Origin of the sequence: Kitasatospora sp. NPDC088346 (assembly GCF_044740765.1) — a bacterium.
In the GTDB taxonomy this organism is placed as follows: domain Bacteria; phylum Actinomycetota; class Actinomycetes; order Streptomycetales; family Streptomycetaceae; genus Kitasatospora.
Genome location: NZ_JBIURH010000001.1, coordinates 508,940 through 622,579, shown reverse-complemented (window position 1 = coordinate 622,579; position 113,640 = coordinate 508,940). Strand labels below are relative to the sequence as shown.

101 protein-coding genes, 1 pseudogene and 1 riboswitch (2 of these 103 only partly in view) are annotated in these 113,640 nt (G+C 73.4%); of the genes and pseudogenes, 30 read left to right on the top strand and 72 right to left on the bottom strand.

From position 1 onward, the window contains the following. Positions 1 to 217: the start of an aspartate-semialdehyde dehydrogenase gene (locus ACIOFR_RS02775; RefSeq protein ID WP_400991844.1), read on the bottom strand. Its footprint begins 812 nt before the window's first position; only the first 217 of its 1,029 coding nucleotides appear in the window; it begins with the start codon at positions 215 to 217; the stop codon falls past the left edge of the window. A gap of 78 nt (positions 218 to 295) precedes the next feature. Then, a complete protein-coding gene (locus ACIOFR_RS02770; RefSeq protein WP_400991842.1) occupies positions 296 to 1,219 on the bottom strand; it encodes a dihydrodipicolinate synthase family protein in 924 nt (307 codons plus the stop codon). 72 nt (positions 1,220 to 1,291) lie between these two features. Here ACIOFR_RS02770 and ACIOFR_RS02765 point away from each other — a divergent pair, with 72 nt between their 5' ends. From ACIOFR_RS02765 to ACIOFR_RS02745, 5 genes are all read left to right on the top strand, one after another. Beyond that, complete coding sequence (locus tag ACIOFR_RS02765) at positions 1,292 to 2,173, top strand: LysR family transcriptional regulator (protein ID WP_400991841.1); 882 nt, start codon at positions 1,292 to 1,294, stop codon at positions 2,171 to 2,173. 248 nt (positions 2,174 to 2,421) lie between these two features. Then, positions 2,422 to 2,886: a hypothetical protein gene (locus tag ACIOFR_RS02760; RefSeq protein WP_400991839.1), complete on the top strand. Its 465-nt coding sequence runs from the start codon at positions 2,422 to 2,424 to the stop codon at positions 2,884 to 2,886. Between the two features lie 46 nt (positions 2,887 to 2,932). Continuing rightward, the gene (locus tag ACIOFR_RS02755) at positions 2,933 to 5,764 is read left to right on the top strand and encodes a LuxR C-terminal-related transcriptional regulator (RefSeq protein ID WP_400991837.1); all 2,832 of its coding nucleotides are present in this window, start codon (positions 2,933 to 2,935) and stop codon (positions 5,762 to 5,764) included. Positions 5,765 to 5,853: 89 nt separating this feature from the next. Further along, positions 5,854 to 6,318 (top strand): DUF3291 domain-containing protein, encoded by a 465-nt coding sequence (locus ACIOFR_RS02750; RefSeq protein ID WP_400991836.1) that lies wholly within the window; start codon positions 5,854 to 5,856, stop codon positions 6,316 to 6,318. Between the two features lie 24 nt (positions 6,319 to 6,342). Further along, a complete protein-coding gene (locus tag ACIOFR_RS02745; RefSeq protein ID WP_400991834.1) occupies positions 6,343 to 6,795 on the top strand; it encodes a type II toxin-antitoxin system PemK/MazF family toxin in 453 nt (150 codons plus the stop codon). 48 nt (positions 6,796 to 6,843) lie between these two features. On the opposite strand, the gene dnaE is transcribed toward ACIOFR_RS02745, so the two are convergent. After that, positions 6,844 to 10,386 carry a DNA polymerase III subunit alpha gene (gene dnaE / locus ACIOFR_RS02740; RefSeq protein ID WP_400991833.1) on the bottom strand — a complete coding sequence of 1,181 codons (3,543 nt, stop codon included), beginning with the start codon at positions 10,384 to 10,386 and terminating at the stop codon, positions 6,844 to 6,846. A gap of 221 nt (positions 10,387 to 10,607) precedes the next feature. Between dnaE and ACIOFR_RS02735 the strand changes: the two genes are divergently transcribed. Further along, positions 10,608 to 11,948 carry a DUF2252 domain-containing protein gene (locus ACIOFR_RS02735; RefSeq protein WP_400991832.1) on the top strand — a complete coding sequence of 447 codons (1,341 nt, stop codon included), beginning with the start codon at positions 10,608 to 10,610 and terminating at the stop codon, positions 11,946 to 11,948. Positions 11,949 to 12,044: 96 nt separating this feature from the next. Here the strand turns inward: ACIOFR_RS02735 and ACIOFR_RS02730 are convergent, their stop codons facing one another. The 6 genes from ACIOFR_RS02730 to ACIOFR_RS02705 all read right to left on the bottom strand — a co-directional run bounded on the left by ACIOFR_RS02730 (position 12,045) and on the right by ACIOFR_RS02705 (position 21,209). After that, complete coding sequence (locus ACIOFR_RS02730) at positions 12,045 to 12,629, bottom strand: dienelactone hydrolase family protein (RefSeq protein WP_400991831.1); 585 nt, start codon at positions 12,627 to 12,629, stop codon at positions 12,045 to 12,047. A gap of 62 nt (positions 12,630 to 12,691) precedes the next feature. Continuing rightward, positions 12,692 to 12,946: a hypothetical protein gene (locus tag ACIOFR_RS02725; RefSeq protein WP_400991830.1), complete on the bottom strand. Its 255-nt coding sequence runs from the start codon at positions 12,944 to 12,946 to the stop codon at positions 12,692 to 12,694. 190 nt (positions 12,947 to 13,136) lie between these two features. Further along, a complete protein-coding gene (locus ACIOFR_RS02720; protein WP_400991829.1) occupies positions 13,137 to 15,299 on the bottom strand; it encodes an RHS repeat-associated core domain-containing protein in 2,163 nt (720 codons plus the stop codon). Between the two features lie 157 nt (positions 15,300 to 15,456). Further along, complete coding sequence (locus ACIOFR_RS02715) at positions 15,457 to 16,086, bottom strand: hypothetical protein (protein ID WP_400991828.1); 630 nt, start codon at positions 16,084 to 16,086, stop codon at positions 15,457 to 15,459. Then, positions 15,969 to 17,636 (bottom strand): hypothetical protein, encoded by a 1,668-nt coding sequence (locus tag ACIOFR_RS02710; protein WP_400991827.1) that lies wholly within the window; start codon positions 17,634 to 17,636, stop codon positions 15,969 to 15,971. The genes ACIOFR_RS02715 and ACIOFR_RS02710 overlap by 118 nt, the downstream gene beginning before the upstream one ends. 1,026 nt (positions 17,637 to 18,662) lie before the next feature. Further along, a complete protein-coding gene (locus tag ACIOFR_RS02705; RefSeq protein ID WP_400991825.1) occupies positions 18,663 to 21,209 on the bottom strand; it encodes a collagenase in 2,547 nt (848 codons plus the stop codon). 336 nt (positions 21,210 to 21,545) lie between these two features. Between ACIOFR_RS02705 and ACIOFR_RS02700 the strand changes: the two genes are divergently transcribed. Continuing rightward, complete coding sequence (locus ACIOFR_RS02700; protein ID WP_400991824.1) at positions 21,546 to 23,204, top strand: alkaline phosphatase D family protein; 1,659 nt, start codon at positions 21,546 to 21,548, stop codon at positions 23,202 to 23,204. A 76-nt stretch (positions 23,205 to 23,280) separates the two neighbouring features. On the opposite strand, the gene ACIOFR_RS02695 is transcribed toward ACIOFR_RS02700, so the two are convergent. From ACIOFR_RS02695 to ACIOFR_RS02670, 6 genes are all read right to left on the bottom strand, one after another. Next, complete coding sequence (locus ACIOFR_RS02695) at positions 23,281 to 23,643, bottom strand: hypothetical protein (protein ID WP_400991822.1); 363 nt, start codon at positions 23,641 to 23,643, stop codon at positions 23,281 to 23,283. A 74-nt stretch (positions 23,644 to 23,717) separates the two neighbouring features. Next, entirely contained in the window at positions 23,718 to 24,194 is a 477-nt protein-coding gene (locus ACIOFR_RS02690; protein ID WP_400991821.1) for a GNAT family N-acetyltransferase, read from the bottom strand. After that, the gene (locus ACIOFR_RS02685; protein ID WP_400991819.1) at positions 24,191 to 24,712 is read right to left on the bottom strand and encodes a hypothetical protein; all 522 of its coding nucleotides are present in this window, start codon (positions 24,710 to 24,712) and stop codon (positions 24,191 to 24,193) included. Before ACIOFR_RS02685 ends, ACIOFR_RS02690 begins: the two co-directional genes overlap by 4 nt. Continuing rightward, a complete protein-coding gene (locus tag ACIOFR_RS02680) occupies positions 24,709 to 26,877 on the bottom strand; it encodes an MXAN_6230/SCO0854 family RING domain-containing protein (RefSeq protein ID WP_400991817.1) in 2,169 nt (722 codons plus the stop codon). Before ACIOFR_RS02680 ends, ACIOFR_RS02685 begins: the two co-directional genes overlap by 4 nt. Positions 26,878 to 27,033: 156 nt before the next feature. Further along, positions 27,034 to 27,882 carry an ABC transporter permease gene (locus tag ACIOFR_RS02675; protein WP_400991815.1) on the bottom strand — a complete coding sequence of 283 codons (849 nt, stop codon included), beginning with the start codon at positions 27,880 to 27,882 and terminating at the stop codon, positions 27,034 to 27,036. Beyond that, positions 27,879 to 30,638: an alpha/beta fold hydrolase gene (locus tag ACIOFR_RS02670; protein ID WP_400991814.1), complete on the bottom strand. Its 2,760-nt coding sequence runs from the start codon at positions 30,636 to 30,638 to the stop codon at positions 27,879 to 27,881. The genes ACIOFR_RS02675 and ACIOFR_RS02670 overlap by 4 nt, the downstream gene beginning before the upstream one ends. Positions 30,639 to 30,738: 100 nt before the next feature. Between ACIOFR_RS02670 and ACIOFR_RS02665 the strand changes: the two genes are divergently transcribed. Beyond that, positions 30,739 to 31,119: a VOC family protein gene (locus ACIOFR_RS02665; RefSeq protein ID WP_400991812.1), complete on the top strand. Its 381-nt coding sequence runs from the start codon at positions 30,739 to 30,741 to the stop codon at positions 31,117 to 31,119. 90 nt (positions 31,120 to 31,209) lie between these two features. Continuing rightward, a complete protein-coding gene (locus tag ACIOFR_RS02660; protein ID WP_400991810.1) occupies positions 31,210 to 31,662 on the top strand; it encodes a hypothetical protein in 453 nt (150 codons plus the stop codon). Between the two features lie 94 nt (positions 31,663 to 31,756). Here ACIOFR_RS02660 and ACIOFR_RS02655 read toward each other — a convergent pair. The 7 genes and pseudogenes from ACIOFR_RS02655 to ACIOFR_RS02625 form a co-directional block, all read right to left on the bottom strand. Continuing rightward, a pseudogene (locus ACIOFR_RS02655) lies at positions 31,757 to 32,606 on the bottom strand (alcohol dehydrogenase catalytic domain-containing protein); the annotation flags it as partial. 70 nt (positions 32,607 to 32,676) lie between these two features. Beyond that, entirely contained in the window at positions 32,677 to 33,027 is a 351-nt protein-coding gene (locus tag ACIOFR_RS02650; protein ID WP_400991808.1) for a hypothetical protein, read from the bottom strand. Positions 33,028 to 33,187: 160 nt separating this feature from the next. Beyond that, positions 33,188 to 33,643 carry a hypothetical protein gene (locus tag ACIOFR_RS02645; protein WP_400991806.1) on the bottom strand — a complete coding sequence of 152 codons (456 nt, stop codon included), beginning with the start codon at positions 33,641 to 33,643 and terminating at the stop codon, positions 33,188 to 33,190. A gap of 20 nt (positions 33,644 to 33,663) precedes the next feature. Next, positions 33,664 to 34,119, bottom strand: coding sequence for a GNAT family N-acetyltransferase (locus ACIOFR_RS02640; RefSeq protein ID WP_400991804.1), 456 nt, complete (start codon positions 34,117 to 34,119; stop codon positions 33,664 to 33,666). A gap of 11 nt (positions 34,120 to 34,130) precedes the next feature. Beyond that, on the bottom strand, positions 34,131 to 35,069 hold the full coding sequence (locus ACIOFR_RS02635) for an RluA family pseudouridine synthase (RefSeq protein ID WP_400991802.1): 939 nt from the start codon (positions 35,067 to 35,069) through the stop codon (positions 34,131 to 34,133). A 69-nt stretch (positions 35,070 to 35,138) separates the two neighbouring features. Next, positions 35,139 to 35,888: a signal peptidase II gene (gene lspA / locus ACIOFR_RS02630; RefSeq protein WP_400992133.1), complete on the bottom strand. Its 750-nt coding sequence runs from the start codon at positions 35,886 to 35,888 to the stop codon at positions 35,139 to 35,141. Between the two features lie 91 nt (positions 35,889 to 35,979). Beyond that, complete coding sequence (locus tag ACIOFR_RS02625; RefSeq protein ID WP_400991800.1) at positions 35,980 to 36,495, bottom strand: TraR/DksA family transcriptional regulator; 516 nt, start codon at positions 36,493 to 36,495, stop codon at positions 35,980 to 35,982. Positions 36,496 to 37,134: 639 nt separating this feature from the next. On the opposite strand from ACIOFR_RS02625, the gene ileS reads away from it, so the two are divergent. After that, entirely contained in the window at positions 37,135 to 40,263 is a 3,129-nt protein-coding gene (gene ileS, locus ACIOFR_RS02620; RefSeq protein WP_400991799.1) for an isoleucine--tRNA ligase, read from the top strand. Positions 40,264 to 40,339: 76 nt separating this feature from the next. Here ileS and ACIOFR_RS02615 read toward each other — a convergent pair whose 3' ends face one another. The 13 genes from ACIOFR_RS02615 to ACIOFR_RS02555 form a co-directional block, all read right to left on the bottom strand. Further along, positions 40,340 to 41,113: a dienelactone hydrolase family protein gene (locus ACIOFR_RS02615; RefSeq protein ID WP_400991797.1), complete on the bottom strand. Its 774-nt coding sequence runs from the start codon at positions 41,111 to 41,113 to the stop codon at positions 40,340 to 40,342. A 94-nt stretch (positions 41,114 to 41,207) separates the two neighbouring features. Then, on the bottom strand, positions 41,208 to 41,528 hold the full coding sequence (locus ACIOFR_RS02610; protein WP_400991796.1) for a DUF4873 domain-containing protein: 321 nt from the start codon (positions 41,526 to 41,528) through the stop codon (positions 41,208 to 41,210). A gap of 121 nt (positions 41,529 to 41,649) precedes the next feature. Continuing rightward, on the bottom strand, positions 41,650 to 42,561 hold the full coding sequence (locus ACIOFR_RS02605) for a diiron oxygenase (protein ID WP_400991795.1): 912 nt from the start codon (positions 42,559 to 42,561) through the stop codon (positions 41,650 to 41,652). 24 nt (positions 42,562 to 42,585) lie between these two features. Then, entirely contained in the window at positions 42,586 to 43,404 is an 819-nt protein-coding gene (locus tag ACIOFR_RS02600; RefSeq protein ID WP_400991794.1) for a ThiF family adenylyltransferase, read from the bottom strand. After that, positions 43,401 to 44,375 carry a hypothetical protein gene (locus ACIOFR_RS02595; RefSeq protein ID WP_400991792.1) on the bottom strand — a complete coding sequence of 325 codons (975 nt, stop codon included), beginning with the start codon at positions 44,373 to 44,375 and terminating at the stop codon, positions 43,401 to 43,403. The genes ACIOFR_RS02600 and ACIOFR_RS02595 overlap by 4 nt, the downstream gene beginning before the upstream one ends. A 53-nt stretch (positions 44,376 to 44,428) precedes the next feature. Beyond that, positions 44,429 to 45,685, bottom strand: a complete 1,257-nt coding sequence (locus ACIOFR_RS02590; protein ID WP_400991790.1) for an acyl-CoA dehydrogenase family protein — start codon at positions 45,683 to 45,685, stop codon at positions 44,429 to 44,431. Positions 45,686 to 45,749: 64 nt separating this feature from the next. After that, positions 45,750 to 46,136, bottom strand: a complete 387-nt coding sequence (locus ACIOFR_RS02585) for an SCP2 sterol-binding domain-containing protein (RefSeq protein WP_400991789.1) — start codon at positions 46,134 to 46,136, stop codon at positions 45,750 to 45,752. Between the two features lie 64 nt (positions 46,137 to 46,200). Beyond that, positions 46,201 to 47,850, bottom strand: coding sequence for a GMC family oxidoreductase (locus ACIOFR_RS02580; RefSeq protein WP_400991788.1), 1,650 nt, complete (start codon positions 47,848 to 47,850; stop codon positions 46,201 to 46,203). Beyond that, on the bottom strand, positions 47,847 to 48,536 hold the full coding sequence (locus ACIOFR_RS02575; protein WP_400991787.1) for an SGNH/GDSL hydrolase family protein: 690 nt from the start codon (positions 48,534 to 48,536) through the stop codon (positions 47,847 to 47,849). The genes ACIOFR_RS02580 and ACIOFR_RS02575 overlap by 4 nt, the downstream gene beginning before the upstream one ends. A gap of 120 nt (positions 48,537 to 48,656) precedes the next feature. Then, positions 48,657 to 48,917, bottom strand: coding sequence for a phosphopantetheine-binding protein (locus tag ACIOFR_RS02570; protein ID WP_400991786.1), 261 nt, complete (start codon positions 48,915 to 48,917; stop codon positions 48,657 to 48,659). A 69-nt stretch (positions 48,918 to 48,986) separates the two neighbouring features. Then, positions 48,987 to 49,991, bottom strand: coding sequence for a ribonucleotide-diphosphate reductase subunit beta (locus tag ACIOFR_RS02565; protein ID WP_400991785.1), 1,005 nt, complete (start codon positions 49,989 to 49,991; stop codon positions 48,987 to 48,989). Positions 49,992 to 50,176: 185 nt separating this feature from the next. Continuing rightward, entirely contained in the window at positions 50,177 to 51,847 is a 1,671-nt protein-coding gene (locus tag ACIOFR_RS02560) for an AMP-binding protein (protein ID WP_400991784.1), read from the bottom strand. 301 nt (positions 51,848 to 52,148) lie between these two features. Continuing rightward, entirely contained in the window at positions 52,149 to 52,595 is a 447-nt protein-coding gene (locus ACIOFR_RS02555) for a MarR family winged helix-turn-helix transcriptional regulator (protein ID WP_400992132.1), read from the bottom strand. Positions 52,596 to 52,832: 237 nt separating this feature from the next. Here ACIOFR_RS02555 and ACIOFR_RS02550 point away from each other — a divergent pair, with 237 nt between their 5' ends. The 3 genes from ACIOFR_RS02550 (at position 52,833) to ACIOFR_RS02540 (ending at position 54,970) form a co-directional block, all read left to right on the top strand. Beyond that, on the top strand, positions 52,833 to 54,302 hold the full coding sequence (locus tag ACIOFR_RS02550) for a DHA2 family efflux MFS transporter permease subunit (protein ID WP_400991782.1): 1,470 nt from the start codon (positions 52,833 to 52,835) through the stop codon (positions 54,300 to 54,302). 126 nt (positions 54,303 to 54,428) lie between these two features. Beyond that, the gene (locus ACIOFR_RS02545) at positions 54,429 to 54,749 is read left to right on the top strand and encodes a transposase (protein WP_400991781.1); all 321 of its coding nucleotides are present in this window, start codon (positions 54,429 to 54,431) and stop codon (positions 54,747 to 54,749) included. Further along, positions 54,746 to 54,970 carry a hypothetical protein gene (locus ACIOFR_RS02540; RefSeq protein ID WP_400991779.1) on the top strand — a complete coding sequence of 75 codons (225 nt, stop codon included), beginning with the start codon at positions 54,746 to 54,748 and terminating at the stop codon, positions 54,968 to 54,970. Before ACIOFR_RS02545 ends, ACIOFR_RS02540 begins: the two co-directional genes overlap by 4 nt. A gap of 103 nt (positions 54,971 to 55,073) precedes the next feature. Here the strand turns inward: ACIOFR_RS02540 and ACIOFR_RS02535 are convergent, their stop codons facing one another. The 15 genes from ACIOFR_RS02535 to rsmH form a co-directional block, all read right to left on the bottom strand. Further along, positions 55,074 to 56,414, bottom strand: a complete 1,341-nt coding sequence (locus ACIOFR_RS02535) for a DivIVA domain-containing protein (protein WP_400991778.1) — start codon at positions 56,412 to 56,414, stop codon at positions 55,074 to 55,076. A 49-nt stretch (positions 56,415 to 56,463) separates the two neighbouring features. Then, entirely contained in the window at positions 56,464 to 56,754 is a 291-nt protein-coding gene (locus tag ACIOFR_RS02530; protein WP_363637618.1) for a YggT family protein, read from the bottom strand. A gap of 76 nt (positions 56,755 to 56,830) precedes the next feature. Beyond that, on the bottom strand, positions 56,831 to 57,439 hold the full coding sequence (locus ACIOFR_RS02525) for a cell division protein SepF (protein WP_400991777.1): 609 nt from the start codon (positions 57,437 to 57,439) through the stop codon (positions 56,831 to 56,833). Positions 57,440 to 57,649: 210 nt separating this feature from the next. Next, on the bottom strand, positions 57,650 to 58,438 hold the full coding sequence (locus ACIOFR_RS02520; RefSeq protein WP_400991776.1) for a YggS family pyridoxal phosphate-dependent enzyme: 789 nt from the start codon (positions 58,436 to 58,438) through the stop codon (positions 57,650 to 57,652). A gap of 307 nt (positions 58,439 to 58,745) precedes the next feature. Next, positions 58,746 to 59,954, bottom strand: coding sequence for a cell division protein FtsZ (ftsZ, locus tag ACIOFR_RS02515; protein ID WP_400991774.1), 1,209 nt, complete (start codon positions 59,952 to 59,954; stop codon positions 58,746 to 58,748). A 361-nt stretch (positions 59,955 to 60,315) separates the two neighbouring features. Continuing rightward, positions 60,316 to 61,122: a cell division protein FtsQ/DivIB gene (locus ACIOFR_RS02510; RefSeq protein WP_400991772.1), complete on the bottom strand. Its 807-nt coding sequence runs from the start codon at positions 61,120 to 61,122 to the stop codon at positions 60,316 to 60,318. Beyond that, positions 61,115 to 62,221: an undecaprenyldiphospho-muramoylpentapeptide beta-N-acetylglucosaminyltransferase gene (gene murG, locus ACIOFR_RS02505; RefSeq protein ID WP_371496532.1), complete on the bottom strand. Its 1,107-nt coding sequence runs from the start codon at positions 62,219 to 62,221 to the stop codon at positions 61,115 to 61,117. Before murG ends, ACIOFR_RS02510 begins: the two co-directional genes overlap by 8 nt. 6 nt (positions 62,222 to 62,227) lie before the next feature. Further along, a complete protein-coding gene (ftsW, locus tag ACIOFR_RS02500; RefSeq protein ID WP_400992131.1) occupies positions 62,228 to 63,532 on the bottom strand; it encodes a putative lipid II flippase FtsW in 1,305 nt (434 codons plus the stop codon). A 187-nt stretch (positions 63,533 to 63,719) separates the two neighbouring features. Continuing rightward, on the bottom strand, positions 63,720 to 65,153 hold the full coding sequence (gene murD, locus ACIOFR_RS02495) for a UDP-N-acetylmuramoyl-L-alanine--D-glutamate ligase (RefSeq protein WP_400991770.1): 1,434 nt from the start codon (positions 65,151 to 65,153) through the stop codon (positions 63,720 to 63,722). Next, positions 65,150 to 66,211 (bottom strand): phospho-N-acetylmuramoyl-pentapeptide-transferase, encoded by a 1,062-nt coding sequence (mraY, locus tag ACIOFR_RS02490; protein WP_400991768.1) that lies wholly within the window; start codon positions 66,209 to 66,211, stop codon positions 65,150 to 65,152. Before mraY ends, murD begins: the two co-directional genes overlap by 4 nt. Further along, on the bottom strand, positions 66,208 to 67,611 hold the full coding sequence (murF, locus tag ACIOFR_RS02485) for a UDP-N-acetylmuramoyl-tripeptide--D-alanyl-D-alanine ligase (protein WP_400991767.1): 1,404 nt from the start codon (positions 67,609 to 67,611) through the stop codon (positions 66,208 to 66,210). Before murF ends, mraY begins: the two co-directional genes overlap by 4 nt. Beyond that, positions 67,608 to 69,116: a UDP-N-acetylmuramoyl-L-alanyl-D-glutamate--2,6-diaminopimelate ligase gene (locus tag ACIOFR_RS02480; RefSeq protein ID WP_400991765.1), complete on the bottom strand. Its 1,509-nt coding sequence runs from the start codon at positions 69,114 to 69,116 to the stop codon at positions 67,608 to 67,610. The genes murF and ACIOFR_RS02480 overlap by 4 nt, the downstream gene beginning before the upstream one ends. 194 nt (positions 69,117 to 69,310) lie before the next feature. After that, positions 69,311 to 71,374: a peptidoglycan D,D-transpeptidase FtsI family protein gene (locus tag ACIOFR_RS02475; protein ID WP_400991763.1), complete on the bottom strand. Its 2,064-nt coding sequence runs from the start codon at positions 71,372 to 71,374 to the stop codon at positions 69,311 to 69,313. Then, positions 71,371 to 71,889: a cell division protein FtsL gene (locus ACIOFR_RS02470; RefSeq protein WP_400991762.1), complete on the bottom strand. Its 519-nt coding sequence runs from the start codon at positions 71,887 to 71,889 to the stop codon at positions 71,371 to 71,373. Before ACIOFR_RS02470 ends, ACIOFR_RS02475 begins: the two co-directional genes overlap by 4 nt. Before the next feature lie 181 nt (positions 71,890 to 72,070). Further along, the gene (gene rsmH / locus ACIOFR_RS02465) at positions 72,071 to 73,039 is read right to left on the bottom strand and encodes a 16S rRNA (cytosine(1402)-N(4))-methyltransferase RsmH (protein WP_400991761.1); all 969 of its coding nucleotides are present in this window, start codon (positions 73,037 to 73,039) and stop codon (positions 72,071 to 72,073) included. A 521-nt stretch (positions 73,040 to 73,560) separates the two neighbouring features. Here rsmH and ACIOFR_RS02460 point away from each other — a divergent pair. The 4 genes from ACIOFR_RS02460 to ACIOFR_RS02445 all read left to right on the top strand — a co-directional run bounded on the left by ACIOFR_RS02460 (position 73,561) and on the right by ACIOFR_RS02445 (position 79,207). After that, on the top strand, positions 73,561 to 74,103 hold the full coding sequence (locus tag ACIOFR_RS02460) for a beta-class carbonic anhydrase (RefSeq protein ID WP_400991760.1): 543 nt from the start codon (positions 73,561 to 73,563) through the stop codon (positions 74,101 to 74,103). Between the two features lie 328 nt (positions 74,104 to 74,431). Continuing rightward, positions 74,432 to 75,457, top strand: coding sequence for an AAA family ATPase (locus ACIOFR_RS02455; protein ID WP_400991758.1), 1,026 nt, complete (start codon positions 74,432 to 74,434; stop codon positions 75,455 to 75,457). Positions 75,458 to 75,506: 49 nt separating this feature from the next. Continuing rightward, positions 75,507 to 76,796, top strand: a complete 1,290-nt coding sequence (locus tag ACIOFR_RS02450) for a DUF58 domain-containing protein (protein ID WP_400992129.1) — start codon at positions 75,507 to 75,509, stop codon at positions 76,794 to 76,796. Beyond that, positions 76,793 to 79,207: a transglutaminaseTgpA domain-containing protein gene (locus ACIOFR_RS02445; RefSeq protein WP_400991756.1), complete on the top strand. Its 2,415-nt coding sequence runs from the start codon at positions 76,793 to 76,795 to the stop codon at positions 79,205 to 79,207. Before ACIOFR_RS02450 ends, ACIOFR_RS02445 begins: the two co-directional genes overlap by 4 nt. Before the next feature lie 112 nt (positions 79,208 to 79,319). Here the strand turns inward: ACIOFR_RS02445 and ACIOFR_RS02440 are convergent, their stop codons facing one another. The 3 genes from ACIOFR_RS02440 to ACIOFR_RS02430 all read right to left on the bottom strand — a co-directional run bounded on the left by ACIOFR_RS02440 (position 79,320) and on the right by ACIOFR_RS02430 (position 81,489). Further along, complete coding sequence (locus tag ACIOFR_RS02440) at positions 79,320 to 79,703, bottom strand: DUF3040 domain-containing protein (RefSeq protein ID WP_400991755.1); 384 nt, start codon at positions 79,701 to 79,703, stop codon at positions 79,320 to 79,322. A gap of 384 nt (positions 79,704 to 80,087) precedes the next feature. After that, entirely contained in the window at positions 80,088 to 80,840 is a 753-nt protein-coding gene (locus tag ACIOFR_RS02435) for a methyltransferase domain-containing protein (RefSeq protein WP_400991754.1), read from the bottom strand. Positions 80,841 to 80,931: 91 nt separating this feature from the next. Further along, a complete protein-coding gene (locus ACIOFR_RS02430) occupies positions 80,932 to 81,489 on the bottom strand; it encodes an SAV_6107 family HEPN domain-containing protein (protein ID WP_400991753.1) in 558 nt (185 codons plus the stop codon). 451 nt (positions 81,490 to 81,940) lie between these two features. Between ACIOFR_RS02430 and ACIOFR_RS02425 the strand changes: the two genes are divergently transcribed. Continuing rightward, positions 81,941 to 82,546 carry a DUF4126 domain-containing protein gene (locus ACIOFR_RS02425; RefSeq protein ID WP_400991752.1) on the top strand — a complete coding sequence of 202 codons (606 nt, stop codon included), beginning with the start codon at positions 81,941 to 81,943 and terminating at the stop codon, positions 82,544 to 82,546. Between the two features lie 50 nt (positions 82,547 to 82,596). Continuing rightward, positions 82,597 to 83,997, top strand: a complete 1,401-nt coding sequence (locus tag ACIOFR_RS02420; protein WP_400991751.1) for a phytoene desaturase family protein — start codon at positions 82,597 to 82,599, stop codon at positions 83,995 to 83,997. Between the two features lie 7 nt (positions 83,998 to 84,004). Here the strand turns inward: ACIOFR_RS02420 and ACIOFR_RS02415 are convergent, their stop codons facing one another. The 3 genes from ACIOFR_RS02415 to metF form a co-directional block, all read right to left on the bottom strand. Continuing rightward, positions 84,005 to 84,358, bottom strand: a complete 354-nt coding sequence (locus ACIOFR_RS02415) for a hypothetical protein (protein ID WP_400991750.1) — start codon at positions 84,356 to 84,358, stop codon at positions 84,005 to 84,007. 84 nt (positions 84,359 to 84,442) lie between these two features. Continuing rightward, positions 84,443 to 85,276: a hypothetical protein gene (locus ACIOFR_RS02410; protein WP_400991749.1), complete on the bottom strand. Its 834-nt coding sequence runs from the start codon at positions 85,274 to 85,276 to the stop codon at positions 84,443 to 84,445. Positions 85,277 to 85,375: 99 nt separating this feature from the next. Then, a complete protein-coding gene (metF, locus tag ACIOFR_RS02405; protein WP_400991748.1) occupies positions 85,376 to 86,290 on the bottom strand; it encodes a methylenetetrahydrofolate reductase [NAD(P)H] in 915 nt (304 codons plus the stop codon). Positions 86,291 to 86,436: 146 nt separating this feature from the next. Here metF and ACIOFR_RS02400 point away from each other — a divergent pair, with 146 nt between their 5' ends. Then, positions 86,437 to 87,543, top strand: a complete 1,107-nt coding sequence (locus tag ACIOFR_RS02400; protein WP_400991747.1) for a polyprenyl synthetase family protein — start codon at positions 86,437 to 86,439, stop codon at positions 87,541 to 87,543. A gap of 46 nt (positions 87,544 to 87,589) precedes the next feature. Here ACIOFR_RS02400 and thiE read toward each other — a convergent pair whose 3' ends face one another. Genes thiE through ACIOFR_RS02385 form a run of 3 tightly spaced genes read right to left on the bottom strand, consistent with a single transcriptional unit; the run spans position 87,590 to position 89,843 of the window. After that, positions 87,590 to 88,240 (bottom strand): thiamine phosphate synthase, encoded by a 651-nt coding sequence (gene thiE / locus ACIOFR_RS02395; protein WP_400991746.1) that lies wholly within the window; start codon positions 88,238 to 88,240, stop codon positions 87,590 to 87,592. After that, positions 88,237 to 88,602 (bottom strand): Rv2175c family DNA-binding protein, encoded by a 366-nt coding sequence (locus tag ACIOFR_RS02390; protein WP_400991745.1) that lies wholly within the window; start codon positions 88,600 to 88,602, stop codon positions 88,237 to 88,239. The genes thiE and ACIOFR_RS02390 overlap by 4 nt, the downstream gene beginning before the upstream one ends. Before the next feature lie 47 nt (positions 88,603 to 88,649). After that, positions 88,650 to 89,843 carry an NAD(P)/FAD-dependent oxidoreductase gene (locus tag ACIOFR_RS02385; protein ID WP_400991744.1) on the bottom strand — a complete coding sequence of 398 codons (1,194 nt, stop codon included), beginning with the start codon at positions 89,841 to 89,843 and terminating at the stop codon, positions 88,650 to 88,652. Positions 89,844 to 89,920: 77 nt separating this feature from the next. Then, a riboswitch (TPP riboswitch) is annotated at positions 89,921 to 90,033 on the top strand. Here ACIOFR_RS02385 and thiO point away from each other — a divergent pair. From thiO to pknB, 4 genes are all read left to right on the top strand, one after another. Continuing rightward, positions 90,002 to 91,174, top strand: coding sequence for a glycine oxidase ThiO (gene thiO / locus ACIOFR_RS02380; protein WP_400991743.1), 1,173 nt, complete (start codon positions 90,002 to 90,004; stop codon positions 91,172 to 91,174). Its footprint overlaps the riboswitch before it by 32 nt. Continuing rightward, positions 91,171 to 91,380, top strand: coding sequence for a sulfur carrier protein ThiS (gene thiS, locus ACIOFR_RS02375; RefSeq protein ID WP_400991742.1), 210 nt, complete (start codon positions 91,171 to 91,173; stop codon positions 91,378 to 91,380). The genes thiO and thiS overlap by 4 nt, the downstream gene beginning before the upstream one ends. A 5-nt stretch (positions 91,381 to 91,385) precedes the next feature. Then, positions 91,386 to 92,234 (top strand): thiazole synthase, encoded by an 849-nt coding sequence (locus ACIOFR_RS02370; protein WP_400991741.1) that lies wholly within the window; start codon positions 91,386 to 91,388, stop codon positions 92,232 to 92,234. Positions 92,235 to 92,322: 88 nt separating this feature from the next. Further along, on the top strand, positions 92,323 to 94,068 hold the full coding sequence (gene pknB / locus ACIOFR_RS02365; protein WP_400992128.1) for a Stk1 family PASTA domain-containing Ser/Thr kinase: 1,746 nt from the start codon (positions 92,323 to 92,325) through the stop codon (positions 94,066 to 94,068). Positions 94,069 to 94,115: 47 nt separating this feature from the next. Here the strand turns inward: pknB and ACIOFR_RS02360 are convergent, their stop codons facing one another. Next, positions 94,116 to 94,745: a sulfite oxidase-like oxidoreductase gene (locus ACIOFR_RS02360; RefSeq protein WP_400991740.1), complete on the bottom strand. Its 630-nt coding sequence runs from the start codon at positions 94,743 to 94,745 to the stop codon at positions 94,116 to 94,118. 191 nt (positions 94,746 to 94,936) lie between these two features. Here ACIOFR_RS02360 and bfr point away from each other — a divergent pair, with 191 nt between their 5' ends. Further along, positions 94,937 to 95,416 (top strand): bacterioferritin, encoded by a 480-nt coding sequence (bfr, locus tag ACIOFR_RS02355; protein ID WP_400991739.1) that lies wholly within the window; start codon positions 94,937 to 94,939, stop codon positions 95,414 to 95,416. A 46-nt stretch (positions 95,417 to 95,462) separates the two neighbouring features. On the opposite strand, the gene ACIOFR_RS02350 is transcribed toward bfr, so the two are convergent. Then, complete coding sequence (locus ACIOFR_RS02350) at positions 95,463 to 95,720, bottom strand: bacterioferritin-associated ferredoxin (RefSeq protein ID WP_400991738.1); 258 nt, start codon at positions 95,718 to 95,720, stop codon at positions 95,463 to 95,465. Positions 95,721 to 95,937: 217 nt separating this feature from the next. Beyond that, entirely contained in the window at positions 95,938 to 97,389 is a 1,452-nt protein-coding gene (locus tag ACIOFR_RS02345; RefSeq protein ID WP_400991737.1) for a class II 3-deoxy-7-phosphoheptulonate synthase, read from the bottom strand. Between the two features lie 204 nt (positions 97,390 to 97,593). On the opposite strand from ACIOFR_RS02345, the gene ACIOFR_RS02340 reads away from it, so the two are divergent. Next, positions 97,594 to 99,540: an anthranilate synthase family protein gene (locus tag ACIOFR_RS02340; RefSeq protein WP_400991736.1), complete on the top strand. Its 1,947-nt coding sequence runs from the start codon at positions 97,594 to 97,596 to the stop codon at positions 99,538 to 99,540. 128 nt (positions 99,541 to 99,668) lie between these two features. Here ACIOFR_RS02340 and ACIOFR_RS02335 read toward each other — a convergent pair whose 3' ends face one another. The 3 genes from ACIOFR_RS02335 to ACIOFR_RS02325 form a co-directional block, all read right to left on the bottom strand. Continuing rightward, positions 99,669 to 100,334, bottom strand: a complete 666-nt coding sequence (locus ACIOFR_RS02335) for a response regulator (RefSeq protein WP_400991735.1) — start codon at positions 100,332 to 100,334, stop codon at positions 99,669 to 99,671. Continuing rightward, positions 100,334 to 101,446: a MacS family sensor histidine kinase gene (macS, locus tag ACIOFR_RS02330; protein WP_400992126.1), complete on the bottom strand. Its 1,113-nt coding sequence runs from the start codon at positions 101,444 to 101,446 to the stop codon at positions 100,334 to 100,336. The genes ACIOFR_RS02335 and macS overlap by 1 nt, the downstream gene beginning before the upstream one ends. A 141-nt stretch (positions 101,447 to 101,587) precedes the next feature. Then, positions 101,588 to 102,469, bottom strand: a complete 882-nt coding sequence (locus ACIOFR_RS02325; protein WP_400992125.1) for a lysophospholipid acyltransferase family protein — start codon at positions 102,467 to 102,469, stop codon at positions 101,588 to 101,590. Positions 102,470 to 102,648: 179 nt separating this feature from the next. On the opposite strand from ACIOFR_RS02325, the gene ACIOFR_RS02320 reads away from it, so the two are divergent. Together ACIOFR_RS02320 and ACIOFR_RS02315 are read left to right on the top strand one after the other, a co-directional pair. Next, on the top strand, positions 102,649 to 103,428 hold the full coding sequence (locus ACIOFR_RS02320) for an alpha/beta hydrolase (protein WP_400991734.1): 780 nt from the start codon (positions 102,649 to 102,651) through the stop codon (positions 103,426 to 103,428). 10 nt (positions 103,429 to 103,438) lie between these two features. Continuing rightward, entirely contained in the window at positions 103,439 to 104,059 is a 621-nt protein-coding gene (locus ACIOFR_RS02315; RefSeq protein WP_400991733.1) for a hypothetical protein, read from the top strand. A 47-nt stretch (positions 104,060 to 104,106) separates the two neighbouring features. Here the strand turns inward: ACIOFR_RS02315 and ACIOFR_RS02310 are convergent, their stop codons facing one another. From ACIOFR_RS02310 to ACIOFR_RS02285, 6 genes are all read right to left on the bottom strand, one after another. Then, positions 104,107 to 105,273, bottom strand: coding sequence for a low temperature requirement protein A (locus tag ACIOFR_RS02310; RefSeq protein WP_400991732.1), 1,167 nt, complete (start codon positions 105,271 to 105,273; stop codon positions 104,107 to 104,109). A gap of 147 nt (positions 105,274 to 105,420) precedes the next feature. Then, entirely contained in the window at positions 105,421 to 106,203 is a 783-nt protein-coding gene (locus ACIOFR_RS02305; RefSeq protein ID WP_400991731.1) for an endonuclease/exonuclease/phosphatase family protein, read from the bottom strand. Between the two features lie 104 nt (positions 106,204 to 106,307). Further along, positions 106,308 to 107,249, bottom strand: coding sequence for an ROK family glucokinase (locus ACIOFR_RS02300; RefSeq protein WP_400991730.1), 942 nt, complete (start codon positions 107,247 to 107,249; stop codon positions 106,308 to 106,310). 193 nt (positions 107,250 to 107,442) lie between these two features. Next, positions 107,443 to 107,748, bottom strand: coding sequence for a DUF5304 family protein (locus tag ACIOFR_RS02295; RefSeq protein ID WP_400991729.1), 306 nt, complete (start codon positions 107,746 to 107,748; stop codon positions 107,443 to 107,445). Between the two features lie 103 nt (positions 107,749 to 107,851). Further along, positions 107,852 to 109,048, bottom strand: a complete 1,197-nt coding sequence (locus ACIOFR_RS02290) for an ArsA family ATPase (protein ID WP_400991728.1) — start codon at positions 109,046 to 109,048, stop codon at positions 107,852 to 107,854. 90 nt (positions 109,049 to 109,138) lie between these two features. Next, positions 109,139 to 109,573, bottom strand: a complete 435-nt coding sequence (locus ACIOFR_RS02285; RefSeq protein ID WP_400991727.1) for an SRPBCC family protein — start codon at positions 109,571 to 109,573, stop codon at positions 109,139 to 109,141. Between the two features lie 288 nt (positions 109,574 to 109,861). On the opposite strand from ACIOFR_RS02285, the gene ACIOFR_RS02280 reads away from it, so the two are divergent. Then, positions 109,862 to 111,655 carry an AMP-dependent synthetase/ligase gene (locus tag ACIOFR_RS02280; RefSeq protein ID WP_400991726.1) on the top strand — a complete coding sequence of 598 codons (1,794 nt, stop codon included), beginning with the start codon at positions 109,862 to 109,864 and terminating at the stop codon, positions 111,653 to 111,655. Positions 111,656 to 111,755: 100 nt separating this feature from the next. Here the strand turns inward: ACIOFR_RS02280 and ACIOFR_RS02275 are convergent, their stop codons facing one another. Beyond that, positions 111,756 to 112,892, bottom strand: a complete 1,137-nt coding sequence (locus ACIOFR_RS02275) for a glycosyltransferase family 4 protein (protein ID WP_400992123.1) — start codon at positions 112,890 to 112,892, stop codon at positions 111,756 to 111,758. Between the two features lie 234 nt (positions 112,893 to 113,126). Here ACIOFR_RS02275 and ACIOFR_RS02270 point away from each other — a divergent pair, with 234 nt between their 5' ends. Continuing rightward, on the top strand, positions 113,127 to 113,640 hold the 5' end (the start) of the coding sequence (locus ACIOFR_RS02270) for a glycosyltransferase 87 family protein (RefSeq protein WP_400991725.1). It continues 866 nt past the right edge of the window; 514 of the gene's 1,380 nt are visible here — the first part of the coding sequence; its start codon is at positions 113,127 to 113,129; its stop codon lies beyond the right edge, outside the window.

Below are 113,640 nucleotides of genomic sequence, written 5' to 3'. Positions count from 1 at the left end.
ACCCGCCGGCCGAGAAGATCACGATGTCGAGGCCGCTGTAGTCGGCCGTGGCCGCGTCCTCGATGGTGACCTCGGTGTCCTGCCAGGGCAGCGTGCGCCCCGCCGAACGCGCCGACGCGAACAGCCGCAGCTGCTCCACCGGGAACGCGCGCTCCGCCAGAATGCTGCGGACCACTCCGCCGACCTGGCCGGTCGCTCCTACGATGCCGATCCTCATCCGACTGCTCCTCCTGTTTCGTGCCCGATCAGACTGCGCTTGATCAGATTGCGCCTGATCACCGCCGCACCCCGCCCATCATGCCCTGTCACCGGCGCCGGTCGGCGAGTCGTCCCACGCTGTGGGCCGCACCCGTTCGAGCGCGGCGAGCGCGGCCCCGACGGCCTCCTTGCCCGCGGGCAGCAGCGGCAGCCGCACGTCCGGCGTCGGGATCTGTCCGAGGGCGTGCAGCACGCCCTTGACGACGGTCGGGTTGGGCTCGGTGAACACCGCCGCGGACAGGGCGGCCAGCCGGTGCCCGAGCTCCCGGGCCGTCGCCGCGTCGCCGCTGCGCCAGGCCCGTTCCAGCGCGACGAACCGCTCGGTCGCCAGGTGTGCCGAGGCGAGGATCCCGCCCGCGCCGCCGAGCGCCAGCAACGGTGACACCAGCAGGTCGTCCCCGGCGAGGACGGCGAAGCCAGGCGGCACGTCGGCGAGGAGTTCGACGGTGTCGGTGTCGACGGCGCCGGTGGCGAGCTTCAGCCCGGCCACGCCCGGCAGTTCGCCGATCCGGCGCAGCGTCGCGGCGCCGAGCTGCTGCCCGGTGCGGTACGGGATGTGGTAGACGACCAGCGGCACCGGGCTGTGCTCGGCGAGGTGGGCGAAGTGGGCGATGACGCCGGCCTCGCCGGGCCGGACGAAGGCGGGGACGGTGACCAGGGCCGCGTCGGCCACGCCGTCCAGCGCGGCGAGCGCCCCGGCGGTGGCGGCGGTGTCCGCACTGCCGGCGCCGACGGTGAGGACCGCGCCGCGGGCCCGGCAGACGCCGCCGACCACGGCGGTCACGGAGTGCTTCTCCGCGGCGCTCAGGGTGGCGGGCTCGCCGGTCGTGCCGAGGACGACCAGACCGGCGGCTCCGGCGTCCAGCAGCCGGTGCGCCAGGGCCTCCAGGGCGTCGAGGGCGACCGAGCCGTCCGCCGCGAACGGGGTGACCAGGGGGATGTGGATGCCGTGCAGTTCCATGCCGACGAGCCTGCCCCGCGCCGATCGTGCAGGTCCAGTTCAGGTTTCCGACGCTTCTCGTAAGCTGAGCCGATGCTCGATCTCCGCCGCCTGCGGCTGCTGCGCGAACTGTCCCACCGGGGCACCATCGCGGCCGTCGCCGAGGCCCTCTCGTTCAGCCCTTCGGCCGTCTCCCAGCAGCTCTCGGTGCTGGAACGGGAGGCCGGGGTCGCCCTGCTGGAACGGACCGGGCGCCGGGTGGCGCTCACCCCGGCCGCGCTGAAGCTGGTGCGGCACACCGAGGCCGTCCTGGAGCGGCTGGAACAGGCCGGTGCCGAGCTGGCCGGTGCCCGGCACGGGCCGGCCGGGCCGCTGCGGATCGGCACCTTCCCGTCCGCGGCCCGGGCGATCGTGCCGGGCGCGCTGGCCGTGCTGGCGGGCCGCCATCCGGGGCTGGAGCCGATGGTCACCGAGGTGGACCCGGCCCGGGTCGCGGCCCAGCTGCGGTCCGGCGAGCTGGACGTGGCGCTGGTGCACGAGTACGACCTGGTGCCGGCCGAGCCGGAACCGGGCCTGACCGTCACCGAGGCGGTGTTCACCGAGCCGATGTACCTGGCCGCCCCCACCGCGGGCACCGTCGCGGACTTCAGGCACGCGCCGTGGATCGTGTCGCCGCCGGGCACGCTCTGCCACACCATGGTCGTCCGGGCCTGCCGGGCCGCGGGTTTCGCCCCGCAGATCCGGCACCGGGTGGACGACTTCTCCACGGCGCTCGCACTGGTCGGGGTCGGCCAGGGCGTCGCCCTGGTACCGCAGCTTGGCACCCTGCACGGCAGCGGGACGGCGACCCTCACCCGGCTGCCGATGCACCGCCGCACCCGGGTGGCCTTCCGCGCCGGGGCGGGCGCCCATCCGGCGGTCGCGGCCTTCACCGCGGCTCTGCGCGAGGCCCTGCCGCCGGGGCTGATCAGCTGACCCCACTACGTAGTTGGGGCCCCGCGGCACCGGCCTACCTATCCCCCTACGTAGTCCTTGTCGGGCCGCCGGTGCGACCGCTGTACTCACCACGGGGGCGTCCCGCCACCGGCGGGTTCGCGGTCCGAGGGGACGGCCGGCGGGCCCCGGGCTGTCCACCTGACAGTGCATCCCGAGGCTCGCCGACCGAGACGGGCGGTCAACGGTGACCGCCCCGACACCGGCCTTTCGCCGGACAGGAGGTCAACGTGCTCAGCGGCTCCCGGCGCTCCTGCGCCGCCTATCTCAGATGCGTCCCGTTCGACACCTGGGAGATGCCGGTCCACCGGCACACCATGGAGACCTGGGCCCGCGATCTCGGCCTCGCCGATCCGGTCTGGTTCATCGACAACGGCGAAGCCTCGCACGGGCCGAAACCCCGCCTGCTGGAGCTGCTGAGCGCCGTCGAACGCAACACCTTCAGCGTCGTCCTCGTGCCGGGGCCGTTCGTCTTCCACCTCGACGACACCCGCGCGGCCACCGTCTGCCACCGGCTCTCCGTCCTGGGCGCCTCCGTCCTGCAACTGCCGCAGGAACGCACCGGCCGCCGCCCCGCGCCCGCCCGCCGCGCGCCGGCCGAGGCCGTCCCGGGCCACCCGGCCGTGGTGGACGACCGCCGCACGCCGCTCCACCGCGTACCGGCCGCGCGCGCCCACTACGGTGGAACCGGTTGAGGCCCTGTCCGACCCCTTGCCAGGCCGCGGATCCCGGGAGTCCGGAGTGGACACTGCACGACGCCCGCGGGCCCGCCTCGCCGCTCCCCCGCAGCCGGTGACGGAACCGGCCCCGGAGCAGCCGACGGCCGGCCGCGACGACGAGCTCGCCGCGGCCCTGGCCGGCCTGCACCGGCTGCCCGCCGTGGTGCGGGTGAGCGCCCCGGCCGGGCTCGGCAAGACCCTGCTGGTCGACCGGATCGCCGAACGGCTGCGTGCGGACGGGCTGCGGGTGCTGGCGACCCGGGTGCCGCCCCTGGCCCGGCCGTTCCCGTTCGGGGTCTTCACCGAGCTGCTGAGCGGGACCGGACCGCACCTGCCCGAGCAGCTGGACCCCGTCATCGGCGCGCTGGCCGAACTGATCCCCGAGGCCGCCCGATACCTCCCTCCGGCCCCCGCGGCCACCTCCGACCCGGAGCTGGCCCGGCACCGGGTGTTCCGCGCCGTACGGGCGGCCCTGGCCGCGCTCGGGCCGACCGTCCTGGTCGTCGACGGCCTCCAGTGGGCCGACCCCGACAGCCTGGAGCTGCTGCGCGCGCTCACCCTCGACCCGGTGCCCACCCTCGGCCTGCTGCTCGCCGAGCGCCCCTCCGGCGCCCGCGCCGCCGCCGTGCCGCACCGCCCACCGGGCGTCGCCGGCGCCGAACTGCGGCTCGGGCCGCTGGACGAGGCGCAGGTCCGCCGCCTGTGCGCGGGCCACCCGACCGCGACCGCCGCCGAGTTGCACCGCTGGACCGGCGGCGCGCCGTACCTGCTGGTCCAGGTGCTCGACCGGCTGGACGGGCAGGGCCTGGACCAGGCCCTGCGGCACACCGCCGCCGCCCTCGTCCACCCGGTGGAGACCGGCTCCGACGCCGCCGACGCGCTGGTCCGGGCGTGCGCCGTGGTCGGCCGGCCGGCCGACCAGGACCTGCTGGCGGCCGTCGCCGGACTGGACGGCCGAACCGCCCGCACCGCCCTGCTGGAGGCCCTGGAGACCGGCCGGCTCACCGAGCACCCCGACTGCCGGTACGACCTGCCCGCCCCGCTCCTGCGGGAGGCCGTGCACCGGGCCGTCCCCGGCCCCGAGCGGCGCCGCGCCCACCTGGCCGCCGCCGCGGCGCTCCGGACGGCCGACCCGGTGCCGGCGGCCGAACTCGCCCACCACCTGCGGGCCGCCGGCGACCTGACCGGCTGGCGCGACCAGGCCGGGGCCGCCGCCGACCAGGCCGTGGCCGCCGGCGACAGCGCCACCGCGACCGAGCTGCTGCACCAGCTGCTGGCCGAGCCCTCACTGCCCGCCGGGCACCGTTCCCGGGCGGCCCTCGCGCTGGCCCGGATCTGCGGCAACACCCTCGACCACCAGCAGGTGCTGGCGGTGCTGCGGCGGATCGTCACCACGGCCGACCTGGAACCGGCGACCCGCGGCGAGGTCCGCCTCACGCTGGGCCTGCTGCTGCTCAACCAGGAGGGCGACAGCGAGGCGGGATTTCGCGAACTGGAGCGCTGTGTCACCGAGTTGCGCGAGCGTCCGGACCTCGCGGCGCGCGCCATGGGTGCCCTCGCCGCACCGATCCTGGCCGTCCACGCCACCCAGCAGGCCCGCTGGCTGGACCGGGCCGAGCGGGCCGCCCGGCTCAGCGGCGACCCGGTGGCCCGGACCGGGGTGCTCGCCAGCCGGGTCACCTGGCTGGCCTGCGTCGGCGACCCGACCGCCTGGGAACTGCTCGCCGAACTCCCCCGCACCACCCCGCACCAGGCCGAACTGCGCCAGACCGCAAGGGCGTTGTGCAACGCGGCGAGCGGCGCCGTCGGGTGGGGCCTGAACGAGCAGGCCCGCCGCTACCTGGACGAGGGCCTGGACCTCGCCGAGGCCACCGGCATGGACTTCATGCAGGGCGTCGGCCGGGCCATGACCCTGGTCCTGGACTGGCACACCGCCCGCCTCGACGGGCTGGAGACCCGGGCCCGCGCCCTGCTCTCGGAGATCTCCGAGATGCCCGCGCTGCGCACCGACGCCTCCCTGGTGCTGGCCCATCTGCACGCCCTGCACGGCGAGTTCGACGAGGCCGCGGACGCCCTCGCCCCCCTGCTGTCCGGCGGCCACGGCCCGGACCCGATGCCGTTCTTCGACGCGCACGCGCTGGCCACCCGGCTCGCCCTGGCCGACGGCGGCGCCGAGCAGGCCTGGCGCGCGCTGCTGCCCGTACTGGAGCTGTACCGGACCAAGGCGGTCTGGGCCTGGGGCTGCGAACTCGTGCCCGAGGCCGTGCTCGCCGCGCTGGCCGCCGGTGCCGGCGACGAGGCGCGGCGGCTGGCCGAGGAGTTCACCCGGCAGTGCGCCGACCACCCGGCCCCCGCCGTCGCCGCCGGAGTCGAACTCGCCCTCGGCCACCTGGCCGTGGACCGCGATCCGGCCGCCGCCGCCGACCACTACCAGCGCGCCGCCGCGATCCACGGCCGGATCGGCCGCCGCTACGCCCGCGCCCGGGCCACCGAGCTCGCCGCCCTCGCCCGGCTGGCCGCCGGACAGCGGCCGGCCACCCCCGGGCTGGTGGAGGCCGCCGAGGAGTACGAGCGCCTCGGCGCCGTGGCCGACAGCTCGCGCTGCGCGATGGTGCTCCGGGAGCAGGGCATCGGCGACCCGCGGGCGCACGCCCGGCGCGGCTACGGCGAGGAGCTGACCCCGCGCGAGCTGGAGGTGGCCCGGCTGCTGGCCTCCGGGCGCACCAACCGCGAGATCGCCCAGGTGCTGTTCCTGTCCCCGCGCACCGTCGAGCAGCACGTGGCGAAGGTGCTGCGCAAACTGCGGGTGCCGAGCCGCCGGGAGGTGCGCTCGGCACTCGGGCCGCGCCCCTGAGGACCGCCGCGGTCGGCAGGATTTCGAGGTCCGCTGTCATCTCTGCCACTGGCCCGGGCCGACGGTGGTCGGCGACGCTGGTGGCCATCATGGAGACCACGTCCGAACTCGCCCAGATCAACGTCGCCCGCCTGCTCGCCCCGCTCGACAGCGAGCTGCTCGCCGGCTTCACGGCCGCCCTGGAACCGGTGAACGCCGCCGCCGAGGCCGCCGACGGCTACCGCTGGCGCCTTCAGGACTACGGCGGCGACGCCACCGGGATCCGGGTCTTCGAGGACGACTGGCTGATCGTCAACATGTCCGTCTGGCGCGACCCGCGGTCACTGTCCGCGTACGTCTACGGTCCGGCGCACCGGGAGGTGCTGGGCCGTCGCCGCACGTGGTTCGCCCGGCCCGTCGAGGCGATGACCGCCCTGTGGTGGGTGCCGGCCGGGCACCGGCCGGACGTCGCCGAGGCACAGGCCCGGCTGGTCGCCCTCCGGGAGCACGGACCGACCCCCGAGGCCTTCACACTCCGTCACACTTTCCCCGCCCCCGCAGCCGCGGAGCGCTGACACCGCACCACTACCCTGTCCCCCATGACCCAGTGGACGCAGCAGCAGGACGACGCCCCCGGCCGGTTCGGCCCCGACGCCACCGTGGAGGTGGAGGCCCACCAGGTGGGCGCCGTGCGCACCGAGTACGCGCCCAAGCACGACGGCGACCCGGACCCGGGCGAGATCGTCTGGACCTGGGTGCCGTACGAGGAGCGCGACGGCCGCGGCAAGGACCGACCGGTCCTGGTGGTGGCCCGGGAGACCGGCGGTTCGCTGCTCGCGGTGATGCTCTCCAGCAAGGGCCACGCGCACGACGCCGACTGGGTGCCGATCGGCGCCGGCCCGTGGGACAAGTCCGGCCGGGACTCCTGGGTCGCCCTGGACCGGGTGATGCGGGTGTACGACGGCGGCATGCGGCGCGAGGCCTGCGCACTGGACCGGGCCCGCTTCAACCTGGTGGTCGACAGCCTGAGGCGCCGCTACCGCTGGAGCTGACGGCGGGGGCCGCCGGGCACTGCGCCCGGCGGCCCGTGCGGTGACCCGTCAGACCGCGGTGCTCGCCAGGCAGCTGGGGCCGAGCAGCTGCTTGAGGTCGCCGAACAGCGCCGGGTCGCTCTTCACCCGGTGCCGGTCCAGCCGCAGCACGGTGGTCTGCCGGGTGCCCTCCAGCCGCAGCCGCACCTCGGTGGTGCCGCGGTGGTGGGTGAGCACCTCGCCGAGCCGGGCGACCAGCGGCGGGGTGATCTTGACGCTGGGGATCGAGATGACGATCGGCGCGTCGGCGTGCGCGTTGGAGAGGTCCGGGACGGACAGCTCCATGCCCATCAGGCGCGGCACGTCCTCCCGCTTGTCGAGCTTGCCGCGGACGAACACCACGGCGTCCTCGACCAGTTGGGAGGAGACCAGCTGGTAGCTGGCCGGGAAGAACATGCAGTCGATGGAGCCGGCCAGGTCCTCCACGGTGGCGATCGCCCAGGCGTTGCCCTGCTTGGTCATCTTGCGCTGGAGGCCCGAGATGATGCCGCCGATGGTGACGATGGCGCCGTCCGGCCGCTCGGCGAGGTCGGCGACCGCACAGTCGGCCTTGTCCGACAGCACGTGCTCGATGCCGTGCAGCGGGTGCGAGGAGACGTACAGGCCGAGCATCTCGCGCTCCTGGGTGAGCAGGAAGCCCTTCTCCCACTCCTCCTCGGAGAAGACCACGTCGAGGCCGAAGCTCGGCTCGTCGGAGACCGCGTCGCCGCCGAACAGGTCGAACTGGCCCTCGGCCTCCTTGCGCTTGACCCCGACCACGTTGTCGATCATCGGCTCGAACTGCGCGGTCAGGCCCTTGCGGGTGTGCCCGAGCGAGTCGAAGGCACCGGCCTTGATCAGGGATTCGACGGTCCGCTTGTTGCAGACCACCGACTCGACCTTGTCCAGGAAGTCCGGGAAGGAGGCGTACTTCCCCTTGGCCTTCCGGGTGCGGATCATCGAGTCCACGACCGGGCCGCCGACGTTGCGGATGGCGGTGAGACCGAACCGGACGAGCTCGTTGCCGTGCGGGGTGAAGTCGGCGTCCGACTCGTTCACGTCCGGCGGCAGGACCTGGATGCCCATCTTCCGGCACTCGTTGAGGTAGATCGCGGACTTGTCCTTGTCGTCCTTGACCGAGGTGAGCAGACCGGACATGTACTCGGCCGGGTAGTTGGCCTTGAGGTAGGCCGTCCAGTACGAGACCAGGCCGTAGCCCGCGGTGTGGGCTTTGTTGAACGCGTAGCCGGAGAAGGGCACCAGGACGTCCCACACGGCCTGGATCGCCGCGTCGGAGTAGCCGTGCTCGCGGCAGCCCCGCTGGAAGGGGACGAACTCCGCCTCCAGGATCTCCTTCTTCTTCTTGCCCATGGCACGGCGCAGCAGGTCGGCCTGGCCGAGCGAGTAGCCGGCCAGGATCTGTGCGGCCTTCTGCACCTGCTCCTGGTAGACGATCAGGCCGTAGGTCGGCTTGAGGATCTCCTCCAGGGGCTTCTCCAGCTCCGGGTGGATCGGGGTGATCTCCTGCTGGCCGTTCTTGCGCAGCGCGTAGTTGGTGTGCGAGTTGACGCCCATCGGGCCCGGTCGGTACAGCGCGAGGACGGCGGAGATGTCCTCGAAGTTGTCGGGCTTCATCAGGCGCAGCAGCGAGCGCATCGGGCCGCCGTCGAGCTGGAAGACGCCGAGCGTGTCACCGCGGGCGAGCAGCTCGTAGGTGGGCTTGTCGTCCAGCGGCAGATCGAGCAGCTCGATCTTGACGCCCTTGTTCTTCTCGATCGCCTTGACGGCGTCGTCCATGATCGTGAGGTTGCGCAGTCCGAGGAAGTCCATCTTGAGAAGGCCGAGGCCCTCGCAGGTGGGGTAGTCGAACTGGGTGATGGTGACGCCGTCGGTGTGCCGGGTCCACACCGGGATGTGGTCGGTCAGCGGTTCGGCGGACATGATGACGCCGGCCGCGTGCACGCCCGGCTGGCGGATCAGGCCCTCGATGCCGCGGGCGGTGTCGATCACCTTGCGGACGTCCGGGTCGCTCTCGTACAGGCCGCGGATCTCACCGGCCTCGCCGTAGCGCGGGTGCGAGGAGTCGGTGATGCCGGAGAGCGGGATGCCCTTGCCCATGACGTCCGGCGGCATCGCCTTGGTGATCCGGTCGCCCATCGCGTACGGGTAGCCGAGGACGCGCGAGGAGTCCTTGATCGCGGCCTTGGCCTTGATGGTGCCGTACGTGACGATCATGGCGACCTTGTCGGAGCCCCACTTCTCCGTCACGTAGCGGATCACGTCGCCGCGCCGGCGCTCGTCGAAGTCGATGTCGACGTCGGGCATGGAGATGCGCTCGGGGTTGAGGAAGCGCTCGAAGATCAGGCCGTGCGGGATGGGGTCGAGGTCGGTGATGCCCATGGCGTACGCGACCAGCGAGCCGGCCGCCGAGCCTCGGCCGGGGCCGACCGCGATGCCCTGGCTCTTGGCCCACATGATGAAGTCGGCGACCACGAGGAAGTACGCCGGGAAACCCATCTGGATGATGGTGTCCATCTCGTACTCGGCGAGCTTCTTGTGCTCGTCGTCGTAGCCGTCCGGGAAGCGCCAGTCCATCCCCTCCCAGACCTTGGCCTTGAAGAAGTCGGCCTCGGTCTCGTACCCCTCCGGGATCGGGAAGCGCGGCATCAGGTTCTTGAACTCGAACATGCCGGCGGTGTCGACCCGCTGGGCGACCAGCAGCTGGCTGTTGCGGCAGCCCTCCTGCCAGGCGTCCGAGGAGTCGAGCGCGTACATCTCGGCGGCCGACTTGATGTAGTAGCCGGTGCCGTCGAACCGGAAGCGGTCCGGGTCGGAGAGGTTCTTGCCGGTCTGCACGCAGAGCAGCAGGTCGTGCGCGCCCGCGTCGCCCTCGGTGGTGTAGTGCGAGTCGTTGGTGACCACCGGCGGGATGGCGAGCTTCCGGCTGATCTCGATCAGCCCGTCGCGGACCCGCTTCTCGATGTCGAGGCCGTGGTCCATCAGCTCCAGGAAGTAGTTCTCCCTGCCGAAGATGTCCTGGTAGTCCGAGGCCGACTTGATCGCCTCGTCGAACTGGCCGAGCCGCAGCCGGGTCTGCACCTCGCCGGAGGGACAGCCGGTGGTGGCCATCAGGCCGGCCGCGTGCTCGGCGATGATCTCCTTGTCCATCCGGGGCCACTTGACCAGCCAGCCCTCGGCGTAGGAGCGCGAGGTCAGCTTGAAGAGGTTGTGCAGGCCCTGCCTGTCCCGGGCCCAGATCGTCTTGTGGGTGTACGCGCCGGAGGCCGAGACGTCGTCCCGCTTCTGGTGCGGCTGGCCCCACAGGATGCGCTTGGTGTTGGAACGGGACTCGGGCGCCACGTACGCCTCGATGCCGATCACCGGCGTGATGCCGGCGGCGGTGGCCTGCTTGTGGAACTCGGCGGCGCCGTACATGTTGCCGTGGTCGGTCATCGCGACGTGGGTCTGGCCCAGCCGCTCGACCTCCTTGAATAGCTGCTTCAGCCGGGCGGCGCCGTCCAGCATCGAGTACTCGGTGTGGACGTGCAGGTGCGCGTACGGCTGGTCGCTCAAGGCGGGGCCTCCCGGGTCTGCGGGTGTTCTGGCTGGTCACGGCAGGTGCGCGGAAACACTTCAGGCCCGGCCGCATCGCGGCTCGGGCCAGGTCTCACGCGTTCACCCGCCCTACTCTAGCCCCCGGTACCGTCGATCCCGGAACCATCGCGGTCACCGTTTCGTCGGTCCGCAGGTAGGCCCCGAATTCCCCCCGAGCACCACCGAAGGACGTCCTGAACATGCCCGAGCACCAGAACGCCGCCGACCGCGAGGCCGACCGCGCCGAGACCGTCCTGGCGGTCTTCGAGACCGCCTTCGGCGACCTGCTCGCCCAGGACCCGGCCGCCTTCCGGGTGAAGTTCCGCAAGATGGCGGCCTCCGCCTTCGCCTTCTACCGGGGGACCGCCGGACTGTTCTACGCGGACCTCACCACCGGCCCGTTCGAGGCCCACGGCGCCCGCTTCCTGGACGACCGGACCAGCCGGGTGTGGATCCACGGCGACCTGCACGCGGAGAACTTCGGCACCTACCTGAACGCCGAGGGGCGGCTGGTCTTCAACGTCAACGACTTCGACGAGGCCTACGTCGGCGCGTTCACCTGGGACGTCCAGCGCCTCGCCGCCAGCCTGGCCCTGATCGGCTACGCCAAGGCGCTGTCCGATGCGACCATCACCGAGCTGGTGCGGGCCTTCGCGGGCGCCTACCGCAGCCAGATCTCGGCGCTGGTGGACGGGTCCGGCGAGGGCGACGCGTACACCCTGGACACCGCCACCGGCCCGATCCTGGACACCCTGCGGCGGGCCCGGCTGCAGACCCGGGTCGAACTGCTCGACCAGGAGACGGTGATCGAGGACTACGACCGCCGCTTCCGCACGGGCAACGGCGCGATCGAGCTGGAGCCGGAGGTCCGGGCCGAGGTGCTGGCCGCCTTCGAGGCGTACCTGGGCACCCTGCCGCCGGCCTCCCGCACCCGGCCGGACGCGCTGCGGGTCAAGGACGTGGTCGGCCGCCGGGGCATCGGGATCGGCAGTGCCGGGCTGCCCTCGTACAACCTGCTGCTGGAGGGGCACACCGACGCCCTGGAGAACGACGTGATCATCTACATGAAGCAGGGCCAGACCCCCGCGGTCTCGCGGCACGTCACGGACCCGGAGATCCGCGACTACTTCCGGCACGAGGGCCACCGCACGGTGATCTCCCAGCGGGCCCTCCAGGCGCACAGCGACCCCTGGCTCGGCCACACCACCCTGCACGGCCGCGGCCAGCTGGTCGCCGAGGTCTCCCCCTACGCGGCCGACCTGGACTGGACCGACCTCAACGAGCCGGCCGACCTGCTCGCCGTGGTCGAGTACCTCGGGCGGGCCACGGCCACCATGCACGCCGCCGCCGACGAGTCCTCCAGCGGGCACAGCCTGGTGCCGTTCTCCACCGAGCACGCCATCGACGCCGCCGTCGGCCGGGACGAGAGTGGCTTTGTCGACATGCTGGTGGACTTCGCGCACGCCTACGGCGACCGCGCCCGCAGCGACCACCAGATCTTCGTCGACCTGTTCCGCAACGGGCGGATCCCCGGCCTCTGACACCGGCGGTACGCGCGGGCGCCGGAGGCGTTCCACCCCCGGCACCCGCGCGTCGCTCCGATCGCCCTCGGGCTGCCGCTCCCCCGGTTCCCCCGGTCAGCCGTCCAGCTCGGCGAGGAAGGCCTCCGCCACCCGCCAGGTCCGCTCGGCGGCCTCGGCGTCGTGGTCCGCCAGGTCGGGGTCGGTGTAGAGGTGCCCCGCGCCGCGGTAGCGGTGGATCTCGACGTCCGCCCCGGCCCGGGTCATCTGCAGGTACCAGGCGTTCAGCCAGTCCTCGGTCTCGAACGGGTCCGGCTCCGCCACGTGCAACTGCACCGGGATCTCCGTCGCCGCGTCCTCCCGCAGGTCGGAGGTGCCGTGCAGGAGCAGCAGGCCACGCGCCTGCTCGTCCGCCAGCGCCAGGTTCTGCGCCAGCGACCCGCCGAGCGAGAACCCCGCGTACACCAGGCCCGGCCCACCGGCGCCGATCAGCGGCGCGGCGGCCGCCACGGCCCGGCGCAGCAGCTCGTCGCCGCCGACCTCCTCCTTGTACGCCATGCCCGCCTCGACGTCCTCGAAGGTCTTCCCCTCGAACAGGTCCGGCGTGTCGACCGTGTGCCCGGCGGCCCGCAGCCGTTCGGCGGCGGCGTGCACGGCGGGGCGCAGCCCGTAGACGGAGTGCAGCAGGAGGATGGTGGCCACGGGGTCGGTCCTAACGGTTCGCGGGGCGGGGGCTCACCTTCCATGATCCCCCATCCCGGTCCTCACTCGTAGGCGGTGGCGGCGTCCAGGGCCCGGGCGAAGAAGGTCCAGTCGCCCTGCTCGGGCATCTCCTGGGCGAAGTTCCGGTACCAGCCCGGGGAGTCCTCCACCCAGGAGGCCAGCGCCTCCAGGAACCGGTCGAGCGTGCGGTTCTCCCATTCCTCTCCGTTCTGCAGGAATTCCTCGCGGAGATTACGCACGAATGCGGCGAATGCGGCGCGGTCGGGCATGTGGTCGTCGAGCTGCGGAAGTGACATGCATCGGACCCTACCGGATTCCCCCGGTCGCGGAACGGGCGGTACCGGCCCGGGAATTCACCCGGCAGGGCCGGTCACGGAAAAGGCCCGCCGCCCCGGGAATCGTTCGGGGCGGCGAGCCTTTCCTTTACGCGTGACGGGTCCGGCCTATTCGGCCGACGGCTTCACCACGAATGCGCGGGTGGGGCGGTCAGGGAATGACCGGCGGCCTCGGCATCGGCCTCGGGACGATCCGGGCCGCTCCGGCCCGGCCGACGGCTCCCAGCTCGGCCTCCTCCATCTCGACGGCCCCGAGGGCCATACCGGCCTTGGGGTTGCGCCAGGTCCCGCCATTGGTGTTCTTGATCAGGATCGAGGTCCCGTCGCCGGTCGTGGTGAACTTCTTCTTGATCTCCCTGGCGATGGCCGGGTCGTTCCGGTCGACCAGCACGTACGGGATCTGTTCGACCTTGGCCATCTGGAAGGACAGCAGGCGCCGGTGGTCGAGGGTCCAGAGCCCGTCGTCGAGCTGGACGATGCGGATGGTCGGCAGGTCCTCCACCGCGAGTTCGCCGGTCTGCAGCGACCGCGCCGTCTCGAAGACGCTGTACCCGTCCCCCGAGGCCCTGCTGACACTGCTCTGCATGAACTTGAGGGCGAACGGGCTGATGACGCCGGCGATGCCGGCGGTGGCCGCCTTCTCCATGTGGCACTCGCCCCAGAAGCAGCCCCAGGTGTCCTTCTCCTTGTCGATCTCCTTGTCCATCGCCGAGTGCATGTCGGAGACGGTCTTGGCGAACTCCTTGGTGCACAGCGCAGGCGCCGACTGGCAGACCTGGTCCCAGGTGCTGACCTCGGTGCCGAGCTCGGCGAGCTCGGGGCTGATCCCGTAGGGCAGGAACCCGTAGCCGGCGTCGAAGTGCTTGTCGACGGTGGTCTTGGCGGCCTTCTCGTAGGCGTCCTTCAGCGCCGCGACGTTGCTGACCGAGGAGTCGAAGGCGAAGTGCGGGGTGATGAGCACGACCCCTTCGTCCCCGTCGTCGTCCCCGTCGCCGTCGCCGGAGGGCTGGCCACCACCCGAACCGCCGCCGGACGTGGGGTTCTGGCCGTATCCGTCGCAGATGTCGCGCGGGCACTGCCCGCTCGGGTCGCTGTGGGTGGCGGGGTTGTCGGCGGCGTAGCTGTAGCCGCCCATCTGGTTGGGGTCGCCGGATTCGAAGACCGGGTCGACGGACAGGAAGCGGCCGAGGACCGGGTCGTAGCTGCGTGCCCCGAGCAGGTCGACGCCTGCGGTACGGTCCGCGGGCTGACCGAGGAACCCGTGGTTGTCCGCCCAGGAACCGGGGCCGGTGCCGCGGGCGTTGCCGTACGGGTCGAAGGCGCGGCGGGTGACGGCCAGGGTCTTGGCGTCGACCTGGAGCTGGGCCGTGCCCTGGAGGCCGGTGGGCTGGTAACTCATGCCGGCCGCGCTGGAGCGGACGATCACCGTGCCGTCCGGCGCGCGGTAGTGGCGGAGCCCGCTGACGGTCCTGGCGGCATTGTCGAGGCTGATCTGCTCCGCGCCGGAGAACAGGTAGAGGACGGTGGTGTCGGGGCCGCGCTGGACGAGCAGCGCGCCGTCGGCGTCGTAGAGGTAGCCGGTCTGCCGGCCGTCGGTGACGGTGGTCGCGGTGCGGCCCTCGTCGTCGTAGTCGACGGTCTGGTGGGCGGTCGCGGCTCCCGTGGTGGTGCGGTCGATCGCGTTGCCCGCCGGGTCGTAGCCCAGCGCGAGAGTGCTGGTGCCGGTGGTCGGATTGGCGGTGGTGACCACGCCGGCGGCGTTCGGACGGGCGGCGACGGCCGTGCCGGCGCCCGGGTAACTGCTGGTCTGGGTGGTGTTCCTGGCCGCGTTGCCGGTGACGTCGTGCTGGACCTGCTGGGTGCGGTCACCGAGCAGGTTGTACTGCCAGTCCAGCCAGTAGGGGGCCGGTCCGCCGACGGTGGCCGGGCCCGGCCGCGCACTGGTGCACCTGGCCACCTGCCCGGTCGTCGCGGCCGTGACCCCCTTGGTGTCGGTCCAGGCCGTGATCAGGCGGCCCTTGGTGTCGTACTGGAAGCACTGGGTGTCGGTGACCCGGTCGGTGCCACCGGACGACTGGGTGTCGGAGACCGCGGTCACGTTGCCGGCCTGGTCGTAGCCGTAGGTGACGTCGGAGATCGGGTTGGCGGTGTTGGTCTGCAGGGTGACCCGGTTGGTGGCCGGCCGGCCGGTCGCCTGGTCGTAGGTCTGCGCGGTCCGCAGCTGCTTGGCCGCCGGCCCGACGGTGGTCTGCAGCACCTGGCCGAGCGGGCTGTAGTTGGTGGTGTCGACGTACGGGGTGGTCGGCGTGCCCATGCTGGACAACCGCCCTGGAGGTTGTACCCGTAGCCCACGGTCTCGGCCGGCAGCCCCGCGTCGGCGCCGTAGGACGTGCTGGCCAGCAGGCCGACGTTGGTGGTGCGGCCGGTCCTGGCGGTGTACGTCCCGGCCAGCTTGCCCTCCACGGCGGGGATCACCGTGGTCGTGCCGGTCGGCTGGTAGGTGGCGTCGTAGCCGTCGGTCCTCGTGACGTACGCGCTGCCGGCCTTTCCGCCGACGTAGCGCGTGGAGGAGTCGGGCAGGCCCTTCCGGTGGTGGAGGTGCCGCTGTCCGGGTCCGTCGTGCTGACCAACTGGCCGCGCAGGTCGTAGGTGTAGGACCAGGTGTTCCCGGTGTTGTCCTTGACGCTCGCCGTCTGGCCGGCCGGCGTGTAGGTGTAGCCGGTGGTGATGTCGGCGCTCGCGGCCCGGCCGGCGGTGCCGGCGGACCACACCTTGGTGTTGGCCGCGTCGTAGAGCGCGAGGTCGGCGTCGCCCTGGACCTTCAGGTAGCCACCGGGGTGGCCGCCCGCGCCGGCGGACCACAGCTGGGTGGTGCCGTCGGCGTCCAGGACCACCAGATCGCCGTCGGCCTTGACGGCGGCGGAGGCGCCTGGGTGTCCCGAGGTGCCGGAGGACCACAGGCTCTGACCACCGGTCAGGGCGGTCAGTACCAGGTTGCCGTCCGCCTGCATGGACAGCCGCACGCTCCGGGACAGCAGCGAGGTGCCGGAGGCGATGGCGCCGACGCCGAGCTTGCGGTCCGCCGTGGTGTCGCGCGGCACGGTCGAGGTGGTGCGGCCGAGTGCGTCGGTGTAGGTGGTCCTGGCTGGACCGGTCGGCCCTTGTCGTCGAAGACCGTCGCGGTCTTCGTGGTGCGCCAGGTGGCGTTGTCGGACATCAGGGCGATCGCCCGGGAGGAGGTCGACAGGGACCGGCCGGCGCTGAGGTCTGGCAGCGTGGACAGCTTCGCCGGCGCCGGGTCCTGCGAGGTCCAGGCCGTGCGCGGAGTGCCGACGGTGACCGCGTGCACCGGCTCGTCCGCCAGGGTCCTGCTGACCACGCTGCCGCCGGCCTGGGTGTAGAGCGCGCTCTCCTGCACCGCACCGGACAGCCAGGGGCCGTCGAGGATCGATTCGCCGAGCGAGTTCGTCAGCCTGACGCTGCGCCTGGTGCCGTCCGCCTTGTAGTCGCCGTCCATCCCCTGCAGGTAGGAGGCGGTGCTCTGGGAGATCGGGTCCGGTGCGGCACCCGAGGTGGTGGTGATCGTCCGGAACCCGCGGAAGTCGTTCCAGGTGCGGTACCGGTCGTCGGTCAGCTCGGAGTCGTCGCGGTGCCAGGCCGCGCCGCCGCTGTAGGTGTACGCGACGACCTGGGCCGGCGAGCCGGCCTTGGTGCGGTCGCTGGACGTCACCTGGGCGACGAGGGTCCTGTTGGTCAGGGCGTCCACGGTGGTCCCGGGGGCGTGGTTCAGGCCGAGGTACGAGGCGGTGCCGTCGGTCGTGGTGACCTTGAAGTACTCGCCCTGCCACAGGCCGTTGCTCGCACCGGTCAGCCGCTCGACCTTCGTCCCGTCGTCGGACTGCAGGTGGTAGACGCCGTCGGCGTCGCGCACCAGGGTGCCCGAGTGGGAGCCGAGGGAGAGGGTGGCGTTCCACCCCGCCCAGCACTCGTCGGCGGAGTCCTTGATCCCGGAGTCGCCACAGGACTTGTAGGACCGCTCGATGTATCCCGGGCTGTACGCCCAGCCGTCGCCGATCCACGAGGACTGCGAGTTACGGGCCGAGGTCTCGCCGTCGACCGCCTGGGAGTCGTACGACAGTCCGACCGACGGGGCGGCGCCACCCAGCGACGGCGGGACGGCCACCGGGTAGTCGTACGTGAAGGCACCGGAACTGGAGGCCGTCCAGGAACCCGAGGACGACAGTGCGGTCGCGGTGTAGTCGCCCTGCGAGCCACCTGTCCCGGCGACCGCGGCCACCACCGTGCCCGACCCGCCGGCGGCGCCCGCCGCCGGTGCGGCCAGCACGGACCTGCCCGTGGGCGCGGTACCGGTCAGCCGGACCTCACCGGAGATCGAGTGCGACAGCGGGTCGTTGGTGAACCCGATCGGCCTGCGCACCCGACAGGCGGCCACCTGCGGGGTGGTCAACGCGCAGGCCGGCATCGCGACGAGCCGCAGGCGGGAGGCCCAACCCCCGCCGTAGGCCTGCTCGATGGAGCTGTAGTCGAGGGACACCGACACCCCGCCGGGGCCCGACCCGGCGTCCGTCCGCTTCAGGCCGACCAGCAGGCCGTCCACGTCGGCGGCGCCGGCCTGGTTCCGGTCGGCCACCTGCACGTCGACCGAATCGACCGGAACGCTCACCAACGGCGGGGCGGCCGAGCGCCCGGCCGGTGCGGAACCGGTGGCCCGGGAGACCTTGACCGGCGTGGACCCGGCCGTCGCCCGCGGACCGGGCCGAGGCCCCGCCCGCGAGGTCGACCCGGACGGTACCGGCCTTCGGCCACGAGGCGGCGACCACGTGCGGCCTCAGTTCGTGCGAACCGGCGGGCACCCGCGTCACCAGCCTGTCCCCGCGCCCGCCGGCTGGCTTGCCCGGCACCTTCGGCTGGGCCTGCAGCGGATCGGCGGCCCAGCTGTGGTCGACGTCCCGGTAGGGGCCGACGATCACCTCGGCGGCCTCGGCCACGGGGGCCGTCAGGGAGAACGCGGTGGCCACGGCCACCGCGAGCGTCGCCCGTCTCCCCCATGTCCGACCTCGGGCACCCTGGTATCTCCCCGTCCTCACAGGCACGTTGAACCCCCACCGCTCGAAAGCGTCAACGGAGAGCAGGGCGTGACACAGCACCCCCCGGCCATGACAGCGAGAACCGTATGGTCACGTGCCATCCGCAGCAATGGCCGACCGAGGCGATTCCATGTTCTTTACCCGTTCATGGGATTCACGGACAGGTTCGACACCGGATGAACGTCAACAAATGCGTCCCAAATCCAGCACATGACGGAGCGACAGTTCGGCGTGACGTAAATCACACCTAACTCCGGCGCTGTTCGCCGCCCGATCGCGAGATGACCGCCCCGGGCGGGGAAAAGTACCGCCGTGGGCGTCGGACACGAACAGCCCGCACCGGCGGTCGGGCCGTTCACTCCGCCCCCACCTGAAGTACCGTCATCTTCACGGTCCGGGACGGCGGGCGGCGAAGACGCCCGCCCCCGGGCAGCGGGACGCGAGCATTCGCACCCCGTCTCACGCTCGCCGCGGTCCCGCGCTCGGCGCCTGGCAGGCCAAGGGCGCCGCCGCCCTCCCGCCCGGGCGACCGGGTGGGAGGGCGGCGGTGTCCGTGCGGTCGGGGCGGGTCAGTACTCGACCTTCATGGTCACCCCGCTGAAGCCCTGCTTGGCGTACAGGCTGAAGTACACCCAGCCGGCGGGCGGCGTGGCCACGGTCAGCGACTCGGCGTTGCCGCTGGTGGTGGACTTGCTGAGGTAGGAGCCGGTGGTGGCCCAGTTGGTGCCGTTGTAGTACAGGTCCGCGTTGCCGGTGCCGCCGCCGCTGGTCAGCTTCAGCTGCTTCACCCCGGCGGGCAGGTAGGCGAACATGTAGCTGTAGTTGCCGGTCGTGGCCGTGACGCCGGTGCGGCGGCAGTTCCTGTCGTACTGCCGGACGTCCGGCGCGCCGCACAGCGGCAGTCCGGCCACCGTGAGGGTCTGGCTGCGGGTGGCGGTGGCGCCCTTGTCGTCGGTCACGGTCAGGGTGACGGTGTAGCTGCCGGCCGCGGCGTAGGCCTTGCCGGGGTTGGCCGCGGTGGAGGTGGTGCCGTCGCCGAAGTTCCAGGAGCGGGCGGCGATGGTGCCGTCGGGGTCGGTGGAGGTGTCGGTGAAGGTGACGGACAGGTCGCTGACGAGCGCCGTGAACGCCGCCACCGGCGGCTTGTTGGTCGGCGTGCCGGGGTTGCAGGCGCCGGTGTTGCAGGCGGTCAGCCAGTTGGCGAAGTCCGCGTTGTAGCGGGTGCCGATGGTGCTGGTGAGGTAGGTCCGGGCGCCGGCCCAGTCGCCGCTGCGGTACTCGGCGAGGACGGCGCTCATGTCGGCCCAGTGCCGCTCGACCATGTAACGGACGGCCAGGTAGCCCCAGTTGTAGATGCGGGTCTGGTCGGCGTTGTCGTAGGTGGTGTCGAAGAGCGTGCTCAGGGTGTAGGTGTGCCGGCCCGCCTCGGTGATCGCGTCGTCGTAGCGCACACCCCGGTAGGAGTAGGAGACGTACTCCGCGAGGCCCTCGCTCCACCAGACGGTCGGCGTGGCCGACCCGGCGTCGAAGTCGCCGTACATGTCGTACCGGCCGTCGAGGTAGTGGGTGTACTCGTGGTTGAGGTTCCAGACCTGGAAGCCCGGGCGGAGCCACTCGGCCTCGTAGGCGACGAAGCGGGGCTGGTTCCCGGCCGCGGCCGGGTCGCCCTCCAGGTACATGCCGCCGTTGTCGGTGGAGATGCCGAAGATCGGCCCGGCGTAGGTCTGGTAGTCGCTGCTGGAGTGGAAGACCACCACCTCGATGGTGGTGTTGCCGTCGTTCGCGACCGGCCCGTTGTCCTTGAGGACGCCGTGGAAGTAGGCGTCCTGGTTGACCAGGCTGGTGCAGGTGGCGGCGAGGTCCGCGGTGGAGGCCTCCTGGGCGACGATCCTGATGCTGGGGCTGCAGGTGTAGTTGATCGTCAGCACGGCGGCCCGGAGCCGGGGACCGAGGTCGCAGGTGCCGTAGTACGCGCAGTTCGCCTTGTCGTAGGTGTCGGTGGCGACCGCGAGGTTGACCCAGAGCGCGGAGCTGGCGCCGGTGATCGAGCTGCGGTCGAGCAGGCTCTTGACCTGCGGCCGGACCTTGCCGAGCAGGGCCGGGTAGTTCAGGAAACGGCCCAGCTCCAGGCCGGAGTTGGCGGCCAGGTAGCCCCGGTCGGTGCCGAGCAGGGCGAAGTTGGTGACGGCGAAGTTCACCAGGGTGTCGGTGATGCTCGGGTCCGCCTGGACGGCGGCCTGGTAGTCGGCGTTCTGGTGGCCGCGCCACAGCACGGTGTAGGTGTTGTTGACCGCGTTCACCATCGACCAGCTGCTGTTGTAGGTGCTGTTGTAGCCGTTCAGCAGGCGCTTGACGACGTACAGGTAGCGGGCGTTCTCACCGGCGCTGTCGATCAGGACGACGGCTTCGGAGAGGGTCGCCCCGTTGGCCTCGGTGACGTCGCCGGAGTGCGCGGAGGCGTAGAAGGCGTCGAGGGCGGCCCGGATGGCGGTCTTCAGGGCGGCGCCGTACGTGCCGACGTCCGCCGGGTGGTACCACTGCACGTAGTACCCGGCCCGCAGGAAGAGCACCAGTTGCCCGGCCGAGGTGGTGTTGTCGCCGGGGTAGGCCGCGGACACGTCGCGCAGCGCGTTGGCGACGCTGACCATCTGCGCCTCGCGGAAGACCGCGTTGGCGTCGGTGCCGAGCAGGCCGAAGAGCGAGTTGACGCAGTCCAGCGGGACCGACGTGACCTGCTGGACGAGGGCGCTGCCGGTCCTGGACGTGAAGTCGGAGACGTTGCAGCTCGCGGCGGTCAGCGCCGGCGCCGCGGCCCGCGACTTGGCGTCGGCCTTGGCGTCGGCCTTGGCGTAGTCGGTGCGGGCCGTGGTGTCGGGGGCGGTGCGCGGGGCCCGCCGGGCGAGCGGCACGGTGGTGCCCAGGTGCTGGTCCTCCGTCAGGAGGGTGCCGGTGGCGGGCCGCGGTGCGACCGCGGCGGCCGGGGCCGGCGCGGGGGCGGGGCCGGCGGGCAGGGTGGCGGCCTGGCTCTGGGGGGAGAACAGGCCGATGGCGAGGCAGGCGGCGACGGCTGCGGTGAGCAGGCGCGCCGAGTGCGCAGTTGTCCGGAAGGATCTCACGTGGGGGCCTCCGGGCCGGTGGTGCGGCCGCGTGCGAACGCGGCCGGTGAAGGTGGGGGTGTCGGCCGGGTGGGGGGGCGGCCGGGGGGAACCTCGGCAGGGCGCAGCGGTGGGGCCGCGGCGTCCGCCGACAGCGGGTGTGACATGTACCATTGCACGTATCACATGTCGGCGGAAGGGCTCCGGTGGGCCCAAGTCGCCCGCCGGCGCCGCCCATTGGCGGACCAAGCGGGCCGAAGCCCCCGAAACGGGCAGGTCAACCGCCGGATGAAGAGTCGACGAACAGTCAGGCGCAGGGTCTGGACACCTGATTACCGGCTAGTAGCCTATGGCGACGTGACTGAGCCCACCGATGCCCTCTCCGCCACCCGGCCGCGCCGCCGCCGGGTCCTCAAGGCCGCCGTACTGACCGCCGGCGCCGTCGCCGTTCCGCTGAGCCTGGGCGGGGCCACCGCCACCGCCGCGGCCGCACCGCAGTTCCTGCACGGCGTCGCCTCCGGCGACCCGCTGCCGGACGGCATACTCCTGTGGACCCGGGTCACCCCGGCCCCGGACGCCGTACCCGGCTCCGGCAGAGGCCCCGACGTCCAGGTCGGCTGGCAGCTGGCCACCGACAGGGCGTTCACCGCCGTCGTGGCGAGCGGCACGGTGACCGCCACCGCCGCCGCCGACCACACGGTCAAGGCCGACGTCCGCGGTCTGCGGCCCGACACCGACTACTGGTACCGCTTCACCGCCGACGGCGTCACCTCCCCGGTCGCCCGCACCCGCACCACCCCGGCCGCCGACGCCGCCCTCTCCCGCCTGCGGCTCGGCGTCGCCTCCTGCGCCAACTGGGAGGCCGGGTACTTCTCCGCCTACCGCCACCTGGCGGCCCGCGGCGACCTGGACGCCTTCCTGTTCCTCGGCGACTACATCTACGAGTACAAGTCCGGCGAGTTCTGCGCCCGCGGCACCGTCGTGCGGCCGCACGAGCCCGCCCACGAGATCACCACCCTCGCCGACTACCGGACCAGGCACGGCCGTTACAAGACCGACCCGGACCTCCAGGCGCTGCACGCCGTCGTCCCGACCATCGCGATCTGGGACGACCACGAGTTCGCCAACGACGCCTGGTCGGGCGGTGCGGAGAACCACACCCCCGGCACCGAGGGGGTCTGGGCGGACCGCGTGGCCGCGGCCAAGCAGGCGTACTTCGAGTGGATGCCGGTGCGTCCCTCCATCGCCGGCACCACCTACCGCCGGCTGCGCTACGGCAAGCTCGCCGACCTGCACCTGCTGGACCTGCGCTCGTTCCGCTCCGAGCAGGTCAAGGTCGGCAACGGCGGCGTCGACTCCGCCGACCGCACGCTGACCGGCCGCCAGCAGCTCGAATGGCTGAAGTCCGGCCTCTCCGCGTCCGACACCACCTGGCGCCTGATCGGCAACGAGGTGATGATCTCCCCGGTCGCCTTCCTCGCGCTGCCCGGCTTCCTGCTCCGCCCGCTGGCCAAGCTGCTCGGCCTGCCCGGCGAGGGCATCGCGATCAACACCGACCAGTGGGACGGCTACACCCACGACCGCCGCGAACTGCTCGGCCACCTCCAGCAGAACGGCATCACCAACACCGTCTTCCTGACCGGCGACATCCACTCCGCGTGGGCCGCCGACGTCCCGCTGGAGGCCGCCACCTACCCGGCCTCGGGCAGCGTCGCCACCGAGTTCGTGGTCACCTCGGTCACCTCGGACAACATCGACGACATCCTCAAGGTGCTGCCGCAGACCGTCTCCCTGGTCGGCGTCGCCGCCCTGGAGGCCGCCAACCGGCACATCAAGTGGATCGACCTGGACTCGCACGGCTACGGCGTCCTGGACATCACCCCGCAGGCCGCGCAGATGGACTTCTACGTCCTGTCCGACCGGACGAAGAAGGACGCCACCTCCAAGTGGACCCGCTCGTACCGGACCCGTTCCGGCACCCAGCAGATCGAGCGGGTGTACTCCCCCGTCAAGTGACGCCCCGCCGGCCGCGCGCTCCCCGACCCCTGCGGGGAGCGCACGGCCCGCCCCGGGCCCGTCCGGGCCGGCCCGATCAGCCGACGAACGGGATCACCGGGATGCGGCAGTCCCGGACCGCCTGGTCGAAGCCGCCCATCCCCACCCGGTACAGCGCGGTCAGCAGGACGGTCGTGCCGACCAGGACCAACCACCGGAGGCGGGCGCTCCTGCGGTGGGCACCGCAGAGCGCGCCGACGACCAGCAGCACCACCACCATCAGGGCGGCGAAGGCGAACGCGCTGATCACCAGGTCGTCGTCGACACCGGTGTCCGGCATGCACCGGCGCCAGGCCCGCACGGTCAGTCCGGCCCCCACGTACGCGCCGAGCAGGCCGAGCGCCGGGGCGTACAGGACCCACCAGCAACCGCCCCGCCGGTCCTCGTGCTGTTGTTCCATCGTCTCCCCCGGTCCGGTCGCCCTCCCGGACGGGGACACCGGCCGGGTGGCCGGCGGTTGCGGCCGACGGCGGGTCAGGCCGGCCGCACGGCCAGGCTGTAGCGCTGCTTCTCCTTGCGGGCGGCGCCGAGCCGGTCGTAGAAACGGATCGCGCCCTCGTTCCAGGCGGGGGTGTTCCACTGCACCTCGTCCAGCCCGCGAGCCCGGGCCTCGGCGAGGACGGCGTCCACCAGCCGGGCGCCGAGGCCGAGACCGCGGTGCTCGTCGCGCAGGTACAGGCAGTCCAGGTGCAGGTACGGCCGGCCCTGCCAGGTGCCGAACTCCTCGGTGCAGGTGGCGTACCCGGCCAGCGCGCCGCCGGGTAGTTCGGCGACCAGGCAGCTCAGCCGGGGCTCGGCCCGCTCGAACAGCTCGCCCGCCAGCAGCTCCGCCAGCCCGTCGGCCGGGGCCGGGGCCCGCTCGTACGCGGCGTGCTCGGCCGCGAGGACGACGACCCCGGGCAGGTCGGCCCGGACCGCCGGGCGCACCCGGGGCGTGTCGGTGGTGGTCATCGACTCTCCGGCGGGGCGAAGCGGGCGACAAGGTCGCCCGCGGTGAGGCGGTGGAAGGTGTCGGGAGCGGCGTCCAGCGGCCCCGGGTACAGGCGGTAGCCCGCGCCGGAGAGCGCCGGCGGCGCGGGGAGGTCGCCCTCGACCAGCCCGAGGAAGGCCTCGGTGCCGATCAGCCGGCCGGCGAGCTCGGCGCCGGACATCCGCCGCTCGGTGTCCGGGTCGCGCAGGGCCCGCAACCGGGCCGCGAACGCGTCGACCGGTTCGCTCCCGCCGCGCCGCCAGGTCCGGACGTCGACGCCGTCACGGCCCCGGACGAGGACCTCCGGGGAGCCGGCGGCGGCCACCGCGCAGGCCAGGTCCCACAGGGTGGCCCGGGTGCCGGGGGCGAAGTGCGCGAGGACGTCGGCGCAGAGCCGACCGACCTCCTCCTGGTGGCGGCGGACGTCGTGGAAGCCCACCGTGGCGGAGGTGTTCAGGTCGGTCCAGGTGTACCGGCGCTCCACCAGGTCGACGATCATCGGGACGCAGACCCTGGCCGGCCCCGCCAGGTCCATCCGCTGGCGGACCGCCTTCGGGTCGAAGTGCACCCGGCCGCCGGGAGTTCCATGAAACCGGTGAAGGCGTCGGTCAGTTCCTCGAAGGCGATGTCGTTGTAGCTGAACACCACCACCACCGCGTGGCGGGCGCCCGCGGCGCCGAGCCGTGTCAGGTCGAGATCGACGAACTCGGTCGCGCCGTGCGGCGGCGGCGCGTCGACGAGGTCCCCGGAGTGGACGGCGGCCCGGTCCCCGTGCACCAGGGCGGTGTAGTCGCACAGGCCCACGAACCGCCAGTCGGCGTCGTAGAGCGCGACCGACAGGTCCAGGTCGACCCGGAGCCCCTCGGGCTGCGTCCAGTGCAGGAACAGCCGCAGCGCCGAACCGCCGGGCAGCGGCTGGACGCTGCCGCGCGGCACCGGCACCAGCACCTTGGCGGCCGCCCCCTCGGCGAACGGCACGACCAGGTCGGCCAGCCCCTCGTCCAGCAGCGCCGTCCCGTACCGCTCGGGGCCGGAGCCGGCCCGCCGCAGCAGCTCGGCCTCGATCAACGCGCAGACCGGGGCGGAGAGTTCGGCCGGTACGACGGTGCCGTGGTCCTCCCGGGCGTACGCGAGCGCGGCGGTGCCGCGCGGGAAGTACAGCCGCCGCTCGCCCTGGGTGCGGGGGCCGCGCAGCCGTCCGTGGGCGCCGAGCAGCGGACCCGGTGCGACCGCGCGCAGGGCCGCGGCGACGGTCCGCAGGAACGCGTCGGGCAGCGGGGTGCCGGGGGCCGTGGCGGCGTGCACCCGCAGCAGGTGGTGCAGGCGGCGGACCAGCTCGCCCGGCCGGGTGGCCAGCAGTTCGGCGGCGCCGGCCGGGTCGCCGGCGGCGAGCAGGGTCTCGACCCGGCCCGCGAAGCCGGTGAAGGCCAGCCGGGTGGTCCGCCCCGGCCCGGCGTCCACCCGCAGCGGGGCGGGCGGGTCGAGGAGCGCGGCGCCGGCCGGGTGGGCGTCCAGGTCGGTCCGCCGCAGCAGCGCGAACGCGGCGGCCGCGGTCGGGTAGCGGCGGCGGTGCTCGGCCGGGTGCAGCACCTCGCCGGCCCGCAGCCAGGCCTGCCGGCGGCGGTGCAGGTCCTCGGCGAGGTGGGCGAGCGGCAGCGCGTCCAGGGCGGCGAGCAGTGCCCGGCGCAGCGGGCGGGACGGGCTGCGCAGCCGGGGGGCGTTGGCGGGCAGCAGGTCGGGTTCGGCACCGGACAGCGCCCAGAGCAGCCGCAGCACGTCGGTGGGGGTGTCGGTGCGGGCGAGCAGCAGCGCCTCGGCCTGCTGCGGCGCACGGCGCAACAGGGCGGCCAGGACGGTGGCCTTGGTCTCCCGGACGGGGATCTCCTCGGGCAGCCGCTCGGCGAGGTCCGCGGGGGCGTGCGCGAGCAGCGCGGCGAGGTCCTCGCGGTCCTGCGGGGAGAGCGGGGTGCGGCGGGCGAGCAGCGCGTCGAGCTCGGCGAGGGCCGCGGCCGACGGGTCGGCGCCCTCGGCGAGGTTCAGCGGGACGAGGCTGCGCCGTTGGACGGCCGGCACGACGAGGCGGTGCGAGAACGGGCGGCGCCCGGGGCCGAGCCGGCGCTCGGCGGCCAGTTCGGCGCCGCACACCGGGCAGCCGCGCACCGGGCCGTCCGTCGCCGGGTCGCCCGCCGCCGGGTCCAGGCAGTCGGCGCAGACCAGGTGACCGCAGGGCGCGAGGGCGCCGATGCCGGCGTCGGCACCGCTGCGGCAGCACCGTACGCAGGGCTGGTTCGGCTGGTTCAGCAGGAACTGGCGCATCTGCTCGGAGAAGTACAGCCGGGCGTCGTCCGGCACGCTGTCCGGGAAGTCGCGGAACAGCGGCCGGTGCCGGCGGTCGGCGCCGTACAGGGCGTCGAGCCGGGCGAGCAGGGCGCTGCCGACCAGGGCGAGGTCGGTGGGGCGCAGCCGGGCCAGCGCGGCGCGCAGCGGGACGGTGAGGACGTGGCCGCGCTGGAGCAGGTCGCCGTCGAGGGCGGTGAGTCCGGCGGCGCTCCAGGTGTCGGCCGTGGGCCGGCGGAGCCCGTCCGGCACGTGGACGGCGCCGCGGCGGCGGAGCAGGAAGGTGTCGAGGTCGGCGTCGGCGTCGGCCTGGGCGGCGCTGGTCATACGGGTCGGCCCCCTGGGAAAGAGAAGGGCGGGGCGGAGAGTGGGCGCACTCGGTTCATTTACAGTGAGTGAGAAGGAAGCGCGCCGCGGAGCCGCCCCGCGTCCGCCCACCCTAGCCCAGCCGCCGGCACCCTCCGACCGGTTTTCCGGGGCCGCTCAGGACACCACGTCCTTGCGGGCGAAGCCGCGGAAGGCCAGCGCCAGCAGCACCACGGAGTAGCTGACGGAGAGCGAGACGCCCTGCACCATGCCGCCCCACTCCAGCTGCGGCTGGAGCGCGTCCGCCCAGGCGTACTGCCAGTGGGCGGGCAGCCACTCGCGCAGCCCGCCGAGCGCGGTGATGGCGTCCAGGACACCGGTGACGATGGAGAGGAAGACGGCCCCGCCGACCGCGCCGAGCGGGGCGTCGGTGGCGGTGGAGAGCCAGAACGCCAGCGCGCCGACGACGAGTTCGCTCAGCACCACGAAGGCCACCGCGAGCGCGAGCCGCGGCAGTGCCACCGAGGCGGGCAGGCTGACGCCGGTGGGCAGCCGCAGGTCGCCCCAGCCGTACGCGGCGGTGCCGACCGCGAGCCCGACCAGGGGCAGCAGGACGACGGCGGCCGCCGAGAAGGCCAGCCCGACGGTGAACTTGCGGGCCAGCAGCCGGGCCCGGGGCACCGGCGCGGCCAGCAGGTAGCGCAGCGAGGACCAGCTGGCCTCGGAGGCCACCGTGTCGCCGCAGAACAGCGCCATCGGGATGACCAGCAGGAAGCCGGTGCCCATGAACAGCAGGGTGGCGGCGAAGTTGGGCCCGGAGGCGGTGGCCAGCTCGATGAAGCTGGTGCGGTCCGCGCGGCCGGGCGGACCGCCGATCTGGAACGCGGCCAGCACGACGAGCGGCATCACCGCGAGCACCCCGCCGATCACCATGGTGCGGCGGCGGCGCAGTTGGCGGACGGCCTCGACCCGCAGCGGCAGGGTCCGGCCGGGGCGGTAGCCGGGGGCGGCAGCGGTGGCGGTCATGCCGTACCTCCGATCAGTGACAGGAACGCGTCCTCCAGCCGGCGGTGCGGCCCGAATCGCTCGACCGGCACCTCCAGCCGGACCAGTTCGACCAGCAGCGCGCCGGGCGTCAGACCGTCCAGGCGGACCAGCAGGCCGCCGTCGACGGCCTCGGCCGAGACCACCCCGGCCAGCTCGGCCACCGTGTCGGCGGCCGCCTCCCGGGCGTCGGGGCCGAAGGCGGCGGGGGTCGCGACCATCAACTGCTCGCCCGCGCCGACCACCTCGCCGATCGGGCCGGCGGTGACCAGCCGGCCGCGGTCCATCACGACCAGGTGGGTGCAGCTCTGCTCGATCTCGGAGAGCAGGTGGCTGGAGACGATGACGGTGCGTCCGGCCGCGGCGTAGCGGATCATCACCTCGCGCATCTCGCGGATCTGCGGCGGGTCGAGGCCGTTGGTCGGCTCGTCGAGGATGAGCAGCTCGGGCAGGCCCAGCATGGCCTGCGCGATCGCCAGGCGCTGGCGCATGCCCTGGGAGTAGGTGCGGACCGCGCGGTCCAGTGCCTCGCCGAGGTCGGCGATGGCGAGCGCCTCGGCGAGGTGGGCGTCCTCGGCCGGCCGGCCGGTGGCCTGCCAGTACAGGTGGAGGTTGGCCCGGCCGGTGAGGTGCGGCAGGAAGCCCGCGCCCTCGACGAAGGCGCCCACCCGGGAGAGCACCGGGGCGCCGGGGCGCACGGCGTGCCCGAAGATCCGGATCTCGCCGGCGTCGGGCCTGATCAGGCCCATCAGCATCCGCAGCGTGGTGGTCTTGCCCGCACCGTTCGGCCCGAGCAGGCCGAGCACCTGGCCCTGCTCGACCCGGAAGCCCAGGTCGCGGACGGCGTACCGGTCGGCGGCGCCGCGGTAGCGCTTGCCGAGCCCGGTGATCTCCAGCGGGACCCCGGCCAGGGCGGCGTCGGGGGCCGGCCGGCCGCCCCGGCGGCGGCCGACCACCAGCAGCAGCACGACGACGCCGACGGCGAGCAGCGGCAGCACCCAGGTCCGGGCGGGCAGCGGCGCTGCCTCGGTGCGCAGTGCGTCCACGGTGGGGACGGTGAGCGGCCCGGCGGCGGAGATCCGGTAGGTGGCGGGCTCGGCGGGTGAGGCGTACGCCAGGTCGGTGCTGGCCAGCACCAGGCGCAGCCGGTGGCCGGACTCGAAGGTGTGGTCGACGGCGGGCAGCGTGATCTCGACGGTGCGCCCGCCCGGTGCGTCGGCGCCGGTCACCCGCAGCGGGGCGACCAGTTGCTGGGGCAGCGACTGCTTGCCGTCCGGGCCGAGGTCGTAGAGCTTGGCGTAGAGCACCGCGTCCGGCCGGTCGGCGTGCACGGTGACGGTGGTGGTGGGCGTGCCGGTGAGGTGCAGGCCGCCGGTCAGCGGTGCGGAGTCGAAGGAGGCGTACTGGCCGGGGAAGTCCAGGGCGAGGCCGGCGCCGAGCGCGGAGGCCTGGGCGAGGGCGCCGATGCCGGGCACGGTGGAGATGTTGGGCGGGGTGCCGCCGGGCGGGTTGGCGATCTCCTGCTCGCGGCCGGTCAGCGGCACGCTCCGGGACCCGGTGCCGGCCAGCCCCGGGTAGGTGTCGGCGTCGGCGCCGCGCAGCACGGCCTGGAAGCCGGTGGAGTCGACGCCGCCGGTGCGGGTGACCCGGAAGGCGGGGCCGGTGTCGGTGCCGGTCCGCTGCTTGAGGTAGCGGTCGAACCAGGCGGTGACCCGGTCGTCGACCCGGGGGCTGCCCTCGGTGCCGCCGTCATGGCCGCCGGCGAACCAGTCCACCGCCACCGGGGCGCCGTTGGCGGCGACGGCGCGGGCGATCCGGTCGCCCTGGTCGAGCGGGAACAGCGAGTCCTGCTGGCCCTGGACGACGAGCGTGGGCACCCTGAGCCGGTCGGCGACCGAGGACGGGCTGGACTTCTCCAGCACCGCGACGGCGTCCGGGTCGGCATGCCCGGCGGTGGCGATCCGGTTGTACATCGCGCAGAGCTCGTCCAGGAACCGGCCGCAGCCGATCGCCCCCTGCGGGGCGGCGCCGCCGCGGCCGGCGCCGGCCGGCCCGGTCGCGTCGCCGGCCGAGCCGGTGGTGAAGAACAGGCCGGCCCACAGCTTCTTGAACACGCCGTCGGCGGCGCCGCCGCCGCTGACGCCCTGGGGGAAGAGCGCGTCGGCCAGGTTCCACCAGGTGATCCGGGTGGCCACCGAGTCGATCCGCCCGTCGTAGGCGGCGCCGAGCAGCGCCACCCCGCCGCCGTACGAGGCGCCGGTGATGCCGACCCGGGGGTCGCCGGGGCCGTCGAGCTGCACCTCGGGGCGCTGGGCCAGCCAGTCGACGAGGTGCCGGACGTCCTGCACCTCGCGGTCGGGCGCGTTCAGGCCGATCTTCCCGCCGGACCGGCCGAAGCCGCGGGCCGACCAGGTCAGTACCGCGTAGCCGGACCGGGCGAGCTGCTCGGCGCGGGCCCGCTCGTCCTCCTTGGAGCCGCCGAAGCCGTGCGCCAGCAGCACCGCGGGCCGCGGGCCGGAGCCGGTGGTGAAGAACGAGGTGTCGATCGGCACGGTGGCGGCGCTGCCCGGCGTCTCGGCCAGGTCGAGGAAGCGGTCCTCGCGGTGCACCGCCGGCCGGGAGTCGGACGCCGCCACCGCACCGAGCCCGCCCAGGACGGCGAGCAGGGCCAGCAACAGGCCCGTCACCACCGCCCGTCGGCCCTTCGGCCGCTTCCGCCATGCCCCACCGAGACTCATGGATCACGATCCTATGCACCGCTTCGGTAGGGAAGTCGTAAGAGGCCCCGCCGGCCGGAACGGCTGGACCGGCACCCCGGCCGCCGTCATAGTGGCGGGTATGGTCTCTCTCGTCCGTCAGCTGACCTTCGACTGTCACGACCCCTACCGGCTGGCGACCTTCTGGTCGGCCGTCCTGGACGCCCGGATCCACCCGGACGACGGGCCGGACTCGGAGGAGGTCCTGGTCGAGAGCCCCGGGATGGGGCTGCTGTTCATCGCCGTTCCGGAGGACAAGTCCGCCAAGAACCGGCTGCACCCGGACCTCCGGCCGCAGGACCGCACCCGCGACGAGGAGGTCGAGCGCCTGCTCGCCCTCGGCGCCGTCCTGGTCGACGACCACCGCAGGCCGGACGGCTCGGGCTGGGCCGTCCTCGCCGACCCCGACGGCAACGAGTTCTGCGTGGAGCGCAGCGCCGCCGAGCGCGCCGCCACCGCCTGAGCCGCACGCCCGCCCGCGCCGGACGCCCCCGCCGGGGGAAACCGACGGGGCCGGCCGGGCGTGTCGGTGGCGCGTGTCATGATCAACCGTATGACCGTCCACTACGGCTACTACGCCGCCACCGACGACGCCCACGCCGCCGACGCGGTCGAGCACGACACCCTGGAGGAGATCGGCGCCGGGTACGACCAGTTGGTGCTGACCGTCGTGGACCCGGAGAACCACATGCCGGCGCTGGACGCCCTGATATCCGGGCGGTCCGCCGAGGCCGTCGCGGCCGACCCGCCGTACGGGCCGTTCCTCAACTCCAGCGACGACGGCCGGACGGTGTGCCACTCGTTCACCGACGCGTTCCGTGACGCGCTCGCCGCCCTCGCCCCCGAACGGCTGCCGTCGGTGGCCGCGGAGTGGGCCGCCGCGGAGTGCTTCCAGGACCTGAACGTCGACACGGACGCCCTCGCCCCGGTCCTGGCCGAGCTGACCGGCCTCGCCGGCGACGCGGCCGGCCGCGGCGACCACCTCTACTACTGGATCAGCATCTAGCACCGCATCGGAGAACCTTCGCCCTGTTGTGACGTACCGTCCGAGCCGTCGCTCAGGGTGGCGCGGCTGCGTCAGGCCGAACGCGTGCGCCGGTTCACAGGGCGATCACGATCTTGCCGTGCACGTGCCTCCCGGCCTGCGTCGTCACGGCCTCGCGAATCCGCTCGACCGGGAAGGTCGCCGCGATCGGCACCCCGATCGCGCCGGAACCGATCGCGTCGGCGATCCGTTCCAGGGCGCCCGGCCCCGCGTCGAGAGCGCCCGCCGTGCGCACCCCGGGCGGCGGGGCGGGGCCGTCGGCGACGACGGAGATCCGCTCGGGTGCCACGCCGAGTTCGAGCGCGGTCTCGGCGGCCTCCCTGCCGAACAGGTCGGTTGCGGCGGTGATCCCCTCGGGCGCCAGGCCCGCACCCGGTCCGCCAGGCCGGGGCCGTACGCCACGGGTTCGGCGCCGAGCCCGCGCAGGAATCCGATCGTGCTCTCGGAGGCGGTGCCGAGCACCCGGGCACCCGCGAGCTTCGCCAACTGCACGGCGAGGATGCCCACGCCACCCGCCGCTCCTCCGATCAGGACGGTGTCCCCGGTGCGGAGTCCGATCGCGGCGAGCGCGGCGGAGGCCGTCAGACCGGACACCGCAAGCGTGGCCGCCACCTCGTCTCCTATGCCCTGCGGGGTGGGCCAGAGGTGTGCCGCTGGTGTCTCGATCAGCACGAAATCGGCGACGGACCCGCCGATCGCGGCCCCGTGGACCCGGTCGCCGGTCGCCGGTCGCGAATCCCGCGGCTTCGGCCCCCACCTCGTCCCACCACTCCGGCGAAGTCGCTGCCGAACCCGGCCGGCAGGGTGCTGCCGAACCGCGGCGCCATGTCCGGCGGTGTGCTGATCTGCCAATCCATCGGATTCAGCCCGGCGGCCGTGACCCGGACGCGAACCTCGTCCGGCGCGTTGTTCGCCGCCGCCCGTGTCCCGACCCGCGGCGCCGGACCCGGCCCGGGCGGCGGCCGGTGGAGCCCGTTATCGCCGGCGGCCGCCGCCCGCGGCCTCGCGCTCGCGCTCCTCCCGCTCCTCGATCATCTTCTCGGCCCGCGCCTGCGAGCGCTCCCGCTCCGCCGGGCTCATGTTCTCCGCGGCCGCGCGCATGTCGTCGAGCCGCGCCCCGATGGCGCTCAGGTAGCGCTCGGACTGGACGGCCTCCCGCATGCCGACCCGGCCGCTCAGGATGTCCTTCGCCATCTCCTGGAGCTGCGGGCCGACCGACGGGTTGGCCGCGATCGTCCGCAGCGCCTTGTGCAGCGAGGCCGCCTGCGCCGGGTCGTCGGCCGTGTCCAGCAGTTCGTCGTCCGAGATCTCGTACTCCGACGCCATGGCCGGCCTCCCTCTGCGTCTCACGCACCGTCAACCGGTCACCGTGGCGGCACCCCTGAACGCCCGATCATATGCCCGCCCATCGGTACGATCATCGGCCGCAGGTACCAGCAAACGCCCGCAAACGCCTGCGGACGCCCGCTGACGCACCCACCGGCCGTCACCCCGGAACGGCCGTCAGGACGGCGCTGAAGCCCCCGCCCCCGCCCCACCAGCCGAACCGCAGCGACACCGTCGTCCCGGCGGCCTCCCGGCAGTAGATCTCGTCGGACGCCCGGGCGTCCGGGCACGGCCGCCAGCCCTGGACGAGGACGGCCGCCCGGTAGCGTTCCGTCACCTCGGCCGCCGGGCCGGCCGACCGGTACTCCTGCCAGACCTCGACGTGCCGGTCGTCCTCGTCGCAGCCGCCCGACCCGGCCGGGCCCTCGGCCTGGAGGTCGGCCGGGGGCACCGGCAGCACGTGTTCGGCGATCAGCCGCGGTCCGAGCCGCTCGTCGGCGGCGGAGCAGCCGTACAGGCCGCCGGTGACGGCCCACCAGGCACCGGCGGCCAGCAGCGGCGCGCCGAGCAGCACAGCCGCCGGCACGCCCACCGCGGCCCGTATCGCGATCTTCATGGGGCGGCAGCGTAGCGCCCCTACAGGGTCCGGGTCATCGTCCGGTGGTCGATGCCGGCGTCCTGGTAGACCGGGCCCTCGGCCGCGTAGCCGAGGCGCTCGTAGAAGCCCAGCGCCTGGACCTGCGCGTGCAGTTCCAGCTCGACGGCCCCGCGCTCGACGGCGGCCCGCTCGATCGCCCGGACCAGCTCCGCGCCGAGGCCGGTGCCGCGGGCGGCCCGGTGCACGGCCAGCCGGCCGAGCAGCACCCGGCCGTCGACGCCGGTCAGCTTGAGCGCGTCGGCGCCGTGGATCAGCCGTCCGGTGCCGAGCGCCGCGCCGTCGTCGGCGACGGCGAGCAGGTGCACCGCGGTGGCGTCCAGGTCGTCGTACTCCAGTTCCTCGGGCACCTGCTGCTCCACCACGAAGACCGCGTGGCGCACGGCGCGCACCAGGGCGAGGTCGGCGGGGCCGACGGCCTCACGGATCTCGGTCATGCCGGGCTCCCTCAGCTCTCCGAGGAGATGATGTCCAGGGCCTTGCGCAGGTCGGCCGGGTACTCGCTGGTGAACTGCACCCACTCGCCGTCGGAGGGGTGCTCGAAGCCGAGCTGGACGGCGTGCAGCCACTGCCGGGTCAGCCCGAGCCGCTTGGCCAGCGTCGGGTCGGCGCCGTAGGTGAGGTCGCCGACGCAGGGGTGGCGCAGCGCGGACATGTGCACCCGGATCTGGTGGGTGCGGCCGGTCTCCAGCTTGATGTCCAGCAGCGAGGCGGCCCGGTAGGCCTCGATGAGGTCGTAGTGGGTGATGGACGGCTTGCCGTCGCGGGTCACCGCCCACTTCCAGTCGGAGCTGGGGTGGCGGCCGATCGGGGCGTCCACGGTGCCGCTCATCGGGTCCGGGTGGCCCTGGACGAGGGTGTGGTACTTCTTCTCGGTGATCCGGTCGTGGAACTGGCGCTTGAGGTCGGTGTAGGCGCGCTCGGACTTGGCGACCACCATCAGGCCGGAGGTGCCGACGTCCAGGCGGTGCACCACGCCCTGGCGCTCGGCCGCGCCCGAGGTGGAGATCCGGTAGCCGGCGGCGGCCAGGCCGCCGATCACGGTGGTGCCGGTCCAGCCGGGGCTGGGGTGGGCCGCGACGCCGACCGGCTTGTCGACGACCACGATGTCGTCGTCGTCGTGGACGATCCGCATGCCCTCGACGTGCTCAGCGACGATCCGCACGGGTGCGGCGGGGGCGGGGATCTCGACCTCCAGCCAGGATCCGGCGGTCACCCGGTCCGACTTGCCGGCCACGGCCCCGTCGAGCGTCACCTTGCCGTCGGCGGCCAGCTCGGCGGCCTTGGTCCGGGAGAAGCCGAACATCCGGGCCAGGGCGGCGTCGAGTCGCTCGCCCTCCAGGCCGTCGGGAACGGGGAGGCTGCGGGTCTGCGCTGCGGTACTCACCCGTACGAGTATGCCGGACCGCGGGCGGCCGCCCGACCGGCGGGAGCGGGCGACCCGTCGGTGGGCCGGTTACCCGGAGTGGTCGGCGCCGTCCTCGGCCGGGGCGTCGGACCGGGCCGGCTTGGACGGCTGGTGGGTGGTGCCGTCCGGGTTGGAGCCGCGGAAGGAGAGCAGGACGACCAGGACGCCGCCGCAGACGATCGCCGAGTCCGCCAGGTTGAAGACGGCGAAGTGCTGCACCGAGATGAAGTCGACGACGTGCCCGCGGAAGAAGCTGGGCGAGCGGAACAGCCGGTCGGTGAGGTTGCCGAGGGCGCCGCCGAGCAGCAGGCCGAGGGCCACCGCCCAGGGCAGGCTGTGCAGCCGGCGGGCGATCCGCCAGATCACCACGATGACGGCGGCGGCGATGGCGGTGAAGACCACGGTCATCGCCTGGCCCATGCCGAAGGCGGCGCCGGGGTTGCGGATCACCTGGAAGGTCATGACGTCGCCGATCACCCGGATCACCGAGTGGTCGGGCTCCAGCCGGGCGACCACCAGCAGCTTGGAGACCAGGTCGATCACGTAGGCGAGCAGCGCGACGGCGAGCAGCACGCCGACCCGCCGGCGGCGGGCCCGGGCCCGGGCACCGTCGACGGCGGTGGCACCGATGGCGGTGGCGCCGACGGGCGCGGCCACGGACGGCCGGGCGGACTCGGACACGGCGGCCTCCGGCACGGCGGTCTCGGGCTCGTGCGGTGCGCGCGCGCCGGGGACGGCGTCGTCCTGGGTCTGGGGGGAACCTGGAGTGCTGATGATCCGCTCCGCTGCCGTGTACAGAATGGACCGGCCGAGTGGGCCGACGTTACGGGGACGAGCGTACGGCACCGACCAGGCCGACCGCCCGTCTCCCGTCACCCGGGACCGGGTGTCAGCGGCGTTCCTGCTTGGCCTTGCAGGTGACGCAGAGCGTCGCCCGCGGGAAGGCCTGCAGCCGGGCCTTGCCGACGGCCTGGCCGCAGGACTCGCAGACGCCGAAGCCGACGCCCTCCAGTCGGAGCAGTGCGCGCTCGGTCTGGGCCAGGCTGTCGCGGGCGTTGTTGGCCAGCGAGAGCTCGCTCTCCCGGTTGATGTTCTTGGTGCCGGCGTCGACCTGGTCGTCCCCGGCGCCGTCGTTGGAGTCGCGCATCAGGCCGGCGATGGCCGCCTCGGAGGCCTCGATCTCGGCGCGCAGGCGCTCCAGGTCGCTGCCCAGCTCGGCGTGCAGCTCGGCCACCTCGGCGGCCGTCCACGGGTCCTCGCCGGGGCGGACCGGCAGCTCGGCCGGGTCGACCGACTCGGCACCGCCGCTGGCCGCGCGGGCACCGGTGGCCGCCGGTACGTGGGTGCGGCTGGTGGTCGCGGAATGACCGGTGGTGGTGCTGGTCTTACGCCGTGTAGTGCTCACGGTCCCCTCCCCTGAGTCGCCTGCCACAGCCTTGCGCGCCCGCTTGGTGGCGGTACCCGCACCTGTTGCCTTCTCAGCCATGGCTTCGACCTCATTTACGAATAATTCGAACCGCCGGTTCCCGGCGGTCTCCGGTGCCGGAACGATAATCCCCATCGAATCCGGTCACAACGGGACATACCGATGCGTTCCACCGAACCCACTCGGGCAGCCGTGACCGCTCGACCCGCGCCCCGTTGCTGCCCAAGTTGTGCCCAGATCGTCATCCGCTAACCTCACGGCCCGTAGCGAAGCTCCGCCCCCCGCGGCGCCCCGCCCGCCCGGGCGGGTCACGCAGCGAAAGCGGGTTGCCCGGGCCGATACACTGGTGCCTGCAAGGCGCTGATGGGACGAGTACCGACGTACGCAGCCACGAGCGATCCGGGGACGGTGTGAGCCCGGGGGTGTGCGCGGCGGGAAGATCACCCCGGAGCCGCCGGAGGAAAGGCCGCACGGCGGCCGAGTAGAACCGGCAGCAAGCCCTAAACAAGAGGGCCGCAGCCTCATCGCGGTCAAGGAGGGTGGTACCGCGGGACGGCACGCCGTCTCGTCCCTCCGTCGGAAGCCAGTCCACGCATCCGCCGGAGGTAGACGCCCCCCATGGCCAGCTACAACGCCGTCCCCCCGCAGGTCGACCTGCCCGCGCTCGAACACCAGATCCTCAGCTTCTGGCAGGACCAGAAGGTGTTCCGGCGCAGCCTGGAGCAGTCCGAGGGCCGCCCGGAGTGGGTCTTCTACGAGGGCCCGCCGACCGCCAACGGCATGCCCGGCGCCCACCACATCGAGGCCCGGGTCTTCAAGGACGTCTTCCCGCGCTTCCGGACGATGAAGGGCTACCACGTCGCCCGCAAGGCCGGCTGGGACTGCCACGGCCTGCCGGTCGAGCTGGCCGTCGAGAAGGAGCTCGGCTTCTCCGGCAAGCAGGACATCGAGGCGTACGGCATCGCCGAGTTCAACGCCCGGTGCCGCGACTCGGTCACCCGCCACACCGACGAGTTCGCCAAGCTCACCGAGCGGATGGGCTACTGGGTCGACCTCGACGAGGCGTACCGGACGATGGACCCGGAGTACATCCAGTCCGTCTGGTGGTCGCTGAAGCAGATCTTCGACAAGGGCCTGCTGGTGCAGGACCACCGGGTCGCCCCCTGGTGCCCGCGCTGCGGCACCGGTCTGTCCGACCACGAGCTCGCGCAGGGGTACGAGACCGTCGTCGACCCGTCGGTGTTCGTCCGCTTCCCGCTGACGTCCGGCCCGCTGGCCGGCGAGGCCGCGCTGCTGGTCTGGACGACCACCCCGTGGACCCTGGTGTCCAACACCGCCGCCGCCGTGCACCCGGACGTCACCTACGTGGTGGCCACCGACGGCACCGAGCGGCTGGTCGTCGCCGAGCCGCTGGTCGGCAAGGCGCTCGGCGAGGGCTGGGAGACCACCGGGCAGTCGTTCACCGGCGCCGAGATGGAGCGCTGGGCGTACACCCGGCCGTTCGACCTGGTCGAGATCGAGAACGCGCACTACGTGCTGACCGCCGAGTACGTCACCACCGAGGACGGCACCGGCATCGTCCACCAGTCCCCGGCGTTCGGCGCGGACGACCTCGCGACCTGCCGCAGGTACGGCCTGCCCGTGGTCAACCCGGTCGAGGCCGACGGCACCTTCGCCGCGGACGTCCCGCTGGTCGGCGGCGTCTTCTTCAAGAAGGCCGACGAGACCCTGGTCGCCGACCTCGCGGCGCGCGGCCTGCTCTTCCGCCACCTGCCGTACGAGCACAGCTACCCGCACTGCTGGCGCTGCCACACCGCGCTGCTCTACTACGCGCAGCCGTCCTGGTACATCCGCACCACCGCCGTCAAGGACGCCCTGATCCGGGAGAACGAGGCGACCAACTGGTTCCCCGAGAACGTCAAGCACGGCCGCTTCGGCGACTGGCTGAACAACAACATCGACTGGGCGCTCTCCCGCAACCGCTACTGGGGCACCCCGCTGCCGATCTGGCGCTGCGAGGAGGGCCACCTGTCCTGCGTCGGCTCGCTGGCCGAGCTCTCCGAGCTCACCGGCGCCGACCAGAGCGAACTGGACCCGCACCGCCCGTACATCGACGACGTCACCTTCGCCTGCCGCGAGTGCTCCGGCACCGCCGTGCGGGTGCCCGAGGTGATCGACGCCTGGTACGACTCGGGCTCGATGCCGTTCGCCCAGTACGGGTACCCGTACCGGAACAAGGAGCTGTTCGAGAAGCGCTACCCGGCGCAGTTCATCTCCGAGGCGATCGACCAGACCCGCGGCTGGTTCTACACCCTGATGGCGGTCGGCACCCTGGTGTTCGACCGGAACAGCTACGAGAACGTCGTCTGCCTGGGCCACATCCTGGCCGAGGACGGCCGCAAGATGTCCAAGCACCTGGGCAACATCCTGCAGCCGATCCCGCTGATGGACCAGCACGGCGCCGACGCGGTGCGCTGGTTCATGGCGGCCGGCGGCTCGCCGTGGTCGGCCCGCCGGGTCGGCCACGGGACGATCCAGGAGGTCGTCCGCAAGACCCTGCTCACCTACTGGAACACCGTCGCCTTCCAGGCGCTGTACGCCCGCACCGCCGACTGGTCGCCGTCCGCCTCCGACCCGCGCCCGGCCGACCGCCCGCAGCTGGACCGCTGGGTGCTCTCCGAGCTGAACACCCTGGTCCGCGAGGTGGACGCGGCGCTGGAGGCGTACGACACCCAGCGGGCCGGCAAGCTGCTCTCCGGCTTCGTCGACGACCTGTCCAACTGGTACGTGCGGCGCGGGCGCCGGCGCTTCTGGCAGGGCGACGCCGCCGCGCTGGCGACCCTGCACGAGGCGCTGGAGACCGTCACCCGGCTGATGGCCCCGCTGACCCCGTTCATCACCGAGCGGGTCTGGCAGGACCTGGTCGTCCCGGTCGCCCCGCAGGCGCCGGTCTCGGTGCACCTGTCGACCTGGCCGGTCGCCGACGAGAGCCTGATCGACACCGAGCTGTCCCGGAACATGGCGCTCGTCCGCCGGCTGGTCGAGCTCGGCCGGGCCACCCGCGCCGAGTCCGGCGTGAAGACCCGCCAGCCGCTCTCCCGGGCGCTGGTCGCCGCCCAGGGCTGGGAGGAGCTGCCGGCCGACCTGCGCGCGCAGATCGCCGAGGAGCTCAACGTCGCCGCCCTGGAGTCGCTGGCCGAGGTGGGCGGCTCGCTGGTGGACACCACCGCCAAGGCCAACTTCCGCGCCCTCGGCAAGCGTTTCGGCAAGGGCGTCCAGGACGTCGCCAAGGCCGTCGCCGCGGCGGACGCGGCCGCGCTCGCGGCCGGTCTGCGCGCCACCGGCGAGGCGGGCGTCGAGGTGAACGGCGAGACCGTCGCCCTCACCCCGGACGAGGTGATCATCACCGAGACCCCGCGCGAGGGCTGGGCGGTGGCCAACGAGTCCGGTGCCACCGTCGCCCTCGACCTGGCCATCACCCCGGAGCTCAAGCGGCTCGGTGTCGCCCGCGACGCCATCCGCCAGATCCAGGAGGCCCGGAAGAACTCCGGCCTGGACGTGGCGGACCGGATCGTGCTCCGCTGGCAGGCCACCGACGAGGAGACCGCCGCGGCCGTCACCGAGCACGGCGGCCTGGTCGCCGAGGAGGTCCTCGCGGTCGACTTCGCGGCCGGCCCGGCCGACTGGGAGTCGGCCACCTTCGCCGACGAGTCCCTCGGCCTGGCCTTCCAGCTGCGCAAGGCCTGACCCACGCCCGGTGGCCGCCCCTCCCCGCAGGTCGGGGGTGGGCGGCCACCGGCACGTCCGGGGTACGTCCGCCCCGTCAGCCGACGGGCCCGGCCACCCGGTCGACGAAGGCCAGCACCCGCCGCCAGGAGTCCACCGAATCGGCCGTGAACTCCTTCTGCTTGACGTCGAAGAAGCTGTGCGGCGCGCCCTCGTAGGTGACCACCTCGTGGTCCACCCCGGCCGCCGCCAGCGCCTCCTCGAACTCCTTGACGTGCTGCGCGGGGATGCCCGGGTCGTCGCCCGCCATCAGCGCCAGCACCGGCGCTCCCAGGTCGGCCGCCCGGCCGGTCGGGCCCGGGGCGCCGTCCGGCCCGGGGGCCGGCCAGCAGTAGTAGCCGATGGTGCCGGCCAGCTCGCGGTCGCGGATCGAGGCCAGCACGGCCAGCCGGCCGCCGATGCAGAACCCGATGGTCACCACCGCACGGCAGTTGCCGCCCTCCGGCGAGCGCAGGTGCGCGATCGCCGCGGTCAGGTCCTCGTGCAGCTGGCGCGGGGTCAGCCGGCGCATGTGCTCCTGGTACGGGAAGTCCTCGGCCCGCTCGCCGACGCCCGCGGTGCGGCCGTAGTAGTCCACCACCAGCGCGGTGTGGCCGTTCTCGGCGAAGCGCAGGCCGAGCTCCCGGTAGAAGCCGTACAGGCCCCGGACGTCCGGCAGGACCACCACGCCCACACCGCTCGGGGTCTCACCGGCCGCACGGAAGGCCGCGAACTCGGTGCCGTCGGCGGATCGCAGGGCGATCACCTCGGCCTCGGCGACGGCGCCGGGGCCGTGCTCGACGGGCGGCGCGGAGTCAGGGTCGAAACACATCGGGGCTCCAGAGTCTGTCTGTTCGGTCCTACCGGGGCGACGGCGGGCCCGGGCTGAGGGGGTTCGGGCCGCGGCCCGGCGGACGGACGTGCCGTCAGTCCGGCGGCGCCGACTCGTCCACCTCCAGCGGCACCGGGAACGGCGGACGCCCGACGCCCTCGATCCGGTAGCGCTGCCACAGGTCGGGATCGCCCAGCGTGCCGGCCGCGTCGCCGTGCGGGGTGCGCAGCACGGCGTCCAGCCGTCCCGCGCCGACCAGCCCGGCGAGCTCGGAGTCGGCCTGCACCCGCCCGTACCAGCGGTAGCGGCCGTCCAGCGGCTGGAAGTACCCGGCCAGGGTGACCCGCACCGGAAGGCTCAGCCCGGCGGCCTCGATGAAGGCCGCTCCGGTGTACCCGTCGTCGTCATGGTCCATCGTATGCAGGGTAGTTGATGAGGCGTCAGGCACGTGGGCAACACCCGGTCCCATTCCCGGTCCCTTCCTGGGGGCGGTCCGCCGGGGGGCCGTGCGGCCCCCCGGCGGGTCGGTACGACGGTCAGGAGATCCAGCCCGCGTCACGCCAGACCTTCTCCGAGGAGCCGCCGATCAGGCCGATCTTCTGGTAGTACGCGGCGATCCGCTCGGCGCCGTACGCGGCGTTCTCCTTGTTGAACGGGCTCGCCTTGGCCTGCGCGACGGCCACCTTCGGGTCCAGCCCGGCCCGCTCGTACACCAGCGGGTTGGCCCGCTCCTCGCGGATGCTCTTGACCGTGTTGGCCAGGAACTTGCGCAGCAGGTCGAGCTTGAACTTGGACAGGGTCGGGACGAAGCGCTCCAGCTCGGTCCGGGCGAAGCTGATGTGCCGCGCCTCCTCGACCACGTGGATCCGGGCGACGCTGCGCACCACCGGCTGGATGGTCTCGTCGTTGGACTGCTCCCGCTGGAAGCGGTCGAAGAACTCCTCGGTCAGCAGGATCAGGGCCCACAGCGCCGAGACCGGTGCGAAGGTCTTGAGCACCAGGCCGTTCTTGAGGGTCTTCGGCGGGGTCGGGTAGATCTCGCTGCCGATCTTCTCGACCAGCTTGGCGAACATGATCATGTGCCGGACCTCGTCCGCCACCTCGGTCAGCGCGAACTGCACCTGCGGGGTGGAGACGTCCCGCTTGTAGACGTAGCGCGAGACCAGGTGCAGCAGGATGTGCTCGGTCCACACGCCGACCGCCACCGAGGAGGCCAGCTCCTCACGGCTGACCAGCATCTTCTGCTCCAGGGTGAGCGAGTCCCAGAGCTCGGTGCCGTAGAGCGAGCAGCGCTTCTCGGCGAGGAACCACTTCCCCTCCTCCAGCGGCGCGTCCCAGTCGATGTCGATCAGCGGGTCGTAGGAGTGCTTGGCCGAGGCGATCAGCAGCTGCGCGGCCTTCTTGGTCTGCCGCGCGGTCGGGTCGGCCTTGTCGATCAGGTCGGTCATCGGTGCTCCTTGTGGGGGTGGAGGTCAGCTGTCGGCAACGAGCGCGTGGACATCGACGGTCAGCTCCGCACGGACCGGCACACCGGCCAGCACCGCGACCGTGTAGCGGGCGGCGAGGACGCCGAACAGGTGCGAGGTGTAGACGAGTTGGGGCACGCTGTAGTCGGGGTCGGACCGGTGCGCCCGGATGTCCTCGACCAGGTCCAGCGGGACGAGCTCGCGCGGGATGATCCGCAGCAGCAGGTCCCAGACCTCCTCGGTCTCCAGCTGCCCGGCGGTCACCCGGCCGGCCAGCGGGGTCGGGTCCTGCCGGTAGTCGTAGTACCGGATGAACTGGGTGCCGGACATGTCGTACCCGGAGACCACCGGGACCCCGCGGCGGGCGGCCTCCGCGTGCAGCTGGAACTTGGCCCGCCAGCCGCCGATCGTGGTGACGTCGACGCCGTCGACGACCACGTCCACGCCGTCCAGCAGGGCGGTGACGTTCTCCTCCTGGACGCCGTCGGTGTGCACCTCCACCCGGGCGTGCGGGTTGACCGACCGGGCCAGCTCGGCCGACACCTCGGCCTTGTTGCGGCCGAGGTCCGACAGCCGGGCGTGCTGGCGGTTCAGGTTGTTGAGCTCGTACTCACCCGGCTCGGCCAGGACGAAGTCGCGCACACCCAGCCGGACCAGCGGCTCGACCGCCGCTCCCCCGGTGGATCCGCAGCCGGCCACCAGCACCCGGGCCTTGCCCAGCGCCAGCTGCGCCGACTCCGGGATCAGCCCCCGGTTGCGGGTGGTGAGTTCGGCGTAGAAGTCGTCCGCGGTGAGAGCTTCGGCGCTCGTCGGGGTGTCGGTCATATCGTGACCCTCCTCAGCTGCCCGCCCACCTGGCCGACCATCGACCGGAAGCCGAGCAACAGGTCCTCGTGGGCCAGCGCACACTGCAACTGGCCGATCAGTTCGTCGAGTTCGCCGCCCCGGGGAGCCCTGGCCGCGAAGGCCTTGACCACCTCGCGCTGGGTGTAGAGCGGGAACATCAGGTCGTCGGCCGGCAGCGAGGGCACGGTCCCCTCCAGGACGGTGATCTCCCGGAGGCTGCGCAGCGTCCGCTGGATCGCCACGCCCTCCTCGCCGTCGCCGACCAGCACCTTCACGCCCGGCCGGATCCGGCCCAGCGCGGTGTAGAAGCCGAGCATCAACTCCAGGGTGACCCTCAGCCGGGTGGCGCCGTTGTCGCCGCCCTGCGGTCCGCGGTGCACCAGCCGCTTCACCTCCCAGACCTCGGAGGTGGTCACCTCCTCCTCGAAGGCGACGTGGTCGAAGAGGTTGATCCGGTGCGCCCGCTCGCACGGGAACGGCGTCCGGTCCGGGTCCCGCAGGTCGGCCGGGTCTCCCTCCGGGGCACCGACCAGCGAGACGTAGCGCAGGATCGCCCCGGTGCGCTCGTCCATGGCCAGGACGTGCACCTCCTCGGCCCGGTGGCCGCCGTGCGGTTCGGAGAACAGCGCCCGTCTGAAGGCCAGGCTCTCGTCGGCGAACCGCAGTCTCAGGTACTGCGCCAGCCGGAAGCCGTAGATGCCGATCAGGTACCGCTCGGGGATCCCGCGGTGCCGGGCGGCCAGGACGACCAGGCCGTCCGGCCGCCGGGCGAGGTAGAGCAGGTCGTCCGGGCTGATGCTGGCGGCGAGGCCGCGCAGGTTCATCCGGTCGTGCAGGGCCATCACGTCGGAGACGAACCGGTTCTGCCGGTCCTCCGTCCCGGTGCCGATGCCCGCGGCTGCGGACGGGGAGGCCGTGGCGACGCCTGGGGCGACAGCCGTGTCGGTCATGGGTCTGGCTCCTTCCTCCGGGCCGTCGGGCACCGGATCACACAGGTCGACGGTCAGACTCGGTGCCCGTAGAGGGCGTTGGTGATCGCGATCGCCAGCACCTCGGGGGTGCCCTCGTAGATCCGGGCGCCGAAGGACTCGCGGACGAACTTCTCCACGTCGTAGTCACGGCAGTAGCCGCGGGCGCCGAGGATCGACATCGACTCCTCCGCCACCTCGATGGCGATCCGGTCGGCGTAGAGCTTGGCGGCGGCCGGGCCGTACGTGGGAGCCGGCAGCATGTTGTCGGCCTGGTAGGCGGCCTGGAGGTAGAGCAGGCGGGAGGCGTCGATCTTGGCGGCCATCTCGGCCAGCTTCCGGGCGGTGAACTGGTGCTGGTACAGCGGCAGTCCGCCCTGCACCCGCTCGCCGGCGAAGCGGTGCGCGATCTCGAAGGCGCCACGGGCGACGCCCACCGAGATCGCCGCCACGGTCGAACGGGCCTGGTTGGACTGCATGGTCAGGAAGCCCCAGCCGCCGCCCTCGCCGAAGGCGATGTTCTCGGCCGGCACCCGGACGTCCTCGAACAGCAGGGTGGTGCCCAGGCAGGCGCGGTAGCCCATCTTGTCGGCGACCGGCCCGCGGGTGACGCCCTCGCTGTCCAGCGGGACGATGAAGGCGGTCAGGCCGTCCGCACCGGGGTGGCCCTCCAGGTTGGCGAAGACGGTCGCCCACTCCGCCACCTTGCCGTTGGTGATGAACCGCTTGATGCCGTTGAGCACGTAGGCGTCGCCGTCCCGGCGGGCGGTCATCACGTCCGCGGCGAGCGGGGAGTTGTCCGGGATCAGCAGGTCGCAGCCGGCCACCTCCTCGGTGATCGCGTTGCACGCCAGCACCGGCTCGTCGCCGAGGAACTGCGGCAGGAAGCGGGCCTGGAGGTGCGGGTCGCCGGAGGCCAGCACGCTGGTCTGGCCGAGCATCGAGGCACCGAAGATCAGCGCGGTGGAGGCGCAGACGGCGGCCAGCTCCTCCAGCGCCACGGCCACCCCGAGGGTGCCGACCCCGCGGCCGCCGATCTCCTTGGGCAGGGTCAGGCGCAGCAGGCCGATCTCGTGGCCCTTGCGGACGATCTCCCAGTCGAACTCGTCGTGCGGCGCCAGGTCGTTGGCCAGCCGGCGCGGCTTGACCACGGTCTGGGCGAACTCCCGCACTTCGTCGCGCAGCTGCTCGACGTCGGGCGGCAGCTGGAAGAGCGAGGGGATGGCGGCGGCGTTCATCGCGCCGAGGTCGGAGAGGGTCGCCGGATTCTTGAGCTCAACAACGGTGGTCACGTGCGGGTACTCGCAATCGTCTAGAGGGCCTGGTCGGCCGGGGAACGGAGGCGGCGGCGGGTGCTCAGGCGGAGCGGCGGGTCGCCACCTCGGCGTACTTGGCGCCCACCTTCGGCAGGACGTCGGCCAGCTGGCGCAGCCGGGCGACCGGGCCCTTCACGGTCAGCAGCCGGGCGGCGGCGGCCCGCGGCAGCGACAGCCGGCCGGTGAGCAGCTGGTGCAGGGTGTCGGCGGTCAGCTCGAAGCGCAGCGTCGGGGCCTCGCCGCTGTCGCCGTACGCGACGCCGTCCGCGGAGAGCTGGACGACGGCGCCGGGGTCGCGCTGCACGAAGCGGATGGACAGCTGGCGCTCCTTGAGCGTGGCGATGAGCTCGCTGTCGTCCACGAGGGCGGCCAACGTCTCCTCGATCAGGGTGGTGCCACGGACGTCGGCGGAGGTGCTGGTGGTCATCTTCGGTGGCCTTCCGGGTACGGCGGAACGGAACGACGGGACACAGGGGCGGCGGGCCGGTCGCTCAGGACCGGCCGGCCAGGGCCGCGCGGCGCTCGCGCGCGGCGGGCAGGGCGGGCAGGCCGCGGATCAGGTCGGCGGCCCGTTCGGCGAGCATCACGGTGGGCGCGTGGGTGTGGCCCCGGGGTACCACCGGCATCACACCGGCATCGACGACCCGTAGGCCGGTGGTACCCCGCACCCGGAACTCCGGGTCGACCACGGACTCCTCGTCCGCGCCCATCCGGCAACTGCCCACCGGGTGGTAGAGGGTTTCGGCGTGCTCGCGGACCAGGTCCGCGAGGCCGCGGTCGGACGCCGCGGTCAGGCCGGGGATCAGCGGTTCGCCGACGACGTGCGCCAGTTCGGGCCGGGCGAGCAGCCGGCAGGCCTCCCTGACCCCGGCCACCGTGGTGGCGAGGTCGCGGCCGGCCGGGTCGGCCAGGAAGCCCGGGTCGATCAGCGGGGCGTCGGCCGGGTCGGCGGTGCGCAGCCGCACGCTGCCGCGGCCGTGCGGCTGCAGCAGCACCACGCCCAGGGTGACCCCGTGGGCCGGTTCGCCGCGGCCGCTGTCCAGGAACGGCACCAGCATCCAGACCAGTTCGATGTCCGGGCCGGGCAGTCCCGCCTCGGTGCTCAGGAACACCAGGGCCTCCGCCAGGTTGGAGCTGAGCCGGCCGCGGCGGTGCCGGAAGTACTCCAGCACGTCCTCGCCCTGCTCGCCCACCCCGGGCGACACCTCCTGCCGGGCCGCCATCGCGAGCGGCACGTAGAGGTGGTCGCTGAGGTTGCGGCCGACGCCGGGCAGGTCCACCTCGACCGGCAGGCCGAGCGGGCGCAGCTGGGCGGGGTCCCCGATGCCGGAGAGCATCAGCAGCTGGGGGCTGCCGACCGCGCCGGCGCTGAGGATCACCTCGCGTTCGGCGCGGATCTGCCGGACGCCGTCCGGGTGGTCCAGCTCGACGCCGACGGCCCGTCCGTCCTCCAGCAGGACCCGGCGGACCAGGCCGCCGGTGAGCACGGTCAGGTTGGGCCGGCGCTGCGCGGGGCGCAGGTAGGCGTCGGCGGCGCTCCAGCGGCGGCCGTTGTGCTGGGTGACCCGGACGGGGCCGGCGCCCTCGCGGGCGCTGGACTCGGCGTCGCCGAGCTCCGGGTGGCCCGCGGCGGCGCAGGCCGCGAGGAAGGCCTCGGTGGCCGGGCTGAGGTCGCGCAGGTCGTCGATCCGGATCGGGCCCGCGGTGCCGTAGCCGTCCGGTCCGGTCGGGCCGCTGCGGCCCTCCGCCCGGCGGAAGTACGGCAGCACCCGGGAGTACTCCCAGCCGGTGCAGCCAGCGGCGGCCCAGCCGTCGAAGTCGGCCTGGTGTCCCCTGGTCCAGATCTGGGCGTTGATGGAGGAGGAGCCGCCGAGGGTCTTGCCGCGCGGGAAGAAGATCCGGCGGCCGTTCAGCCCCGGCTGCGGGGTGGTGTGGAAGGACCAGTCGAAGTCGGAGCCGAAGAGCTTGGGGAAGGCGGCCGGGATGCTGATCTCGGCGGCCCGGTCGGGCCCGCCGGCCTCGATCAGTAGCACCCGGCTGCCGTCCTCGCTCAGCCGGTCGGCGAGCACGCAGCCCGCCGAACCGGCGCCGACGATCACGTAGTCGGCGCTGTCCGACGCCGGGGTGGCGGAGCCGGTCATGCCGACCGTCCGGGCGCCGTGGCGGGAGTGGCGGTGGACAGGTTGCGGATGATCTCGCCGGCGAGCACGGCGTGCCCCTCCATGGAGAAGTGGATGCCGTCGGCGCTCATCAGGGTCGGCGAGGTCCGCACCGGGTGCTCCCACATGTCCACCAGGGTCGCCCCGTGCCGCTCGGCGACGGCGCGGATGCGGCCGTTGAGCCGGTCGACCAGGGCGCGGAACTCGGCGAAGTCCGGGAAGGCCTCGAAGATGTCGGCGACGGTGAAGGCGAAGACGTGGGCTCCCCGGGCGGTGAGCGCCGCGTAGATCTCCTCCAGGTCGGCCTCGACGGCGTCGAGGTCGGGGTTGGGGCCGAACAGGTCGTTGCCGCCGGTGGCGACGTTGACCAGGTCCGGCCCGAACTCCAGGACCTTCGCGAGCTGGGTCTCCCTGACCTGACGGGTGCGCAGTCCGACCTCGCCGGTGTTCAGGTAGGCCAGGTCCGGCACGTTGCCCCGCAGCGCCTGGGCGACGCGTTCCGGCCAGGAGATGTCCGCGTAGCCCGGGCAGGGCCCGCCGACCCCTGCCGCGAAGCTGTCCCCCATCACCGCGAACCGCTTCCAGGGGGTGCCCGAGAGCAGGTCGACGGCGGCCTCGTCACTGAGGCAGTACGGGTCAACGGTCTCCGTCGAGCGGTCGTTCGTCATGTCGTCTCACCCTTCTCGTCCGGTCTCGTCCGGTCTTGTCGGCTGGTCCGGTCCCTCGTCCGGTCCGGTCCTTCGCCTGGGGTCGTCCTGGGCGCCGGGGACGCGCGTCGGCCCGGTCGGTCAGACCGCGTCGGCGGTGTTCGCCAGGGCCTTCTCCACCAGGCCCTCGACGTCGCCGACGGTGGTGATGTCGGCGGCCTCGCCCTGGCCCATGGCGGTCAGCGAGAAGGTCGACTCCAGCTGGAGCGAGAGCTCGATGACGGCGAGCGAGTCGTAGCCGAGGTCCTCGACCAGCCGGTCGGTGGACTTGGCCTCGCGGGCGCCGAGCGGGCTCATCTCGCCGACGAGCCGGCGGACCTGGTCTGCAACGGTGTCACTCATGGAAGTGCTCGCTTTCGTTTCCGGTCTGGGGTGTGGTCTGGGGTGTCGTCGGGGGTGCGGCGGGCGCGGTCAGGCCCGGGCGGCCGCGGCGCGGATCGGGTGCGGCGCGTCCCAGCGCGCCTGGTAGGCGTCCAGCGCCTTGTCGATGCCGGCGCTCCAGGCCTGGTCGACCCGCTCGACGAGCTCCGGCAGGCCGATGATCCGCAGCTGCTTCAGCAGCCGCTCGCGGCCGATGTCGACCGAGCCCTGGAGCTGGGCGGCCCGGCTGGCCAGGGCGGCCGGGATGGCCGGCGACGGGTTGTGCCGGGCCGGGCCGATCAGCACCCAGGCGGCCATGTCGACGGCCTCGAAGTGGGAGTCGGTGATGATCTCCCGGTAGCCGTTGTTGACGCCGTCGGTGGCCGCCCGGAGCCCGAAGGAGACGTGCCGGGACTCGTCCCGGGTGACGTTGGTCAGCCCCTCCTCCAGGGCGGCCAGCCGCAGCCGCTTGGCGAGGAACCGGGTGGTGCGCAGCGCGGTCGCGGCCAGCACGCCCTCGGTGATCAGGTGGTAGTAGACCAGGGCGCGGTACCAGGCCTCGGGCGAGCCGTCGACGCGCACCTCGGAGGTGACCCGGGTGAGCTCGGGGGCGAAGACGGTGGCGTAGTCCGCGGCCGCCTCCAGTTCCCGGCCCTCCTGCTCGTGCAGCGGCACGCCGCAGGCGTCCTCGATGTAGGTCTGGAAGAACCGCACGTGGCGGGCCTCGTCGGCCATCTGGGTGCAGAGGTAGATCCGGTCGTCCTCGGTCTGGGGGTGGTCGGTCAGCGACCCCAGGGTCTGTGTCACGCAGACCTCGCCGACCTCCAACTCGGCGAGCGAGCCGAGCAGTTGTTCCTGGGAGAACGGGCGCAGCGCCTGCCAGCCGGCTGCGTCACGGCGCGGGTTGACCTCCGCGACGCTCCACTGCTGGCGCTCCCATCGGCGGTACAGGTCGGCCGAGGTGGCGAGGCGGCCGACCTTCTCGGCGGGCTCCTCGACGGCTTCGTCGGTGATGTCCGGGACGAATCCGGCATCGACAAGAGTAGGAACGGACATGGTGGCCTTCCCGATCAGGTGTGTGGGACGTCAGGGACGTACGACCCCCGGGGCCGTGCCGCGGCCGGGGCGGGGGTGACGGGCTCGGCGGGAGGGCCGAGCGAGAGGGCCGGGTGAAGGGGCCGGTGAAAGCGCTCTCAGTGGAGGACAGGGGGAGGCGAACCCCCGGAGTGGACGGCGCGGGCTCAGACCGCCGGGGCGGCCGTGGCGAGTTCGCCGTGCAGCACGTCCCCGCCCACCTCGCCGTCCTGGAACTGGCGCCAGATCAGGCGTCGGCGCGGCTTGCCGCTGGAGGTCCGCGGGATGCCTCCGCGCTGCACCCGCACCACGGTGACCTCGACGGACCCGTCGAGCACCGAGCGCAGCACTCCCAGCGCGGGGGCCAGCCACTGGTCCCCGGCCGCCTCGACCAGCAGTACCGCACGGTGCGCCTGCTCGCTGCCGCCGAGGGCCACCGCGCAGCGGCCCACCGGGACCCCGGGCACGGCCGTCAGGCCGGCCTCGACGTCCTCGGCGTGCACCCGCCGGCCGCGGATCTTCAGGCTGTCCCCGACCCGGCCGACCACGTAGAGCTCACCGTCGAGCAGGAAGCCCGAGTCGCCGGTGTGCAGCCCGTCCGGGGTGAAGTTCGAGGAGGCGCCCTCCTGGAGGGACCGGTAGCCGAGGGCCACCGAGGTGCCGCGCACCCGGATCTCCCCGAAGGTCCCGTCCGGCAGGGCGGCGCCCTCCTCGTCGACCACGTCGACGATCGCGCCCGGGACCGCCGCACCGCAGGAGGTCAGCCACGCGGGGCCGTCCTCGGGCAGCGGGTCGCCGAGGGTGCCCTGTTCGATGACCCGGACCGGCTCGCCGGTCCGCAGCCCGCCGGTGAGCCGGATGGCCCGCGCCCCGGTGCCCGGACGGACGCCGGTGACCGCGAGGGTCGACTCCGCCAGACCGTAGCAGGGCGCGAACGCCTCGGGCCGGAAGCCGTGCGGGCCGAGCAGCGCCGCGAAGTCCGAGGCGGCCTTCGGAACGATGCGCTCCGCACCGTTCATCGCCACCCGCCACCTGGAGAAATCCATGCCGGCGAGGTCGTCCGGACGGACCCGCCGGGCGGCGTAGGCGTAGCCAAAGTTGGGTGCCGTGGTGACGGTCACACCGTTCGAACCATGGGCCTCGATCCACCGAAGTGGCGACCGGATGAATTCCAGGGGTGTCATGAGCCACAGATCGATCTGCGCCACGACGGAACCGAGGAATGTACCGACGAGCCCCATGTCGTGATACATCGGGAGCCAGGACGAGCAGGAATCCTCCGGCGTGATTCCGAGCCATCCGTGAATTGCCCGGACATTTCCCGCGAGATTCTCCGGGGACACCTGGACGCCCTTCGGCGTGCCACTCGATCCGGAGGTGAACTGGAGCAGCGCGACGTCCGGCTCCGGCCGGCGCACCAGCGGCGCCTCGGGCAGCTCGGCCACGTCGCCGAGCACCACGGTACGGCCCCGGCCGGACAGCGCGACCGCCTGGCGGGCGACCTCGGCCAGCTCCGCGTCGGCCAGCAGCAACGCCGATCCCGCGGTCCGGACGATGTCCGCCACATGGCTCGAGTAGTTGCCAACTCCCTGGAATGTTACGGGTGATGCAATCGGCGAGGGCGTCAGCCCCGCCAGCATGGTGCCCAGGAAGGCCGGGACGAAGTCCTCGACCTCGGAGAGCAGCAGGGACACCACGTCTCCCGGCCGGGCGCCCTGCCCGACGAGAAACGCCGCCACCCGGCCGGCCTGCCCGGCCAGCTCCGCGTAGGAGCGGAACTCCCAGCCTCGCTCGTTCCGGAAGAAGTGTATTCCCCGGTCGACGGACGCATTGTCCATCCAGTCAAGAATGCGCATCAAACCCCCCGACTAGCCATCGGATCCGCAATGCACGTTTATCGGGATAATCGCCGGGAAGATCTTCGTTAATCCTCCACCGACCTACCCAAATGCGTTATCGAACGCCTGCCCCAAATCTAGTAGGCACCAAACTGTCGAGTCAACGACAAACTATTGTGACCCGCATGCTTGGCCCTTGGGGCAGATGCGTGACCTGCGGACGCGCAACCGCCGCCGGACCGATTTGGCCCAGCGGCGGCAACGACAAAGTTTGGCACTCAGACCTGCGAAGGGGCTCCCGTCAGGCCTCCCCGGCGGCTGCCACGTGCGCCAACCAGGCTCGGGCGGCGCTCTTCTGACTGTCCGTCAGACCCTGTTCCATCAGTCCCTCCCGGGCCCGGACGGCCGGCCGCGCCTCGGCCAGCCGCTTGCGTCCGCCCTCCGCAAGGAAGACCTGATGGGTGCGCCCGTTCGTCGGATGCCGTCTGCGCTCGACGAGGTCGTCGCGCTCCATCCCGGCCACCATCTCGGTCACCGACTGACGGGTCGACACCAGCACCCTGGCCAAGTCCGAGAGCGAGACGCCCGGTTGCTCCTCCAGCACGAGCAGCGTCGCGTACTGGGGCACCGAGAGCCGGCACTCGACCAGGGCCTCCTCGACCGACGACCGCATGCTGAACCATGCCTGCCGGATCAGGAAGCTCAGGCAAAGCTGTACCTCTTCGGACCCGGATCCAGCGTTTCCCATGGCCACCTCACCGCCAAGCCTGATTGACAGGAACCTTACGTTCCTGGCAGTCTTTCAATCGTCAGGACCCTGCCTATCCTACCTGGCCGAGGCCGTCCCGCCTCGCCCCGGGTGGAACCCGTCCTTCCGCGCCCCACTGCGCGCCGACCCCGGGCGGGGTCCGCGATCTAGCTCTGTACGTGCCAATTCCCGTCCCCGGCAGGGTTCTACCCTGCCCATTGGAAGGTGAGTTCCGCAATGTCGGACACTTCACAGCAGACGGGAGGCCAGCCCCAGGTCAACCCCGGGCTGGTTCTTCTGCTCTGCTCAGGCGCTACCTTCATGGCCTTCCTGGATCTGTCGGTGGTCAACATCGCCTTCCCGGAGATCATCAAGGCCTTCCCCGAGACCACGATGGCCAATCTGACCTGGGTGGTCAGCGGCTACGCGGTGATGTTCGCCGCCCTGCTCACGCCGGCCGGCCGGCTGGCCGACACGGTCGGCCGGGCCAAGGTCTTCCTCGGCTCGCTGGTCGGCTTCACCCTTGCCTCGCTGCTCTGTGGTGCCGCCCCGAGTGCGAACTGGCTGATCATCGGCCGCTTCCTGCAGGGCGCGATGGCCGCCGGCATGATCCCGGCCGCACTCGGCCTGATCATGGCGGCGACCCCGCTGCCGCAGCTGATGAAGGCGATCGGCGCCTGGTCGGCGGCGGCCGGCTTCTCCGCGGTGATCGGCCCGGTCATCGGCGGCCTGCTGGTCGACCACTTCAGCTGGCGCTCGGTCTTCTACATCAACGGCCCGATCGGTCTGATCCTGCTGGTCGCCGGCCTGCGCGCGCTGCCCCGGCACCTGCCGCCGGCCGGCAGCAAGCTGCCCGACCCGGTCGGCACGGTGGCCTTCGCCGTGGGCGTCGCCTTCGTGGTCGCCGCACTGACCGAGGGCGACAGCTGGGGCTGGGCCGACGCCCGCACCCTCGGCCTGCTGATCTGCGGTCTCGCGCTCGGCCTGGTCGCGCTGCTGCGCTCGCAGAAGCACGAGGCCCCGGCCATCGACACCGGCCTGTGGAAGAGCCGGCGCTTCGCCCGGACCAACCTGGTGGCCTCGATCTTCGGCGTCTCGATGTTCGCCTGGCTGCTGGCCGGTCCGCTCTGGGCCACCCAGATCTGGGGCTGGAGCATCATGCAGGCGGCCGGCGCGCTCAGCGTGGGCGCCGTGGCGTCGATGATCACCTCGACCGTCGCCGGCCGGATCAGCGACGGCAGCAAGCACAGGGTGCTGGTCGTCCTCGGCCTGCTGATGTTCGCCGCGTGCACCGCCATGCAGGCCAGCGCGCTGTTCGGCACCGAGCCGCGGTTCTGGTCGGCCTGGGTGCCGTCCGGCATCCTCGGCGGCGGTGGCCTCGGCTTCGCGGCCACCGCGCTCTCCTCGATCGCGGCCACCTCGCTGCCGCCGGTCCGGTTCGCCGCCGGCGTGGGCATGAACCTGACCTCCCGTCAGGTCGGCGGCGCGATCGGCACCGCCGGTCTGGCCGCGATCATGGCCTCCTACGCCAAGCCCGGCGTGGACGCCTTTCACGCCGTGTACATCGCGTGCACCGTGGTCAGCGTCGTCGCCGCACTGGTCGCCCTGACCCTGCCCGACCCGGCGCCGGCCCCCGCGCAGGCGCAGCCCCAGCCGCAGTCCGCCGGATCCGAGTCCCCCAGCACCGCCGGTGCGGCAGGCGCCTGACGTACCGCCGAGAAGTGCGCATCCGGGCCCGTTCGACCACCCTCGACGGGCCCGGTGCACTTCCCGCGGTACCCGGGCGCCTGGGACGAGGACGACTTGGAGCAACCTGGACCAGGAGGGACGAGCATGGCACGTCCACCCGCACTACCGGTGGAGGACAAGCTCCACATCGTACTGAGCATCCTGGCCGGAGAGTCGACGATCGCTGCGGCGGCCCGCAAGCACGGACTCTCCGAGCAGACCATCGGCAACTGGAAGAAGCAGTTCATCCAGGGGGGCCGTGAAGGACTGAGCGGTACGGCACGGACCGAACGCGCCTCGGCGCGGGAGACCGCGCTCAAGGCCGAGATCGACAACCTGAGGGCGGCCCTGGACGAGGTCCGCGTCCAGCTTCGGGTCTGGATGAACAGCGAAGAGCAAGCTTTCCCTTCCAGGACCTTGAGATGATTCGCACCGATGCGGAGATGCCGGTCTCAAGGTTCTGTCTGTTGATCGGCATCCCGCGCCGCACGTACAACAGGAAACTCGCGCTGGTCCGCACCGGCCACGCGGTCCAGCAGCTCACCTGCCACCTGCCGGCCCTGCGCGCGGGGCGACGCCCCGCCGCCGGGGCCGGCCACGGCACCCGGATCGCGGAGGGCCCGGCCTGTCGCCGGACCGCCGGTTGACGGACCACCCGCGGTACCACGAAGGGCGCCCCCGCCCGTGACCGGAGTCACGGTGGGGGCGCCCTTCGTGGTACCGCGCCCGGCGCAATCGGCCGGACAGGGCCTAGTTGTCGCCGTCCTCGTCGATGAGGAAGCCGCGCATCGGGGCCGGAGCCTGCTGCATCGGCTGCGGAGGCTGCGGACGGACCGCGGCCATCGGCTGGGTCATGCCCGCGGGAGCCATCTGCGGAGCACCGTTGCCGACACCCGACTGACCGCCGAAGGAGGGCTGCCCGTTGCCGCCGCCGAAGGAGTTCTGCCCGCCGAAGGACTGGCCGTTGCCACCGAACGACGGCTGGCCGCCGAAGCTCGGGGTGGCGCTGCTCATCGAGGAGGCACCGGTCTGCGACATCGACGACGCGGCCGGCGGCAGCGACGCGGTGGCGGGGATCCGCGGCGGAGCGAGCGAGTCGTCGGCCTGCGACTCCAGCTGGCGCAGCTGGGTCTCCAGGTACGACTTCAGGCGGGTGCGGTACTCGCGCTCGAAGGCACGCAGGTCCTCGACCTTGCGCTCCAGCGTCGCGCGGGCGGACTCCAGGGAGCCCATCGCCACCCGGTGCTTCTCCTGCGCGTCCCGCTCCAGGGCGTCGGCCTTGGCGCGGGCGTCCCGCTCCAGACCCTCGGCGCGGCTGCGGGCCTCGCCGACGATCTTGTTGGCCTCGGACCGGGCCTCGGAGATCGCCTGGTCGGCGGTCTGCTGGGCCAGGGCGAGCACGCGGGCCGCGCTGTCGCCGCCGGGGCCCTGCTGCTGCTGCATCGGGCCGCCCATCGGGCCGCCGAGCTGCTGGCCCATCGGGCCGCCCATCGGCTGCAGCTGCTGGCCGCCCATCTGCTGGCCCATCTGCTGCTGGCCGCCCATGGTCTGGCCCATCTGCTGCTGCATGGGGTTGCCCATCGGCTGCAGCATCTGGCCGCCCATCGGCTGCACCAGCTGCTGCTGGCCGCCCATGGTCTGGCCCATCTGCGGCTGCCCCATCGGCTGGCCGAGCTGCGGCTGACCCATCTGCTGCTGCATCGGGCCGCCCTGACCGGCCGGAAGCTGCGGGGCACCGGAGGGCAGGCCGAGCGGCTGGTTGCCCATCTGCTGCTGCGGGCCGCCCATCTGCTGCGGACCGGGGCCCTGCTGCTGGCCGGGCACCGGCGGGCCGGATATGGCAGCGGGTACCGGGGCGCCCGGTCGGGCGTCCTGCGGGGGCTGCTCCTTGCGCATATTGGCCTGGTTCTGCGCGGCGGCACGAGTCGCTGCCGCCAGCTTGGCGCGCAGGTCCTCGTTCTCGCGCAGCAGACGCGTCAGCTCGGCTTCGACCTCGTCGAGGAAGGCATCGACCTCGTCCTCGTCATAGCCTTCGCGCAGGCGGACGGTCGTGAACTGCTTGTTCCGAACGTCCTCGGGGGTCAATGGCATCTCTTCACCTCAACGTGATCGTCGGCAATCCGGAATCCTGTCGCTTCGCTCACACCGACAGGGACCGCACGAGCGAGATCAGGACATACACAATGATCATCAGAACGAAGAAGGACAGGTCGAGCGCCACGCCCCCGAGACGCAACGGCGGGATGAATCGCCGAAGAAGCTTGAGTGGCGGATCCGTGACAGTGTACGTGGCCTCCAGGACCAGGACCATGGCCTTGCCCGGACGCCACGATCGGGCGAACTGGAAGACCCAATCCATCACCAGCCGGAGGAGCAGGATCAGCAGGAAGACGGTCAGCGCCCAGTAGAGCACCGCGCCGACGATCCCCATCTCGTCTCCCTCTCCCCTGCCAGCATTCCGTCAGTCACGCACTGTCGCTCGATCCACACGTGAAGTCGTGGCCGGGTCAGCTCTGGTTGAAGAACCCACCCTCGGCGATCCGAGCCTTGTCCTCCGCCGTGACGTCGACGTTAGCAGGAGACAGCAGGAACACCTTCTGGGTCACGCGCTCGATACTGCCGTGCAGACCGAAGACGAGTCCAGCCGCGAAGTCTACGAGTCGCTTGGCGTCCGTGTCGTCCATCTCGGTCAAATTCATGATCACAGGGGTCCCGCCGCGGAACTGTTCCCCGATGGTACGGGCCTCGTTGTAGGTTCGAGGGTGCAGTGTGGTGATGCGGTAGGGCTCTCGTTCGTTCACTACCTTGGGCATGATCACCGGGGCGCTCTTCTCCACGTTGTGGCGACGGTCGGGTGTGATGGACGACACGGGCGCCATCCGCGGCGCCTCCTGCCGGATCGGCACGGCGGCCGGCACCGGCTGGGGAGCGATGTGGGCGACCGGCGCCGGGGCGGGCTGGGTGGCGGCCGCGGACCTCAGGTCCTCCGTCCGCCCGGTCCGGATCGGCTCGGGGTCCGCGTCGTAGTCGTCGTCGGGGTCGTACCCCTGGCCGTCGTACGTCTCGTCCTCCACGAGGCCGAGGTAGACCGCCATCTTGCGCATTGCGCCGGCCATGCTCCTGTCTCCTCCGCTCTGTGGTGGATCGGCTCCGACTACGGTCTTCGTCTCGGATTCCGCCGCCCACCCACCGGCCGTCGGGCCGACGGCGCGTCAGGCCGTGAGGGGAGGGGGTGCGGAGGTGCGATCCACGGTTCGCTAGCGCTCTGGAAAGCTGCTAGGTTCTGTCCTATTTTGTCCTGCAGTCTGATCTACTACCCGGTGACGTTACCCGAGCGGTGACCGCGCTCCGAGTACCGCAGTACCGACGCGCACATGTGTCGCTCCGGCTGCCACGGCCTGCTCCAGATCCCCGCTCATCCCTGCCGAAACCATCGTGGCAGCCGGATGGGTCGCGCGTACGGCGCTTGCGATTTCCGCCAACCGCCCGAAGGCGCCGGCCGGATCACCGGCCAGCGGCCCCATCAGCGGAGCGACGGTCATCACACCGGCCAGGTGCAGCCCGGGCGTGTCGGCGATCAGGTCGGCGAGCGCCGGCACGTCCGCCGGCGCCACCCCGGCCCGGTGCTCCCCCTCGCCGGCCTCCTTGTCGAGGGCGACCTGCACCAGGCAGCCCAGCGGGGCACGTTCGGCCTTCAGCACCGCGGCGCCGAGCGACTCCACCAGCCGGGGCCGGTCCACCGAGTGCACCAGATCCGCGTACCGGACCACCGAACGGACCTTGTTGGTCTGCAGCTGGCCGACGAAGTGCCAGGTCAGCGGCAGGTTCACGCAGGTCTCCGCCTTGGGGGCGGCGTCCTGGTCGCGGTTCTCCGCGACCTCGGCGACCCCGAGGGCGGCCAGCAGCGCGGTGTCCTCGGCGGGGTAGGTCTTGGTGACCACGACCAGGGTCACCTCCGAGCGGGGCCGGCCGGCCGCCGCACAGGCGTCGGCGATCCGGCGCTCGACCACCTCCAGGTTGGTGCCGAGCTCCTCGTACCGGGCGCGCTGCCGCTCCGTCAGACCCGCGAGGAACGCCGCGCTTCCCGGGAACGGTCCGTAGATGTCGTTCGTCATGAGAATTCAGGACCCAACCAGACGTGGCTCGCGAGCCGGCCGGCCGGCTGCTCGCGACGGTAGGAGAAGTGATCGACCGGCTCAGGAATGCAGACAGATGATCGCACCAATTCGGTGATCATGTGTTGGTCCGACACCGTCGCCACACTGGCGGACCCGACGGGTGTCCGGTGCGCCGACGCCGCCGGCCCGCCCGGGCCGGGCCCCGGCCCCCCCACACACCACGGTGCCCACCCCGCTCCCACCGGGTGGCGGGGGCGCGGTGAGCACCGTGACGAAGTGTCGGCCCGAGCACTCCGGGCTTTGCCTACTTGAGGAAGTCGGGCACGTCCAGCTCCTCGGCCGGACTCTCGACGTACGGCTGCCGGACGGGCTGCACCTGCGGCGGCACCGGCGGGGCGGTCGTGGTGGCGGGGGCCGGCGCCTCGGTGCGGGCGGCCTCCTCCGGACGGGCCGTCACCGAGCCGATCGTCCCGTAGGACGGGCGGGTGGCCGGGCGCTCGGGGGTGCTCGCCGGGGCGGCGGTCGAGCCGGACTTCACCACCGGCTCACGGACGATCGCCGGCGGCTGCCCGCCGTCGAAGCCGGCCGCGATCACGGTGACCCGGACCTCGTCGCCGAGCGCGTCGTCGATCACGGCGCCGAAGATGATGTTCGCCTCGGGGTGTGCCGCCTCGCTGACCAGCTGGGCCGCCTCGTTGATCTCGAACAGGCCGAGGTCGGAGCCGCCCGAGATGGAGAGCAGCACGCCGCGGGCGCCGTCGATGGACGCCTCCAGCAGCGGCGAGGAGATCGCCATCACGGCCGCGGCCTTGGCGCGGTCCTCGCCGCGGGCCGAGCCGATGCCCATCAGCGCCGAGCCCGCGTCGGACATGACCGACTTGACGTCGGCGAAGTCCAGGTTGATCAGGCCCGGGGTGGTGATCAGGTCGGTGATGCCCTGGACGCCCGAGAGCAGCACCTGGTCGGCGGAGCGGAACGCGTCCAGCACGCTGACCTGGCGGTCCGAGATGGACAGCAGCCGGTCGTTGGGGATCACGATGAGGGTGTCGACCTGCTCGCGCAGCGAGGCGATGCCGTCCTCGGCCTGGTTGGCCCGGCGGCGGCCCTCGAAGGTGAAGGGGCGGGTGACCACGCCGATGGTCAGCGCGCCGAGCGAGCGGGCGATGTTGGCCACGACGGGCGCGCCGCCGGTGCCGGTGCCGCCGCCCTCGCCGGCGGTCACGAAGACCATGTCGGCCCCCTTGAGGACCTCCTCGATCTCCTCGCGGTGGTCCTCGGCGGCCTTGCGGCCGACGTCGGGGTTGGCGCCGGCGCCGAGGCCCCGGGTGAGTTCACGGCCCACATCGAGTTTCACGTCGGCGTCACTCATGAGGAGGGCCTGCGCATCGGTGTTGATCGCGATGAACTCGACGCCCTTGAGCCCGACCTCGATCATCCGGTTGATGGCGTTGACGCCACCGCCGCCGATTCCGACAACCTTGATGACCGCGAGGTAGTTCTGGGGTGCTGCCACGTCGAAGGCCTCTCGCCTCGAATTTCCGGGTCGGCTCCCCGCGTTGGTGAAGGCCGACGGATGTCGATGGGTGGGGAGCGCGCTTTCGAACGGATTGTCCGAAATGCCGACCGCCGACCCGAACCCTGAACTTGAGGTTTAGGGTTACTGCTGTTCCTGTGTCACATCACTGTCCGACACAGCCTGGTGAACAGGACAGTAGGTTGCGGGACGGTACGTGTTCAACGAACACGCCGAGCTTCCCTTTTTTCTTTTGAGCCTATGTGATCATCGACCCCTCGGTGAAACCGGGGTGACCACCAAGAGTCGGACCGGAGCCGGAGCCCCGTCAATACCGCCCTCAGGCACAGAACTTACCGGATCATCCCGACACAGCTGGTGCGTCCGGCGCACTCACGTCATAATTCGCCGCCTTCCGGCCGAGCAGCGCGGTCAGCACCACCGCCTTGCGCGCGGTCCGCTCGGCGCTCCCCCAGCGCACCGTCACCCCGTCCCGCAGCTGGAGCCGGATGTCGTCCCAGGAGTGCACCTGGACGGCGCCGGCCCGCTTCGCGACCTCCGGCGGCAGACCCGCCGCGACGGTGACGGCCGCCCGCACCAGGGCCGGGCGGTCGATCACGCCCAGCGCGTCGTTCGCCTGCGCACTGAGCTGGAGCTCCACCACCGGGACCCCGCCCGGGGGTTGCGGTTCGTCCGCGAACTCCCGCCCCCCGGCGTCGACCTGGACGAACCGGCCGCCCTCGGTGTGGATCGCGGCCACCGCCCGGCGCTCCGTCACCTTCACCCGCAGGGTGTGCGGCCAGCCGCGCCACACCTCGACGCCGGCCACCCTGGGCACCGCGCCGACCCGCCGCTCCACCGCGGCGAGGTCCACCCGGGCCAGCGGACGGCCCTGCTCGGCCCCGACCGCCCGCCGTACCTCGTCCTCGCTCAGGTGCCCGCTCTCCAGGCCCTGGACGGCGACCGTGCGCACCTCCAGCTCCGAGGAGAGGAAGACCAGCCAGCCGAGCGTGCCGGCCACCAGGGCGGCCAGCACGCCCAGCACCACGACGCCCCGCCGGGAGAGCCGGAGCCGGGGAGCACGCTCCTCCCCGTCCTCCTCGTCCTCGTGGCGGTACCCCCGGCCGGAGGCCGGGGGCGGGTCGTCGAGGACCGAGGCGTCAGCCACGTCGGCGGCCACCCCGGGCGGCGTCGATCGCCTCGTACACCATCCCGACCAGCAGGTCGTCCGCGTCCCGGCGGCCGAACTCGGCGGCGGCCCGGCTCATGTCCCACAGCCTGCGCGGGTCGGTGAGCACCGGCAGGACGTTCTGCAGCACCCAGTCCGGGGTCAGCTCGGCGTCGTCGACCAGCAGGCCGCCGCCCGCCTTGACCATCGGCTGGGCGTTCAGCCGCTGCTCGCCGTTGCCGATCGGCAACGGCACGAAGGCGGCCGGCAGGCCGACGGCGGCCAGCTCGGCGACGGTCATCGCGCCGGCCCGGCAGAGCATCAGGTCGGCGGCGGCGTACGCGAGGTCCATCCGGTCCACGTACGGCACGGCCCGGTACGGCGGCATCCCGGGGATGTCGTCGATGTGCGGAAGCTCGTTCTTCGGGCCGACCGCGTGCAGGATCTGCACCCCGTACTGCTGGAGCCGGGGCGCGATCGCCTGGACGGTCTCGTTCAGCCGGCGCGCGCCCTGGGAGCCGCCGGAGACCAGCAGGGTGGGCAGCCGCTGATCGAGCCCGAAGTAGTGCCGGGCCTCCGGGCGGACCGCGTTGCGGTCCAGGGTGGCGATGGTGCGGCGCAGCGGGATGCCGATGTAGCGGGAGTCGCGCAGCTTGGAGTCGGGCGTGGAGACGGCGACGAAGTCGCTGTACCGGGCGCCGATCTTGTTGGCCAGGCCGGGGCGGGCGTTGGCCTCGTGCACCACGATCGGCACACCGGCCCGCTTGGCCGCCAGGTAGGCGGGCATGGCGACGTAGCCGCCGAAGCCCACCACGGCGTCCGCCTTGACCCGCTCGATGATCTCCTGGGCGGCCCGTACGGTGCCGCGCAGCCGGCCCGGGACGGTGATCAGCTCGGGGGTGGGCTTGCGGGGCAGCGGGACGGCCGGGATCAGCTCCAGCTGGTAGCCCCGTTCGGGGACCAGCCGGGTCTCCAGGCCGCGCTCGGTGCCGAGCGCGGTGATCCCGATCGACGGGTCGTGCCTGCGGAGCGCGTCCGCGAGGGCCATGGCCGGCTCGATGTGGCCGGCGGTCCCGCCGCCGGCGAGTACGACATGCACCGAAATTCACCGCTCCCTGCGCGGCGGCCGGGAGGCCTTGCGCGCTGTGGTCCGTCGTCGTGGCAGCACCCGGGCCAGGACGGGCCTGACCCGGGAGTTCGAGCTCCGGGCGGCCAGGGCCGCCTTCGCCCCCGGGGAGCTGCGTGCGAAGCAGAGCAGCACGCCGATGGCGCACATGGCCGACAGCATGGCGGAGCCGCCGTACGAGAACAGCGGGAGCGGGACGCCCGCGATGGGCAGGAGTCCCAGGGCCGACCCCAGGTTGACCACGGCCTGCGCCATGATCCACGTGGTGGCCGCTCCCGCGGCGTACCGGACGAACGGGTCCTTGGTGCCGAGAGCCACACGGATACCCGCATACCCTAGTGCCGCGAACAGGCCGAGTACCGACAGCGTCCCCACCAGGCCGAGTTCCTCGCCGGTCGCGGCGAAGATGAAGTCGGTGTGCGCCTCCGGCAGCTGGCCCCACTTCTCGACGCCGGCACCCAGCCCGGAGCCGAACGGGCCACCGGCCGCGAAGGCGTACAGGCCGTGCAGTGCCTGGAAGCAGTTCAGGTTCGGGTCGGGTTTGGTGACGCCGACGCAGCCGAGCCGGTCCAGGCGGTGCGGCACGGTGATGATCAGGGCGGTGCAGGCGACCACGGCGATGCCGAGGGTCGCGGCGAACAGCCGCATCGGGGCGCCGACCATCCAGAGCAGGCCGAAGAGCATGCCGACCAGGACCATGGTGGTGCCCATGTCGCCACCGATCATGATCAGCAGCATCAGCAGCACGGTGCCCGGCACCAGCGGCACCAGCAGGTGCTTCCACTGGTCGAGCATGTGGGTCTTCTGCTTGCGTGCCAGCAGGTCGGCGCCCCACAGCACCAGGGCCAGCTTGGCGAACTCCGAGGGCTGGATCTGGAAGAAGCCGAGGCTGATCCAGTTCCGGTTGCCGTTGACCTGGGTGCCGATCCCGGGGACGGCGACCAGCGCCAGGCCCGCCAGCACCCCGAACAGCACCGGGTAGGCGAGTGCCCGCAGGCCCTTCACCGGGGCCCGGGCCAGCAGCAGGGCGAGCGCCGCGCCGAGCAGCAGGGCGACCAGCTGCTTGCGGAAGAAGAACGTCATCGGCAGGTGGTTGTCGGTCACCACGTTCTGCGAGGCGGAGAACACCATCACCAGGCCGAGCACGACCAGCAGCAGGGCGGAGCCCAGGATCAGGTAGTACGGCGTCAGGGGCCGGTCCAGGGTGTACCGGAAGCGCGCCCGGAAGGCGCGGGCCCGGGCGACCGGCCCGGCCGACTTGAAGGTGGTCGTGGTCGCCGAGATCAGCTTGAGCGGTGAGGCCCGCTCGGGTGGTGCCGTGGTCCCCGCCTTGCCGTCGCCCGCCACGTGCCCCCACCCTCGTCCTGTCCGGCGCGGCGGCCCCGCGCCCCGCCCGGTCCGTGCGGGCCGGGGTGGGCGCGGGGCCGCGGCGCCGGCGCGTCCGTCGACCCGCCGTGCTGCGTTGCCGCCGCTACTTCTCCAGCTCCCGGACGGCCTCGGCGAACAGGTCGCCGCGCTGGCCGTAGTCGGTGAACATGTCCATCGACGCGCAGGCCGGGGCGAGCAGGACGGTGTCGCCGGGCTGCGCGAGGCCGGCCGCCGTTCGAACCGCCTCGGCCATCGCCACCGCGCCAGTCTGGCCCTCGGCCGCCTCGATCACCGGCACATCCGGCGCGTGTCGCGCCAGCGCCTCCCGGATCAGCCCGCGGTCCTGACCGATCAGCACGGCGGCCCGCAGCCGGGACGCCGCGCCGACCACCAGCTCGTCGAAGGTCGCGCCCTTGGCCAGGCCGCCGGCGATCCACACCACCGGCCGGTACGCCGCCAGCGAGGCGGCGGCGGCATGGGTGTTGGTGGCCTTGGAGTCGTCGACGTAGGCGACCTCGCCGACCACCGCGACCTCGGCGATCCGGTGCGCGTCCGGGCGGAAGGCCCGCAGGCCGTCCCGGACGGCCTTGGAGTCCACGCCGTAGGCGCGGGCCAGGGCGGCCGCCGCCAGGGCGTTGGCGATGTTGTGGGGGGCCGGCGGGTGGACGTCCTCGACCGCGCCGATCTCGGCGGCGTTCTTCTGCCGCTCCGGGACGAAGGCCCGGTCGACCAGGATCCCGTCGACCACGCCGAACTGCGACGGGCCGGGAGCGCCGAGTCCGAAGCCGATCGCCCGGCAGCCCTCCTCGACGTCGGCGCCGCGGACCAGTTCCTCGGTGACCGGGTCGGCGAGGTTGTAGACGCAGGCGACCTGGTTGCCCTCGTAGATCCGGCCCTTGTCGGCGGCGTACGCCTCCATGGTGCCGTGCCAGTCGAGGTGGTCCGGGGCCAGGTTGAGCACGGCCGCCGAGTGCGGCCGCAGGCTGGGCGCCCAGTGCAGCTGGTAGCTGGAGAGTTCGACCGCGAGCACGTCGTACGGCTCCTCGGCGAGTACGGCGTCCAGCACCGAGACGCCGACGTTGCCGACGGCGGCGGTGCGGCGGCCGGCCGCGGTGAGGATCGAGGCGAGCATCCGGACGGTGGTGGTCTTGCCGTTGGTGCCGGTGATCGCCAGCCAGGGGGCCGGCTCGCCGGTCTCCGGCAGCGGGCGGCGCAGCCGCCAGGCCAGCTCGACGTCGCCCCAGACCGGGACCTCGACGAGCGCGGCCTCGGTGAACAGCGGGCTGCTCGGGGGCCAGCCGGGCGAGGTGACGATCAGGCGGGTGCCCTCGGGGAGGGTCTCGCCGTCGCCGAGCCGGACGGCGATGCCCGCCGCCTCCAGTTCGGCGGCCCTGGCCCGCTGGGCCTCGCCGTCGCCGCCGTCCACCACGGTGACGCGGGCGCCCAGGCCGTGCAGCACCCGGGCGGCGCTGATCCCGGAGAGGCCCAGGCCGGCCACCACGACCGGCAGGCCCGGCCACTCGGGGTTGGGGGTCATCCGGCTACCCATCCTGCGTAGAAAAGACCGAGGCCGACCGCGACGCACAGGCCCTGGATGATCCAGAACCGGACCACGATCAGCACCTCGCTCCAGCCCTTGAGTTCGAAGTGGTGCTGGAGCGGAGCCATCTTGAAGACCCGCTTGCCGGTCATCCGGAACGAGCCGACCTGGATGATCACCGAGAGGGTGATGACCACGAAGAGGCCGCCCAGCAGGGCGAGCAGCAGCTCGGTGCGGGAGCAGATCGCCAGGCCGGCCAGCGCGCCGCCGAGGGCGAGCGAGCCGGTGTCCCCCATGAAGATCTTGGCCGGCGAGGTGTTCCACCACAGGAAGCCGAAGCAGGAGCCCATCAGCGCGGCCGCGACGATGGCCAGGTCCAGCGGGTCGCGGACGTCGTAGCACTGGGCCGTCGCGGTGATCGCGTAGGCGCAGCTCTGGCTGTACTGCCAGACGCCGATGAAGGTGTACGCACCGAAGACCATCACCGAGGCGCCGGTGGCCAGGCCGTCCAGACCGTCCGTCAGGTTCACGCCGTTCGACATCGCGGCGATCATGAAGTAGGCGAAGATCACGAACAGCACCGGGCCGACCGACCAGCCGAAGTCGCGCACGAACGACAGGTGCTGGGAGGCCGGGGTGAGACCGCGGCTGTCGCCGAACTGCAGTGCCAGGATGGCGAAGGCGAGACCCACCAGGGACTGGCCGGCCAGCTTCGCCTTGGCCCGCAGGCCGAGCGAGCGGCGCTTGACCACCTTGATGTAGTCGTCCAGGAAGCCGACCAGGCCCAGACCCGTGGTCAGGAACAGCACCAGCAGGCCGGACACCGTGGGCGACTCGCCCGTTATCGCCTTGGTCGCCGCGTAGGCGATCAGCGTCGCCAGGATGAAGGCGATGCCGCCCATCGTGGGGGTGCCGCGCTTGCTGTGGTGGGCCTTGGGGCCGTCGTCGCGGATGTACTGGCCGTACCCGTGCTTGGCCAGCAGCTTGATCAGCGCCGGGGTGCCGAGCAGGGACAGCACCAGGCCGATCATGCCCGAGAAGAGGATCTGCTTCATCGGGCGGCTCCGTCCGAGAGCAGCGCCTCGGCGACCTTCTCCAGGCCGACCGAACGGGAGGCCTTCACCAGCACCACGTCCCCCGGCTGAAGCTGACTGCGCAGCAGTTCGACCGCCGCGTCCGCGTCGGACACCAGCACCGACTCCTCACCCCACGAACCTTCGTTCCTCGCGCCCAGTTCCATGCAGGCCGCCTCGCGTCCGCCGACCGCCACCAGCTTGGTGACGTCGAGTCGGACCGCGAGCCGCCCGATGGCGTCGTGCTCGTCGAGGCTCTCCTCGCCGAGCTCCCGCATCTCTCCGAGCACCGCCCAGGTACGGCGGCGCTCCGGGCCCCGGCCCGCCATCGTCGCGAGTGCCCGCAGCGCGGCCCGCATCGAGTCGGGGTTCGCGTTGTAGGCGTCGTTGACGACGGTGACACCATCGGCCCGGTCGACGACCTCCATGCGCCAGCGGGACAGCGCGCCCGCCTCGCTGAGGGCTTCGGCGGCGTCGTCGACGGGCATCTCGAGCTCCACCGCCACCGCTGCGGCGGCGAGGGCGTTCGAGACGTGGTGCTCACCGTACAGGCGCAGCTTCACGGCTGCGGAACCGGCCGGGGTGACAAGCGTGAACGATGGCCGTCCGGTGTCGTCCAGGCGAACGCCCTCCGCCCGGATCTCGGCGTCCCGGCTCTCGCCGAAGAGCACCACCCGGGCCTTGGTGCGCTCGGCCATCGCCCGCACCAGCGGGTCGTCGGCGTTCAGGATCGCGACGCCGTCGCTGGTCAGCGCCTCGACCAGCTCGCCCTTCGCCTCGGCGATGGCCTGCTTGGAGCCGAACTCGCCGACGTGCGCGGTGCCGACGTTGAGCACCACGCCGACGGTGGGCGGCACGATGCCGGTCAGGTAGTCGATGTGGCCCTTGCCACGGGCGCCCATCTCCAGCACCAGGTGCCGGGTGGATCCGGTGATCCGCAGCGCGGTCAGCGGCATGCCGATCTCGTTGTTGAACGAGCCGGGCGGGAAGACCGTCTCGCCGCGGCGCTGGAGCAGCTGGCCGATCAGGTCCTTGGTGGAGGTCTTGCCGGCGGAGCCGGTCAGCGCCACGAACGCGGTGTCCCGGGCCCGTTCCACGACGCCCCGGGCGAGCCGGCCGAGCGCCTGGACGACGTCGTCCACCAGGATCGCCGGCACGCCCACCGGCCGGCTGGCCAGCACCGCGACGGCGCCGTCCGCGATCGCGCGCTCGGCGTAGTCGTGACCGTCCACGTGCTCGCCGAGCACGGCTGCGAACAGGCCGCCGTCCTCGACCAGCCGGGAGTCGACCACCACGGCCCCGGTGATCCGCGCCTGCGGGTCCGCGCCGTCCAGGGTGCCGCCGACCGCGGCGGCCGCCTCGGCCAGGGTGAGTGCGATCACGACTGCTCAGCTCCTCGGCTTGCTCGCTCGGCCGGGCTGCGCTCGATGGCCTCGCGCAGTACCTGCCGGTCGTCGAAGGGGCGGACCTCGCCCCGGACGTACTGGCCCAGTTCGTGGCCCTTGCCGGCCACCAGGACGGTGTCCCCGGCGTGCGCGTGGGCCACCGCCCGGGCGATCGCGGCGGCCCGGTCGGGCACCACCAGCACCTCGCCGCGCTCGGCCTCCGGCACCCCGGCGGCGCCGGTCAGCATCGCGACCAGGATCGCCAGCTCGTCCTCGGAGCGCGGGTTGTCGCTGGTCAGCACGGCGGTGTCGGCCAGCCGGGCGGCGATCGCGCCCATCGGTCCGCGCTTGTACGGGTCACGGTCGCCGCCGCAGCCGACCACCACGTGCAGTCGGCCCTTGGTCACCTCGCGCAGCGACTCCAGCACCGCCTTCAGGGCGTCCGGCTTGTGCGCGTAGTCGACCACGGCCACGTACGGCTGACCGGCGTCCACCCGCTCCAGCCGGCCGGGCACCCCCGGGACGGCGGCCACGCCGGCCACCGCCGCGGCCAGCGGGACGCCCGCGGTGACCAGGGTGGCGATCGCGCCGAGCGCGTTCGCCACGTTGAACGGGCCGGGCAGCGGCACCGAGGCGTCCGCGAGGGCGCCGTCCGGGCCGGCCACCTTGAAGGCGGAGCCGGCCGGGCCGAGCTGGACGTCCAGCGCCCGCCAGTCGGCCTCCGGGTCGCCCAGCGCGGAGAACGTCGACATCGGGATCGGCGCCTCGGCGGCCAGCCGGCGCCCGTAGGCGTCGTCCAGGTTGGCCACCCCGCGGCGGGCCTTGTCCTGCTGGAAGAGCCGGGCCTTGGCCCGGTAGTAGTCCTCCATGTCCGGGTGGAAGTCCAGGTGCTCGGGCGTGAGGTTGTTGAACAGCGCCACGTCGTAGACCACGCCGTCGACCCGGCCGAAGACCAGGGCGTGGCTGGAGACCTCCATCACCACCGCGTCCGCGCCGCGCTCGCGCATCACCGCGAGGACGCCGTGCAGGTCGGTGGACTCCGGGGTGGTGCGCTCGCTCTTGATCCGCTCGTCGCCGACCCGCATCTCCACGGTGCCGATCACGCCGGGCAGCTGCCCGGCCCCGCGCAGACCGCCCTCGACCAGGTAGGAGGTGGTGGTCTTGCCGTTGGTGCCGGTCAGCCCGATCATCAGCAGCCGCTCGCTCGGCCGGCCGTAGACCGCCGCCGCCAGCTCGCCCATGGACGCCCGCGGGCTCTCCACCACCAGCAGCGGGGCGCCGCAGTCGGCGGCCAGCTCGGCCCCGGCGGCGTCGGTCAGCACGGCCGCCGCGCCGGCGGCCACCGCGGCGGCGGCGAAGGCCGCGCCGTGGTGGTTGGCGCCCGGGAAGGCGACGTACACGTCGCCGGGGCGCACCGCCCGGGAGTCGTGGGTGATGCCCGTGACCTGCGGCCCGTCGACGGGCTCCAGGCCCAGCAGTCGGGCGACCTCGGCGAACGGCATCGCCGCCTCCTCGGTGGGACGGGGCGGGCTCGCGGAGATTTGATCGGGTTTCGGCACGGCGCGAAGGCTATCGGCCGAAGTACCCCCAGAGCCAAAACGGGGGGTGGTACGGCGCGGGTCCGACCCGTGGGTGCCGGTCGTTCCGGTACCCACGGGGGACGGGGTGCCACTGCTCTGGTCCGGGGTGCTGTTCATCAGGGCTTCCACTCGACGGGCAGGTTGGGTGCGTCGCTGCCGCTCGGCGGTACCTGCAGGGACTTCAGGGTGAACTCCATCACCTGCTTGAAGACCGGCCCGCAGAGCTGGCCGCCGAAGTGGCCGTTGACCGGGTTCTGGATCACGCAGGACACGGTCACCCGGGGCTGGTCGGCCGGGGCGAAGCCGATGAAGGAGGCGGTGTAGCCGGAGTACTTGCCGGTCTTCGGGTCCACCCGGTTGGCGGTGCCGGTCTTGCCGGCGACCCGGTAGCCGGGGATGGCCGCCTTGGTGCCGGTGCCCTGCTCGTCGGTCACCACCGACTCCAGCATCTCGGTCAGGGTCTTGGCGGTCTGCTCGCTCACCACCCGGGAGGTGGCCCCGGCCGGGGCCGCGGTGTACCGGCCGTCCGGCCCGGTGGTCCCCATCAGCAGGCTCGGCGCGACCCGCACCCCGCCGTTGGCGATGGTGGAGAACACCGACGTGGCCTGCAACGCGTTGACCGACAGGCCCTGGCCGAACGGGATGGTGTACTGCTGCGAGCCCTTCCAGTCCTCCGGCTTGGCCAGGATGCCCTTGGTCTCGCCGGGGAAGCCCAGCCCGGTGGGCTTGCCGATGCCGAACCGGTCCAGGTAGCCGGCCAGCACCTTGTTGGACTCCCCCTGGTCGGCGCCGAGCGTCTCGGCCGCCTCGATGGTGCCGATGTTGGACGACTTCGCGAGCACCCCGGCGAGGGTCAGGTTCCAGGTCTCGTGGTCCACGTCGTCGTGGAAGACCCGGTCGGAGCGCTGCAGGGTGTTGGGCACGGTGACCCTGGTGTCCCAGGTCGCCTTGCCGGTGTCCAGGACCGCCGCCATCGTCATCAGCTTGGCGGTGGAGCCCGGCTCGTACGCGTCCTGGAGCGCCGCGTTGCCCAGCTGCTCGGACTTGGCGGCCGCGAGGTCGTTGGGGTTGAAGCCGGGTGAGGTGGCCATCGCGAGCACCTGACCGGTCTTCACGTCCTGCACGATCACGTAGCCCTTCTCCGCCCCCGCGTTGGACACCTGGTCGGTGATGGCCCGCTGGGCCGCCCACTGGATGTCCGGGTGCAGGGTGAGGCGCAGGTCCTGGCCGGACACCGGGTCCTGCCGGCTGCCGCCCGCGGTGGCCACCATCCGGCCGCCGGCCGAGGCGTAGGTGGTCCGGCCAGGAGTGCCGGACAGGTCCCGCTGGTACTGGAGCTCCAGGCCGCCGGTGCCGACGCCCTCGGCGTTGACGAAACCGACCAGGTTGGCGGCCAGCCCCTCGGCGGGGTAGACCCGGCGGGTGCTCTCCGTGCTGGCGATCCCGGTCAGCGGGTTGACGCAGGCCAGGTCGAGGAACTGCCGGCCGCCCTGCTCGGCGGGCTTGCCGAGCAGCAGCCGCTGGCCGCGGCAGGCCGCGGTGTCGGTCTGCCGGCCCAGGCCGGCCTTCAGCTCGCTGATCCGGTTCTTCACCTCCGGGGTCTGCCGGAAGGCCAGCGGCGCGTACTGGCTCTTCGGGTTCTTCTGGTTCAGGTGCAGGGCGGCGGCGATCTTCTCCTTCGACTGGCCGAGGATCGGCGCGAGCAGCGCGGCCGCCTGCTCGGGGGCGTCCGCCAGGTGCAGTGCGCCGGGCGTGAGCAGCGTCGGGTCCCCGACGATGTCGTAGGCGTCCACGGTGGTGGCGAGCACCGTGCCGTCGGCGGCCGTTATCGAGCCGCGCTCGGCGGGCAGTTCGATCTTCATGTACTTGTTGGCGCTGGCGGCCGCCGCCAGCGCGTCCGAGTCGAGGAGTTGCAGCTGGACCAGGCGGCCCGCGAAGACGGTGAAGACCAGCGCCAGCGCGACGGTCACCAGGCGCAGCCGGCGGCGCGGGTCGGCGAGCCGGATCGGGCGCGACTGGGCGCGGGCGGCGGGGCGCCGCACGGGCGGGCGGCGGGTGGGCGGGCGGCGCTGGTCGGCCGGGCGCGGCCGGGGGGTGCGGGCACGCTGCTCGCCGGGGCGGGCGGGCCGGGGCGGGCGGCGCTCGCCGGAGCCTCGGGACGGCTGACGGGGCGTGCTCATCGCGGCGTACCTCCGGCCGGGGCTGACGGGGTGGCGCCCTGGCCGGCGGGCGGCAGCGGGGCGATCTCGACCCCGCCGTCGGCGGCGGCCGGCGGCACGGACGGGCCGGAGGGCTGCGGCGACGGCTGGGCGGGTTGCTGCGGGCTGGGCTCGGGCTGCTGCCACAGGCCGGTGCCGGAACGCTTCACCGGTGGCGCGTCCTGGGCCTGCGCCGGCTTGCCGAGCACCTTGCCGTCGTCCTGGAGGAAGGCCGGGTCGCCGCCGGGCACCATGCCCAGTTCGAGGGCGCGCCGCTCCAGCGCGTCGGGCGCGGAGTACTGGTCGATCTGGTGCTGGAGCGACTGCTTCTGGTCCGTCAGTTCGGTGGTCTGCCGCTTCAGCCGGGCGAGTTCGAAGGAGCTCTCGTTGAGCGCGGTGTTGAGCGTCAGCAGCCCGAGCAGTCCGGCCGAGAGCAGCGCCACCACCAGCACGGCGAACGGCGTGCGCCCCCGGGCCTGGCGCGCACCGGGGCGCACGGTGATCCGCGCCCTGCCGCCCTGCCCCGGGAGCCGACCACTCCCCCTGGCCCGCCCACCGTCGGCCACCGGCACCGCTGCTCTCCCTCTGTGTCGTCCTCGCTCGCCTCCGGGCGCCCTCCGCCTCGGCGCCGGCGGCGCCCTCGGGCTCGCGACGGGCCCGCGGGGCCGCTCCGGCGGGTCAGCCCCGGTTGTCCCTGATCCTCTCCGCCACCCGCAGCCGTACGGGTGCGGCGCGCCGGTTCTCCTCGATCTCCTGCTCGGTGGCCAGTTCGGCCCCCCGGGTGAGGAGCTTCAGCCAGGGCTGGTGCTCCTCGGGGATGATCGGCAGACCGGGCGGGGCCGTGTTGGTGGCCCCCGCGGTCAGGTACTGCTTCACCAGGCGGTCCTCCAGGGACTGGTAGGACATCACGACGATCCGGCCGCCGACGGCCAGCGAGTCCAGGGCGCCGGGGATGGCCCGGTCCAGCACCTCCAGCTCGCCGTTGACCTCGATCCGCAGGGCCTGGAAGGTGCGCTTCGCCGGGTTGCCGCCGGTGCGCCGGGTGGCGGCGGGGATGGCGTTGCGTACCAACTCGACCAGACGCGCGCTGTTGGTGAACGGTTCCTTCTCGCGCTCGCGGAGGATCACCGAAGCGATCTTCCCGGCGAACCGCTCCTCGCCGTAGACCTTGAGGATCCGGGCGAGCTGACCGTGGCTGTAGGTGTTCAGCACCTCCGCGGCGCTCAGCCCGCGGGTCTGGTCCATCCGCATGTCCAGCGGTGCGTCCTGGGCGTACGCGAAGCCGCGCTCGGCCTCGTCCAGCTGCATCGAGGAGACGCCCAGGTCGAACAGGACGCCCTGGACCTCGGGGATCCCCAGGTCGGCCAGCACCTGCGGGATCTCGTCGTACACGGCGTGCACCAGGGTCGCCCGCTCGCCGAAGGGGGCGAGGCGCTCGCCGGAGAGCTTGAGGGCGGCCGGGTCGCGGTCGACGGCGACCAGCCTGACCTCGGGGAACTGGGTGAGCAGCGCCTCGCTGTGGCCGCCGAGGCCGAGGGTGGCGTCCACCACGACCGCGCCGGGGGCGGCGATGGCCGGTGCCAGCGCGTCCACGCAGCGCTGCAGCATCACCGGGACGTGCTTGGGTGCCGGAGCGTCGTTCGTCATTGCGCGGTGGCGCCCTTCCTCGGTGCGGCCGCCCGGGGCCGGACGGCTGCTCCCATTCTGGCCCACCGGGCCGCACCGGCCGTACGCCGCCCGCGGTCCCCGCCCGCTCGCCTGGGGAAGGAGGGGCCGCCAGGCACCGGGGAAGGTGTGCCGGGAGGCCGGGAGCGGGTGGAGGCCGCGGGCGGCGTACGGGCCGCAGCGACCGGCTGACGGGGCACAGTTGACGATCTGTACGGACTGTGCTCCATCGCGCGGCCAGCCTATCGCGGGGCCGGGCGCAGTCAACGGTCCCGGGCGGCGTGCCACCCGGCCGGAGGTATGGATTCCCGCAGGTCGCGACGGGCGGACGGGCGGTCCGGTCCGGGGGCGCACGGCTGCCGCCCACGCCGGGACAGATCACCGCAATCCGGCGGATACCGGTCCACGGGCGCGTCGCGCTCCGCTATGGGCTCCGTCACAGCGGGGAATCAAGGCCTGATCACCGCTGCCGCGGAGAAGGAAATCCTATTACCGTCATCCTCATGACAGTGACCCCCGACCGGCCCGCGCCGACCGCCGCTGCCACTCCCACGCTGCCCGTCATCGACCGCTTCGTCGAGGCCAACCGCGCCTACGCCGTCGACTTCCGCGACGGCGGGATGGACGCCCGACCGGTGCAGCAGGTCGCCGTGGTCGCCTGCATGGACGCCCGGCTCGACCTGTTCGCCGCACTCGGACTGGAACTGGGCGACGCCCACATCATCCGCAACGCCGGCGGAGTCGTCACCGACGACACCATCCGCTCGCTCACCATCAGCCAGCGGGCGCTGGGCACCCGCTCGATCGCCCTGATCCACCACACCGGCTGCGGGCTGCTCGGCCTGACCGAGGACTTCCGCCGGGAACTGGAGCTGGAGGTCGGCCAGCGCCCGCAGTGGGCGGTGGAGTCCTTCGTCGACCTGGACGGCGACGTCCGGCAGTCGATGCAGCGCGTGCGCACCTCGCCGTTCCTGCTGCACACCGACGACGTGCGCGGCTTCGTCTTCGACGTGCACACCGGCCTGCTCCGCGAGGTCGAGAGCTGACCTGCCCCGCATCGCCTCCCCACCCCTCGCGACCCGGCCGGTGACGTCCGGGTCGCCGACCGTTCCGGGGACGAACCGGGACAGTGCACGCTTGTCGCCCCGCCGGTCCCGGCCGGCGGGCCGCGGGCGAGGGGGGAGGGTGACTTCGGCCGGGTCCGCGAGGGAGAATGCGCCTGCGGACCGGACCCCGAACCACCTGGGGCGGTCCGGCCACGAGCCCGACGGCCGCGCGGTCCCCACCGGAACCGCCCGACGTCCGGAGCGTGTCATCGGGGTGGGCCGGGCCGTGACGAGGCCCCGGCGTATGAATGGCCATTGGGAGCAACGGGTGACGACCTACAACGGGCAGAGCGCAACGGGGACATCGCACTCGGCGAGCCCCGACGGGCACCGCGAACCGGCGGGCCTTGCGGAGCTGGCCGCGGTGGCCGGGCGGATCCGCAACTCCGTGGAGAGCGTGATCGAGGGCAAGCCGGACGCCGTCCGGGTCGCGCTGACCGTCCTGCTGGCCGAGGGCCACCTGCTGCTGGAGGACGTGCCCGGCGTCGGGAAGACCATGCTGGCCAAGGCGCTGGCCCGGTCGGTGGACTGCACCGTGCGCCGCATCCAGTTCACCCCCGACCTGCTGCCGTCCGACGTGACCGGCACCAACGTCTTCGACCAGCACCAGCGCGACTTCGAGTTCCGCCCCGGTGCGATCTTCGCCCAGATCGTGGTCGGCGACGAGATCAACCGCGCCTCGCCCAAGACCCAGTCCGCGCTCCTGGAGTCCATGGAGGAGCGCCAGGTCACCATCGACGGCACCAGCTACGAGCTGCCCTCGCCGTTCATGGTGATCGCCACCCAGAACCCGGTGGAGATGGAGGGCACCTACCCCCTCCCCGAGGCCCAGCGCGACCGCTTCATGGCCCGGATCTCGATCGGCTACCCGAGCCCGGACGCCGAGTTCGCCATGCTCGACCTGCACGGCGGCGCCAACCCGCTGGACGACCTGCAGCCCGTCGCGCACGCCCACGACATCCTCAAGCTGGTCGACCTGGTCCGCACGGTCTACGTCTCCGAGCCGGTCCGCCGCTACGCCGTCGACCTGGTCGGCGCCACCCGCACCTCACCCGAGCTGCGCCTGGGCGCCTCCCCCCGGGCCACCCTGCACCTGGTCCGGGCCGCCCGCGCGGCCGCCGCCCTGGACGGCCGGGACTACGTGCTCCCGGACGACATCCAGGCACTGGCCGTCCCGGTGCTCGCCCACCGCCTGCTGCCCACCGCCGAGACCCAGCTGAGCCGGCGCACCGCCGAGCAGGTGGTGCTCGACCTGGTGGCGCGGCTCCCCATCCCGCGTCCGCAGGGCCGCTGACGTGGCCGGTCCGGACAACCCCTCAGGACTGCGGGCGGGCCTGCGCGGCATGACCACCCGGGGCCGGTCCTTCCTGGCCGCCGGGGTCACCGCCGCACTGTGCGCACTGGTCTTCGGCCAGGACGCGCTGTTCCAGATCGGCGTCCTGCTCGCCGCGCTGCCACTGGCCTCCGCCGTCCTGCTGCTGCGCACCCGCTACCGGGTGGCCAGCGGCCGCCGGCTCAGCCCGCACCGGGCCGCCGCCGGCCAGGAGGCCCGGGTGCACCTGCGGCTGGACAACGTCTCCCGGGTGCCCACCGGCCTGCTGCTGCTGGAGGACAAGGTCCCGTACGTGCTCGGGCCGCGCCCGCGCTTCGTGCTGGACCGGGTCGAACCGCGCGGCTTCCGGGAGGTCTCCTACCGGGTCCGCTCCGACCTGCGCGGGCGCTACCCGCTCGGCCCGCTCCAGCTCCGGCTCTCCGACCCGTTCGGGATGTGCGAACTGACCCGCGCCTTCGCCGCCTCCGACGTGCTGACCGTCGTGCCGCAGGTACAGGCCCTGCCGCCGGTCCGGCTGCCCGGCGAGTGGTCCGGCCGGGGCGAGAGCAGCTCCCACGCCCTGGCCCTGGCCGGCGACGACGACGTGATCCCCCGCGAGTACCGGCACGGCGACGACCTGCGCCGGGTGCACTGGAAGTCCACCGCCCGGTACGGCGAGCTGATGGTCCGGCGCGAGGAGCAACCGCTCAAGGCCAGGGCCACCGTGCTGCTCGACACCCGGGAGATCGGCCATCGCGGCAGCGGCCCGGCGTCCTCCTTCGAGTGGGCGGTCAGCTGCGCCGCCTCGGTCGGGGTCCACCTGGCCGAGCGCGGCTACCAGACCCGGCTGCTCACCGACACCGGTTCCGCGGTGCCCGAGCCCGGCATCGGGGTCAGCACCGTCGGCGAGGCCACCGGCCTGCTGCTGGACGCGCTCGCCGTGGTCGAGTACTCCGACGGCGGCGGGTTCTCCCGCGCCGAGGAGGCGCTGCGGCTGGGCGGCGAGGGCCTGCTGGTCGCGATCGTCGGCTCCCTGGACGAGGAACAGATCACCCGGCTGAGCCGGCTGCGCCGCCGGACCGCGGGCGCGGTGGTCTTCCTGATCGACACCGCGACCTGGTCCGGCCTGCGGATGCTGATGCCGGACACCCCCGACGCCGGGCAGGAGGAGCAGACCAAGCGGCTGCGCCTGGCCGGCTGGACGGTCCTGCCGGTGCGCGCCGGCGACTCCGTCCCCCAGCTGTGGCGGATGGCCGACCGCACCGAGGGCTCCGGCCGTACCGGCGGCTCCTCCCCCTACCGAGACGAGGTGGGCACGTGACCACCCGCGCCAAACTGACCGTGTTCGCCGCGCTGGCGAGCACGCTCGTGATGTGCAGCCTGCTGCCCCTGCTCCGGCCCAACGGCTGGGCGGCCCACTCCGTCCTGCTGATCACGGCCACCGCGGCGATCGGCGCGGGCCTGCGGCGGCTGCCGACCCCGCGGATACTGATCGTCCCGCTGCAACTGCTGGGCGTGGTGTACCTCGTCATGCTCGGCTTCGTGCAGTCCTCGATGGCCGCCGGCCTGCTGCCCGGGCCGCGCGCCCTGGACGCGCTCGGCGGCCTGCTGGCGAGCGGCGGCTCCGACATCCAGGAGTACTCCATCCCGGCGCCCGCCACGGCCGGCCTGCGGCTCATCGTGGTCGGCTCGGTCGCACTGATCGCGGTGCTGGTCGACGCGCTCGCGGTGACCTACCGCCGGGCCGCGGCGGCCGGGCTGCCGCTGCTCGCCCTGTACTCGGTCGGCACCGGCCTGGCCGGCGACGGCACGGCCGCCTGGCTGTGGTTTCTGCTGGCCGGCGGCGGCTACCTGGCGCTGCTGCACATCGAGGGCCAGGACCGCATCTCCCGCTGGGGCCGGGTCTTCCACGGCACCGGCCGCTCCGGCGCGGCCACCGTGGCCCACGGCGGCCGGCAGGCGGGCGTGGTCGCGCTGGCCGTCGCCCTGGTGCTGCCGGTCTTCGTCCCGCACATGGGCGCCGGCCTGATCGGCGGCTTCGGCAACGGCGGCGCGGGCGCCGGCCTCGGCCCGGGCGGCGGCGGCCTCAAGTCGCTCAGCCCGGTGGTCGCGCTGACCTCCGCGCTGCGCAACACCGACAACACGATCCTGCTGGACTACACCTCCGACGGGGCCCACTCCGACGAGATGTACCTGCGGGTCGCCGCGCTGGACGAGTTCGACGGCGTGGAGTGGACGTTCGGCGACCAGGAGCCGACCGCGCTGCCGCCGGTCCTCCCCCAGCCGGACGGCCTGTCCGCCGGCGCCAGCCCGAGCGCCGTGCACACCACCGTCAAGGCCACCGAGAACCTCAGCAGCGAGTGGCTCCCGCTGCCCTACCCGGCCACCACGGTCGAGGTGAAGGGCCGCTGGCGGTTCGACCCGATCACCCGGATGGTGACGGGCGACAACGGTCAGAAGACCAACGGCCTGTCGTACCAGGTCACCAGCCTGGACGTGCAGCCCACCGCCGAGCAGCTGAGGACGGCCGGGCCGGCGCCGAAGGAGATCAGCTCGAAGTACCTGGCGCTCCCGGACAACCTGCCGCAGGAGGTCAAGGCGACGGCGCTGCAGGTCACGGCCGGCAAGACCAACGCCTACGACCGGGCGCTCGCGCTGCAGACCTGGTTCACCAGCCCGCTGTTCAAGTACAACACCAAGATCGACGCGGGCACCGGGACGGACGCGATCAAGAAGTTCCTGGCCGACAAGGAGGGCTTCTGCGTCCACTTCGCGGCCACCATGGCCGCGATGGCCCGCTCGCTGAACATCCCCGCCCGGGTGGCCATCGGCTTCACCCCGGGCCAGGCCCTGGGCGGCAACAATCGGCAGGTCCGCAGCCTGGACTACCACGCCTGGCCCGAGCTGTACTTCCCCGGCTCCGGCTGGACCAGGTTCGAGCCCACCCCGTCCCGCGGCTCGGCCCCGGTCTACACCCGGGACACCAGCGCCCCCGCGACGACCGCGCCGACCACGCAGCCCACCGCGGACCCGACCGGGGCGAGCTCCGCGCCGTCGCCGTCCGGCGGGGAGTCCTGCGACCCGAAGCTGCGCCGGATCGGCGAGTGCGGCGGCGGGCCCAAGGACGCCGCGCTCGGCGCCGGCCAGGACGCCTGGTGGACCAGCACCCCCGTCCTGGCTTCGGGCGCCCTGATCGTGCTGCTGCTGGCCCTGCTGGTCACGCCGATGCTGTGGCGGACCAGGATCCGGCGCCGCCGGCTGGGCGTCGGCCGCCACCGCGGTGGGCCGGACCGGGTCCAGCTGACCGACGACCAGGTGCTGGCCGCCTGGCAGGAGCTGATCGACTCGGCCTGGGACCTCGGCATCCCGCCGGACGACGCCCGCACCCCGCGCAGCGCCGTGCAGCGGCTGGCCGAGAGCGCCGAACTGGACGCCGAGTCGGCCGCGGCCGCCGGCCGGGTGGCGCTCGCCACCGAGCAGGTGATGTACGCCCGCAGCGGGGCCGCGACGGCCCCCCTCGGCCCTGACGTGCGCGCCGCCCGGGAAGGCATGCTGGCCCGGACCGGCCGGCTGGGCCGGATCCGCGCCGTGCTGCTGCCGGCCTCGCTGGCCCGGGTCTGGTGGCGGGCCGCCGACCGGGTCATGGTCCTGCGGCAGGCGGCCCGGGAGCGGACGGCCCGGGTGTTCGCCGCCGTGCGGTCCGCCGTCACCAAGCCGTTCCGGCGCGGCTGACCGGGCCGGTGGAAACCGCGAGGGCGGGCAGTCGGCCGACTGCCCGCCCTCGCGGTTTCCTGCTCCGGTCCTGCCGGCGACCCGCCCGGACTCACCGCACCACGGCCCTGGTCTACAGGCCGTCGTGCTCCTCCCGGCGGCGCTGCCAGCGCTGCTCCATACGATCCATCACACCGGCCTTGCGGCGTGGTGTGGAGGCTGTCCTCGGGCCCGTGCCGGGCCCGACCGGGCCCCGCCTCCAGGCGGTGACGGCGAGGACTGCACAACCCAGCATCACCAGAAACCCGACCACACTCACCCAGATGAGCTGAGCGACCATGCCGCCCATCAGCAGAGCGATGCCCGCCACGAACCCTGCGGCGGCCAGATAGACCCTCCGACGGGTGTAGGTGCGCAGCCCGGTTCCCTCAAGCGCTGACGCGAACTTGGGATCTTCGGCGTACAGCGCTCGCTCCATCTGCTCGAGCAGTCGCTGCTCGTGCTCCGAGAGCGGCACGGAGTCCTCCTACTCGTCGGTCGCGGGGCGACCGGTCCGCCACCCCTGGCTCGGCCCTGTGTGGTCCATATGCCCCAAGGGTCTGGGTGTCATGCTTTCCGGCTTTACCCAGATCATACGGTCCAGCGGCCTGCTTCGGCGTGGTCAATCCAGCGTGGCTCGGGCCACTTCGGCAGTGTGCCCGTACGCTGCCCAACGCAGCAGGACGGGGACAAGTGCCCGACTCCTCGGAATCACCCCGCTGACCTGCGCCCGCCCCACGGCCCACGGTCGAGCGACCCCCGGTGACGGCCCGCTGACGCCGGGCTGACACCCGGCTGACGCGGGTTCGACGGGCGGGTGACGGCAGGCGGCGGGGCGTCGTCCGGGAGGGCGGACGGGGCCTCAGGCGAGCTCGGCGAGCAGGTGCAGCTGGGCCGCCACGGCGTGGAACGCGGGCTCCTCGGCGGCGGCCTGCTCCAGCTTCAGCAGTGCCTCCACGGCGCCCGGCTCGGTGTCGACCAGGACCCCGGGGACGAGGTCCGCGAAGACCCGTACGCCGTGGACCGAGGCGACCCGCAGGCCGGCGGCGACGGCCAGCTCGGTGAGCTCCTCGCCGGTGAAGCGGCGCGGCATCGGGTCCCCCGCGCCCCACCGCCCGTCCGCGGCGCCCAGCACCGTCCGGGCCTCGCCGAAGTGGCCGGCCAGCGCGCGGGCCAGCACCGCGCCGTTGCGGTTGGCGGCCAGCAGGCTGACCAGGCCGCCCTTGCGCAGCGTCCCGGCCAGGCTGCCGAGGGCCTCCGCCGGGTCGTCCACCACCTCCAGGACGCCGTGGCAGAGCACCGCGTCCACGCTGCCGCGCTCGACCAGGTCGGGGAGGGTCTGGGTGTCGCCCTGGACGGCCCGGACCAGCCCGGTGACGTCGGCCTCGGCGGCCCGGCGCTCCAGCGCGAACAGCGCGTCGGGGCTCGGGTCGACCACGGTCACCCGGTGGCCGAGCCGGGCCACCGGCACGGCGAAGTTGCCCGTACCGCCGCCCGTGTCGAGGACGTCCAGCACCGGCTGGTCCAGCTCCGCGGCCCGGCGCTCCAGGGCCGCCCTCACCACCTCCCAGACCACGGCGGTACGCAGGGCACTGCGGGGACGCGTCGGGTACACGGGTGGGCTCCTTGGACAGTGGCGGGCCGAACGGCTCCACTGTAGGCCCTGCCGCACGCCCCTCCCCGGAGCCGTCCGCGGGCCCGGCCGCTCAGCCGGCCTCCTCGATCGGTAAGGGCTGGGCGGGCGGGGCCGGCGACAGCCCGAGCAGCCGCTGGACGATCCGGAGGTAGAGGGCGGTGTTGCGGATCAGGTCGTCCGCGTCCCGGACGCCGGCGGCACCGGTGATCCCGGCCTCGGCGGCGGCCCGGCGGCGGGCGCCGGCCGCGAAGTAGACCGCCCACTCGGTCAGCTCGGGGGCGACCTCGGGCAGCAGCTCCCAGGCGCTGCGGATGGCCTGGCGGCGGCGCGGGTGCCGCTCGGGCCGGCCCCGCACGGCCAGCACCGCGGCGGTGGTGCGCAGGGCGGCGAGGTGCGCGGTGGCGTAGCGCTCCAGCGGGTCCTGGAGGGAACGGGCCTGGTCGAGGGTGCGGTGGGCGTGCCGGAGCAGGTCGAGCGCGGCCGGCGGGGCGGCGGCGAGGCGGGGCACGGGGTGGACGTCACGGCCCCGGGCGCCGGGCACCGGTGCGGTGGCGGCGGGCCGGGGGACGGCGGGCGACTGGTCGGCGGCAGGGCGGCGGGTGACGGGCTCAGGACGGCTGATGGTCATGGTCTCCCCCGGTCCGAGGCGAGTGCCCGGGCCGGTCGACCCGCGCCCTCCCATCGTGAACCGCGCCACTGACAGTGCCGGTCCCCGCGGACCGCGGAGGCTGCGCCGGGCCGGCCGGCTCCCCCGTCGCCGACCGGCCGGGCAGCGGCCCGGTGCGCCCCGGTCCCGGGCCGCCGTTCCCCCACGGTCGACGGTCCGGACCGGACGCCGCGGGTCGCGACGGCCTCGACGGCTCGTCCACCCGCTCCGCAGAGTCTGCCGTCCTCGCAGGTGGGAGGCCATCCGCTCGGGTACTCAAGTGGGAGACTGAGTATCCGTACTCAGTGCGGCCGGGGCCGGCCGGCGGTGCAACCGTCCCGGCGCGCCCCGCGTCCTGACAGCGCCGGGCCTTGTGCCGGTACGGTGTGGCCCGGCCGGCCGGCGGACGGGCGGGGCGAAGGGGAGCACAGAGTTGAGCGTCATCCCGTTGATCTTCACCAGCGGCTGGGCGAGCGGGATCAACGCCTACGCCGTGGTGCTGCTGCTGGGCCTGTTCGGCAGGTTCGGCGGCGCGGACAGCGTGCCGCCGGTGCTGGAGCGCACCGACGTGCTGGTCGCGGCCTGTGTGCTCTTCCTCTGCGAGGCCGTCGCCGACAAGATCCCGTACGTGGACACCGTCTGGGACGGCGTCCACACGGTGATCCGCCCGGCGGCCGGCGCCACCGTGGCGGCGCTGATGGCCTCGCACGACCCCGGCTCGCTCGGCGAGGTCGCCGCCGGAGCCCTGGGCGGTACGACCGCGCTGGTCAGCCATCTGATCAAGGCCTCGCTGCGGATGGCCGTCAACACCTCGCCCGAGCCGGCCTCCAACATCATCGTCAGCCTGCTGGAGGACCTCTCGGTGGCGGGCGTCGTCACCCTGGCGATCTTCCGTCCCTGGGTCGCGGCCTCGGTCGCGACGGTGCTGCTGGCCCTCGGGGTGCTGCTGGTGCTGTTCGCGGTCTCCCGGATCCGCCGCTTCGTACAGCGCCGCCGCGAGCGCCGGGCCGCCCGCACGGCCGCCGCCCCCGCGTACTGAGCCGGCGCACCGCGCACCGGGTCCGCACGCACGCCCTAAGATCGTCTGCCATGGCACGGATCGTCGTCATCGGCGCAGGAATGAGCGGGCTCGCGGCCGCCGCCAGGCTGGCCACCGTCGGCCACCGGGTGACGGTCTGCGAGGCCACCGGCACGTACGGGGGCCTGGTCGGCCGGTACGAGCGCGAGGGCTTCGCGTTCGACACCGGGCCGACCCTGCTCACCCTGCCGGCCGTCTACCGGGACCTGGCGCTGAAGACCGGCAGGGAGCCGCTGGAGCAGCTCGTCGAGCTCACCCCGGTGGACCCTGAGAGCCGGCACGTCTTCGCCGACGGAACCGAGCTGGTGCTGCCCAACGCCTCCCGGGGCGGGGTCGGCAAGGCGCTCGACGCGGCCTTCGGCGCCGGCTCCGGCGAGGCCTGGGGCGAGGTGATGAACCGGGGCCGCGCCGTCTGGGAGGCCACCCGCCGCCCCCTGCTGGAGGAACCCCTCCCGGCCGACCCGACCCCGCTGCACACCGATCCGTACCCGGTCCCGGCCCCGCGCGGCCTGGCCCGGCTGCGCCGCCGCCGCGCGCACTGGACGCTGGCGGACGTGGCCGCCACCGAGCTGCGCGGCCGGCCCGGCCTGGGCGAGCTGCTGTACGAGTACGCGATGCGCTTCGGCCTCGACCCGCGCGAGGCCCCGGCCGGGGCGACCGTCCTGCCGTACATGGAGCAGTCCTTCGGCGTCTGGTACGTCGGCGGCGGCATCCGGGCGCTCGCCGACGCGGTGTACCGGCGGTGCGAGCAGCGCGGCGTGGAGTTCCGCCTCGGCACCCGGGTGGACGAGGTCCTGACCGGGCACGGCAGGGTCACCGGGGTGCTGGCCGGCGGGGAGCGGATCGAGGCGGACGCGGTGCTGACGGCCGAACCGGCCGAGGACGCCCCGGCCCCCGCCGCCCGGGCCGGCCGGCTCTCGGTGTTCCTCGCCCTGCGCGGCGCCCGGCCCGCCGGAACCCCGCACCGGACCGTGGTGCACGCCGCCGACCAGGGCACCGAGTGGGACGAGCTGTTCACCGACGGCGCGCTGCCCGGGCGGCCCACCGTCCAGGTGCTGCGCCCCGGCGACCCGGCCCTGGCCCCGGACGGCCACGAGGCGGTCACCCTGACCGTCACCGTCCCCGCGCGGGTGGACGCGGCGCTGCTCGACTCCTACACCGACCGGCTGCTGGACCACGTCGCCGGCGCCGGGTGCGACGTCCGACAGCGGCTGCTGTGGCGCGAGACGCGCACCTGGGGCGCCGTGCCCGCGCCGGCCCTGGCCGGAGCGGGGGGCGCGTTCCTCAGCGCGCCGAACCGGTCCCCGGTGGCGGGCCTCTACCGGATCGGCGCGGCCGCCCATCCGGGCGGCGGGCTGGCTCGGGTGGGTATGTCCGCGGCGGTCACGGCGGGTCTGATCGGCCCGGCCTGAGCGGCGTTCAGTACAGCCACCGGGCGCTGTGCCGGTGGCGGGTCGGGGTGGTGTCCGCCTCCGGGTCCCGGTGGGCGGTCAGCCGGCCGAGTTCGCGCCGCAGCCGCTGCCGGGCCCGCCGCTCGTCGAGCGCGGCGTACCCGCCGACCCAACGGTCCCGTACCGCGTGGCGGGCCCACCGGTGGACCCGCACCGAGCGGCGGACGGCCTGCGGACGGGGGCGGCGGCCCTCCTGCCGGGCCGCGCGCAGCAGCGCGGAGGCGTAGCGCAGGTCCGTCAGCTCGACGGAGCGCCACGGCGCGCCGAGCCGGCCGAACGCGCCGGCGGGGTCGGTGGCGATGTGATGGGCGGTGCGGGACAACGGGCCTCCTCGGCAGCACCGCCGGGGCTCTCCCGGCGGGCTACCGGAAGCCGGCCGGTCCCTTCGCCCGCAGTTCGCGCACCCTCACCCCTGCTGCTGGTAGTCCCAGGGCTGCGGCTGGTACTCGGCCGCGGGCTGCTGCGGGATGCCCGGGTGCGGCTGCTGCTGGTACTCCCAGTTCTGGGCGGGCTGCTGCTGGGCCGCGTACGGCTCCTGGTACTGGGGCTGGGCGTACGGGTCCTGGTACGGCTGCTGGTAGGGCTGCTGCTGGTGCTCCCAGGACTGGCCGTACGACTGGCCGTACGACTGGTCGTAGGGCTGGCCGTACGACTGGTCGTACGACTGGTCGTACGCGACGGCGGGCTGCTGCTGCCACTGCTGGTCGGCGTAACCGGCCTGCTGGTACCCGTCCTGGTAGTACGGCTGCTGCTCGGGCTGGGCCTGCTGGTACCCGGCGGGCTCCTCGGCGTAGACGCCGTCGTCGGGGCCGAGCTCCTGGAACTGCTCGTAGGCGAAGGGGGCCGGGCCGTCCTCGGGCTCGACCGGTCCGACCTCGCCGACCGGTGCCACGGTCTCGGCCGCGGCGACCGCGGCCACCCCGCCGGTGGCGGCGGCGAGCAGCGGGACCCTGGCCAGCGGGCCGGGCAGCGAGCCGTCCGGGCGGCGCAGCGACCAGCCGGCCGGCCGACCGCGCTTGACGGCCAGCGTGACGAAGGTCTGGCCGGCGGCGAAGGCGGCCGCGCCGGCCCCTATCACCAGCACCGACTGGAGCCGCATCCCGGCGACCACGCCCAGGAAGCCGGCGAGCGCGAGCGCCCGCCAGTGCAGCGGTGCCCGGTTCTGCAGCAGCAGCTCGGCCACCAGCCAGAGCGCGACCACCGCCAACGCGACGTACAGCAGCAGGTGTCCGATGCCCATCCCCGCTACCTCCAGTCGCGTACCGCGCGGTTGCGGGCGACTGTACCGGTTCCCGGCGCCGGGCCCCACATCCCGGACGGGCCCGCCCGCGGCCGTCCGTCAGCGCTGGTGGAGACCGAGGTTCTGGTAGATCTCCAGCGTGGAGGTGGAGTGGTTCAGGGTGATGAAGTGCAGCCCGGGCGCCCCCTCGGCGAGCAGCCGCTCGGACATCGCGGTGGCGTGCTCGATGCCGATCGCCCGCACGGCCTCCGGGTCCTCGGCCGCGGCGCGGAAGCGGCGCTCCAGCTCGACCGGGAACGCCGAGCCGGACAGCTGCGGGAAGCGCTCCAGCTGCTTGATGTTGGTGACCGGCATGATCTCCGGGATGATCGGCGTCGGGCAGCCGGCCGCGGCGACCCGGTCGCGCAGCCGCAGGTAGTCGTCGACCTCGAAGAACATCTGGGTGATCGCGTAGTCGGCGCCGGCCCGGCACTTGGCGACGAAGTGCCTGATGTCCTCGTCCCAGTCGGCGGACCGCGGGTGCATCTGCGGGAAGGCGGCGACGCCGACGCAGAAGTCCCCGATGCTGCGGATCAGCTCGACCAGCTCGTAGGCGTAGGTGACGCCGTCCGGGTGGCGGACCCACTCGCCCATCGGGTCGCCGGGCGGGTCGCCGCGCACCGCGAGGACGTTGCGCACGCCTTGGTCGGCGTACTGGCCGATGATGTTGCGGAGCTCGGCGATCGAGTGGTCCACGGCGGTGAGGTGGGCGACCGGGGTCAGAGTGGTCTCGGTGGCGATCCGGCCGACCAGGTTGACGGTGCGGCCGCGCGAGGAGCCGCCCGCGCCGTAGGTCATGCAGACGAAGTTGGGGTCCAGCGACTCGACCCGGCGGATCGCGTCCCAGAGGCGGCGCTCGGCGGCCTCGCTGCGGGGCGGCATGAACTCGAAGGAGAACGAGCGGTCACCTGCCGCCAGCAGATCGCGCACGGTCTGCGCACGGTCGGTTCTGGTGGAGGGAATCCCGAGTGCCATGCTCGCAGGTTAGCCGGGATCCGGAGATCGCAACCAAACGTGGTCCACCAAGTGAGACACCTGTCGAGACGTCCGATCCGTGGCGGTGAGAAGCCTTCCAAACACCCCGATAGTCTGATTGTCAGCCAATCGATCCGGAGTCTCCCGTGCGTTCGCCCACCGGTCTGCCCACCCACCCCATCGACGCGGAAGCCGTGCGCGAACGCGTCAACGCGGCCCTCGCCGAGTTCATGGACGGCCGCACGGCCCTGCTCGCCGGCATCTCCCCGCAGCTCGGTCCGGTCTCCGACGCCCTGCGCGACTTCCTGCTGGACGGCGGCAAGCGGCTGCGTCCCGCCTTCTGCTACTGGGGCTGGCGCGGCGCCGGCGGCCATGCCGATGCCCCGGGAATCACCCGGGCGGCGGCCGCACTCGAACTGCTCCAGGCGAGCGCCCTGGTCCACGACGACCTGATGGACCGCAGCGACACCCGCCGCGGCCTGCCCTCCGTCCACCGCCGCTTCGAGGCCCTGCACCGCACCAGCGGCTGGCGCGGCGACCGCGAACAGTACGGGGCCTCGGCCGCCGTCCTGCTCGGTGACCTGCTGCTGATCTGGTGCGACGAGCTGTTCAACGACTGCGGGCTCGACCCCGCCGCCGTCCGGGCGGCCAAGCCGTCGTTCGACCTGATGCGCACCGAGGTCATGCTCGGCCAGTACCTCGACGTGCTGGAGCCGGTCGCCGGGGACTCCGCCGACGCCGGAGCGCTGGACCGCGCCCAGACCGTGCTGCACTACAAGTCCGCGAAGTACACCATCGAGCGCCCGCTCCAGGTGGGCGCCGTGCTGGCCGGGGCCGGTCCCGAACTGGTCGCCGCCTACGCGGCCTTCGGCCTTCCGCTCGGCGAGGCGTTCCAGCTGCGGGACGACCTGCTCGGCGTCTTCGGCGACCCGTCCGTCACCGGCAAGCCGGCCGGTGACGACCTGCGCGAGGGCAAGCGGACCCTGCTGGTCGCGCACGCCATGCGCGGTCTGTCGCCCGCCGACGCCCGGCACCTGGACGAGCGGCTCGGCGCGCCCGACCTGACCGCCGACGAGGTCCCGGTGCTGCGCTCGCTGGTCGAGCGCAGCGGCGCCGCGGACCTGGTGGAGCAGCGGATCGACACGCTGATGCGGGACTCGATGGCCGCACTGGAGACCGCCCCGCTCAGCGCCGGCCCGGCCCGCCGGGTGCTGCGGGCCCTCGCCGAGGCGGCCACCGTCCGCAGCCACTGAGCCCGCGCGGGCGCCCCGGGCCGGGGCGCCCGCACCCGGGAGGCGGTCAGACGGCCGCGCGGATCCGGCGGGCCAGCTCGGCCGCCGCCGCACCCGGGTCCTCGGCCGCCGTGACGGCGCGGACCACGACCACCCGTCGGGCGCCCGCCGCCAGCACCTGGTCCAGGTTGCCCAGGTCGATGCCGCCGATCGCGAACCACGGCCGGTCGGTCGGCCGCCCCGCGGCGTACGACACCAGGCCGAGGCCGGGCGCGTGCCGGCCGGGCTTGGTCGGGGTGGGCCAGACCGGCCCGGTGCAGAAGTAGTCCACCCCCGGCTCGACCAGCGCGGTGTCCACCTCGGACTCGGCGTGGCAGGACCGGCCGATCAGCACGTCCGGGCCGAGGACCGCGCGGGCGGCCGGGACGGGCAGGTCGTCCTGCCCCAGGTGCAGCACCTGGGGACCGGCCGCGTGGGCCACGTCGGCCCGGTCGTTGACCGCGAAGAGCTTGCCGTGCCGGCGGGCGGCGTCGGCGAAGACCTCCAGGTACTCCAGCTCCTGTCTGGCCTCCAGCCCCTTGTCCCGCAGCTGGACGACGTCCACGCCGCCGGCCAGCACCGCGTCCAGGAACTCGGGCAGGTCGCCCTGCTCCCGGCGGGCGTCGGTGCACAGGTACAGCCGGGCGTCCTCCAACGCGGCCCGGGCGTCGACCGTCACAGCAGCATGGCCTGGGCGCGGCGCTTCACCTCGGTGCCCCGGTTCTCCCGCAGCGCCTGGATCGGGCTGCCGGGGAGCGACGGGTCCTCGGTGAACATCCACTCGAGGATCTCCTCGTCGTCGAGCCCGCAGTCGCGCAGCACCGTGAGGGTGCCGACCAGGTGCTTGACCGGTCCGTCCGGCTCGATGAAGGCGGCGGGCACCTGGAGCGAGTTGTTCTCGCCGCGGCGGACGGCCAGCAGGGTCCGGTTCCTCACCTGGTCCCGGACCTCGGTGATCTGCACACCCCACAGCTCCGAGATGTCGGGCAGGTAGAGCCACGCAGGGACAAGGGCATCAATCTTGGGATCAATCTTGCTCACGCCCCCAGACTGCCACCTCCGGCGACCCCCGCGCACCTGCCGTCCGGTCAGGCCACCGCCGCCTTGAGCTGGACGGCCGGATCGGCGGCGAGCGCCCGGTCCAGCACCGCAGCCCGGTCGATCAGCCGCCGCGCCTGGTTGAGGTCGCGCGGCCGGTCCACCGACAGGGCCGCGACCAGGGCGCCCTGACGCAGCCACAGCACCGTCCAGGACGGCTCATCGGGCGAACCGCGGTGGAGCAGCTCGTCCGCTCCGGCGTGCCGGCCCGCGTACTGCACCATCCGTCCGAACTGCTCGGACCAGAAGTACGGCACCGGGTCGTACGGCGCGTCCGCGCCCAGGATCGAGGCGGCCGCCGCCGTACCGGACTGCAACGCGTGGTCCCAGTGCTGGACGGCCAGCCGGGTGCCCGAGCGGGCCGAGGGGTAGGAGACGCAGTCCCCCGCCGCCCACACGCCGGGGGCGGAGGTGCGCAGCCGCTCGTCCACCAGGACCGACCCGGCCGCGTCCAGCTCCACGCCGGAGCCCTCCAGCCAGCCGGTGGCGGGCCGGGCGCCGATCCCCACCAGCACCTCGTCGGCGGGCAGCCGAGTGCCGTCGGTGAGCACCACGGCGCCGGGCTCGGCGGCCAGCACCCCGGTGCCGCAGCGCAGCGCCACCCCGGCGGCGGCGTACCAGCCGGCCATCGCCTCGCCGAGCGGCTCGGGCAGCGCACCGGGCAGCGGCGCCGGCCCGGCCTCGACCACCGTCACCTCGCAGCCCAGCTGCCGGGCCACCGTGGCGGTCTCCGCACCGATCCAGCCGGCTCCGACCAGCACCAGCCGCACGCCGGGGCGCAGCCGTTCGCGCAGCGCCAGCGCGTCGTCGACGGTGCGCAGCAGGCGGGCGCCGGGCGCCCCGGGCAGTGGCCGCGGCGCGGCGCCGGTGGCGACCACCAGCGCCTCGTACGGGAGGTCGCCGCCGTCGGTGCGCAGCACCCCGGGGGTCACGGCGAGGGCCCGGCGTCCGGGGAGCAGCTCGACGCCGAGGTGGTCCCAGTCGATCTCGAAGGTGGTGTCGTCGGCCTTGCCGAGCAGCACGTTCTTGGACAGCGGCGGCCGGTCGTACGGGCGGTGCGGCTCGTCGCCGAGCAACGAGATCCGGCCCTCCCAGCCCCCGCGGCGCAGGCCCAGCGCGGCCTGCGCGCCCGCCATGCCGGCCCCGACCACGACCACCCGTCCGGTTCGCTTCAGTTCGACCACCGGGCCAGCGTAGCGACCGCGCGTCCACGCCGTGTACGCGCCTTCGGGCCGGGCCGCGCCCGGCGTTATGGTGGACGGACACCACACACGGGAGCCCGGCGCACCGGGCTGAGAGGCGGGCTGAGGCGGCCCGCGACCGTCCGAACCTGATCCGGGTCATGCCGGCGAAGGGAGTATCGACTTTGGCACGGACACCTGACGTCCTGGTCGTCGGCGGCGGCATCATCGGCCTCGGCGTCGCCTGGCGCACCGCGCAGCGCGGTCTCGCGGTCACCGTGCTCGACCCGGCCCCGGGCGGCGGCGCGGCCCAGGTCGCGGCCGGGATGCTGGCCCCCGTCACGGAGCTCCAGTACGGCGAGGAGCCGCTGCTGCGCCTGGGCATGGCCTCCAACGAGCGGTACGCCGCGTTCGCGGCCGAACTCACCGAGTCCACCGGCCTGGACACCGGGTACCGGCAGACCGGCACGCTGGCGGTGGCGCTGGACTCCGACGACCGGGCGGAGCTGCGCGAGCTGCTCGCCTTCCACCAGCGGCTCGGCCTGGAGTCGCACTGGCTGACCGGCCGCGAGTGCCGCCGGCTGGAACCGATGCTGGCCCCCGGCGTGCGCGGCGGCCTCCAGGTGACGGGCGATCACCAGGTGGACGGGCGGCGGCTGTCGCGGGCCCTGCTCGCCGCCTGCGCCCGCGAGGGCGTCGTCCTGCACCGTGCCGAGGCCGCCGAGCTGCTGGTCACGGACGGCCGGGCCACCGGCGTCCGGCTGGCCGACGGCACCCGGCTGACCGCCGGGCAGCTGGTGCTGGCCGCCGGCTGCCGCAGCCACCTGCTGCCCGGCCTGCCGGACGGCGTGCTGCCGGCCGTCCGCCCGGTCAAGGGCCAGGTGCTGCGGCTGCGGATCCCGCCGGCGTACGCGCCGTTCCTGTCCCGCAACGTGCGGGCGGTGGTGCGCGGGCAGCACATCTACCTGGTGCCGCGGGCCGACGGCGAGCTGGTGATCGGGGCGACCAGCGAGGAGCTGGGCCACGACACCACCGTCACCGCGGGCGGGGTGTACGAGCTGCTGCGCGACGCGCACGAGCTGATCCCCGGCATCACCGAGCTGCCGCTGGTGGAGACCGGCGCCGGGCTGCGGCCCGGCTCCCCGGACAACGCCCCGCTGCTCGGCCCGACCGCGCTGCCCGGCCTCACCGCGGCGACCGGCCACTACCGCAACGGCGTCCTGCTCACCCCGGTCACCGCCGACCTGATCGCCGACCACCTGGCGACCGGGACCGTGCCCGGGCTCGCCGCCCCCTTCTCCCCCAGCCGCTTCACCGCAGAGGTCACGTCATGAACCAGATCCCGCTCACCGTCAACGGCGAGCCCCGCGAGCTGCCCGCCGCGACCACGCTGGCCGAGGTGGTGGCGCAGCTGAGCAAGGCGCCCTCGGGCGTGGCGGCGGCGCTCAACGAGGCCGTGGTGCCGCGCGGTTCCTGGGGCGAGACGGTGCTCAGCGCCGGCGACCGGGTGGAGATCCTCACCGCGGTCCAGGGGGGCTGAGCGCGATGACCGACACCCGCCTCGCACCGGACACCGGCACCGGCCCCGCGCCGGACACGGACGCGGACACCCTCACCATCGCCGGGACGACCTTCTCCTCCCGGTTGATCATGGGCACCGGCGGCGCCCCGAGCCTGGAGGTGCTGGAGCAGGCCCTGCTGGTCTCCGGCACCGAGCTGACCACCGTGGCCATGCGCCGGGTCGACCCCGGCACCCGGGGCTCGGTGCTCGACGTGCTCACCCGCAACGGCATCCGGGTGCTGCCCAACACGGCCGGCTGCTTCACCGCCGGGGAGGCCGTGCTGACCGCCCGGCTCGCCCGCGAGGCGCTCGGCACCGACTGGGTGAAGCTGGAGGTGATCGCCGACGAGCGCACCCTGCTGCCCGACCCGATCGAGCTGCTGGACGCCGCCGAGACCCTGGTCGACGACGGCTTCACGGTGCTCCCGTACACCAACGACGACCCGGTGCTGGCCCGCAAGCTGGAGGACGTCGGCTGCGCCGCGATCATGCCGCTGGGCTCGCCGATCGGCTCCGGCCTGGGCATCCGCAACCCGCACAACTTCCAGTTGATCGTCGAGAGCGCCGGCGTCCCGGTGGTGCTGGACGCGGGTGCCGGCACCGCCTCCGACGCGGCCCTGGCGATGGAGCTGGGCTGCGCCGCGGTGATGCTGGCCTCCGCCGTGACCCGGGCGCAGGACCCGGTGCTGATGGCCGACGCGATGCGCCGCGGGGTCGAGGCCGGCCGCCTCGCCCACCGGGCCGGCCGGATCCCGCGCCGGTTCCACGCTGAGGCCTCCTCGGCCATGGCCGGACGGGCCGAACTGGACACCCGGGAGCACCCGGCGTTCTGACCTGGTCTCAACTTCGGCACAGACTGCTCCCGACGGGCAGGCCACCGGCCACCGCCGGGGCCTTCGCCCCTACACTCCTCTGGTGGACATGACGCTGCGCGACCCCCTCATCGGAGCCCTGCTCGACGGCCGGTACCGGGTCGAGCAGCGGATCGCCGCGGGCGGCATGGCCACCGTCTACCGCGGCCTGGACACCCGGCTGGACCGGGTGGTCGCGCTCAAGGTCATGCACGAGTCGCTGGTCGGCGACAACGACTTCACCGACCGTTTCATCCGCGAGGCCAAGGCGATCGCCCGGCTCGCGCACCCGAACGTGGTGAACGTCTTCGACCAGGGCGCCGACGGCCAGGCGGTGTTCCTCGCCATGGAGTACGTGCCCGGCAGCAACCTGCGGGACGTGCTGCGCGACCGCGGCGCCCTGTCGGTGCGGGCCGCGCTGGACGTCATGGAACCGATCCTGGCCGCCCTCGGCGCGGCGCACCGGGCGGGCCTGGTGCACCGGGACATCAAGCCGGAGAACGTGCTGATCACCGAGGGCGGCATGGTCAAGGTCGCCGACTTCGGCCTGGTCCGGCTGCTCTCCGGCACCGACGGCGCGGTCACCAGCACCACCGAGGCCGGCACCGTGCTCGGCACCGTGTCGTACCTGGCGCCGGAGCAGATCCGCCAGGACCCGACCGACCAGCGGGTGGACGTCTACGCGGCCGGCATCCTGCTGTACGAGCTGCTCACCGGTGCCAAGCCGCACACCGGTGACAACCCGGCCCAGGTGATGTACATGCACCTGCACGAGAGCGTCCCGGCGCCGTCGCTGTCGGCGCCGGCCGTCGGCCCCGAGCTGGACGCGATAGTCGCCGCCGCCACCGCGCGCGACCCGCAGGCCCGGCCGTGGGACGCGGTGGAGCTGCTGGCCACCCTCCAGCGGGTCCGCCGCGGCCTGAGCCAGACCCAGCTGGACGCCGAGCCGCCGGCCTCCTCCCGGCTCACCCCGCAGTACTCGACCGGCGACGTCACCTCGGTGATCACCCCGCCGGTCGAGCGGACCAGCGTGCTGGAGGTCCCGCCGGACCTGCTGCCGCCTCGCCCGCCGGTCGACGAGGCCCCCGGGCACCGGACGATGCAGCTGCGCGCGGTGGGACCGGAGCGCGCGCCGCGCTCGCGCAAGCCGTTCATCTGGGCGGCCGTGGCCGCCGTGCTGCTCGTGCTCGTCGGCGGCACCACCTGGGTGCTGTCCAGCGCGGTCTACGCGACGGTGCCGAGCGTGCTCGGGCAGAGCCAGTCGCAGGCCCAGGCGGCGCTGGACCACTCCGGGCTGCACGGCACCTACACCGAGGAGTTCAGCGAGTCGGTCAAGGCCGGGCAGGTGATCTCCACCGATCCCGGGGTGGGGCAGAAGCTGCGCAAGAGCGACTCGGTGAAGGTCAGGCTCTCCAAGGGCCCGGAGCGGATCCCCGTCCCGGAGCTGGCCGGCAAGCCGCTGGAGACCGCCCGCAAGGCGCTGACGGACGCCCGGCTGACGCCCGGCACGGTGACGGAGTCCTTCGACGACACGGTGGCCAAGGGCGCGGTGGTCAGCGCCTCGCCCGGCGCGGGCGAGCAGCTGGCGGTCGGTTCCCCGGTCGCGCTGGTGGTCAGCAAGGGCATGGTCCCGGTGCCGAACGTGGTCGGTCTGGACAAGGACGCGGCGGCCAAGGCGCTCGCCGACGCCGGGTTCAAGGTGCAGACCTCCGGCCTCAACCTGTTCGGCACCGGCAAGGTGGCCTCGCAGAGCCCGCAGGCCGGGCAGCCCCGGCCGCAGAACAGCGTCGTGACGATCAACTTCTCGCTGTTCTAGGTCGACCGGACGGGGGCCCGGGTCGTGCGGCGGGGCCCGCCGGGGCCCTACCGCAGCGGGCCGTCGCCGGGCTCCTCCTGGTAGGAGTAGCGCTGCTCGGCCCACGGGTCGGCCCGGTTGTGGTAGCCGCGCTCCTCCCAGAAACCCCGCCGGTCGGCCCGCATGTACTCCACCGCGCGGACCCACTTGGGGCCCTTCCAGGCGTACAGGTGCGGGACCACCAGGCGGACCGGGAAGCCGTGCTCCAGGGTCAGCGGCTCGGCGTTGTGGTGGGTGGCGAAGACCGTGCCCGGGTCGGCGAAGTCGGCCAGCCGCAGGTTGGCGCTGTAGCCGTACTCGGCCCAGACCATCACATGCGTGACGTCGGGGGCGGGGGGCACCAGGTCCAGGACGGTCTTGGCGGCCACGCCGCCCCACTCGTTGCCGAGCATCGAGAACCGGGTCACGCAGTGGAGGTCGCCGCGGACGGTGACCCGGGGCAGCGCGTGGAAGGCGGCGAAGTCCCAGCTGTGCTTCTCGGCCGAGGCGGTGGCGCCGAACACCTGGAAGTCCCAGCTCTGCGGCTTGAAGCGGGGCACCGGACCGTAGTGCAGCACCGGCCAGCCGCGCTGCAGCCGCTGGCCCGGCGGGATCCGCGGGTCAGACGGCTGCGGCTGTTCCGGTTCGTGCTGACCCATGCCTCCATGGTGACAGACGGCGGGCGCCCTGCCGCGCGCGCCCCTGGCGCACGCCCCAGAAGTACGTAGATCGGGCCATACGACACATGTCAGGGTGAGCGTGAACTTACTGGAATTACCGCCCACAACGGTGCCACGATGCCCCCAACCGCGGTAGCGCGAGCGACGCATGGGACAAGGAAGGCACCGCCATGAAGGGCGACCCCGAGGTCATCGAATTCCTCAACGAGCAGCTCACCGCCGAGCTGACCGCGATCAACCAGTACTTCCTGCACGCGAAGATGCAGGAGAACAACGGCTGGACCAAGCTCGCCAAGTACACCCGGCACGAGTCCTTCGACGAGATGAAGCACGCCGAGGTCCTCACCGACCGGATCCTCTTCCTGGACGGCCTGCCCAACTACCAGCGGCTCTTCCACGTCCGGATCGGCCAGACCGTCAAGGAGATGTTCGAGGCCGACCGCCAGGTCGAGGTCGAGGCGATCGACCGGCTGCGCCGCGGGATCGTGGTGATGCGGGCCAAGAACGACGTCACCTCGGCCAACATCTTCGAGGACATCCTCGCCGACGAGGAGCACCACATCGACTACCTGGACACCCAGCTCGAACTGCTGGAGAGGCTCGGCGAGCCGCTCTACCTGGCCCAGCTGATCGAACAGCCGGAGTCCTGAGCCCCATCACCCGGGGCCGGGGACGGATCCGGGAGCGCCGCGGAGGCTAGGCGGCCAGCGGCGACGGCCGGAGCTGCGGGGTCTCGCCCTCCGGCTCGGCGAGACCGAGCCGGACCGCCAGCCTGGCTGTCGGGCACGGGCGCGCACCGTGCTCCCCCAGCAGCGCCTGGATCCGCCGCACGCAGGAACCGCAGTCGGTGCCGGCCTTGCAGCCCTTGGCGATCTGCCGCGGGGTGGCGGCGCCGGCGTCGATCGCATCCTTGACCTGGGCCTCGGTGACCGCATGGCACATGCAGACGTACATCGCGGTCTCTCCCGGGTGGTGCTGGACGGTGCTGCCGAACGGGGTCCTGTGGGTTCTCCCGGCCCTGCCGGCGACCCCGGCGAACCAAGATCAGCAAAGCCTTGCCTTACCTCGCCAAGCCTTACCTTACCCGGCGATCGGCGTACGAAAAAGCCCCTCCCCGCTCGGATCACCCGAGCAGGGAGGGGCTTTCGTCACACCGGTGCAGCCGGCGGCCTCAGTGGCCCCGGTACATCTCCGCCACCAGGAAGGCCAGGTCGAGCGACTGGCTCCGGTTGAGCCGCGGGTCGCAGGCCGTCTCGTAGCGCTGGTGCAGATCGTCCTCGAACACCTCGTCGCCGCCGCCGACGCACTCGGTGACGTCGTCACCGGTCAGCTCGACGTGGATGCCGCCCGGGTGGGTGCCGAGCGCGCGGTGCACCTCGAAGAAGCCCTTGACCTCGTCGAGCACGTCGTCGAAGCGGCGGGTCTTGTGGCCGGTCTCGGCCTCGTAGGTGTTGCCGTGCATCGGGTCGCAGATCCACACCACCTGGGCGCCGGACGCGGTGACCTTCTCCACCAGGGAGGGCAGGTGCTCGCGGACCTTGCCCGCGCCCATCCGGGTGATGAAGGTGAGCCGGCCGGGCTCGCGCTCCGGGTCCAGCCGGTCGATCAGGGTGAGCGCCTCGTCGACCGAGGTGGTCGGGCCGAGCTTCACACCGATCGGGTTGCGGATCTTCGACGCGAACTCGATGTGCGCGTGGTCCAGCTGCCTGGTCCGCTCGCCGATCCACACCATGTGGCCGGAGACGTCGTACAGGTGGCCGGTCCGCGAGTCCGTGCGGGTCAGCGCGGTCTCGTAGTCCAGGATCAGCGCCTCGTGCGAGGAGAAGAACTCGACCGTCTTGAACTCCTCGGGGGCCACCCCGCAGGCGTTCATGAAGGCCAGCGCGTTGTCGATCTCGCGGGCCAGCTTCTCGTAGCGCTGGCCGGCCGGCGAGTTGCGCACGAAGTCCTGGTTCCAGGCGTGCACCTGGCGCAGGTCGGCGTAACCACCGGTGGTGAAGGCGCGCACCAGGTTGAGCGTCGCGGCGGACGCGTTGTACATCCGCTTCAGGCGCTCCGGGTCCGGGATCCGGGACTCGGGGGTGAACTCGAACCCGTTCACCGAGTCGCCGCGGTAGACCGGCAGGGTCACCCCGTCGCGGGTCTCGGTCGACTTGGAGCGGGGCTTGGAGTACTGCCCGGCGATCCGGCCGACCTTCACGACCGGCACCGAGGCCGCGTACGTGAGCACGGCGGCCATCTGCAGCAGCGTCTTCAGCTTGTTGCGGATCTGCTCGGCCGAGACTCCGTCGAACGCCTCGGCGCAGTCACCGCCCTGCAGCAGGAAGGCCTCACCGCGCGCGACGGCACCGAGCCGGGCGCGCAGCTGGTCGCACTCGCCGGCGAAGACGAGCGGCGGATACGAGGCGAGGTCCGCAAGGGTCTTGCGCAGCGCCTCTTGGTCCGGCCATTCAGGCTGCTGCGCCGCGGGCAGGGACTGCCAGGAGTGGCCAGTCCTCGATGTCTCAGTCGTCACGGTCACAGGATCAAGGCTACGGGGTGCGCCAACCCATTTGTGACCACCGCCCGATGGATGAGACACCTGCTGGACATTCGGGTGATGCCGTTCACACCGGCGGGTCATCGGTTACGCTCGTCCCCATGAACGCGCCGCACACCCTCTGCTGGTGGTGGACCAACCCTTCGGGTGGTCCACGTATCGCGCGTCCCTGAGACGAACGACGGCCGCCCCCCGGGGCGGCCGTCGGCGCATCGAGAGTCGGACGGCCCTCCCGGGCGGCGGCCGGAGCACAGCTCCCCGCCCCCCTCCCGGAAGGAAGCCGCACCCGTGACCACCAGTCCCGCCGCCGCAGCCCTGCTCTCCCGTCTCACCTCCCCCGGCGCACCCGCCTTCGCCCTGCTCCACCGCCGCACCCCGCGCCTGGCCCCCGACACCGTCGAGGTGCTGCTGGGCACCGTCGGCTCGTACGACACGCTGGCCGAACTGCCGGTCCGCTCCGGAGCACCCGCCGCCGGCCCGCGGCACGACCTGCTGGCGCTCGTCCCCTACCGGCAGATCCGCGAGCGCGGCTTCGACGCCCACGACGACGGCACCCCGCTGCAGGCGCTGGCCGTCGAGGAGCAGTACGCGCTGGGGCTGGACGACCTGCTGGCGGCGCTGCCCCGGGAGGCGGTCGAGGTGCGCGGCGGCGGCTTCGACATCGACGACGACGAGTACGCGGGCATCGTCCGCCGGGTGATCGAGGACGAGATCGGCAACGGTGAGGGCGCCAACTTCGTCATCCGCCGCGACTTCCGCGGCACCCTGGACGGCTTCACCACCGCGACCGCGCTCAGCCTGTTCCGGCGGCTGCTGGAACAGGAGCAGGGCGCCTACTGGACGTTTCTGGTGCACACCGGGGAGCGGGTCCTGGTCGGCGCCTCCCCCGAGGTCCACGTCCGGCAGTCCGGCGGCACCGTGGTGATGAACCCGATCTCCGGCACCTACCGCTACCCGGCCGCCGGCTCCGACCTCGACTCGCTGCTCGCCTTCCTGCACGACCCCAAGGAGCTGGAGGAGCTCACCATGGTGGTCGACGAGGAGCTCAAGATGATGTGCACCGTCGGCGACCTCGGCGGCCAGGTCCTCGGCCCCCGCCTCAAGGAGATGGCCCACCTGGCGCACACCGAGTACGAGCTGCGCGGGCGGACCTCGATGGACGTGCGGGAGGTGCTCAGGGAGACCATGTTCGCCGCCACCGTCACCGGCAGCCCGGTGCAGAACGCGACCCGGGTGATCAGGCGCTACGAGCGCAGCGGCCGCGGCTACTACTCCGGTGCGCTGGCCCTGATCGGCCGCGGGGCCAGCGGCGGCCAGCAGCTCGACTCGCCGATCTGCATCCGCACGGCCGACATCGACCCCGCTACCGGCGAGCTGGTCGTCCGGGTCGGCGCCACGCTGGTGCGCCACTCCGACCCGTACTCCGAGGTCGCCGAGACGCACGCCAAGGCCGCCGGGGTGCTCGCCGCGATCGGCGCCCGGCCCGGGCCGGCCCGGGCGGCCGGTGACGGCGGCGGGCCCCGGCTCGCCGACGACCACCGGGTGCAGGCGGCCCTCGACGCGCGGCGGGCCGGCCTCGCCCCGTTCTGGCTGCGGATGCAGCAGCCGGCCCGGCCCGCCGAGGGCCTGGACACCCTGGTGGTGGACGGCGAGGACACCTTCACCTCGATGCTGGCCCACCTGCTCGGCTCGCTCGGACACCGGGTCACCGTGCTCCGCTACGACACCCCCGGCCTGCGCGGGCTCGCCGCGGCGCACACCGGCCCGCTGGTCCTCGGCCCCGGCCCTGGCGACCCGGCCGACCCGGCAGACGCCAAGATGGCGCTGCTGCGCCCGATCGCCGCCGACGCCCTCACCGCCGCCCGGACCGGCACCCGGTCGGCGCCGCTGCTCGCCGTCTGCCTGAGCCACCAGCTGGTCGCCCACCGGCTGGGCCTGCCGCTGGTGCGCAAGCACGTCCCGTACCAGGGCGCCCAGGAGAGCGTCGACCTGTTCGGCACCCGCCGCACCGTCGGCTTCTACAACACCTTCACCGCCCGCTGCACCGCCGAGGACACCGCCCGGCTGGCCGCCGACGGCATCGAGGCCGCCCTCGACCCACTCACCGGCGACGTGCACGCCCTGCGCGGCCCGGGCTTCGCCACGCTGCAGTTCCACCCCGAGTCGGTGCTCACCCGCGAGGGCGTCGACATCGTCGCGCACCTGCTGCGGACGGCCAGCCCGGTGGCCCGCTGACGGCCCGCCACGAACGTGCCGGGGTGCGGAACGCAGGAGCCACGGTCCGTACCCCGCAGGGGAGTTCAGCGCGGGGCGGTTCAGCGCGGGGCAGGTCAGCGCGGGGCAGGTCAGCGAGACCGGCTGGTTCAGCGCAGGTCGTCGTCCAGGCCCTGCTCGATGGCGTAGCGGACCAGCTCGACCCGGTTGTGCAGCTGGAGCTTGCCCAGGGTGTTCTGCACGTGGTTCTGGACCGTGCGGTGCGAGAGCACGAGGCGCTCGGCGATCTGGCGGTACGACAGCCCCTTGGCCACCAGCCGGAGCACCTCGGTCTCCCGGGCGGTCAGCTGCGGGACGGCGGGCGAGGCCGGGGCCGGCGGCTCGGTGGCGAGGCGGCGGAACTCGCCGAGCACCAGGCCGGCCAGGCCCGGGGTGAAGACCGGGTCGCCGGCCGCCGTGCGCCGGACCGCGTCGATCAGCTCCTCGCGGCCCGCCGACTTCACCAGGTAGCCGGTGGCCCCGGACTTGACCGCCTCCAGCACGTCGGCGTGCTCGCCGCTGGCGGAGAGCACCAGCACCCGCACGGTCGGGTCGTGCCGGACGACCTCGCGGCACACCTCGACGCCCGGCAGGCTGGGCAGGTTGAGGTCGAGGACGACGACCTGCGGCATCGCGGCCCGCGCCCGGCGGACGGCCTCGTCGCCGTCCCCGGCGGTGGCGACCACGTCGAAGCCCGCCTCGGCGAGGTCCCGGGAGACCGCCTCCCGCCACATCGGGTGGTCGTCGACGACCATCACCCGTACCTGATCCGACATCAGTTCCCCTTCCTCGGCACCCGAAGCTCCACCTCGACGCCCTCCCCCGGTACCGCGTACAGCTCCGCGCTGCCGCCCAGGTCGAGCAGCCGGCCCCGGATCGACTGCGAGACGCCGAGCCGGCCGGCCCGTTCCGCCTCGCCGAGCCGCCCGGCCGGGAAGCCCGGCCCGTCGTCGCGGATCGACACGGTGACGGCCTCCGGCTCGTCCTCGACCAGGATCCAGGCCCGCGCCCGCGGACCGGCGTGCCTGCGCACGTTGTCCACGGCGGCGCCGACCGCGGCGGCGAGCTCCCCGGCGACCGGGCCGGGCAGCAGCACCTCCGTACCCGGCGCCGAGACGGTGATCCGGTCGTCGGCGTGGACCGTCAGCAGCGGGCGCAGGTCCTGGTGGGCGTACGCGTCCGCGGGCCGGGCCGGCAGCGGACCGCCGGTCATCAGCGCGCGCAGCGCCCGCTCCTGTTCCCCGGCCAGCCGGCCCAGGTCCGCGAGGTCCTCTCCGCCGCGGCGCTGGACCATGGCCAGCACCTGGAGCACGCCGTCGTGGATGTCCCGGGAGAGCCGCTCGCGTTCCCGGGTGGCCGCCTCGACCTGGAGGGCCCGGGTCAGCACCGCCTCGCTGGCCCGGGCGAGTTCGATCACGTAACCGATCGCGCAGCCGGCCATCAGCAGCAGCACGATGTTGTGCAGGTTGTCCGGGGTGACGCCGCCGTGGCCGCCGATGTTGGCGATCCCGATCAGGGTGGCGGCGAACGCGGCGGCCTTCCAGCCGCCCTTGCAGGCGAAGCCGAGCACGGTGCCGCAGGCCCAGATGGTCGGCAGGGTGAGCGCCCCGGCCCGGATCCGCTCCGGGCTGTCGATGATGCCGCTCATCACCACACCGGTGACGGTCATCGCCAGGTCCGTCCCGAGCACCGCCCAGGTGCAGCGCAGCGGGTTGGCGAAGGCCCGGGTGGTGGCGAGCGTCCACAGGGTGAGCGCGCCGAGGTAGATCCACCCGGAGACCGGGTGCAGGAAGTCGTGGAAGGCGTTGAAGTAGCGGACGATCGCGTACGCCAGGGCCAGCATCCGGAAGTAGGAGATCGCCCGCCAGAGCGGCAGCTCCACCGACATCCCGCCGGCCCCGAGGCTGCCGCGCAGCGGCGCGGTCAGGGCGCGGGCGACGTCGACCGGGCCCGCGCCGGAGTCGGTGCGGGCGCGGGCCAGGTCGGTGGAGCCGTGCTCCGCCATCAGCTCCCCCTCGGCTGCTCCGGGCTACTTCTCCCCGGAGTCGTCCTGCTTCTCGGTCCCACCGGCGGTCCCGGCGGCGGTCCCACCGGCGGCCTCGGCGGCAGCGGCCTCGGCGGCGGCCTTCTCGGCCTCCTGCTGGGCTTCCTTCTCCGCCTTCTCGGCCTTCTGGGCCGCCTTCTGCTCGGCGGCCTCGGCCTTCTGGACGGCCTTGCGCTCGGCGTCCGCGCGCTTCTTGTCCTCGGTGATCTGCCGCTTGGCCGCCGTCGCGTAGATGTCGACGTACTCCTGGCCGGACAGCCGCATGATCTCGTACATCACCTCGTCCGTCACCGAGCGGAGGATGAAGCGGTCGTTCTCCATGCCCTGGTAGCGGGAGAAGTCCAGCGGGCGGCCGATCCGGATGCCGGGCCGGATGCCGAAGTTGGGCACCACCTGGCCGGGCGGCTGCACCTTCTCGGTGTTGATCATCGCGACCGGGATCACCGGGGCGCCGGTGGCCAGCGCGACCCGCGCCAGGCCGCCGACCTTGCCGCGGTAGAGCTTGCCGTCGGGCGAGCGGGTGCCCTCGGGGTAGACCCCGAAGACCTCGCCGCGCTCGATCACGGCGATGCCGCTGCGGATCGCGGCCTCACCGGCCCCGCGGGCGCCGGAGCGGTCCACCGGGAGCTGGCCGACGCCCTTGAAGAAGGCCGCGGTCAGCCGGCCCTTGAGGCCCGGCGTGGTGAAGTACTCGGCCTTCGCGATGAAGGTGACCCGGCGCTTGAGCAGCGCGGGCAGGAAGAACGAGTCGGAGAAGGACAGGTGGTTGCTCGCGAGGATCGCCGGCCCCTCGTCGGGGATGTTCTCCTCGCCCTCCATCCAGGGCCGGAAGAAGATCCGCAGCAGCGGTGCGACGATCATCTTCATCAGTCGGTAGAACAACCCGGGCCTCCTGTTATGCGGACCGCACGATCCTAATGCCCACGACCCTCGGCTCCGTACCGGCGGGGCCGTCCCGGCCCGCGGGCGGCACGCCCTGTACGGGGCCGCGCCGGGCGTGGGACGATGCGCCGACCCCGTCCCACAGCCCACGGAGGAGCCGCCCGATGCCGCCACTGCCCGGTGCCGAACCCTTCCGCCACCAGGGCGGACCGGTCGGTGTCCTGCTCGTCCACGGCTTCACCGGCTCGCCGCAGTCGCTGCGCCCGTGGGCCGACCACCTGGCCGCGGCCGGTCTGACCGTGTCCCTCCCGCTGCTGCCGGGCCACGGAACCCGCTGGCAGGACATGCAGCTCACCCGCTGGGAGGACTGGTACGCGGAGGTCGACCGGGAACTGCGCGCACTGCTCGAACGGTGCGAGCAGGTCTTCGTCTTCGCCCTGTCGATGGGCGGCTCGCTGGCCCTGCGGCTGGCCTCCCGGCACCGCGCCGCGATCGCCGGACTGGTGCTCGTCAACCCGTCCGTCCGCTCGGACAACCCCGCGAGTGTGCTGTTGCCGGTGCTGCGGCACCTGGTGCCGAGCCTGCCGGGGGTGGCCGACGACATCGCCCTGGAGGGGTCCACCGAGCTCGGCTACGACCGGACCCCGCTGCACGCCGCCTGGTCGCTGTCGCGACTGTGGAAGGAAGTGCAGGCGGTGCTGCCGGAAATAGATCAGCCGGTGCTGTTGCTGCACAGCCCGCAGGACCACGTGGTCTCGCCGGCCAACTCGGAACTGGTACTCGCCCGGATATCCTCGACCGATGTGACCGAGCTGCTTCTTGAACGCAGCTACCACGTGGCGACATTGGACCACGACGCCGGGCTGATCTTCGAGGCGAGCCTCGACTTCGTCCGGCGCCTGGCGCCGGTGGCGACCGTCGATGCCGACAACCACTCGGGCTGAAGGGCCGGCAGTGCACGAGACCAACAAGGCGGGCGGCGACGAGGAGCTGCCCCAGGGCGGCTCCGCGAGCGAGCCCGCCGACCAGGCCGACACGTCCGAGGCCACCGACACCACGGTCGAGGCCGCCGACGCGCCCGCGCGCCGTCCGGTCGGCGGCAGCCAGGCCGAACAGGACGCGATCTTCGCCGCCCTGGTCGCCCAGTTCGACGACCCCGTGGACCTCACCGACCCCCAGTGGCCCGAGATCGAGAACCTGCGGGCCACCAAGGAGAGTTCGGCCACCGGCGGCGACCCGTCGCTGGCCGACCTCGCCCCGCGCCCGCGCCCCCGGGGCGGCGGACCGGGACCGCGCGACTACGTGGCCGCGGAGGACGAGGACGAGGGCCACTTCGTCCCGCCGGAGCCGCCGCCGCTGCCGCCGGCCGACACCACGGCCAAGTTCGCCTGGATGGCCGTCCTCGGCGGTCCGGCCCTGCTGCTGTTCGACGCGCTGGTCTGGCGCGAGGTGTCCGGCTGGCCGGCCTGGGTGGGCGTCGCCGCCTTCCTGGGCGGCTTCGCCACCCTGGTGGCCCGGATGAAGGCCGGCGACGACGACGAGCCCGAGGACCCGAACGGCGGCGCGGTCGTCTGAGCCGCCCGGCGACCGGTCCCGGGGCGCCGGGCAACGACCCCGCGGGCTCAGGCCCCGGGCGGGTCGGTGCGCCGGCGCCGGACCCGGTAGCCGGAGATCTTGGCGAGGGCGAACACGACGGCCGCCGCGCAGGTCACCGCCGCCCAGGCCGGCAGCAGCAGCGCGGCGGGCAGCAGCCCGCCCAGGACGAGCACCACGCAGGGCACGTACCAGCCCAGGACCGTCCGAACGCCGTCCCCGTAGCGCATCGCGATGGCGGCGTTGGCGGTGTAGAAGGCGAGGACACCGCCGCACAGCGCCCAGCAGGAGCCGGACGGCAGGTGGTGGTCCGGCTCCGCGACGGCGGTGCCGAGCGCGGCGGCGATCACGGTGATGCCGGAGACCAGCACGAACGGCAGGTACATCACGGTGTCCCGGATCGCCCGGGTGGCGCCGCCCGCCTGGGCCCGGTCCAACCCCCGGGCGGCGTGGCCGGTACCCCAGAGGAAGAAGACCATCGCCAGCTCGGCGACCACCACGAAACCGGCCAGTGCGGCACCGGCGGAGGCGGCGGCGAAGTGGTCGGCCAGGGTGGCCACCACCGTGAACACGCTCTCACCGAGCACGATCACCACGAACAGGCCGATCCGCTCGACCAGGTGCTCGGTGGAGAGCCGGTTGTAGAACCCCTCGGTCAGCCCGGTCCGCACCGCCAGCAGCACCACCTCCAGGGCGATCGCCACCCCCCACAGCACGAACCGCCCCGGGTTCGGCACCGCGGCCGACACCGCCCACAGCACGGCCGGCACCAGGCCGTAGCCCAGCGGCCGCCACCGCGGCACCGGATCGTCGCTGCGCCGGGCCCGGCCGAACCAGATCAGGAAGAACATCAGCCGCACCCAGGCCGCGCCCAGGGCGTAGGCCCAGGCGCGGTCGCCGAGCCCGTCCGGCGCGGCCGCCGCCATCAGCCCGAGCGCCGGCATCGCCGCGAGCAGCATCGCCTGCACGCCCGGCCGCGCCGAGCCGAAGACGTTGACCGTCACCGTCAGGTTGGCCCACGCCCACCAGGCCGGGAAGAACAGCACCAGGAACGTCCCGAAGTCCCCCGCGTCCGGATCCCCGTGCAGGCCGTGCGCGAGCACGCTGACCGTGACCACGAAGACCAGGTCGAAGAAGAGCTCGAACCAGCCCGCCCGGTGCTCCTCCTGGCTCGCTGCCACCGTCGCCTCGCTCACGCCCCCACTGTGCGCGGGCCCACGACCACCGGGCGGCCCGGCTCGCCGGGGAGCAGCCGGATCGGAGCACGCCCGGGCACGACGGTGGAACGCCCGCCGGAGCCGTCCCGGCCCCCGCCCGGGTCGTGCCGGGCTACTGCGCGGCCGTCACCTCCCGGGACCGCGCCCGGGCGGGCCGGCGGCCGGCACCCGCAGGACGGCCAGCACCGGCAGGTGGTCGGTGGCGGCGAGCAGGTCGGCCGGGTCGAGGCCGGGCAGCCCGTGCGGCACCCCGCAGGCCAGGACCTCCAGGTCGCGGGTGGCGAAGACCGCGTCGATCCGCTGGTACGGGTTGTCCGGTACGGAGGTGAAGGTGCCGCCCCAGGGTGCCGCGAGGTGGGCGTCCTGGAACCGCGCGGCCAGCTCCTGCCAACCCGGGCCGCCGGGGTCCTCGTTGAAGTCCCCGGCGATCAGGCCGGGCTCCCCCTCGTCGAACTGCCCTGGCAGCAGGGCGAACTGGCGCTGCCGCTCGTCGGCGTCGAGGCTGAGGTGGCAGCTGGTCACGGAGAACGGGACGGATCCGCCGATCCTGACCAGCGCGGTGGCGAAGCCGCGGGCGTGCAGGCCCCGGGTCTTGGGGAGCAGGCGGTCCCTGGTCGCCAGGACGTCGACCCGCAGCCGGCCGAGCAGCAAGGGGCCCGCGGCCACCCGGCCGCCGCCGGAGAGGATGACGGTGCCGGTGCGGTGGGCGAGCCGGGCGGCCTGCTTCTCGGGCTTCCAGTAGCGCGGGGACTCCTGCACGCAGACCAGGTCGGGTGCGCAGGCCCTGATCACCCGGACCAGGGCGTCCCGGTCGTCGCGCAGCGAGCGGATGTTGTAGCTGAGCACGCGGACGCGTTGGGCGCCGTCGGGCTCGGCCCCGGAGGTGGGCGGCTCGGTCACTGACGTCACGGAGCCGATGCTAGGGGTTGGCCGGCCGTTCGCGTCGGATCAGCGCGCGAAGAGGGCGGTGGGACGGGCGGTGCGCCCGTCCCACCGCCCCTGGTCCTGCGCGATCAGATCCGGGCGAGGTCGGCCGCGCCGGAGATGCCGGCGGCGGAGCCCATGGAGGCGAGCACGACCTCGGCCCGCGGCCGGTGCACGCCGCCGGTGAGGTACCTGCCGAAGGCCTCGGCGACCGGGTCGAGCAGCAGTGCGCCGGAGTCCGAGACGCCGCCGCCGAGCACGAAGACGCCCGGGTCGAACAGCGCGGCGAGGTCAGCCATGCCGCGGCCCAGCCAGTCGGCCAGCTCCGCGTAGCACTCCAGCGCCAGCGGGTCGCCGTCCTCGGCCGCCTCGGTGATGTGGATGCCGCGGATGGTTTCGGCGACGCCGTCGTTGAGCTCCAGCATCCGCTTGCCGGCGATGGGGTCGGCGGCGGCCTTCTCCCGGCCGTAGCGGCGCAGGGCCCGACCGGAGCCGTACTGCTCCCAGCAGCCGTGGCCGCCGCAGCCGCAGAGCAGGCCGTCGGGGACCATGTTGAGGTGGCCGATCTCGCCGGCGACGCCGAAGCGGCCGCGGTGCAGCCGGCCGTCGAGGACGATGCCGCCGCCGATGCCGGTGCCGACGGTGATCAGCACCATGTCCTCGTGCGCGGCTGCGGCGCCGAACCGGAACTCGGCCCAGGCCGCGCAGTTGGCGTCGTTCTCGACCACCGTGGGAAGCCCGGTGAGCTCCTCGATCCGGGTCTTGAGCGGCTCGTTCTCCCACGCGATGTTCGGCGCGAAGATCACCGTGGAGCGGTCCCGGTCGACGAAGCCGGGGGCGCCCACGCCCACACCGCCCACCTCGGGGTGCTGTTCCTTCAACTCCCGGACGGCCTGTGCGATGGCGTCGACCGCCCACTGGGGGTCGGCCGGGGTGGGCACCCGGGTCCTCGCCAGGATCTCGCCGGTCTCGTCGACCACGCCTGCCGCGATCTTCGTCCCGCCGACATCGACGCCGATGGTCAGAGCCATGTGTCCCTCAGCTATTCACTCGTTCCCGCTGAGCGGAACGCTACCCGCTGGGTGGTGCTCCCGTACACACTCCGACCTACATGAATCGAAGACAATTTTCGAGAATTTGCCCGAGGCGCATTCAAAAGTCGTAATGTTCGCCCCGTTGAGTGACATGGACAGAGCTTTCGGTCACCATCGCTGACCAGCAGCTTCAGAAGTTGTCGGACGGTTCGTCGAGGTCGATGTGCTCCGGCTCGGCGTGTCCGGGCGCCGACCAGCGGCGCTCGTGGCCGGCCACCGCGGCCCGGTACGCGGCCAGCAGCTCACCGCCCGCGGCGGCGAGGTGGCCGAACACCTCGGGGTTGTTCTCCCGGACACGGGTGCCGAACTCCTGGGCCTTGCCGCCGACCGCCTCGGCGAACCGCCGCACCTCGTCCACCAGCGGTCCGAGCTCCGGGCCGAACGGGTCGCCGGAGCCGTCCGGCCGCTCGGAACGGTCGGTCTTCTGGTCCGCCATCAGTGGTCCCTCTCGCCGCGGTCGAGCCACCGACGGTACCGGACCGCGCCGACGGGCGGTCCCGGTCACTCCTCGGGCCCGGCCCCGCGCGGCCGGGGCCGCACTACTGCGCCAGGCCGCGGGGCCAGAGCGCCGGGTCGGGCGTGAAGCGCAGCGTGAGCACCCCGTCCGCGAGGCCCGCGCCACTGACGGTGCAGCGGCGCAGCGCGGACGGCAGCGGCAGGATCCGCCGGTAGGCGCCCACGCCGAGCACCAGTTCGTCGCCGCGGCGGACCAGCTCCAGCCCGTCCCGGTCGGCCCCGGGCAGCGGCAGGTGCCAGAGCAGCAGCCCCTCCTCGGCCAGCCGGTCCTCGATCCGGGGCTGCGGCGCAGGGGCCGGCGGCCGGCCGGCGGAGGGCGGCCCACCGGCGGGGTAGAGCTGGGCGGCGACGTCCTCCAGGGCCACCTCCGGCCGGCGGCAGGTCAGCAGCGGGACGCCGTCCAGTTCGACGGCCAGCTCGGCGAGGCGGTCGCGCTCGCGGGCGGCCAGCTCGGCCAGCCACGGGTCGGGGGAGGCGACGGCGTCCGCGGGCAGCGCGCGGTGGGCGACCACGGCGTCCAGCCGGTGCCCGTACAGCGCCAGGCCGGCCCGGATCCGGCGGAGCTCCTCGGGGCGGTGGGTCTCGGCGTCGACGGCCAGCCGGACGGTGGTGCCGGGGGCCTCGACCACCGCGCGGGCCTCGGCGAGCGCGGCCTGGGCGGTGGCGCGCGCCTCGAACAGCCAGTCCGCGGGCATCGGGACGCCGGCGACGGCGGCCAGCAGCGGGCGCAGCGCCCGGGCGGCCTGGCGCTGCTCGGGCAGCAGCCGCGACAGGTAGCGGTCCAGTTGCTCGGGCAGGGCGAGCGCGGCGATCAGTTCGGCGGGGGCGGGGCCGGCCACCACCACGACCTCGGCGTCGGCGGAGCGCAGGTGCCGCAGCAGGGCGAGCGGCCGGGTGCCGGGGAGCGGGGTGAGCTCCTCCGGGTCGAGCGGTTCCGCGCCGATCAGGGCGAGCGCGGGGGCGAGCCGGCCGCCGAGCGCCCCGAGGGCGTCGCGGAAGGTGCTCTGCTCGTCGATCCGGGCCACGTCGAGGCGCTCGGCGTACCGGGCGGGCTCGCCCGCGAGGCGGGTTCCGAGCAGGACGTCCAGGGTGCGGTGCGGGTCGTCGGCGGCGAGCAGCAGGGTGCGGTGGCCCGCGGCGGCGCTGTGCAGGGCGGTGGCGGCGGCGACGGTGGCGACCGCGCTCTCGGCGCCGCTGACCAGGATCGTGCGGGGTGCCACGGGGTCTCTCCGCTCAGCCTTCGGGGGTGCGACCGGCATCCGGGACGGGCCCGGCCCCGGGGTGGGGACCGGCCTCGGGGACGGGACCGCTCAGCCTTCGACGCGCTTCTTCAGGCCGGCGAGCGCCCGGTCGATGATGACCTTCTCCGCCTTGCGCTTGATCATCCCGAGCATCGGGATCTTCACGTCGACGGCCAGCTGGTAGGTGACCTCGGTGCTGCCGTTCTTGAGCGGGGCCAGCGCGTAGGAGCCGTCCAGGGCGCGCAGCATCTGGCTCTTGACCAGCGTCCAGGAGACCTCGCGGTCGTCGTCCCAGGTGTAGGCGAGCACGTGCTCGTCGCGGATCGCCCCGGCGTCCAGCAGCAGCCGCACCTCGGCCGCGCGCCCGCCGTCGACGGTGGACAGCACCTCGATCTCCTTGACCTCCCCGGTCCAGGCCGGGTACGCGGCGAAGTCCGCGATCACGGCCATCACCTCGGCCGGGGTGGCGTCGATGATGATGCTCGACCTGGTGTGCTCCGCCATGACGGCCCTCCGCGTCTCTTCAGCTGTGCGCCCAGGGCAGGCTATCGCGATCCGGCGGGCGCCCGGCCCGCCGCCCCTGCGGCGCCGGCCGCGGGGGCCGGTCGGTGCCCCCACTACCCGTGGGTCACCCCGGGCCTGCCGTAAGGTGCCGGTGGGACCGGCCCTGACCTGGCCTGTCGGAGACGGCGGGTGTGACGATCGGAACACCGGGGGCGACCCCCCTGGCCCAAACGACCTACCGGGCAGTAACGTCCTGCCGTCCCGCAGCGTCGCAGACGAGGAGCAGTCTTGCTCGAGTTCAGCCTTCCGGCCCGCTACCAGGTACCGAGCGGCGGCAACCTCGCCGACCTCGTCCACCAGAACGCCGAGCTGCACCCGGACGTGGCCGTCCTCGGGCGCAAGGTGGACGGCCAGTGGCAGGACGTCACCGCCGTCCAGTTCCTGGCCGAGGTCCACGCGGCCGCGAAGGGGCTGATCGCCGCCGGCATCGGGCCCGGCGACCGGGTCGGCGTGCTCTCCCGCACCCGGTACGAGTGGACGCTGCTGGACTTCGCGATCTGGTGCGCCGGCGCGGTCACCGTCCCCGTGTACGAGACCTCCTCCGCCGAGCAGGTGCGCTGGATCCTGGGCGACTCCGGCGCCGTGGCCGTCGTCACCGAGACCGACGCGCACGCCGCCGTGGTGGCCGGCCTGCGCGAGGAGCTGCCGGAGCTGGCGCACACCTGGCAGATCGAGGCCGGCGCGCTGGCCGCGCTGGCGCAGGCCGGCGCCGGGGTCACCGACGCCACGCTGGCCGAGCGGCGCTCGCTGGCGTCGGAGGACTCGCTCGCCACCATCGTGTACACCTCGGGCACCACCGGCCGCCCGAAGGGCTGTCAGCTGACACACGGGAACTTCATCTCCGAGCTGGGCAACGTGACCGAACGCCTGGAACCGCTGTTCCGCACCGGCGAGGGCTCCACCCTGCTCTTCCTGCCGCTGGCCCACGTGCTCGGCCGGATCGCCGAGATCGCCGCCGCGATCGCCCCCATCAAGCTCGGCCACGTCTCCGACATCAAGAACGTCACGGCCGAGCTCGGCTCGTTCCGGCCGACCCTGATCCTGGGCGTGCCGAGAGTGTTCGAGAAGGTCTTCAACACCGCGCGGGCCAAGGCCCAGGCGGACGGCAAGGGCGCGATCTTCGACAGGGCCGCCGACACCGCCATCGCCTACAGCCGGGCGCTGGACGCCGGGCGGATCCCGCTGATGCTGCGGATCAAGCACGCGGTCTTCGACAAGCTGGTCTACAGCAAGCTGCGCGCGGCGCTGGGCGGCCGCTGCACCCACGCGATCTCCGGTGGCGCACCGCTCGGCGAGCGGCTCGGGCACTTCTACCGCGGCATCGGCTTCACCGTGCTGGAGGGCTACGGCCTGACCGAGACCTGCGCGGCGATCGCCTTCAACCCGCACGACAAGCCGAAGATCGGCACGGTCGGCCAGCCGGTGCCCGGCTCCGCCGTGAAGATCGCCGAGGACGGCGAGGTGCTGCTCAAGGGCCCGCAGGTCTTCACCGGCTACTGGAACAACCCGACGGCCTCCGCCGAGGCGCTGCAGGACGGCTGGTTCGCCAGCGGCGACATCGGCACCCTGGACGACGAGGGCTACCTGACCATCACCGGCCGGAAGAAGGAGATCATCGTCACGGCCGGCGGCAAGAACGTCGCCCCCGCCGTGATCGAGGACCGGATCCGGGCCCACGCCCTGGTCGGCGAGGTGATGGTGGTCGGCGACCGCCGGCCCTTCATCGCCTGCCTGCTCACCGTCGACCCCGAGTTCTTCCCCCAGTGGAAGGAGCTCAACGGCAAGCCCGCCGCGGCCACCCTGGCCGACCTGCGCGAGGACGCCGACCTGCTGGCCGCCCTGCAGGCCGCGGTCGACGAGGGCAACCTGGCCGTCTCGGCCGCCGAGGCGGTCAAGAAGTTCCGCCTGCTGGACACCGTCTTCTCCGAGGAGAGCGGCCACCTGACGCCCTCGCTGAAGCTCAAGCGCAACGTCGTCCTCAAGGACTTCGCGGGCGAGGTCGAGGCGATCTACCGGCGCTGACCCGGGCCGGCCCCGGCACGCCGACGGCCCGTGCGCTCCACCCGGAGCGCCCGGGCCGTCCCGCGTCCGCGGGGTCCCGCGGGGTCCCGCGCCCGGCGGCTCAGCCGGCCAGCAGCGAGGTGAGCCGCCCGGCCAGCAGGTCCCAGCGCCAGGAGCGCTCGACCCAGCGGCGTCCGGCCTCGCCCATCCGGCGCCGCAGCGCCTCGTCCTGGAGCAGCCGGACGATCCGCTCGGCCGTCACCTCGGCGGAGCGGCCCGGGACGACGTACCCGGTCTCGCCCTCCAGCACCGCGTCCGGCGCGCCGCCCGAGTCGCCGGCGACCACCGGCAGGCCGGTCGCCGAGGCCTCCAGGTAGACGATGCCGAGGCCCTCCACGTCGAGGCCGCCGCGCCTGGTCCGGCAGGGCATCGCGAACACGTCGCCCGCGCCGTAGTGGGCCGGCAGTTCCTCCCAGGGCACCGCGCCGGTGAGGCGCACCGAGGCCCGTACCCCGGTGGCGTCCGCGAGCCTCTCCAGCTCCCCCCGGTACGGGCCGCCGCCGACGATCAGCAGCACCGCGTCCGGGACCTCCGCCAGGATCCGCGGCATGGCGGTGATCAGGGTGTCCTGTCCCTTGCGCGGCACCAGGCGGGAGACGCAGACCACCACCGGGCGGTCGGTCAGGCCGAGCCGCTCGCGGATCGCGGCCCCGCCGGAGTCCGGCCGGAAGGTCCCCTCGTCGACGCCCGGCGGCAGCTGCACCATCCGGCCGGCCGCCTGCGGGCCGACCGCGGCGGCGATCCGGGAGCGGGTGTACTCGCCGAGGTAGGTGAGGGTGTCGGTGCCCGCCCCGATCCGGCGCAGCAGCTGCCGGGAGCCGGGCAGCTGGGCCCAGGCGGCCTCGTGCCCGTGGGTCATGCCGAGCAGCCGGTCCGCGCCGGCCCGGCGCAGCGCCGGGGCCATCAGGCCGAGCGGCGCGGCCGCGCCGAACCACACCGAGCTGCAGCCCTCGGCCCGGAGGATCTCCGCGGCCCGCCGGGTCACCCGCGGGGTGGGGACCATCATCCGCGTCCGGTCGCGGATCACCGGGAAGGGCTGTTCCGCGTCGAACTTCGCCACCTCGCCGCCGTCCCGCCAGGTCGAGGCGTAGACCACAATGCTGCCCGCCGGCTGGCGGACGGCCATATTGTGGACGAAGGCCTGGATGCCGCCGGGCCGGGGCGGGAAGTCGTTGGTGACGATCAGGGTCTTGTGCATTGCCACGGCTCGCTCGGTCGGGGGGTGCTCGGTGTACCGCTCACTGATCCGTACCATAGGTCAACACCCCGGCGCGTCGGGAACGAAGCATGCCCGCGCAACCGTTTTCGCTCGGGGTCGGTCCTAGCAGGTGGACCCGGGGGTAGCAGGCAGAGCGCACCGCGGTGCGAGACGCTTCCGGGCGTCCGTCCCGTGGTGTCCGCCTGTGACGTGTGTGACGAACGAAGGAGAGTCGTGGAGTTGGCCCCGGTCGGCAGAGCCGAGCGCAGCGCCGGCAGCACCGCGCTGCCCCCTTCGACTCCCACCCCGGCCGGCGGGGCCCTGTGGGGCCTGGGTGCCGGCTGGATCGCCACCCGGGTACTGATCGTGCTGATGGTCCTCGGCATCCTGCGGATCTCGAACGCCGACGTCAGCACCGACGTCTCGGTGATCTACCACGGGTGGTTCGAGGTCCTGCGCACCGGCACCTTCCCGCTCGACGACGTCACCTGGCAGTACCCGCCCGGCGCGGCCCTGGTGATCATGCTTCCCGGGGTGCTGCCCTGGTCCTACCTGGTCTCGTTCTTCGTGCTGTGCGGGCTGTTCGACCTGCTGACCATGGGCCTGCTGATGCGGGTCGGCGCCCGCCGCGGCCGCAGCTTCACCGGGGCCTGGATGTGGGTGGTCGGCGTCCCGCTGCTCGGTCCGACGGTCTACTGCCGGTACGACATCATCGTGACCGCGATCACGGTGGTCGGGCTGCTGGCCG

Bases quoted from the DNA above. Each gene is read 5' to 3' on its own strand.
- ACIOFR_RS02645 (WP_400991806.1), bottom strand. From the start codon at position 33,643: ATGAAGATCGCGATACGGGCCGCGGTGGGCGTGCCGGCGGCTGTGCTG.
- ACIOFR_RS02450 (WP_400992129.1), top strand. From the start codon at position 75,507: ATGACCACCCGGGGCCGGTCCTTCCTGGCCGCCGGGGTCACCGCCGCA.
- ACIOFR_RS02595 (WP_400991792.1), bottom strand. From the start codon at position 44,375: ATGACCGACACGGCTGTCGCCCCAGGCGTCGCCACGGCCTCCCCGTCC.
- ACIOFR_RS02320 (WP_400991734.1), top strand. From the start codon at position 102,649: ATGCCGCCACTGCCCGGTGCCGAACCCTTCCGCCACCAGGGCGGACCG.
- ACIOFR_RS02585 (WP_400991789.1), bottom strand. From the start codon at position 46,136: ATGACCACCAGCACCTCCGCCGACGTCCGTGGCACCACCCTGATCGAG.
- ACIOFR_RS02300 (WP_400991730.1), bottom strand. From the start codon at position 107,249: ATGGCTCTGACCATCGGCGTCGATGTCGGCGGGACGAAGATCGCGGCA.
- ACIOFR_RS02350 (WP_400991738.1), bottom strand. From the start codon at position 95,720: ATGTACGTCTGCATGTGCCATGCGGTCACCGAGGCCCAGGTCAAGGAT.
- thiO (WP_400991743.1), top strand. From the start codon at position 90,002: ATGCCGGCGAAGGGAGTATCGACTTTGGCACGGACACCTGACGTCCTG.
- macS (WP_400992126.1), bottom strand. From the start codon at position 101,446: ATGTCGGTGGAGCTGCCGCTCTGGCGGGCGATCTCCTACTTCCGGATG.
- ACIOFR_RS02685 (WP_400991819.1), bottom strand. From the start codon at position 24,712: ATGATCGTCGACCTGGTGGAGCGCCGGTACACCTGGACCGACCTGAAC.
- ACIOFR_RS02610 (WP_400991796.1), bottom strand. From the start codon at position 41,528: ATGGACCATGACGACGACGGGTACACCGGAGCGGCCTTCATCGAGGCC.
- ACIOFR_RS02370 (WP_400991741.1), top strand. From the start codon at position 91,386: ATGACCGACACCCGCCTCGCACCGGACACCGGCACCGGCCCCGCGCCG.
- ACIOFR_RS02420 (WP_400991751.1), top strand. From the start codon at position 82,597: ATGGCACGGATCGTCGTCATCGGCGCAGGAATGAGCGGGCTCGCGGCC.
- ACIOFR_RS02525 (WP_400991777.1), bottom strand. From the start codon at position 57,439: ATGGCCGGCGCAATGCGCAAGATGGCGGTCTACCTCGGCCTCGTGGAG.
- ACIOFR_RS02745 (WP_400991834.1), top strand. From the start codon at position 6,343: ATGACCCAGTGGACGCAGCAGCAGGACGACGCCCCCGGCCGGTTCGGC.
- ACIOFR_RS02460 (WP_400991760.1), top strand. From the start codon at position 73,561: ATGACAGTGACCCCCGACCGGCCCGCGCCGACCGCCGCTGCCACTCCC.
- ACIOFR_RS02345 (WP_400991737.1), bottom strand. From the start codon at position 97,389: ATGACCCGCCGGTGTGAACGGCATCACCCGAATGTCCAGCAGGTGTCT.
- ACIOFR_RS02695 (WP_400991822.1), bottom strand. From the start codon at position 23,643: ATGGAACAACAGCACGAGGACCGGCGGGGCGGTTGCTGGTGGGTCCTG.
- ACIOFR_RS02430 (WP_400991753.1), bottom strand. From the start codon at position 81,489: ATGACCATCAGCCGTCCTGAGCCCGTCACCCGCCGCCCTGCCGCCGAC.
- ACIOFR_RS02565 (WP_400991785.1), bottom strand. From the start codon at position 49,991: ATGTCCGTTCCTACTCTTGTCGATGCCGGATTCGTCCCGGACATCACC.
- ACIOFR_RS02600 (WP_400991794.1), bottom strand. From the start codon at position 43,404: ATGACCGACACCCCGACGAGCGCCGAAGCTCTCACCGCGGACGACTTC.
- ACIOFR_RS02560 (WP_400991784.1), bottom strand. From the start codon at position 51,847: ATGGACAATGCGTCCGTCGACCGGGGAATACACTTCTTCCGGAACGAG.
- pknB (WP_400992128.1), top strand. From the start codon at position 92,323: ATGACGCTGCGCGACCCCCTCATCGGAGCCCTGCTCGACGGCCGGTAC.
- ACIOFR_RS02535 (WP_400991778.1), bottom strand. From the start codon at position 56,414: ATGCCATTGACCCCCGAGGACGTTCGGAACAAGCAGTTCACGACCGTC.
- ACIOFR_RS02555 (WP_400992132.1), bottom strand. From the start codon at position 52,595: ATGGGAAACGCTGGATCCGGGTCCGAAGAGGTACAGCTTTGCCTGAGC.
- ACIOFR_RS02475 (WP_400991763.1), bottom strand. From the start codon at position 71,374: ATGAGCACGCCCCGTCAGCCGTCCCGAGGCTCCGGCGAGCGCCGCCCG.
- ACIOFR_RS02520 (WP_400991776.1), bottom strand. From the start codon at position 58,438: ATGACGAACGACATCTACGGACCGTTCCCGGGAAGCGCGGCGTTCCTC.
- ACIOFR_RS02670 (WP_400991814.1), bottom strand. From the start codon at position 30,638: ATGAGTCTCGGTGGGGCATGGCGGAAGCGGCCGAAGGGCCGACGGGCG.
- ACIOFR_RS02360 (WP_400991740.1), bottom strand. From the start codon at position 94,745: ATGGGTCAGCACGAACCGGAACAGCCGCAGCCGTCTGACCCGCGGATC.
- ACIOFR_RS02735 (WP_400991832.1), top strand. From the start codon at position 10,608: ATGCCCGAGCACCAGAACGCCGCCGACCGCGAGGCCGACCGCGCCGAG.
- bfr (WP_400991739.1), top strand. From the start codon at position 94,937: ATGAAGGGCGACCCCGAGGTCATCGAATTCCTCAACGAGCAGCTCACC.
- ACIOFR_RS02530 (WP_363637618.1), bottom strand. From the start codon at position 56,754: ATGGGGATCGTCGGCGCGGTGCTCTACTGGGCGCTGACCGTCTTCCTG.
- ACIOFR_RS02680 (WP_400991817.1), bottom strand. From the start codon at position 26,877: ATGACCAGCGCCGCCCAGGCCGACGCCGACGCCGACCTCGACACCTTC.
- ACIOFR_RS02640 (WP_400991804.1), bottom strand. From the start codon at position 34,119: ATGACCGAGATCCGTGAGGCCGTCGGCCCCGCCGACCTCGCCCTGGTG.
- ACIOFR_RS02275 (WP_400992123.1), bottom strand. From the start codon at position 112,892: ATGCACAAGACCCTGATCGTCACCAACGACTTCCCGCCCCGGCCCGGC.
- ACIOFR_RS02605 (WP_400991795.1), bottom strand. From the start codon at position 42,561: ATGACCGACCTGATCGACAAGGCCGACCCGACCGCGCGGCAGACCAAG.
- ACIOFR_RS02725 (WP_400991830.1), bottom strand. From the start codon at position 12,946: ATGTCACTTCCGCAGCTCGACGACCACATGCCCGACCGCGCCGCATTC.
- ACIOFR_RS02650 (WP_400991808.1), bottom strand. From the start codon at position 33,027: ATGGCGTCGGAGTACGAGATCTCGGACGACGAACTGCTGGACACGGCC.
- ACIOFR_RS02335 (WP_400991735.1), bottom strand. From the start codon at position 100,334: ATGTCGGATCAGGTACGGGTGATGGTCGTCGACGACCACCCGATGTGG.
- metF (WP_400991748.1), bottom strand. From the start codon at position 86,290: ATGGCACTCGGGATTCCCTCCACCAGAACCGACCGTGCGCAGACCGTG.
- ACIOFR_RS02550 (WP_400991782.1), top strand. From the start codon at position 52,833: ATGTCGGACACTTCACAGCAGACGGGAGGCCAGCCCCAGGTCAACCCC.
- thiS (WP_400991742.1), top strand. From the start codon at position 91,171: ATGAACCAGATCCCGCTCACCGTCAACGGCGAGCCCCGCGAGCTGCCC.
- ACIOFR_RS02720 (WP_400991829.1), bottom strand. From the start codon at position 15,299: ATGGGCACGCCGACCACCCCGTACGTCGACACCACCAACTACAGCCCG.
- ACIOFR_RS02615 (WP_400991797.1), bottom strand. From the start codon at position 41,113: ATGTGTTTCGACCCTGACTCCGCGCCGCCCGTCGAGCACGGCCCCGGC.
- ACIOFR_RS02690 (WP_400991821.1), bottom strand. From the start codon at position 24,194: ATGACCACCACCGACACGCCCCGGGTGCGCCCGGCGGTCCGGGCCGAC.
- ACIOFR_RS02750 (WP_400991836.1), top strand. From the start codon at position 5,854: ATGGAGACCACGTCCGAACTCGCCCAGATCAACGTCGCCCGCCTGCTC.
- ACIOFR_RS02295 (WP_400991729.1), bottom strand. From the start codon at position 107,748: ATGGCGGACCAGAAGACCGACCGTTCCGAGCGGCCGGACGGCTCCGGC.
- ACIOFR_RS02770 (WP_400991842.1), bottom strand. From the start codon at position 1,219: ATGGAACTGCACGGCATCCACATCCCCCTGGTCACCCCGTTCGCGGCG.
- ACIOFR_RS02575 (WP_400991787.1), bottom strand. From the start codon at position 48,536: ATGACGAACGACCGCTCGACGGAGACCGTTGACCCGTACTGCCTCAGT.
- ACIOFR_RS02480 (WP_400991765.1), bottom strand. From the start codon at position 69,116: ATGCCGTTCGCCGAGGTCGCCCGACTGCTGGGCCTGGAGCCCGTCGAC.
- ACIOFR_RS02285 (WP_400991727.1), bottom strand. From the start codon at position 109,573: ATGGCGGAGCACACCAGGTCGAGCATCATCATCGACGCCACCCCGGCC.
- ACIOFR_RS02540 (WP_400991779.1), top strand. From the start codon at position 54,746: ATGATTCGCACCGATGCGGAGATGCCGGTCTCAAGGTTCTGTCTGTTG.
- ACIOFR_RS02570 (WP_400991786.1), bottom strand. From the start codon at position 48,917: ATGAGTGACACCGTTGCAGACCAGGTCCGCCGGCTCGTCGGCGAGATG.
- ACIOFR_RS02580 (WP_400991788.1), bottom strand. From the start codon at position 47,850: ATGACCGGCTCCGCCACCCCGGCGTCGGACAGCGCCGACTACGTGATC.
- rsmH (WP_400991761.1), bottom strand. From the start codon at position 73,039: ATGACGAACGACGCTCCGGCACCCAAGCACGTCCCGGTGATGCTGCAG.
- ACIOFR_RS02410 (WP_400991749.1), bottom strand. From the start codon at position 85,276: ATGGGCATCGGACACCTGCTGCTGTACGTCGCGTTGGCGGTGGTCGCG.
- murD (WP_400991770.1), bottom strand. From the start codon at position 65,153: ATGACCCCCAACCCCGAGTGGCCGGGCCTGCCGGTCGTGGTGGCCGGC.
- mraY (WP_400991768.1), bottom strand. From the start codon at position 66,211: ATGAAGCAGATCCTCTTCTCGGGCATGATCGGCCTGGTGCTGTCCCTG.
- ACIOFR_RS02665 (WP_400991812.1), top strand. From the start codon at position 30,739: ATGGTCTCTCTCGTCCGTCAGCTGACCTTCGACTGTCACGACCCCTAC.
- ACIOFR_RS02660 (WP_400991810.1), top strand. From the start codon at position 31,210: ATGACCGTCCACTACGGCTACTACGCCGCCACCGACGACGCCCACGCC.
- ileS (WP_400991799.1), top strand. From the start codon at position 37,135: ATGGCCAGCTACAACGCCGTCCCCCCGCAGGTCGACCTGCCCGCGCTC.
- ACIOFR_RS02765 (WP_400991841.1), top strand. From the start codon at position 1,292: ATGCTCGATCTCCGCCGCCTGCGGCTGCTGCGCGAACTGTCCCACCGG.
- ACIOFR_RS02675 (WP_400991815.1), bottom strand. From the start codon at position 27,882: ATGACCGCCACCGCTGCCGCCCCCGGCTACCGCCCCGGCCGGACCCTG.
- ACIOFR_RS02325 (WP_400992125.1), bottom strand. From the start codon at position 102,469: ATGAAGATGATCGTCGCACCGCTGCTGCGGATCTTCTTCCGGCCCTGG.
- ACIOFR_RS02545 (WP_400991781.1), top strand. From the start codon at position 54,429: ATGGCACGTCCACCCGCACTACCGGTGGAGGACAAGCTCCACATCGTA.